This window comes from Colwellia sp. BRX9-1 (assembly GCF_014077195.1).
Taxonomy (GTDB): domain Bacteria; phylum Pseudomonadota; class Gammaproteobacteria; order Enterobacterales; family Alteromonadaceae; genus Colwellia_A.
In genome coordinates this window covers 1-89237 of sequence record NZ_JACGVM010000018.1, presented here as the reverse complement: position 1 = coordinate 89237, position 89237 = coordinate 1, and the positions used below count along the sequence as shown (strand labels likewise).

75 protein-coding genes and 7 tRNA genes are annotated in these 89237 nt (G+C 37.4%); 47 read left to right on the top strand and 35 right to left on the bottom strand.

The window, feature by feature from the left end:
• The 3 genes from H4J76_RS15550 to H4J76_RS15540 all read right to left on the bottom strand — a co-directional run.
• A partial coding sequence (locus tag H4J76_RS15550; RefSeq protein ID WP_182230916.1) for a transposase occupies positions 1–780 on the bottom strand: 780 nt, incomplete at its 3' end.
• 238 nt (positions 781–1018) lie between these two features.
• Positions 1019–3355: an ATP-binding protein gene (locus tag H4J76_RS15545; RefSeq protein ID WP_182218004.1), complete on the bottom strand. Its 2337-nt coding sequence runs from the start codon at positions 3353–3355 to the stop codon at positions 1019–1021.
• 560 nt (positions 3356–3915) lie between these two features.
• Complete coding sequence (locus H4J76_RS15540) at positions 3916–4647, bottom strand: hypothetical protein (protein ID WP_182218006.1); 732 nt, start codon at positions 4645–4647, stop codon at positions 3916–3918.
• A gap of 592 nt (positions 4648–5239) precedes the next feature.
• Here H4J76_RS15540 and H4J76_RS15535 point away from each other — a divergent pair.
• The 4 genes from H4J76_RS15535 to H4J76_RS15520 all read left to right on the top strand — a co-directional run bounded on the left by H4J76_RS15535 (position 5240) and on the right by H4J76_RS15520 (position 7228).
• The gene (locus tag H4J76_RS15535) at positions 5240–5617 is read left to right on the top strand and encodes a MerR family transcriptional regulator (RefSeq protein ID WP_182218027.1); all 378 of its coding nucleotides are present in this window, start codon (positions 5240–5242) and stop codon (positions 5615–5617) included.
• Positions 5618–5681: 64 nt separating this feature from the next.
• Positions 5682–6071, top strand: coding sequence for an organomercurial transporter MerC (gene merC / locus H4J76_RS15530; RefSeq protein WP_182218008.1), 390 nt, complete (start codon positions 5682–5684; stop codon positions 6069–6071).
• A complete protein-coding gene (locus tag H4J76_RS15525) occupies positions 6059–6274 on the top strand; it encodes a GDCCVxC domain-containing (seleno)protein (RefSeq protein ID WP_182218009.1) in 216 nt (71 codons plus the stop codon). The genes merC and H4J76_RS15525 overlap by 13 nt, the downstream gene beginning before the upstream one ends.
• A gap of 171 nt (positions 6275–6445) precedes the next feature.
• A complete protein-coding gene (locus H4J76_RS15520; RefSeq protein ID WP_182218011.1) occupies positions 6446–7228 on the top strand; it encodes a class D beta-lactamase in 783 nt (260 codons plus the stop codon).
• A 667-nt stretch (positions 7229–7895) separates the two neighbouring features.
• Here the strand turns inward: H4J76_RS15520 and H4J76_RS15515 are convergent.
• The 5 genes from H4J76_RS15515 to fdxA all read right to left on the bottom strand — a co-directional run bounded on the left by H4J76_RS15515 (position 7896) and on the right by fdxA (position 11213).
• Positions 7896–7972 (bottom strand) — tRNA-Val (locus H4J76_RS15515).
• Between the two features lie 102 nt (positions 7973–8074).
• Positions 8075–9436: an MATE family efflux transporter gene (locus H4J76_RS15510; RefSeq protein ID WP_070373752.1), complete on the bottom strand. Its 1362-nt coding sequence runs from the start codon at positions 9434–9436 to the stop codon at positions 8075–8077.
• 149 nt (positions 9437–9585) lie between these two features.
• Positions 9586–9807, bottom strand: a complete 222-nt coding sequence (locus H4J76_RS15505; RefSeq protein ID WP_070373751.1) for a CPXCG motif-containing cysteine-rich protein — start codon at positions 9805–9807, stop codon at positions 9586–9588.
• A gap of 129 nt (positions 9808–9936) precedes the next feature.
• Positions 9937–10803 (bottom strand): fructosamine kinase family protein, encoded by an 867-nt coding sequence (locus H4J76_RS15500; protein ID WP_182230915.1) that lies wholly within the window; start codon positions 10801–10803, stop codon positions 9937–9939.
• Positions 10804–10883: 80 nt separating this feature from the next.
• Positions 10884–11213: a ferredoxin FdxA gene (gene fdxA, locus H4J76_RS15495; RefSeq protein WP_182218013.1), complete on the bottom strand. Its 330-nt coding sequence runs from the start codon at positions 11211–11213 to the stop codon at positions 10884–10886.
• 141 nt (positions 11214–11354) lie between these two features.
• Between fdxA and H4J76_RS15490 the strand changes: the two genes are divergently transcribed.
• The 11 genes from H4J76_RS15490 to H4J76_RS15440 all read left to right on the top strand — a co-directional run bounded on the left by H4J76_RS15490 (position 11355) and on the right by H4J76_RS15440 (position 23784).
• Positions 11355–12998 (top strand): NAD(P)/FAD-dependent oxidoreductase, encoded by a 1644-nt coding sequence (locus H4J76_RS15490; protein WP_182218015.1) that lies wholly within the window; start codon positions 11355–11357, stop codon positions 12996–12998.
• Between the two features lie 140 nt (positions 12999–13138).
• Positions 13139–15049, top strand: a complete 1911-nt coding sequence (gene thrS / locus H4J76_RS15485) for a threonine--tRNA ligase (protein ID WP_070373747.1) — start codon at positions 13139–13141, stop codon at positions 15047–15049.
• Positions 15050–15164: 115 nt separating this feature from the next.
• Positions 15165–15719 carry a translation initiation factor IF-3 gene (gene infC / locus H4J76_RS15480; RefSeq protein ID WP_070373746.1) on the top strand — a complete coding sequence of 185 codons (555 nt, stop codon included), beginning with the start codon at positions 15165–15167 and terminating at the stop codon, positions 15717–15719.
• A 214-nt stretch (positions 15720–15933) separates the two neighbouring features.
• Positions 15934–16128 carry a 50S ribosomal protein L35 gene (gene rpmI, locus H4J76_RS15475; protein ID WP_070373745.1) on the top strand — a complete coding sequence of 65 codons (195 nt, stop codon included), beginning with the start codon at positions 15934–15936 and terminating at the stop codon, positions 16126–16128.
• A 15-nt stretch (positions 16129–16143) separates the two neighbouring features.
• Positions 16144–16503 (top strand): 50S ribosomal protein L20, encoded by a 360-nt coding sequence (gene rplT / locus H4J76_RS15470; RefSeq protein ID WP_070373744.1) that lies wholly within the window; start codon positions 16144–16146, stop codon positions 16501–16503.
• 275 nt (positions 16504–16778) lie between these two features.
• Entirely contained in the window at positions 16779–17882 is a 1104-nt protein-coding gene (locus tag H4J76_RS15465) for a phosphoribosylaminoimidazolesuccinocarboxamide synthase (protein ID WP_070373743.1), read from the top strand.
• 329 nt (positions 17883–18211) lie between these two features.
• Complete coding sequence (locus H4J76_RS15460; RefSeq protein WP_182218017.1) at positions 18212–18550, top strand: P-II family nitrogen regulator; 339 nt, start codon at positions 18212–18214, stop codon at positions 18548–18550.
• Positions 18537–19871, top strand: coding sequence for an ammonium transporter (locus H4J76_RS15455; RefSeq protein WP_182218019.1), 1335 nt, complete (start codon positions 18537–18539; stop codon positions 19869–19871). The genes H4J76_RS15460 and H4J76_RS15455 overlap by 14 nt, the downstream gene beginning before the upstream one ends.
• Positions 19872–20086: 215 nt before the next feature.
• On the top strand, positions 20087–21067 hold the full coding sequence (gene pheS, locus H4J76_RS15450; protein WP_070373741.1) for a phenylalanine--tRNA ligase subunit alpha: 981 nt from the start codon (positions 20087–20089) through the stop codon (positions 21065–21067).
• An 11-nt stretch (positions 21068–21078) separates the two neighbouring features.
• Positions 21079–23490, top strand: a complete 2412-nt coding sequence (gene pheT, locus H4J76_RS15445) for a phenylalanine--tRNA ligase subunit beta (RefSeq protein WP_182218021.1) — start codon at positions 21079–21081, stop codon at positions 23488–23490.
• Between the two features lie 3 nt (positions 23491–23493).
• Positions 23494–23784: an integration host factor subunit alpha gene (locus tag H4J76_RS15440; protein WP_070373739.1), complete on the top strand. Its 291-nt coding sequence runs from the start codon at positions 23494–23496 to the stop codon at positions 23782–23784.
• Positions 23785–24010: 226 nt separating this feature from the next.
• Here H4J76_RS15440 and H4J76_RS15435 read toward each other — a convergent pair whose 3' ends face one another.
• Complete coding sequence (locus H4J76_RS15435; RefSeq protein WP_182218022.1) at positions 24011–24541, bottom strand: DUF2937 family protein; 531 nt, start codon at positions 24539–24541, stop codon at positions 24011–24013.
• Positions 24542–24703: 162 nt separating this feature from the next.
• Between H4J76_RS15435 and H4J76_RS15430 the strand changes: the two genes are divergently transcribed.
• From H4J76_RS15430 to H4J76_RS15410, 5 genes are all read left to right on the top strand, one after another.
• The gene (locus H4J76_RS15430; protein WP_182218024.1) at positions 24704–25384 is read left to right on the top strand and encodes a hypothetical protein; all 681 of its coding nucleotides are present in this window, start codon (positions 24704–24706) and stop codon (positions 25382–25384) included.
• A gap of 174 nt (positions 25385–25558) precedes the next feature.
• A complete protein-coding gene (locus tag H4J76_RS15425) occupies positions 25559–30016 on the top strand; it encodes a thrombospondin type 3 repeat-containing protein (protein ID WP_182230914.1) in 4458 nt (1485 codons plus the stop codon).
• Between the two features lie 104 nt (positions 30017–30120).
• The gene (locus H4J76_RS15420) at positions 30121–30693 is read left to right on the top strand and encodes a tRNA-(ms[2]io[6]A)-hydroxylase (RefSeq protein WP_070376952.1); all 573 of its coding nucleotides are present in this window, start codon (positions 30121–30123) and stop codon (positions 30691–30693) included.
• A 33-nt stretch (positions 30694–30726) separates the two neighbouring features.
• Entirely contained in the window at positions 30727–32013 is a 1287-nt protein-coding gene (locus H4J76_RS15415; protein ID WP_182217611.1) for a hypothetical protein, read from the top strand.
• Positions 32014–32184: 171 nt separating this feature from the next.
• Complete coding sequence (locus H4J76_RS15410) at positions 32185–33396, top strand: EAL and HDOD domain-containing protein (RefSeq protein ID WP_182217612.1); 1212 nt, start codon at positions 32185–32187, stop codon at positions 33394–33396.
• 72 nt (positions 33397–33468) lie between these two features.
• Here H4J76_RS15410 and H4J76_RS15405 read toward each other — a convergent pair whose 3' ends face one another.
• The 3 genes from H4J76_RS15405 to H4J76_RS15395 all read right to left on the bottom strand — a co-directional run bounded on the left by H4J76_RS15405 (position 33469) and on the right by H4J76_RS15395 (position 37036).
• The gene (locus tag H4J76_RS15405) at positions 33469–34473 is read right to left on the bottom strand and encodes an ATP-dependent 6-phosphofructokinase (RefSeq protein ID WP_182217614.1); all 1005 of its coding nucleotides are present in this window, start codon (positions 34471–34473) and stop codon (positions 33469–33471) included.
• Between the two features lie 189 nt (positions 34474–34662).
• On the bottom strand, positions 34663–36114 hold the full coding sequence (gene pyk / locus H4J76_RS15400) for a pyruvate kinase (protein WP_070373732.1): 1452 nt from the start codon (positions 36112–36114) through the stop codon (positions 34663–34665).
• A gap of 73 nt (positions 36115–36187) precedes the next feature.
• Positions 36188–37036, bottom strand: coding sequence for a MurR/RpiR family transcriptional regulator (locus H4J76_RS15395; RefSeq protein WP_070373731.1), 849 nt, complete (start codon positions 37034–37036; stop codon positions 36188–36190).
• A gap of 372 nt (positions 37037–37408) precedes the next feature.
• Between H4J76_RS15395 and zwf the strand changes: the two genes are divergently transcribed.
• The 5 genes from zwf to H4J76_RS15370 are packed head-to-tail and all read left to right on the top strand — an operon-like array spanning position 37409 to position 43100.
• The gene (gene zwf, locus H4J76_RS15390) at positions 37409–38878 is read left to right on the top strand and encodes a glucose-6-phosphate dehydrogenase (protein ID WP_182217616.1); all 1470 of its coding nucleotides are present in this window, start codon (positions 37409–37411) and stop codon (positions 38876–38878) included.
• Positions 38879–38916: 38 nt separating this feature from the next.
• Positions 38917–39612, top strand: coding sequence for a 6-phosphogluconolactonase (pgl, locus tag H4J76_RS15385; RefSeq protein ID WP_182217618.1), 696 nt, complete (start codon positions 38917–38919; stop codon positions 39610–39612).
• Positions 39613–39627: 15 nt separating this feature from the next.
• Positions 39628–41466 (top strand): phosphogluconate dehydratase, encoded by a 1839-nt coding sequence (gene edd, locus H4J76_RS15380; protein WP_070376951.1) that lies wholly within the window; start codon positions 39628–39630, stop codon positions 41464–41466.
• A complete protein-coding gene (locus H4J76_RS15375) occupies positions 41463–42449 on the top strand; it encodes a glucokinase (RefSeq protein WP_070373728.1) in 987 nt (328 codons plus the stop codon). The genes edd and H4J76_RS15375 overlap by 4 nt, the downstream gene beginning before the upstream one ends.
• Positions 42450–42452: 3 nt before the next feature.
• Positions 42453–43100, top strand: a complete 648-nt coding sequence (locus H4J76_RS15370) for a bifunctional 4-hydroxy-2-oxoglutarate aldolase/2-dehydro-3-deoxy-phosphogluconate aldolase (RefSeq protein WP_182217619.1) — start codon at positions 42453–42455, stop codon at positions 43098–43100.
• Between the two features lie 287 nt (positions 43101–43387).
• On the opposite strand, the gene gap is transcribed toward H4J76_RS15370, so the two are convergent.
• Complete coding sequence (gene gap / locus H4J76_RS15365; protein WP_070373727.1) at positions 43388–44392, bottom strand: type I glyceraldehyde-3-phosphate dehydrogenase; 1005 nt, start codon at positions 44390–44392, stop codon at positions 43388–43390.
• Between the two features lie 200 nt (positions 44393–44592).
• Here gap and gndA point away from each other — a divergent pair, with 200 nt between their 5' ends.
• Positions 44593–46131, top strand: coding sequence for an NADP-dependent phosphogluconate dehydrogenase (gene gndA, locus H4J76_RS15360; protein WP_182217621.1), 1539 nt, complete (start codon positions 44593–44595; stop codon positions 46129–46131).
• A gap of 14 nt (positions 46132–46145) precedes the next feature.
• Positions 46146–46520, top strand: a complete 375-nt coding sequence (gene msrB / locus H4J76_RS15355; RefSeq protein ID WP_182217623.1) for a peptide-methionine (R)-S-oxide reductase MsrB — start codon at positions 46146–46148, stop codon at positions 46518–46520.
• Between the two features lie 29 nt (positions 46521–46549).
• On the opposite strand, the gene H4J76_RS15350 is transcribed toward msrB, so the two are convergent.
• A complete protein-coding gene (locus H4J76_RS15350) occupies positions 46550–47350 on the bottom strand; it encodes a DUF2989 domain-containing protein (RefSeq protein WP_182217624.1) in 801 nt (266 codons plus the stop codon).
• 154 nt (positions 47351–47504) lie between these two features.
• Between H4J76_RS15350 and H4J76_RS15345 the strand changes: the two genes are divergently transcribed.
• Positions 47505–48953 (top strand): glyceraldehyde-3-phosphate dehydrogenase, encoded by a 1449-nt coding sequence (locus H4J76_RS15345; RefSeq protein WP_070373724.1) that lies wholly within the window; start codon positions 47505–47507, stop codon positions 48951–48953.
• 107 nt (positions 48954–49060) lie between these two features.
• On the opposite strand, the gene H4J76_RS15340 is transcribed toward H4J76_RS15345, so the two are convergent.
• The 3 genes from H4J76_RS15340 to H4J76_RS15330 all read right to left on the bottom strand — a co-directional run bounded on the left by H4J76_RS15340 (position 49061) and on the right by H4J76_RS15330 (position 51987).
• Positions 49061–50104, bottom strand: a complete 1044-nt coding sequence (locus H4J76_RS15340) for an amino acid dehydrogenase (RefSeq protein ID WP_182217626.1) — start codon at positions 50102–50104, stop codon at positions 49061–49063.
• A gap of 228 nt (positions 50105–50332) precedes the next feature.
• Entirely contained in the window at positions 50333–50797 is a 465-nt protein-coding gene (locus H4J76_RS15335; protein WP_182217628.1) for a GNAT family N-acetyltransferase, read from the bottom strand.
• A 20-nt stretch (positions 50798–50817) separates the two neighbouring features.
• Entirely contained in the window at positions 50818–51987 is a 1170-nt protein-coding gene (locus tag H4J76_RS15330) for a cupin domain-containing protein (RefSeq protein ID WP_182217630.1), read from the bottom strand.
• A gap of 192 nt (positions 51988–52179) precedes the next feature.
• Here H4J76_RS15330 and H4J76_RS15325 point away from each other — a divergent pair, with 192 nt between their 5' ends.
• A complete protein-coding gene (locus tag H4J76_RS15325; RefSeq protein ID WP_182230913.1) occupies positions 52180–52356 on the top strand; it encodes a hypothetical protein in 177 nt (58 codons plus the stop codon).
• A gap of 6 nt (positions 52357–52362) precedes the next feature.
• Here the strand turns inward: H4J76_RS15325 and purB are convergent, their stop codons facing one another.
• From purB to dinG, 6 genes are all read right to left on the bottom strand, one after another.
• Positions 52363–53733 carry an adenylosuccinate lyase gene (gene purB, locus H4J76_RS15320; RefSeq protein WP_070373720.1) on the bottom strand — a complete coding sequence of 457 codons (1371 nt, stop codon included), beginning with the start codon at positions 53731–53733 and terminating at the stop codon, positions 52363–52365.
• Between the two features lie 50 nt (positions 53734–53783).
• Positions 53784–54407: a high frequency lysogenization protein HflD gene (hflD, locus tag H4J76_RS15315; protein WP_182217631.1), complete on the bottom strand. Its 624-nt coding sequence runs from the start codon at positions 54405–54407 to the stop codon at positions 53784–53786.
• A 34-nt stretch (positions 54408–54441) separates the two neighbouring features.
• Positions 54442–55593: a tRNA 2-thiouridine(34) synthase MnmA gene (gene mnmA / locus H4J76_RS15310; RefSeq protein WP_182217633.1), complete on the bottom strand. Its 1152-nt coding sequence runs from the start codon at positions 55591–55593 to the stop codon at positions 54442–54444.
• Between the two features lie 63 nt (positions 55594–55656).
• Complete coding sequence (locus H4J76_RS15305; protein ID WP_182217640.1) at positions 55657–56157, bottom strand: NUDIX hydrolase; 501 nt, start codon at positions 56155–56157, stop codon at positions 55657–55659.
• Positions 56158–56161: 4 nt separating this feature from the next.
• Entirely contained in the window at positions 56162–56806 is a 645-nt protein-coding gene (locus H4J76_RS15300; protein WP_070373717.1) for a pseudouridine synthase, read from the bottom strand.
• Positions 56807–56809: 3 nt separating this feature from the next.
• Positions 56810–58927, bottom strand: coding sequence for an ATP-dependent DNA helicase DinG (gene dinG, locus H4J76_RS15295; protein ID WP_182217642.1), 2118 nt, complete (start codon positions 58925–58927; stop codon positions 56810–56812).
• A 140-nt stretch (positions 58928–59067) separates the two neighbouring features.
• Here dinG and H4J76_RS15290 point away from each other — a divergent pair, with 140 nt between their 5' ends.
• From H4J76_RS15290 to H4J76_RS15280, 3 genes are all read left to right on the top strand, one after another.
• On the top strand, positions 59068–61581 hold the full coding sequence (locus tag H4J76_RS15290; protein ID WP_182217635.1) for a DNA polymerase II: 2514 nt from the start codon (positions 59068–59070) through the stop codon (positions 61579–61581).
• Between the two features lie 121 nt (positions 61582–61702).
• Positions 61703–62887, top strand: coding sequence for a cystathionine beta-lyase (locus tag H4J76_RS15285; protein ID WP_182217637.1), 1185 nt, complete (start codon positions 61703–61705; stop codon positions 62885–62887).
• 58 nt (positions 62888–62945) lie between these two features.
• On the top strand, positions 62946–63467 hold the full coding sequence (locus tag H4J76_RS15280) for a GNAT family N-acetyltransferase (protein ID WP_182217638.1): 522 nt from the start codon (positions 62946–62948) through the stop codon (positions 63465–63467).
• Positions 63468–63557: 90 nt separating this feature from the next.
• Here the strand turns inward: H4J76_RS15280 and secF are convergent, their stop codons facing one another.
• The 3 genes from secF to H4J76_RS15265 form a co-directional block, all read right to left on the bottom strand.
• Positions 63558–64478 carry a protein translocase subunit SecF gene (gene secF, locus H4J76_RS15275; protein ID WP_182218308.1) on the bottom strand — a complete coding sequence of 307 codons (921 nt, stop codon included), beginning with the start codon at positions 64476–64478 and terminating at the stop codon, positions 63558–63560.
• Positions 64475–66325, bottom strand: a complete 1851-nt coding sequence (secD, locus tag H4J76_RS15270) for a protein translocase subunit SecD (protein ID WP_404842401.1) — start codon at positions 66323–66325, stop codon at positions 64475–64477. The genes secF and secD overlap by 4 nt, the downstream gene beginning before the upstream one ends.
• Positions 66326–66450: 125 nt before the next feature.
• Entirely contained in the window at positions 66451–66888 is a 438-nt protein-coding gene (locus H4J76_RS15265; protein WP_182218305.1) for a hypothetical protein, read from the bottom strand.
• A gap of 304 nt (positions 66889–67192) precedes the next feature.
• Here H4J76_RS15265 and aroG point away from each other — a divergent pair, with 304 nt between their 5' ends.
• The 3 genes from aroG to H4J76_RS15250 all read left to right on the top strand — a co-directional run bounded on the left by aroG (position 67193) and on the right by H4J76_RS15250 (position 70157).
• The gene (gene aroG / locus H4J76_RS15260; RefSeq protein ID WP_182218309.1) at positions 67193–68245 is read left to right on the top strand and encodes a 3-deoxy-7-phosphoheptulonate synthase AroG; all 1053 of its coding nucleotides are present in this window, start codon (positions 67193–67195) and stop codon (positions 68243–68245) included.
• 179 nt (positions 68246–68424) lie between these two features.
• Positions 68425–69237 (top strand): hypothetical protein, encoded by an 813-nt coding sequence (locus H4J76_RS15255; RefSeq protein WP_182218303.1) that lies wholly within the window; start codon positions 68425–68427, stop codon positions 69235–69237.
• Positions 69234–70157, top strand: a complete 924-nt coding sequence (locus H4J76_RS15250) for an ABC transporter ATP-binding protein (protein WP_182218302.1) — start codon at positions 69234–69236, stop codon at positions 70155–70157. The genes H4J76_RS15255 and H4J76_RS15250 overlap by 4 nt, the downstream gene beginning before the upstream one ends.
• Here H4J76_RS15250 and H4J76_RS15245 read toward each other — a convergent pair.
• Both H4J76_RS15245 and fabA read right to left on the bottom strand, forming a co-directional pair.
• A complete protein-coding gene (locus H4J76_RS15245) occupies positions 70154–72751 on the bottom strand; it encodes an EAL domain-containing protein (RefSeq protein ID WP_182218300.1) in 2598 nt (865 codons plus the stop codon). The genes H4J76_RS15250 and H4J76_RS15245 overlap by 4 nt on opposite strands.
• 175 nt (positions 72752–72926) lie before the next feature.
• The gene (gene fabA, locus H4J76_RS15240) at positions 72927–73442 is read right to left on the bottom strand and encodes a bifunctional 3-hydroxydecanoyl-ACP dehydratase/trans-2-decenoyl-ACP isomerase (protein ID WP_070373707.1); all 516 of its coding nucleotides are present in this window, start codon (positions 73440–73442) and stop codon (positions 72927–72929) included.
• A gap of 184 nt (positions 73443–73626) precedes the next feature.
• Here fabA and H4J76_RS15235 point away from each other — a divergent pair, with 184 nt between their 5' ends.
• The 12 genes from H4J76_RS15235 (at position 73627) to H4J76_RS15180 (ending at position 83548) form a co-directional block, all read left to right on the top strand.
• Complete coding sequence (locus tag H4J76_RS15235) at positions 73627–73881, top strand: hypothetical protein (RefSeq protein ID WP_070373706.1); 255 nt, start codon at positions 73627–73629, stop codon at positions 73879–73881.
• A gap of 183 nt (positions 73882–74064) precedes the next feature.
• A complete protein-coding gene (gene uvrY, locus H4J76_RS15230; protein WP_070373705.1) occupies positions 74065–74709 on the top strand; it encodes a UvrY/SirA/GacA family response regulator transcription factor in 645 nt (214 codons plus the stop codon).
• A gap of 3 nt (positions 74710–74712) precedes the next feature.
• The gene (uvrC, locus tag H4J76_RS15225; RefSeq protein WP_182218299.1) at positions 74713–76563 is read left to right on the top strand and encodes an excinuclease ABC subunit UvrC; all 1851 of its coding nucleotides are present in this window, start codon (positions 74713–74715) and stop codon (positions 76561–76563) included.
• A 135-nt stretch (positions 76564–76698) separates the two neighbouring features.
• On the top strand, positions 76699–77286 hold the full coding sequence (pgsA, locus tag H4J76_RS15220; RefSeq protein WP_070373704.1) for a CDP-diacylglycerol--glycerol-3-phosphate 3-phosphatidyltransferase: 588 nt from the start codon (positions 76699–76701) through the stop codon (positions 77284–77286).
• A 137-nt stretch (positions 77287–77423) separates the two neighbouring features.
• Positions 77424–77499, top strand: a tRNA-Gly gene (locus H4J76_RS15215).
• 49 nt (positions 77500–77548) lie between these two features.
• A tRNA-Cys gene (locus H4J76_RS15210) sits at positions 77549–77622 on the top strand.
• Between the two features lie 93 nt (positions 77623–77715).
• Positions 77716–77801, top strand: a tRNA-Leu gene (locus tag H4J76_RS15205).
• Between the two features lie 95 nt (positions 77802–77896).
• A tRNA-Gly gene (locus H4J76_RS15200) sits at positions 77897–77972 on the top strand.
• Positions 77973–78027: 55 nt separating this feature from the next.
• A tRNA-Gly gene (locus H4J76_RS15195) sits at positions 78028–78103 on the top strand.
• Positions 78104–78201: 98 nt separating this feature from the next.
• Positions 78202–78287 (top strand) — tRNA-Leu (locus tag H4J76_RS15190).
• A gap of 420 nt (positions 78288–78707) precedes the next feature.
• On the top strand, positions 78708–79898 hold the full coding sequence (locus tag H4J76_RS15185; RefSeq protein WP_182218297.1) for a site-specific integrase: 1191 nt from the start codon (positions 78708–78710) through the stop codon (positions 79896–79898).
• A gap of 569 nt (positions 79899–80467) precedes the next feature.
• The gene (locus H4J76_RS15180) at positions 80468–83548 is read left to right on the top strand and encodes a TrlF family AAA-like ATPase (RefSeq protein WP_182230912.1); all 3081 of its coding nucleotides are present in this window, start codon (positions 80468–80470) and stop codon (positions 83546–83548) included.
• A gap of 47 nt (positions 83549–83595) precedes the next feature.
• Here the strand turns inward: H4J76_RS15180 and H4J76_RS15175 are convergent, their stop codons facing one another.
• The 7 genes from H4J76_RS15175 to H4J76_RS15145 all read right to left on the bottom strand — a co-directional run bounded on the left by H4J76_RS15175 (position 83596) and on the right by H4J76_RS15145 (position 88982).
• The gene (locus H4J76_RS15175; RefSeq protein WP_182230911.1) at positions 83596–83787 is read right to left on the bottom strand and encodes a hypothetical protein; all 192 of its coding nucleotides are present in this window, start codon (positions 83785–83787) and stop codon (positions 83596–83598) included.
• Positions 83784–84377, bottom strand: coding sequence for a hypothetical protein (locus tag H4J76_RS15170; protein ID WP_182218781.1), 594 nt, complete (start codon positions 84375–84377; stop codon positions 83784–83786). Before H4J76_RS15170 ends, H4J76_RS15175 begins: the two co-directional genes overlap by 4 nt.
• A 152-nt stretch (positions 84378–84529) precedes the next feature.
• Positions 84530–84670, bottom strand: a complete 141-nt coding sequence (locus tag H4J76_RS15165) for a glycine zipper domain-containing protein (RefSeq protein ID WP_182230910.1) — start codon at positions 84668–84670, stop codon at positions 84530–84532.
• Between the two features lie 95 nt (positions 84671–84765).
• Entirely contained in the window at positions 84766–85284 is a 519-nt protein-coding gene (locus tag H4J76_RS15160) for a hypothetical protein (protein WP_182230909.1), read from the bottom strand.
• A gap of 124 nt (positions 85285–85408) precedes the next feature.
• The gene (locus H4J76_RS15155) at positions 85409–85780 is read right to left on the bottom strand and encodes a hypothetical protein (RefSeq protein WP_182218680.1); all 372 of its coding nucleotides are present in this window, start codon (positions 85778–85780) and stop codon (positions 85409–85411) included.
• Positions 85781–85932: 152 nt separating this feature from the next.
• Positions 85933–88638, bottom strand: a complete 2706-nt coding sequence (locus H4J76_RS15150; protein ID WP_182218682.1) for a DNA polymerase — start codon at positions 88636–88638, stop codon at positions 85933–85935.
• Between the two features lie 95 nt (positions 88639–88733).
• Entirely contained in the window at positions 88734–88982 is a 249-nt protein-coding gene (locus H4J76_RS15145; protein ID WP_182218683.1) for a hypothetical protein, read from the bottom strand.
• Between the last annotated feature and the right edge of the window lie 255 nt (positions 88983–89237).

Below are 89237 nucleotides of genomic sequence, written 5' to 3'. Positions count from 1 at the left end.
GCCTCGTTTGTCTGCTCTTATTACGCGACCTGTTTCATCTACAAGGGTTAAATAGTCCTTCAAGCTAAAGCGGATACCTGAGGTTTTCTCTTGATGTTCATTGCCCGTAAAAGGTAATAACGTTGAGGGTTGCTCTCCGATAATGGCTGCTTTGATACGCAGTTGAATACTGGTAAAACTCGATTGCTCAGGTGTTGGGGCAATGCCCGCACGCACTGGATTTAAATCTACATAAGCCATACAAGCAAGTAATGCCCCTTCATCGAGCAGGGCTTGAGATTTAAAGCGTCCTTCCCAAAAGTGCCCAGTACATTCATCTTCTTTATTGGCTTGTCGAGCAATAGGCTCGTTTAATGCCCGCATATACCAACTGATATCGATTAAGCGCTGTTTATAGACCTGTGCTGTTTCTTCAACCATTTCCATTTCGAATGTCGTTAATGATTGCTCTTGTTGATATTGACGGGTCAACAGGGTGCCTTTAAACAACTTATGCCAACGGAACAGTACCTCGAGCGTCGTCCAGTTGTTAGCTTTTTCACTATCAACATGAAGGACTAAATGTAAGTGATTATTCATGACAGCGTGAGCACAAATATCAATAGCAAAGACTTGAGATAATGTAAAAATACGCTGTTCAATCCAATGACGCCTGTGCTCGTAACTGACACCGGTTTCTTTATCAACACCACATAAAAAGGCTTTTCGAACGGTTTGACTGCAAATATGATAATACGGTGTATCAGATAAACTAATTTGTTGTGAACGAGGCTTGGGCATAATAATCACCACACTTATAAGAGGGTAATTTAAGTGTAGTTTATTATTGAAAATACAAACAAGTTATTATGGGTGGCTTAATTAATGTTTTTTATGAGGAGTACCGATAACACTACTTAAATCACATCTAAAAATAGACTAGTTACCATCATCATGAACGTTTAAGAAACATATTACCCTATCTCCTAAATTTTGCTTCTAAAGGCATAGATTTATTTGGTGTTAGTTACCTGCGGAACTAAAAGATATATTCTGATATCATCAAAAAAACTGTTTTTTGCTTAATGGGTTTAGTCATATAATCATTCATTCCTGATTTAATCGCTTTTTCAGTATCTTGGATACTAGCATGAGCTGACATACCAATAATTACAGTATCATTATCAAACATTCTAATTTGTTCTGTGGCTTGTAGTCCGTCTAACTCAGGCATTTGTATATCCATTAACACTAAAGAATAAGTATTGTTTTTCATTTTTTCTACTGCTTGTAAGCCATTCTCTGCTATATCAATTGAAATACTTAATGGCTCTAGTGTTTTTTTAGCTACAATTTGGTTGATTCTATTGTCTTCAACTAGCAAGATTTTTTTTCCATACAAAGCTGCTTTTAATTTTACTAAATCAAAATCAGCTGATTCTTCTATTTTTTTCTCTAACTTTTCAGTAGAGTATGTCAAAGGTATGGTGAATGTGAATTCAGTGCCTTTATCTCGTTCACTTTTTAGTGTGATTTCCCCCCCCATCATTTCGACTAATTGCTTACTTATCGCTAATCCTAATCCTGTGCCACCAAACTTTCTAGTGATTGAATTATCGGCTTGAGAAAAAGCTATAAATAAGTTTTTTTGTTGTTCTGGCGTTATACCTATTCCTGTATCTTTAACACTTAACTCTATGATAACGTTATTTTCGTTTTGTCTTTTTAGACGAGTGTTAATATCAATACTGCCATGTTCCGTAAATTTTATAGCATTACTAACCAAATTAATGATGATTTGTTCTATTTTTAGTGGATCACCAATTAAGTGGCTAGGAATCGAATCATCTAATAGGAAATTTAATGATATATTTTTTTTATCAATATCCGACTTACAAATTTGTGTTATTTTTTTAAGAATAGCACTAAAGCTAAATGAGATTTTTTCCAACTCAAGTTGCTTGGATCCTATTTTAGAAAAGTCTAATACGTCATTAATTATTTGCAGTAAGTGTTCACCTGAACGTTGTATTTGTTCAAGTGAATCATCTTTTTCAAATAAAACTTTGGTGTTTCTTCCTATTTCAGCAAAACCTAACACTGCATTCATAGGGGTTCTTATTTCATGGCTCATGTTTGATAGAAAAATAGATTTTGCATTATTTGCTGCATTTGCTTTATCAATAGCATCATTTAGCGCATTATTCTGAGACTTTATCTTTGATAGATTCTTTGAAATTTCTTGGCTCATGGTGTTTATCCCTTGAGCTAAAGTACCTAATTCATCCGAACGACAATCTTTAATTAAGTCTTTATAATTACCTAATGCAATGTTATTAACTGATTTGTTCATCACGATAAGTCGTTTAAAAACCAGCTTGTTCAAAAAATAAAGTGTAAGTGCAATAACGCTAAAAAGAAGTAGGGTGCCAACTAAAAAGAGAGGCAGAATAACAATACTTCCTTCCATTGCTTCTTTTGAAAATAAACTCATTGCATACCATTCTATTTCCTCGATATACACAATAGCGGCTATATAATTAACTTCATTAATTCTGATATCAATCGTTTTTACCGAATGACTATTAGTATTATTTTTTAGTTTTATTAAGCTGCTTTTATCTAGATCATCCCCGATGACTTGATGCCATTCTTTGTTGGACAAAAACTTTGAAAGAGAGGGATGATAACGACTGGTATTTTCATTCAAACTAGTACGAAATACACCATGATTATCAATAAGTACATCTAAAATATCTTGGTTAGAGGTACTGAGTAATTGATTAGTAATAGTTGAGACTAATGCGTAGCTTCCAACCGTTCCAATGACTTGATCATTTTCTCTTACTATATAATCAAAAAAAACATAGGTGTTTCCATCAATAGTATTAATATCAGCATCGACATAAAACTCATTATTTTCTTTTAGCTTTTTTGGTAGCCAAGAATTTTCTTCTAATTTCAGCGGAACCGTTTTTATGGTATTGCTCTCTTTATTCCAATCAATACTAGTAAGGGGGGCAATTGAAAGGATAAACCAGCCATAGCAATCTATAACTTGACAGTCTTTTTTAACAGACTGAATCGCTTTTGTTTTAAATTTTTCATTATCGTTATTTTTCATCCAGTCTTGATATGTATTATTGAGCAAGGAACGTTTAACTAGATTTAAGTTTTGTGTAAAATGACTGAGGGCTTTTTCTTTGTTGATAATGGCATGTTGAAGCACCATTTTTTTACCTAAATCTTGTTCAACTCCAGTAATAAAATCTTTTAAAAAATATGAAAAAAACACTAATACAAGAGTAAAAACCAAAATAATTAAAAAGATTATTCTAAGACGAATCGATTTGTTTTTTATGGATTTATTAGTCATCAATTGGGGCGATTTATTAATATTCTTACTGTAGTTATAAACCAAATATCATTATTAAGCAAAGCAAAGTCTATACTGATAAGGCAATACATTATATGTAACCTTATAGCTAACGGCACCTGCTGTTAGCGTTTGATATCGGGTATGTTATCTCCCCACTTAATTTAGGAGATAAACATGAGAATTACGCTTAGCCAAGAACAATGGCAAACCATCATTGACTATTGCCAGTGATCAACTTCGAGCTTTTATGCGTGGTGATCTGCTAATCATTGTAGGCGGACACCTGAAATAATTTATAATTTTTCGCGTCAAAATTAGTAAGAAAAAACAGTCATGAACCTTTTATAGTTTGGATGAAGTAGAATATTACTTTTAAGGTGATTTAGGTGAAATCGTCATATAAATTTAGATTGGTTTGGCGAATATTACTCAGACATCTCAATAAGCTGAACATAAAGAAATTGTAGATTTTATTTTAATAAAAATATTAATTGTAACTATATACGGTATCACTATTTTATCGGCTTACTATTTATCAATACACACTAAAGATATAGTTAATTTATTAGAACACTTGAATTACCATCGGGGGAAAGAGTTTCTTTCAAGGAGTCTCTATAAGTTTTTTCATAAATATCAATATTCATTTGTTGCAATATTAAAGTCAGTTTAGGAACCAATTTGTGATGTTTTTTATGGAGATAATGAAACAACGGTTCACGGCCTAGTGATTCACTGTAATGGCTGGTAGAAAATTTAGAATCGACGCTCTTAAAATAGGCACCTATCGTTAGAGGTAAAAGTAACACGTCAATTCTATTTTTATTTAACATATTAATACCTTCTTTGTGGCCATTAACTTTATAGCAGTCCACTTTCATTGTTGTTGATATTTTTTCCACAAGAATAAGTCCTCGAACACATCCCATCCGATAAAAACCATTTATGTTATTTTTCTTCTCCAATAGCTTTTTATTATAAGTAAACATTCTGATATCAATATGATTAATTGGTACTGGAATTTTTATTAAGTTGCCATATTGATTTTCAATTTTTGAAATTCTTGAGACATCACCATCTATTATGCCATTGTTTGCCAAGACCAAAGATCTAGCAATGGGTACATGTATTACCTTTAATTCAATACCTATTTTTTGATATGCTTTTTGAAGTATTAATTCAGAAAAATTTTGTAATACAGCATCTTCCCCTCGACTCAACGTTATTGATTTTGAAAACGTTGATAGTGAGAAAAACGATAATAATATAACAAAAGCACAAAATTTCATAAAACACCCAACCTTTAGAGCGAAATATAATTATAGCAGATGTAAATTGAGGGAAAAGAAACGTTATTGTTTTGTTCAAATACCCTAGTGGACTTCCTTGACTTTGCTTATAAACACCTCTAGTTGAGGTTACAATGTAACTCATTTGTTTTCTAGCAAGGTTAGGGAAGTTCATAATGTCTGTTTTGATGACACTGTGGGCTAATTATTGAATTGAAATAAACCTAAAAAATGTCGGCTTTCGGCTCATTGTGACTGCTAGGAATAGTGATTATGTTCTCAATTTACGAGCGCTTACTGTCCCAAAGCTGTAGGTATGGTTCTAACACCTTAGGTCTTCAAATCGGCATAAGTGACGGTTAAACAAAAGTCCAAACCAATTTAGTTTTAGCCTAATATTTGTAGGTTCTAATGTCCCCTTGGTGCGCTAAAGCGGAAATTAGCAAGTAGTTATAGCTAACGTCTAGTTCAAGGCTCAAAAAAGACACTCAGCGTTATTAGCAATAATGACTTAATTGAACGATAAGCAATGATTTAATATACTTCATTTCTCAGATTGTGAAATCATTTAACTTTATAAGTGACTATAGGTATGAAGACAATTGGCAAGCTCGCCAAAGAGTTAGATATAAATATTGAGACCATAAGGTTTTATGAAAAAAAAGGACTTATTTCTCAACCTATTAAGCCAGAAAATGGTTATCGTTTATATAGTAGTGCTATTGCAGACAAGCTTAGGTTTATCGCTAAAGCAAAAGCTCTTGGCTTTACATTAAAAGAGATATCCTCACTAATGTCTATGGAAAATAACTGCGCCCAAGTAGAAAGCCTAGGTTTGCAAAAATTGGATATAATTCGAAATAAAATATTTGATTTACAGCGTCTAGAGAGCGTTATTAGTAAAATGACAAATTCATGTAAAACCAATCAAGACCAATATTCTTGCCCTATTATTGACTCATTAAAGTAATTGTTGACTCCGTATCTGTATACGGGGTTTATCGTGATGATAAATTACTTAGGAATGATTCTATATGATAAACAAATTACTCGATAAAGTTGGCTCTGGTGGGGTTTGGATAGCAGCCCTTAGTTGTACTGCCTGTTTTCCTGCATTAGGCTCGTTGGTATCCGTATTTGGTTTGGGATTTCTTTCGTCTTTTGAAGGCGTTGCAGTAAATACTTTACTACCTATTTTCGCTACCCTTGCGTTACTCGTAAATATATATAATTGGTATCGCAATAAAAGCCATTTAAGAGGTGCTTTAAGTATTCTTGGTCCTACAGCTGTTTTACTAACACTATATCCTCTTTGGCAATATGGTTGGAGTACCTATTTATTCTACTTTGGCATAAGTTTAATGGTCGTAATGTCAGTATTAGATATTGTAAAACCTATAAAGGAGATAATATGCAAAGTATAAAATTAAACTCAACAATAACTTGTCCTGAGTGCGGACATAATAAAACAGAAAAAATGCCAACCAATGCCTGTCAGTGGTTCTATGAATGTGAATCATGCAAAGCATTATTAAAGCCCTTAAAAGGTGATTGTTGCGTTTTCTGTTCTTATGGAACTGTTAAATGCCCACCAATTCAAGAAGGACAAGGTTGCTGTAATAGCTAACCGTCTATGTCCGCTGTGGTGGCATTTTTGCCAGTAATGAGAGAATTATTGGTTCGGTCAAATCTATGTGTTTTGAAATACCCATAGTTGACGTAACCATTTGAAGTGGCTTGATTTAAGCTTGGTAATAAACAGTTCATATTGAAACCATAATAATTATATTGGACAAAAATGATAAAATTTAAAAAGTTATTAATTTCTTTACTAGGGTTTAGTTTTTCGATAGCAACTCATGCTAATTCTTTATGTTATAGCTCATGCACCTTTGTTCTAAAAAGTGAACAGTCTGGTGAATACAGCATTATAAATCCCGAAAGGGCTGTTAAGCGAATGACACCTTGGTCAACATTCAAAATTCCACATTCCCTTATAGCTTTAGATACAGGCGTCATTAAAAATACTGAAGTAGAGCTTACTTTTGATATAGCGGATTATCCAATTCAAAAGTGGTGGCCTAAAACTTGGTATGAAGCACCTATTTCTTTAAGGGAGGCTTATAAGTATTCGGCAGTTCCTATCTATCAAGATACAGCAAGTAAAATTAATAAAAAGAGAATGAGTCAATACTTAGCTGATTTTCAATATGGCAATCAAGATATATCATCAGGTATTGATAATTTTTGGTTGAATAAAAGTATAAAAATAAGTGCTAAAGAGCAAGTCGACTTCCTTCAACGCTTATATAATCATAAGTTAGCAGTATCGAAAAGTTCATTGATGCAGTTGAAAGACATCATGTTAGCTGAAACTACCGAAGATTATAAACTATATGCCAAAACGGGAGCTGGTGGAGTCGCTAAAGATAAGGCCCTAGGCTGGTATGTAGGGTTTATTGAAACCAAGAAAGAAACTTATTATTTTGCTTTAAATATTGATGGTAAGTCTTTCAAAGAGGTCATCAACACTAGGATTGATGCTGCAAAAGAGCAACTATCGTTAGCGGGAATAATATAACTTAATAATAAATAGCCACTTCAGAATAAAATGCCCTATTGGTACTGAGCTAGTATTCGTTTTATGATGAATGTCGGCAATGGCCAAGCAGACCTTTGGCTATGATAAATTAAACAAAAATTAAGACCGCTTTGTAGCTTCCTGACATAATCGATTAGAACAACCCTTCTTAATAGGAAACACCAACCTAAAGTAGAACATACTTAAGGTCTTTATAGTCTCTGATAACTGTTGATGGGTTTAATAGATGTGTAGATTTACGGTTAAGAGGTGTAAAAAAGTCAATTAAAGTCTAATTACATTGTTATATAACAGGACGATTATTTACAATTTATTTTGTTACATTAATTGCTACAATCTATCGATAAATTCGCAATATGTAATTTTTTGAATCAGCGAGTATATATGAGCTTGCAACACCTTCATGTGTACCGAGGCGTTACTTCTTGGGTCGCACGGAATCATCATGTAATTTATCCCCTAAAGACCTTATATCATCAGACTCACTTAGTTTAGGATCTGTCCGTAGTAAATTGGTCACTTGTTGAAGGGAATTTCTTTAGATACCATCTACAAATCAATAAGAGATAGTTATTTAGATTAGCCGTAACAATTTGTTTATTAAAGCAAAAACGGGATTACATCGCTGTAATCCCGTTCTTTAATTTGGTGCTCGCTACTGGACTCGAACCAGTGACACCTTGCATGTCATGCAAGTACTCTAACCAACTGAGCTAAGCGAGCAATTGTTAGTTGCTTTAACCAACGGGCGTCATATTATCGATATGAAATGTTAGTTGCAAGTAGTTTTATGTATTTCAATTTAAATAATTAACTGTTTGCTTATTAATGCGCCATTTCGACTCTTTTTTGAATGATACTGAGTCGCCAAGCTAATAATACGGCTGCAGTTGTTAAGCCAAAAATTATACCTATCCAAAAACCATAAGGACCAATCGGGTCAATTATCCAGTTGGTTAACCCTAAAATTAGCCCTAAACTTAAGCCAATGACCCAATATGAAAAGAAAGTAATGTATAAAATAGACTGCGTATCTTTATAGCCTCGCAATGCTCCCGCAGAAATAACTTGTATTGCATCGGAAAACTGAAATAAAGAAGCTAAAAACATTAAGCTAGCGGCTAACTCAATCACTTTTCTATCTAGCGTATATATTTCTGCGATGGGGTAGCGTAAAGCAATCGTTAATAGTGCAGTACCAACTGCAATAACAAGTGACAATATCAGTGAATAATTGCATATTTCTTTCGCGTTAGCTAAATCATTATTACCAACGGCATAACCCACTTGTATAGTCACGGCCATAGCTAAACTTAATGGCACCATAAATACTAAGCCTGAAAAGTTAATGGCTATTTGATGGCTTGCAACAACCTCTGCGCCAAAGGGCACCAGAATAATTGCGACTACGGCAAATAAACTCACCTCAAACAGTAATGACATTGCAATAGGAAAACCGATCGTCAGTATTTCTTTTATTTCTAGCCAATTTGGCCAGTAAAAACGTTCAAATAATGAGGCATGTTTTAATTTTTTTGATACGTAACAATAAATGAACATCGAGACAAACATAACCCAATAAACGATAGCTGTGGCGATACCACAACCGGCACCACCTAATGCAGGCATGCCAAACTCACCGTAGATAAAAATATAATTAGCCGGAATATTAATTAACAAACCTATGATACTGATGATCATTGTTGGTTTGGTATGCGACAAACCTTCAGAGTAGTTTCTTAAGACAAGATATAAACAAAAACCCGGACCACCCCAAACGATATAGCCTAAGTAGTCAAAAAGTAATTGTTTTAAATGACTTTCTAGTGGGATTTGTTCAATGACTAAGGGGGTGATCGCATAATATAAAACGATCAACAACAGACCTAAGGTTAATGCTATCCATGCGGTTTGATAGGTCGCTTTGGCAACGTAATGGAATTTTTTTGCTCCAGCAAGTTGCGATACTATGGCAGCAAGTGCCATGACTAAACCATATATAGTTAGTATTAAGGGTAACCAAACACTGCTAGCAACCGCTACTGCAGCCATGTCGGTTGCACTCACTCGACCAGCCATCACCGTGTCTGCAAATCCCATTAGGGTTTGCACAAGTTGAGCGATCAAAATAGGATAAGCCAATTTCATTAGGCTTTTGGTGTTTTTTCTAAAGTCAGTAATATTCATTAGGGAAGAGTGCTTATAAAACCATCATTTTAAGAAGAAAAATGATCAAGATGAGAATGATATAGGTTTAAAGCAGTTGTGCAATGTTTCTCTAGTGAATTTAGCCTTTATAAAAAACAATGGTGAAGCGAAAACAAGAGTAATAATTACTAAAAAACTTGTTCGTCATCACTGTCTATCGCTAATTGAATTTTTTGGCGGTATTCATCAATATGCATATTTAAGTGAATATCTCGACAACAAGAAGGGCACTCTTCGTAATAATCTTGATCACCAGCCGATGTATCTAAAGCTAAATGTAAGTGATGACCACAATGAGGGCAGCTAATACGTTTGTCTTTTATCGCTTGTAAGCTTGATTCCTGGGACATTTTGCCTCCTAGATTCTTTTGGTTACTGATGATTAAGTATGTTCATATTTGTAAAAATCGCTAACAAAATCAAAAATAAAGTTGTCTAAATTATTTAACTTACTGTGTGCAATCAATTTTATTTTAACATTAATGTAATGATAAAATTCGAGATAACAAAGCTCTCGATTGATCAATATAGATACCACCAAATAGATTTGCATGATTTAGGATATGATAAAAATTATAAATGAGCTTTCGTTGCTCATAGCCTTTTTCAAGGGGGAAAATATCTTGGTAACCCTGATAAAAATCATAAGGTAGTTGGCCAAAGAGTTCGGTCATCGCAATATCGACTTCTCGGTCACCATAATAGCAAGCAGGATCATAAATGACTGACAAAGAGTCTGTGAAGCCTAAGTTACCCATCCATAAGTCACCATGAACTAGGCAAGGTTTAACATCGTGATGATTTAATGCGTCGTGACAAATATCAGTAATATGGTCAATGTTACCCAGTGTTATTGATTTTTCGCTCAGTAATTGTAATTGCCAAGCAACTCGTTGTTCTGCGAAGAATGTTTTCCAATTACTACGCCAGTTGTTCGGCTGTAAAGTGTCGCCAATATAATTGTCGTGTTGCCAACCAAATTGTCCATGTGACGAACCTTTATGCATCAAGGCGAGTTGTGCACCTAAATTATACCAATGTTTTTCGGTAGCGTGTGAAAATGGAATGTAATCAAGCACAATAAAGCTTTTATCAAGGGTGCTTCCTAATGCTATAACTTCGGGGCAAGTGATTTGTTTAAGAGAACGTATTTGATTTAGGGCGTAAGCTTCTGATTCAAAATGGTTGAAGTGATTTTTATCTTTAATTTTAATAAAGTAATGATGTTGCTTATTGCTTAGTTGGTAAGCTAAATTGCTTTCACTTGTTGAAATAAGGCGCTTTTTTTCAATAGTGAATTGCTCACCGGTTTCAGTTTTGATTGCTTGCTCAATAGATTGCCACATAATGCACCAATTATTCATTGACCCTGTTGGTGTGAGTATAGTTAATAATTGAGCAATGTGTTTATTTTGCTGAGCTGATTTTAATTTTCAATAATTAAGTGAGCTATTTTATTGGGTACACCATCCCATTCTTGTGCATCGGCAGGTGCGGGTTTTACTTCGGTTATTCTCGGCCATACTTTAGCTAACTCAGCATTGAGTTCGATAAATTCTTTTTGATCTTCAGGAACGTCATCTTCTTGATATATAGCGCCTGCAGGGCATTCAACCGGACATAAGTCACAATCAATACAGTCTTCAGGACTGATGACTAAAAAATTAGGACCTTCATAAAATGCATCCACTGGGCATACTGCTACACAGTCGGTGTATTTACATTTTATACAATTGTCGGTAACTACAAATGCCATAACGTACTCTTTTGATGAGATGAAATATTTTCGAGCTGATCATACCTAGCTTAGCAATAATTTCAATTGTTGATTTAACTGAGAGGTATGTTCAGGTAAAATGCCGAAAAATTCCCTTTTCTCTTTTTGGAACCGCTCACTATGTTGCGTTTAACAAATATCCAACTGCCGCTTGATCATGAAGAAGCTGATATAAAACTGGCTATTCTAGATACATTATCAATTTCTGAAGATCAGCTAATTGATTTTACGGTTCATAAGCGCGGATATGACGCACGTAAAAAAGCAAAAATAGTGTTGATTTATACGCTTGATGTAGACACTCGCCTTAATGAAGAATTACTTGAAAAATTTGCTAAAGACAGCCAAGTAAAAGTAAGCCCTGACATGAGCTACAATTTTGTTGCCCAAGCGCCAGAAGTCTTATCACAACGACCTGTTGTTATTGGCTTTGGTCCATGTGGCTTATTTATCGGATTAGTACTTGCTCAAATGGGATTTAAGCCGATTATTTTAGAGCGCGGTAAAGAAGTACGTCAACGCACCAAAGATACCTTTGGCTTTTGGCGCAAAAAAATACTCAATACTGAATCTAATGTACAATTTGGTGAGGGTGGTGCAGGTACTTTCTCTGATGGTAAACTCTATAGCCAAGTTAAAGACAAGAAACATTATAGCCGTAAAGTGCTGCATGAATTTGTTGATGCAGGCGCGCCTGAAGAAATTTTATTTGTGAGTAAACCGCATATTGGTACCTTTAAGCTCGTTACTATGATTGAGCAAATGCGCGCTAAGATTATTGCGCTTGGTGGTGAAATTCGTTTTGAACAACGCGTTGACGAATTTCATTTTGATGAAGAGCAAGGTGCTGATGGACACAAACGTATTAATGGCTTAACACTGGCCAGTGGCGAACGTATTGATACCAATTATGTTGCCTTAGCCGTAGGTCATAGCGCACGTGATACCTTTGAGATGCTTGTTAAAAATAAAGTCTCGGTAAAAGCTAAACCTTTTTCAGTTGGCTTTCGCATAGAACATGAGCAATCAGTTATTGATGATGCTCGTTTTGGTGACAATGCCGGTAATGAAATATTAGGCGCTGCAGATTATAAATTAGTACACCATTGTAATAATGGTCGAAGTGTTTACAGCTTCTGTATGTGTCCTGGCGGAACTGTAGTTGCAGCGGCATCAGAAGAAGGGCGCTTAGTCACTAATGGTATGAGCCAATACTCGCGTCATGAGCGTAATGCGAATAGCGCAATTGTTGTTGGTATTGAGCCTAGCGACTTTGCTAATAAAGATGATCCTTCAGACGTATTATCGGGTATTGAATTTCAACGCCGTTTAGAAGAAACAGCCTTTAAACTCGGTGGAGAAAATTATGATGCGCCAGTGCAGTTAGTCGGTGACTTTCTTGCTGGACGTAAAAGCGGTGAGCATGGCGAAGTTAGCCCTTCATACAAGCCCGGCGTTAAATATTGCGACTTAAGTGAAACCTTACCTGATTACGCTATTGCCGCTATTCGTGAAGCATTACCTGCCTTTGAACGTAAGATAAAAGGTTTTTCAATGAATGATGCGACATTAACGGCTGTTGAGACAAGAACATCATCAACCATTCAAATTACCCGTGACAGAGAGTCACTGCAAAGCATTAATGTCGAAGGTCTTTATCCGGCTGGTGAAGGTGCTGGTTATGCCGGTGGTATATTATCTGCGGGTATTGATGGTATTAAAGTCGCAGAAGCGATGGCGCTGGCAATGATGGCAAAAAGATAAGTCTGTCTTTATATTGCAAATAAAGGGGAATTCCCCTATATTTGCGACCTCAAATATTTCCCAAAAGAAATAGTTTATATTATTAAAAATATATTCAAGCGTCACTTTGTGTGTGACGCCACTGAAATAAAGGAAAATTAATGCCTGTTATCACTCTCCCTGACGGTTCAAAACGTTCATTCGACAATGCAGTATCGGTAATGGATGTTGCCTTAGACATAGGACCTGGTCTTGCTAAAGCAACCATCGCGGGTCGTATCGACGGAAATCTTGTTGATGCTTGTGAATTAATTACCCAAGATGCTTCTTTACAACTTATCACTAATAAAGATAACGAAGCTCTTGAGATTATTCGTCATTCTTGTGCGCATTTACTAGGGCATGCTATTAAGCAGTTATACCCAAATGTTAAAATGGCGATTGGACCAACGATTGATAACGGCTTTTATTATGATATTGACCTTGAAGAGTCAATTACTGAAGACGATTTAGTCAAACTTGAAAAACGTATGACTGAACTAGCACGCACCGGTTATGAAGTTGTTAAGAAAACAGGTTCATGGCAAGACGCTTACGATGCGTTTACTGAGCGTGGTGAGACCTACAAATTACAAATTCTTGATGAAAACATCGAGAAAACTGATACGCCTGCTTTATATCATCACCAAGAATACATTGATATGTGTCGTGGTCCTCATGTACCTAGTATGCGTCATTGTCATCATTTTAAATTGATGAAAGTTGCTGGTGCTTATTGGCGTGGTAATTCTGACAACAAAATGTTGCAACGTATTTACGGCACAGCATGGGCTGATAAAAAGCAACTTAAAGCGTATATCGTTCGTTTAGCAGAAGCTGAAAAGCGCGATCACCGTAAAATTGGTAAAACATTAGATTTATTTCATTGGCAAGAAGAAGCACCAGGCATGGTGTTTTGGCATAACGATGGTTGGACAATTTACACTGAGTTAGAGAAATTTATTCGTGAAAAATTACACGAATATGATTATGACGAAGTTAAAGCGCCGATGATGATGGACAGAAGCCTTTGGGAAAAATCAGGTCACTGGGAAAAATATGCCGACGGTATGTTCACCACTGAGTCTGAAAAGCGTGAATACGCGATAAAACCAATGAACTGTCCAGGTCATGTACAGATATTTAACCAAGGTTTAAAATCGTACCGCGATTTACCTTTACGTATTGCTGAGTTTGGTTGTTGTCATCGTAACGAGCCATCAGGTTCATTACATGGCTTAATGCGCGTTCGTGGCTTTACTCAAGATGATGCTCATATTTTCTGTATGGAATCACAAGTACAAGCCGAAGTAAAAAAATGTATCGAGATGGTATACGATGTCTATGGTTCATTTGGTTTTGAAGATGTTGTTGTTAAATTATCAACGCGTCCTGAAAATCGCATTGGTAGTGATGAAATTTGGGACAAAGCTGAAGCGGGTCTTGCACAAGCATTAACCGACAGCGACATCAAATTTGAATATTTACCAGGCGAAGGAGCATTTTATGGTCCTAAGATTGAATTTACCTTAATGGATTGTTTAGGTCGTGCTTGGCAATGTGGTACAGTGCAGCTCGATTTTGCTTTACCAGAGCGTTTAGGCGCAACTTATGTTGGTGAAGACAACGAAAGATACATCCCAGTGATGATTCATCGTGCTATTTTAGGTTCACTTGAGCGTTTTATTGGAATTTTGATTGAAGAGTTTACCGGGAAGTTTCCGACCTGGTTATCTCCAATTCATGCAACTGTGATGAATATTACCGACAAACAGGGTCAATATTGTGAAAAAGTTGTTAAAAAACTAAAAGAAAGTGGATTTAGAGTAAAACTAGACTTGAGAAATGAGAAGATAGGCTTTAAAATCCGCGAGCACACTTTGAAGCGTGTTCCATATTTGTTAGTTGTTGGTGACAAAGAAATGGAAGCAGGCGAAATCGCTATTCGAACGCGAAGTGGTGAAGATTTAGGCAAAATGTCTGTTGATGACTTTATTTCTAAACTAAGTGAAGAAGTTAACTCTCGCAGTTAGCGTTGAAATTACTTATAATAACGTTTATAACATACATCAAAATATTTTATTAATCTGAGTAGTTGTTAAGTTAAAAATAACACCAGCTACTCGGAACAAAGTTCTTTGGAGGAACATGGCTATTAAAGGTGGACAACGAGGCGGGCAAAAAGAGCCAGCACATCGTTTAAATGAGTTAATTACAGGTATTGCTGATAATGAAGTTCGTTTGATTAGATTTGACGGAGAGCCTGGTGGCATCGTCACATTAGATGAAGCAATGGATCAAGCTGACGAAGCTGGTGTTGATCTTGTTGAAATAAGCCCTACGGCTAAACCTCCTGTACTCCGTGTTATGGATTACGGTAAGTTTATCTATGAAAAAGCTAAAGAACAAAAAGAACAACGCAAAAACCAGAAACAGATACAGGTTAAGGAAATTAAATTCCGTCCTGGAACAGATGAAGGCGACTATCAGGTAAAACTACGCAACCTGAAGCGCTTTTTAGAGGGTGGCGATAAAGTTAAAGTAACTTTACGTTTCCGTGGTCGTGAAATGGCTCACCAAGAACTCGGTTTACAACTACTAACTCGCGTTAAAAACGATTTAGAAGAGTTAACTGTACTTGAATTCTTCCCGCGTCGTGCGGAAGGAAGACAAATGGTGATGGTACTAGCACCTAAAAAATAATCAATAACCGGTATTTCAAGTAACTTAGTTTGATGTAAATTAAAATAAGTTCACCATTATTGATTTTAACGGGTAACTTTAGGCCTGAAAGTAAAAACTAACGTTTATTTTTGTTTATCCTTAAATAAACGCGTTAAGTTTTTCGCCTAAGTTGCTAAATTTCAATGGCAATGTTTATGTGTAATAGCACAAACATGAATGCGGAGTAATATTCATGCCTAAAATGAAAACTAACAAAGGTGCTGCGAAGCGCTTTAAAAAAACAGCCTCTGGCTACAAGTTCAAACAAGCTGGCCTTCGTCATATCTTGACTAAGCGTCGTACTAAAGTTAAACGTCATCTTCGTGCTAAGTGCATGATTTCGGCGGCTGACATTAAGTCAGTTAAAAAACTTTTACGTCACGGTTAATAGGAGAGATATAGAATGGCTAGAGTAAAACGTGGTGTACAAGCTCGTGCACGTCACAAGAAGGTTCTAAAGCAAGCTAAAGGTTATTACGGAGCACGTAGCCGTGTTTACCGTGTTGCTTATCAAGCAGTAACTAAAGCAGGTCAGTACGCTTACCGCGATCGTCGTCAACGTAAACGTCAATTCCGTCAGCTTTGGATCACTCGTATAAATGCAGCAGCTCGCATAAACGGTTTATCTTACAGTGTTTTCATTAATGGTCTTAAAAAGGCTGCTATTGAAATCGATCGTAAGATCCTAGCTGATATTGCAGTATACGACAAAGCAACATTCACATTCTTAGTTGAAAAAGCGAAAGCTGCTTTAGCTGCATAGAACTTGAAAAAGCTTTGAGATAAGGACGCCATTAGGCGTCCTTTTCTTTTTTTAATCATACTAACTTGTTCTTTAGCTCACTTTCTGCGTTTTAAAGTACTTACTAATAGTTATTAGCTCCGTTCTTTACTTTGGAAATTAAACTAAACACCTTGGTTATAATGTATTAAAATGTTTTTATTAATTATACCGAATACTATTTTATCTTTTGGGATAACGCGCAAAGATATTATTCGCTACAATTAATATTAACTTGATAATTAAGGTTTAAACCGATGAGTCTTGCAGATCAAATTTTAGCGGTAAATAATGATTTACCTATTCGTACCGATGCACCAGTTCACAGCGGTAAAGTGCGCAGTGTTTATTGGTTAACCGACGCGGATAGTAAGCGACTAATTCAAGAGAAAGGCTATGATGTTGCCGACGACACACCTTTAGCCATTATGGTTATTAGTGATCGTATTTCTGCTTTTGAATGTATCTGGCAAGGCGAAGGTGGTATGCAAGGTGTACCTGGAAAAGGTGCATCACTGAATGCTATATCAAATCATTGGTTTAAATTATTTAAAGATCAAGGTCTAGCCGATAGTCATATTCTTGATATTCCACATCCGTTTGTTTGGATCGTACAAAAAGCTAAACCTGTAATGATTGAAGCTATCTGTCGTCAGTATATTACCGGTTCTATGTGGCGTTCATACGTAAAAGGTGAACGTGATTTTTGTGGTATCGAATTAGCTGAAGGATTATTGAAAGATTCAAAGCTACCTGAACTTCTACAAACACCTTCAACAAAAGGTATTTTAGAAGGCATTCCGGGCGTTCCTGCGATTGATGATGTTAATATTACTCGCAAAAATATTGAAGATAATTTTGAAGCCTTTAATTTTAAAACGCCTGATGATATTACTTTATACGAAAAATTATTAACGGAAGGTTTTGACGTTATTTCTGATGCGTTGGCAAAGCTTGACCAAATCTTTGTAGATACTAAGTTTGAATTTGGCTATGTAAAAGACAAAGCTGGCAACGACAAGTTAATTTATATGGACGAAGTGGGTACGCCTGATTCTTCACGTATTTGGGATGGCGAGCAATATCGTGCCGGTAAAGTGGTTGAAAACTCGAAAGAAGGTTTCCGCCAATTACTTTTAGCACATTTCCCTGATGCTGATATTTTATTAAATAAAAATCGCATGGACGAGCGCTTAGCTTTAGCTCGTAACAATGAGTTACCGGCATCCGTGTTAATGGATGTGTCACAAACATACACAGCGATCGCTGAGAAAATTACCGGTCAAAAAATTGTTTTGTCTGCTAACCCTAAAGCTGAAATTATTGATATTTTACGCGAGCAGTATCAGCTAATCGATTAAGTCGTTATTGTATCTGCTTAAAAGCCCTACACCCGTAGGGTTTTTTTTTGTGCGTTATTTATCATCTCTAGCCTTTGCTAATACTAAACTTTTAATTTTGCCCTTTACACTTTTTCTTAAACATAGAATCTGACTAATGGTCATAATCTGTGCACCAATATGGTGTTTGGGTTGTGTTTGTGTGTAACATCTTGGTGCATTTGAGCGGTGTAATATTAATTATTATTTTTTAACTTATTGTTTTTTATTTGATTGTCTCTTTGGGCACAAATGGTGCTTAAATAAATTTATATAAACAATCTTAAATAATATGCACTAAAGGTGAACAAATGAAGTTGATAACCGCAATAATCAAACCTTTTAAACTCGATGATGTTCGTGAAGCACTCAGTGAGATAGGTCTAGAAGGATTAACGTTAAGCGAAGTTAATGGTTTTGGCCGACAAAAAGGTCATACCGAACTTTACCGTGGTGCAGAATATGTTGTCGATTTTTTACCAAAAATGAAACTTGAGCTCGCTGTTAAGGATGAAATGGTTGAGCGTGTTATCGACACTATTCTTGAAACAGCGCAAACAGGAAAAATAGGTGACGGTAAGATATTTGTCACTAACATCGAACATATTGTTAGGATCAGAACAGGTGAAAAAGATAATGAAGCTATTTAAACAGTTACACTCAAGCGTAACGATAAATAAAGTATTAACACTTTTTGTTTTACTTTTGTCCGCGGTCGCATTGCCAAGTTTTGCCAGCAATGACGAATTGAACGGGGCAAATACGGCGTGGATCCTCACATCAACTGCTCTAGTCCTAATGATGACCTTACCCGGACTCGCTTTATTTTACGGTGGATTAGTTCGACGTAAAAATATTCTTTCTATTCTTATGCAGTGTTTTTCAATTGCTGCTCTTTCTTCGATACTTTGGTTTGTGGTCGGTTATAGCTTAGCCTTTGGTGAAGGTAATGCGTGGATAGGTGATTTTAGCAAAGTACTTATGATGGGAATAACCAAAGAAACCCTTGTTGGTGATATTCCGGAAAGCTTGTTTGCTTTATTTCAAATGACGTTTGCGGTTATTACTCCTGCACTTATTATTGGCGCTTATGCAGAAAGAATGAAGTTTTCTGCAGTCTTAATCTTTAGTGGCTTATGGTTGCTTGCGGTTTATGCTCCGGTAACTCATTGGGTTTGGGGCGGCGGTTGGTTAGGCCAAATGGGCATTTATGATTTTGCCGGTGGTATTGTGGTGCATATTACCTGTGGTGTTGCCGCATTGGTTGCTGCTGTTGTTTTAGGTCCTCGATATGGTTTCCCTCGAACGCCTATGTTGCCACATAACTTAACTATGACTATTACGGGGGCAGGTTTGCTTTGGGTAGGTTGGTTTGGTTTCAATGGTGGTAGTGCCTTAGCTGCCAATGGTGACGCAGCAATGGCTATGTTAGTCACGCATTTATCCGCTTCAGCAGGTGCACTGACTTGGGCGGCTATTGAATGGAAAAAATTTGGTAAAGCGAGTGTCTTAGGTGCGGTAACGGGCATGGTTGCTGGTTTAGGGACAATAACACCTGCATCAGGTTTTGTTGGCCCAGGTGGCGCACTAGTTATAGGGATTTCTGCGGGTTTTATTTGTTTTTATTCAACGGTCTATATTAAACAAAAGTTAAAAATTGACGATTCTTTAGATGTTTTTCCCGTGCATGGTGTTGGGGGTATTTTAGGCACTTTATTAGCGGGTGTGTTTTCTTCTACAGAGCTAGGCGCTTTTAGTGGCTATGGTTATGCAGAGGGTATCACCACGATGTTAGGGCAGGTCAGTGTTCAATTAGTGGGAATTGGCGCTGTTATTGTCTATACGGCGGTTGTCTCTTACGTGTTGTTTAAGCTTGTATCTTTGATGACTAAAGGCTTAAGGGTTGATAAAGAACAAGAAATAACGGGCCTTGATTTAATTGAACATGATGAATCAGGGTATAATTTGTAGTTAAATTTTGTGATTTAGACGTCAAAAAACAGCAAGGCCTTTATTGAAATAGAGGCCTTTTTCTTATCTGAGCTGTTTTTTCAGTAAAAGCACTCTTTTCACTACATAATCAATTGATTTTTGTGTAAAATCATACACCATTTATATTAATACCATCAGTCTAGCCAAAACCTTCAAATTTACTGAACGGTTTTAGAGCCGTTTTAGAGGAACTCATGAATTTAGACGATATAATATTGCAGGCAGAACAAGCTATTTCTGCAGCAAAAGATCCAGTAGAGCTTGATCAAGTTCGCGTTAATTTTTTAGGTAAGAAAGGTTTGTTCACTGAGCAAATGAAGGGCTTAAGTAAATTACCTAAAGAAGAAAAACCTAAAGCAGGGCAAGTGATCAATATTGCTAAGCAGCAAGTACAAAAATTATTAACCGAACGTGGTGAGTTATTGCGTGCAGAGGTTATTGCTAAACAGTTAGCTGCTGAATCTATTGATGTAACATTGCCAGGGCGTAGTAATGACCTAGGTGGTTTACACCCAGTAACACGTACTATTGAGCGTATAGAAAGCTTTTTTGGTGATTTAGGTTTTTCTGTTAAAGAAGGTCCTGAGGTTGAAGACGATTTTCATAATTTTGATGCACTGAATATTCCAGAGCACCATCCTGCACGTCAAGACCATGACACTTTTTACTTCAATCCTAAGTTAGTTTTACGTACACAGACTTCTGGTGTACAAATTCGTACTATGGAAAAAGAGCAACCGCCTTTACGTATTATATCTCCGGGCAAGGTTTATCGTAATGACTACGATCAAACGCATACGCCAATGTTCCACCAAGTTGAAGGCTTAATGGTTGATAAAGATGTAAGCTTTACGCATCTTAAAGGTATTTTACACGACTTCTTACATCACTTTTTTGAAGAAGAAGTTGAAATTCGTTTCCGTCCTTCTTATTTCCCTTTTACTGAACCTTCAGCAGAAGTGGATATTATGGGCAAAAATGGCAAATGGTTAGAAGTTTTAGGTTGCGGTATGGTTCATCCTAACGTTTTAAAATCAGTAGGTATTGACCCTGAAGTATACACAGGTTTTGCTTTTGGCATGGGCGTTGAGCGCTTAACCATGTTGCGCTACGGTGTAAACGATTTACGTTCATTCTTCGAAAATGATCTTCGCTTCTTAAAACAGTTCAAGTAGGAAAGCCAACAATGAAATTTAGTGAATCTTGGTTACGTGAGTGGGTTAATCCTGCTATTTCATCGAGTGAGTTAGCTCATCAAATAACTATGGCCGGCTTAGAAGTTGACGCTGTAGAACCTGTTGCGGGTGAATTTACCGGTGTATTAATTGGTGAAGTTGTTGAATGTGGACCTCACCCTGACGCAGACAAATTACAAGTAACAAAAATAAACCTAGGTAGCGAGTTTAATGATGGTGAGTTAGTTGACATCGTTTGTGGCGCTAAAAACTGTCGTTTAGGCCTCAAGGTTGCTGTTGCAACGGTTGGCGCAGTTTTACCGGGTGACTTTAAAATTAAAAAAGCTAAATTGCGTGGCGTGCCTTCTCATGGCATGTTGTGTAGTGAGTCAGAAATTGGTTTGTCTGAAAGTGCTGACGGTATTATGGAGCTTGCACCCGATGCACCAATCGGTATGTGTGTTCGTGAATACTTAGACTTAAATGACGTTACCATCGATGTTGATTTAACGGCTAACCGCGGTGATTGTTTAGGCCTTAAAGGTTTAGCGCGCGAAGTCGGGGTGTTAAATAGTGTTAACATTACTGAACCTGAAATTGTTGCTGTTGTTGCAACGATTGATGATGTGCGTGACATTACTTTATCTGCACCACAAGCTTGTCCGCGTTATTTAGGACGAGTGATTAAAAATATAGATGTAACCGCGAAAACACCGTTATGGATGGTAGAAAAATTACGCCGTTGTGGCACTCGCTCAATTGACCCTGTTGTCGATGTAACTAATTACGTGTTGCTTGAGCAAGGGCACCCGATGCACGCTTTTGATTTATCAAAAATCGATGGTGGTATTAATGTTCGTTTTGCTATGTCAGGTGAAAAACTTGTTTTACTTGACGGTAATGAAGTGACGCTTTCGAGCGAAACATTAGTGATTGCTGATGAAAGTAAAGCCTTAGCGATGGCTGGCATTTTTGGCGGAAAAGAATCAGGTGTTAAATCTGATGAAGAAGAAAAATCAACTGATATTTTCTTAGAAAGTGCTTTCTTTGCTCCTTTGGCTATTTTAGGTAAAGCCCGCCAATATGGTTTACATACTGATTCATCACATCGTTACGAACGTGGTATTGACCCTGAATTGCAGCGTAATGCTATGGAACGTGCAACGACCTTATTATTAGCTATTGTCGGTGGCCAAGCAGGACCTATCGTTGAAGCATTAAGTGATGAACATTTACCAAAAGAAAAAACAGTAACCTTACGCCGCGAAAAACTTGATGGACGCATTGGTCATCATATTGAAGATGCTAAAGTGACTGAGATTTTAACGCGTTTAGGTTTCGAAATTGCCTTTGTAAATGATATTTGGACCGTAGTGGTACCAGCATATCGTTTTGATATTAAAGTTGAAGTCGACTTAATTGAAGAAGTTGCGCGTATTTTTGGTTACAACAATATTCCGAATGTGTCGCCTAAAGCAACGTTGGCGATGCGCGAACAAAAAGAAAAGTTCATTCCGTTGAAACGTTTACGCAACGTTATGGTTAATCGTGGATATCAAGAAGCAATAACTTATAGTTTTGTTGACCCAAAAGTTCAAGCGCTTATTCACCCTGAACAAGCGGTGATGACTTTGCCGCATCCAATTTCTTCTGAAATGTCGGTGATGCGTTTAAGTATGTGGACAGGCTTATTGCAATCGGTTATTTACAACCAAAACCGCCAGCAATCTCGCATCCGTTTATTTGAAACAGGTTTACGTTTTGTTCCAGATGAAGCCGCAGAAAACGGTGTTCGACAAGAACAAATGTTTGCAGGTGTTGTGACCGGCCAGCGTAATGAAGAACATTGGGATATGGAAAAGTCTGCAAGTGATTTTTTTGATATTAAATCAGACGTAGAAGCCTTGCTCGCTCTTACTGGCGATGCTTCGTTATATCAGTTTTCAAAAGATGAAATAGTCGCACTTCATCCTGGCCAAACCGCCGCAATCCATAAGAATGGTGTGCTAGTGGGACATGTTGGTACCTTACATCCTGAATTAGAAAGAAAATTAGGACTAAACGGTCGTACATTTATTTTTGAGCTATTATTGTCTGAAATTTCAACACAACAAATCCCTGAAGCTGGTGATATATCTCGCTTTCCTGCCAATAGACGTGACATAGCAGTGATCGTTGAAGAGCAAATTAATGCAAATAATGTCTTACAACTTATTGAAAAGGTTGGCGGAAATTATTTAGTTGATCTAAACTTGTTTGACGTATACCGAGGAAATGGTATTGAAGAAGGGTTTAAGAGCTTAGCGATAGCGATGACTTTACAGGATTGTGATAAAACCCTCGAAGAAAAAGACATTAATGAAGTCGTTGAACGTGTCGTAGACACATTAGAAACTGAGCTAAATGCATCACTGAGGAATTAGGTAATGGCGCTTACTAAAGCAGAAGTAGCAGAACATTTATTCGAGAAAGTTGGGCTGAGCAAACGCGACGCAAAAGATATGGTTGAGGTGTTTTTTGAAGAAATACGCGAAACGTTAGAAAGTGGCGAACAAGTTAAGCTTTCAGGTTTTGGTAACTTCGATCTTCGTGTTAAAAGCGAACGCCCAGGTCGTAACCCTAAAACGGGTGAAGATATTCCAATTTCTGCTCGTAAAGTTGTTACTTTCCGTCCTGGACAAAAATTAAAGAGTCGCGTTGAAAACGGTAACGGCTAATTAATAACGTATAAAGTTAGAGCATGTTTTTCTATGTATTCAATAATAGATGAGATGATGTTTATAGAAGGTTGCTACGGCAACCTTTTTTTATGCTTGCGAGAAAGCAGGGATAGATAAGATAGAGCCAAGCAAGGGGGCAAGGGTAGTCTTTATTGATATCGTTTAGTTACGGTATCAATGTGTCTCTATGCGTGATGCCAAGGTAGCGCTTAACTATCTTGCTTTAGTGTGAACTTTTTTGATGATTTAGTGACATCTTTTTACCTAGTAACTTGAGCAAAGAAACAATTATTTCCTTCGCTATTAAACCAGCAATAGCGATGACCGCTCCAGTACTTAGTGCATTTATCTCAAGTGGGATAGTCAGTGAAAAATCAGTTAAGGTATCTTTAATAATGACTTTATCGCCATAAACAATAAAGTTATAAATCCGTTCAATATAAACGTCGCTAGTTATCACGCTAAGTTGTGACTGCAAATACTCAACCCGTATGACCAATTGGTTAATAATTTCGGCTGTATTGACTATTGACGGCTCAGAATTAGCTTGATACTTCGTTATCATCGCTGATAAATTACCTTGGTAGTGCAGATCTGCAATGTTTTGAAATTCTACTAGGTGCAGTTTTGCTTCAGATAAGTGTCCGGACAGGCGATGTTTATATTGAATGATAAATGCCGGTAATTGCACACCTACTATAAATATTACAGTGAAGAAACAGCGGTCAATAATATTATTAATCACTCTAAACATAGCTAACCTATCGCTTAAATATATATTCACAAAAAATAACATTAGCATATATTTGTTTATATTTTAAAATTTTTATGGTTTAAAAATTGCATATTTATAAAATAGATTATGCATTTGATATGAATGCAATAAAGAGTCAAATTTTTGATGGTGGTATCAATAGTGAAAATTAATATAGATAACAATGAACAAGAAAATTTAATATTGCAACACTCTCATTTGGGAAGAAATATAATGGTTAAAAATTTAAGTAAGCTGCGGAACACTTTTGCCGTTGGCGGTATCTTTATTGCTTCAAGTCTTTTTTCATACAGTGTTAATGCTTTAGAAGTAGCAGGTAACATTCACAAAGGTCAAGACGCTGACAGCCAAGGTTATAGTTTTTCTTTAGCAGACAGCATTACTAAAGGTGGAAATTTCTATTGGACTGTTTCTTATAATAACTTAGAAGAAGTAAAATATGATTTACCTTTCACCATAACCGACGAACGTTTTTTTAAAATTAATACCATTGATGGGCTTGTTAGTTATCGTCATAAGATACAAAGTTATAATGCTTTTTTCAAAAAACTAACGATTGAATATCAACTGGGCGCTTCACTAGCGCTCACTGAAAATAAACTTACCTATACCGACCCAAACAGTTCAGATACAGTGGAAATATACCCTTCGCAAGAAAATGATATAAACATGGTACTAGGCGTTGTTGCCCATTATAAGTTGAATAAAAATACTGCATTAAACCTAGGTGTTAAACATCAACCTAATTTTTCTGAATTTGGTGCTATAACATCTGTTTATGTTGGTCTAAGTTATCGTTTTGGACGAGGCTTAGATTATTAAGTTTGATAGAAAAAGTTGTCTAGCCTAGCATTTAAGGTCTTTGTTGATGATATTTGCTAAAGTTTAAAGAAGAAATTAATAATGATCGCCATTAAATAGGTGGTCTTTTTAATTTCAAGACGTAATAACTTACACCTGTAAGTTTAAAATATATTGCTATTGGTGGGGATGTTTATGCCATTAAGAATTCGTTTAAAAGCTGTTTTACTTATATCAGCGATTATGATCAACTTCTCTGCTCATGCAGCCGTGCAATGTCTTCTGCCTACGCCTCTTCTTGACGCCGACGGCGATGGCTATGATGATACGGTTAATATTGGCGGTGCTTATGACTTGTTTCCAAGCGATGCTACAGAATGGTATGACACCGATTTAAATGGTGTCGGTAATAACGATGACCCTGATGATGACGGAGATGGTGTCCCTGATATTTCTGATAACAACCGTGATGGTGATGCAGTTATTGACATCTATGATCCTGCTATCGAGAACGCTTTCGAATGGTTAAATACCGATGGAGATACACTTTGTAATACGGTTGACCTTGATGATGATGGTGACGGGGTTGTTGATGTAGTCGATGTATACCCACTTAACCCTGCTGAATGGGATGATACCGACAGTGATACCATAGGTAATAACGCTGATACTGATGATGACGGTGACGGTGTTATTGACTTATATGATGCATTTCCTCTCGATAATTCAGAACAACTTGATACTGACTTTGATGGCATAGGTAATAATACCGATACCGATGATGACGGCGATGGAATTTTAGATGTTAATGATGCTTTCCCCTTAGATAGCTCGGAGACACTTGATACCGATAATGATGGTCTTGGTGATAATGCTGATAATGATAGCGATGGTGATGGTATCTCTAATGGTATAGATATCTTTCCAAATGATCCTACGGAATGGTTTGATTTAGATGGTGATGGTACAGGAAATAATGAAGATACTGATGCTGACAACGATGGCATAACTGATAATGATAAGGGGGGGACTGATCTATTTCCATTGGATGCTAGTGAATCTCTAGATTATGACTTAGATGGTATTGGTAACAATAGAGATACAGATGCTGACGGTGACGGTGTTACAGATATTGATGCTGGCGGTACTGATATATTTCTATTAGATGAGACTGAGTGGTTCGATTTCGATGGAGATGGCATTGGAGATAATGCTGATAGTGATGCTGATGATGATGGTGTTACAGATAGTGATTCTAACGGCACGGATGTTTTTTTACTAAATAATAGTGAATGGTTTGATTTCGACGGAGATGGTATTGGAGATAATGCTGACAGTGATGCTGATGGTGATGGTGTTACAGATAGTGATGCTGGCGGTAGTGATATCTTTTTATTGAATATATATGAATGGTTTGATTACGATGGAGATGGCACTGGAGATAATGCTGATCCTGATGATGATAACGATGGTGTGTTAGACGATGTAGATTTATTTCAATTTGATGAAACTGAACAATACGATTTTGATGGCGATGGTATCGGAGATAACTCAGATCCTGATATTGATAATGATGGTATTGGTAATTTAGCAGACCCAGATGATTTCGACCCTTTAAAAACTACTGACAGTGACCGTGATGGTGTCCCTAATGAAGACGATCTCGATAATGATACTCATGATGGCACAGGTGTTGGCGATGGAATTCCAGATAGTATAGATGCCTTTGATTTTGACTCGACAGAATGGCTTGATACCGACAGTGATGGTACTGGCAATAATGCCGATAGTGATGATGATGGTGACGGCATTATTGATTTTGATTCTGGGGGTGCAGACCTATTCCCGCTTGATGTAAATGAATATCTAGATACCGATGGTGATGGTATCGGTAATACTGCAGACACCGATGATGATGGAGATACTGAAAATGGCATTGGTGGTGAGCCTGATGCAACTGATGCTTTTCCTTTAAATATCAACGAATGGCTTGATACCGATGGCGATGGAACTGGTAATAACAGCGACAGTGATGATGACAATGACGGTTTTGTTGATAGTTCAGATGCTTTTCCATTAAATGTAAATGAGTATTTAGACACTGATAGTGACGGTATAGGTAATAATACCGATGATGATGATGATGGTGATGGCATTAAAGATTCAATAGATGCCTTTCCATTAGATAATTCTGAGACTATTGACACTGACGGTGATCTGATTGGTAATAATAATGATAGCGACGATGATGGTGACGGCTTTGTCGATATCATTGATGACTTTCCATTAGTCGCCTTTGAAAATCTCGATACTGATAAAGACGGTATAGGTAACAACGAAGACACTGATGATGATAATGACACCTATGAAGACAGTAATGATTTATATCCTTTAGATGCTAATGAGTGGAAAGACTCTGATGGTGATGGTATTGGAGATAATGCAGACGCTGATGATGACAATGATAATATTCTTGATGTTGATGATGCTTTTCCCTTTAATCCAGGAGAAATCATTGATACTGATGGTGACGGCATTGGTGATGTACTCGATACCGACGATGACGGTGACGGCGTTCTAGATAATGTTGATTTATTTCCCCTTGACCCTTTAGAATCACGTGACAGTGATAACGACGGTATTGGAAATAATAGCGATAGTGACGATGATAATGACGGTGTGCTTGATATCGACGATGCTTTCCCACTCGATCCGATAGAAAGTGTTGATACCGATGGTGATGGTATTGGCAATGTGAACGATATCGATGATGATAACGACGGTGTCTTTGATTATCTCGACCAGTTACCGCTAAACCCGACAGAGTCACTAGATTTTGATGTTGATGGTTTAGGTAATAATGCCGATCCTGATGACGATAATGACGGCATGAGTGATGTCTTTGAGCTTCAATATGGTTTTAACCCATTTAACGATGCTGATGCACTAATTGATACAGATTCAGACGGCACGGCAAATGTTGATGAAGAGCGTAACAACACCAATCCATTAATTGACGATTATGCGCCAGTGATAACGGTCCCACAAGCAGTTCACCTTGATGCTGATCATACCTTTACTGCGCTAACACAAACACAATTGGTACAGTTAACCGACGTTTATGTTGAAGATGGTCGTGATGGCGCTAACTGTTGTGCATTAACACCGGTGGGTTTTGAGCGCGGACAAAAATATATTACCTCAGGGTTGTACAATATTATATGGCGAGCGGTTGATGAGGCTGGTAATGTTTCAACCACCCCACAAGTGCTTAATGTTTATCCGTTAGTGAACTTTAGTGCGACGCAAACAATAGGTGAGGGTGCTACGGCTCGGGTTGAAGTTGTCTTGTCAGGCAAAGCGCCGGCTTATCCCATTGAATTACCTTTTGCTATTTCTGGTAATGTAGATGCCCTTGATTATAAGATAACAGACAATAAAATTGTTATTACCGAGGGCACGTCAGGCTTTATTGATATTTTGATTAATAAAGACTTTCAAGCAGAAAGTGATGAACAGCTTGTGCTGAGTTTTGGCAATGAAATAAATACCGGTGTCAATAATAGCCACACCATAGTTATTACTGAAAATAATATAGTACCGACAACACAATTGCGTATGACTCAGCAAAATATAGCGGTTTCTAGTATCAGTAAAGACCAAGGTGAAGTGACCATAGAGCTACAGATAAATGATGATAATCCAAATGATTCACACATTATTAATTGGTTACTGCCTGAGTATATCAATGCCGAAATAAGTGCCAGTCAATTAAAGGTCTATTTGCAACCTGACAACTTTGTTTTACCTGAAGAAATAAGAGGATTAATTACGGTAGAAGTGAGTGTTACTGATAATGGCAGTGGCGAATTGTCACAAACTCATCGCCTTAGTATTCCGGTTAATAGCATTTTAGCTCGACTCGATGGTAGTGATACAGACAGTGATGGTATCGCAGATAATATTGAAGGTTATGCTGATGACGATAACGATGGTGTTCCGGCATTTTTAGATAACAATGATATTGCTTATTTGCAGCCATTACATGTTAATGCCGGTAAAACTAAGTTAATGGAAACTGAGCCAGGCTTAAGATTACGCTTAGGTAAATATGCGTTACAGCAGTTTTCAGATGGCGTGCAAATGACACAACAAGAGATGGATGCAACCGGTTTAGTCGCAACGGACACTTATGATCATCGTAGTGATTACTTTGACTTTGAAATTCATCAGGTGACTCCGTTTGGTGCCTCTGCTGCTGTGGTTATTCCGTTAAATGATGGTATTCCACAAAATGCGCTTTACCGGAAATTTAATCGTGACAGTGGTTGGCAAAACTTTGTTGAAAACAGCAAAAATACCTTAGCGTCTAGTCCAGCAGATAACGATGTATGTCCACCGCCACAGAGTGCTTTATACCAGACAGGTTTAACTGAAGGGCATCAATGTGTACGCTTATTGATTGAAGATGGCGGTGCAAACGATGCGGATGGTTTGGTTAACGGTATTATCGACGACCCAGGTGGTGTTGCCGTTGTGCCTAATGCTGAAGTTGCCAAGAAAACCGATCCTGAGCAATCAAGTAGTGGCAGTATTTACTGGTTATTATTACTGGTATTAGTGAGCTTACGATTGAAAAAGTTAAGTAAGTAAGTCATAAAGTAACTTTGACAAACAAGTTAACATTTATGTTTGTTCGCCCGCTATTTTCCTATAAAATAGCGGGCAAATTTCCTCTTTCAATAATAAGTAGTTTTATGTTTGAACTTAAATACCATACGCCAAAAGAATGGGCGCAAGTTGCTCTTGCTGATTTCAATGCCTTTTTACTTGATCATGCAACGGCAGAAAAAAAAGCGTCAGGTATGGCGATGTCAATGATTTCTCATTATCCCGATAGAAAAAATATGGTTAAAGCTATGGCTGACTTAGCGATAGAAGAGCTCATTCATTTTAAACAAGTGTTAAAATTAATTAATGCGCGTGGCATTCAGCTCGGCGCTGACACCAAAGACCCTTATATTACCCAAATTCGTAAAGCCTTTCGTAATGGTGCAGAAGTGTTTTTTATGGACCGATTAATCGTTGCTGGTGTGATTGAGGCACGAGGATACGAACGTTTTTCGCTTATTGCCCAAGCATTGCCTGAAGGCAAAGACAAAGTCTTATATGACGCGATTGCAAAGTCAGAAGAAAAGCATAAAAATTTATTTATCGAACTCGCTTATGAATATTTTGATAAAGACGAAGTCAATATACGTTTAGAAGAAGTACTGACATTAGAAGCTGAGATTTGTGCAAAACTTCCCTTTAGAGCGGCTCTGCATTAATTATTTAACGATAAATGGTTAACGGGTAAGCTGATGTCAAAAGTGTTTAACCAATATTTTAGTCGCTATGCTGAAAGTGAAGTTGCGGTACTAACTCAATATGAATCAGGGTTACCTGATGAGTTTACTGTTGACCATGTTGTGGTTATTCCTGCTTATCAAGAAACAAGCGCTTTTATTGAGCGCTTTTTAGCTTCATCACTTTCAAAATCTCCAGTGCTTATGGTGCTGGTCATTAACGAACCTATTACCGAATCGATCGCCGAACTTATCGCCGAATCTGTTACTGAATCGTTACGCGAAGATAATTCAGTGGCTAATTATAACGAGATAAATCAACAAAAAGCACTTTATCAATATGCACTTTCTTGTGGTGATAACTGCTGGCAATACGATAACCTAACCCTAATTAAGGTAGCACAAAGTCAAACATGGCTGTTAGTGGTTGACCGTTTTACCCGTGCTATCGATAAAGAGCAAGGCGTAGGGCTGGCACGTAAAATAGGCACTGATCTCAGTGCTTATTTAATTTCAGTAAACCGGATCAGACAAACTTGGATCTGTTCTAGTGATGCCGATGCTTACTTACCCGATGATTATTTTAACGCTTTACATACACGTGATAAAAATACCGTAGTTTGCTGTTTTAACTTTACGCATAGCAGTGAAGATAAAAGCATTCATCAGGCTAATTTTCTTTATGAAAGCGCTTTACGCTATTATGTTGCGGGCTTACATTATGCCGATTCACCTTATGCCTTTTTTACTATTGGGAGTATTTTAGCGTTTAAAGCGGAAGTATATGTTCAGGCTCGTGGTTTTCCAAAGCGCAGTGCTGGAGAAGATTTTTATTTAATAAATAAATTAGCTAAGTTAGGTGCTGTTGAATTTATTGAAGAGGTAACAGTAAAGCTTGATGCCAGAACGTCTCAACGTGTGCCGTTTGGTACTGGACCTGCAGTGCAAAAAATTCTTGATTTACAAGCAAGTCACCTCGATTATTGTTATTACCATCCTCAAGTATTTACATTGCTCAAAGCTGTATTGTCTGCTTTTGCAAATTTATGGCACTATCGTGGCGATTTAATCGCATGGTTAGAACCGTTATCTGAGCCAATAGTTACCGCATTAAATCAAATAGGTTTTGAAGCTTTTGTTGAAAAACAAATAAATAATAGTGAAAAGCAGTTTAATAAACAGCTAGTCGTTTGGTTTGATGCTTTTAAAACACTGAAATTTATACATAATATTCGTGAAAATCATTATCAAGATATCCCTTTAGCGCAGGCTTTATTAACAGCACCATTTAGGCTTAAATAAAGAGCTGAAATTAATCAACCGTATATAGGTTACCCATTTCATTCGCTTATTTGAGTAGCGTATAAATAGTTATAATAAAATAACGGCTTAGCGGCTTATTTACTTTTCAATTCAAAGAAAAATAGGGTATGTTTAAGTCAATAATAAATAATAAAGTTTTAGCTCTGATATATGTATAACACTTATATAGCAAGACAAGCGATACTTGATAGAAACCATGTCACTATTGGTTATGAGCTGCTCTTTAGAGATAGCGCAGATAACAAATTTCCTGACATTGATTCTGACGTTGCCAGCTCAAAATTAATTATTCAAAATCACCTACAAGGTGACATTCGCTCTATCAGTATGGGAAAACTTGCTTTTATTAATTTTACTGAAAAATGTCTTATTAATAAATATCCGCTGATGTTTGATAAAAAATCTATTGTTATTGAACTTGTTGGTCATAAAGTACCAACGGAACGCTTGTTTAAAATTGTTAAGTTTTATTTTGATAAAGGTTATAAAGTTGCATTAACTGAATATGATCTTGATGCAAAGTGGGATATTTTATTTCCATATATATCAATTATTAAAGTTGATACTGATAAAGTTAATCCGAAACGTCTGCATAAAGTTATAGAGCGTTTAAAAGATCACAACATTAAACTTGCCGCAGAAAAAGTTGAAACTAACTTTCAATTACAAGCTTTAGCAGAAGTGGGATTTGATTACTATCAAGGGTACTTTTATCACGAACCTGAGATAGTCGAGGGGCAAACACTTGCGCCAATCAAAACACAAATGCTGCATTTGATCAGTGAAACATTTCATTCACCATTAGATTTTGACAACATTGCCACGATTATCAGTCATGATGTTAACTTAACTGTTGGCTTGTTAAAAATGGTTAATAACGTAGCAACATCAACTCGTATTGAAATTACTTCATTAAAACAAGCCGCGGCCTATTTAGGTGAAGATAAACTTAAACAGTTTGTGACTATCCTCGCTTTATCTAAATTGACCACCGACAAGACCGATGAAATCTCTAAGCAGGCGCTCATTACTGCAAAATTAATGACGGCATTAGCCAAAGAAGGTGCCTTTAAAGAGATCAGTGATTTTGCTTTTATTACCGGCTTATTAAGTGCTATTGAAATTATTTTGCGTATGCCGATTAACGAAATCGTTAAAACAATGCCACTCGCCATTCCAATTGAAAACGCGCTAGTTGACCACTCAGGTTTACTCGGCGAATTACTTGATTTTACGGTTAAGTACATCAGGGGTAATGGTGAGAATATAAAGCAATTAATTGAAATGTATTCACTTGACGAAACCTATATTCAGCAAGAGTTTGTTGCCGCTTGTCAATGGTGTAAAGAACTCGGTATTTAAGTTATTTCAGCTCAGCGACTTGATAGATACCTTAAAAGCTTATGCCTGTTGCTTAAGCTTTTTTTTAGGCAGTTACTGCGCTGTTAAGGCGAGAATATTTTCTTGGGCTGAAACTAAGCTTTCACTGACTTTTTCTTTATGTTGAACGGCTACGTCCAGAGGGACTGTGAGTAATTGATTATTACGCTCGCCAATCATAACGTTACTCTTTCCTGCTATTAGCGCTTGTACTGCAGCAACCCCCATTTTTGTTGCTAATATTCGGTCTTTAGCTACCGGTGAACCACCTCGTTGAATATAGCCAAGTATACACGCAGTACAGTCAATGTTTGCCGTCTGTTTTAATTGCTTAGCGAGCTGTACTGCGCCACCGGGCCATAAGTTCTCGGCAATAACTATAATATAACTGGCATGCCTATTGTGCTGTGCTTGTTTGATTTCTTGAGCTAAATGACTGAGCTTTTCTTGCTCGTCGGCTTGAGAGAAATTCTCAAAAGATAATATTTGCTCAGCTGCACTGGCGATACCGACATTAAAAGTGATGTGTCCACTTCGCCTGCCCATGACTTCAACAATAAAAATGCGCTCAAAAGCTTCTGCCGTGTCACGTATTTTATCTATCGCTTCAATACCTGTATTGACTGCAGTAGAAAAACCTATGGTGAAATCTGTACCATCAATATCATTATCTATGGTCCCTGGAATACCTATAATAGCTCCTGACCAATATTTATTTAACGCCAGTAAGCCGTTAAAAGAGCCATCGCCGCCAATAACGATTAAGGCGTCTATTTGTTCTTTTCTAAGGGTTGCTGCGGCTGATTTTAAACCTTGCTCAGTGAGCATGGCAGGGCAGCGAGCACTTTTTAAAATAGTGCCTCCTCGGTGGATAATGCCATTAACACTTGCAGGTGTTAGCAATGTCGAACTCGCTTCAATTAAACCGTTATAGCCAGAAAAAAAACCAATCGTAGGCAACGCATAGTGATGCGCAGCAAGTACGACCGCACGTATCGCCGCATTCATGCCGGGAGCATCGCCACCACTGGTTAATACCGCAATATTTTTTATCGTCATAATAGTTTTTAACCTTATCTAGTAAAATCTATTCTAAGGAAGTTTTTTGCATCCGTCATTATTTACCTTGATTATCTTTTGCACATAAAAAAAGGTAGCTATTGAGCTACCTTTTTGGATCTAAACTTTTTTGCTTGCCAGCTTAAGGTAACTGCTTGAAGCTTTACCTTAATGGGTCATAGCAATTGATTAGCTGAGATGTTTTTTTGTTACTGTTAACACTTTCATCGTATTCGTTGCGCCAACCGTTTCCATCATATCACCGTGGGTGAATATCACTATGTCGTCAACTTTTAAGTCTGCTTTAGTTAAGACTTTATTGAGTACCGCATTAGATAATTCTTCATCAGGAAAATGTGTAGAGTCAAATTCAACAGGATAAACACCACGATAAATAGCAGTTTTATTTAATGTTTTCTGATGACGAGATAAAGAATAAATAGGCAAACCTGAAGTAATACGCGACATGATTTTGCTGGTATGTCCAGATTCAGTCAATGATATAATAGCTTTAACACCCACTAGGTGATTAGCTGCATACATTGCTGACATTGCGATTGTTTCTGAAATCTCAGAAAAAGTGAGTTCATTACGGTGGTTTGAAATGTTTACTGAACGATGCTCTTCAGCGCCAATACATACTGATGCCATCGCTTTTACTGTTTCTACCGGGTATTTACCTGCAGCAGTTTCAGCACTGAGCATGACTGCATCAGTACCATCAAGCACGGCATTTGCAACATCCATAACTTCAGCACGGGTCGGCATAGGGTTTTCAATCATGGTCTCCATCATCTGTGTTGCGGTAATAACAACACGGTTTAACTGACGACTACGAGCGATTATATGTTTTTGCTTACCTACTAATGCAGCATCGCCAATTTCAACACCTAAATCACCACGAGCAACCATGACAACGTCAGAGGCTAGAATAATTTCATCAAGCACTTTGTCATCATTTACTGCTTCTGCACGTTCAATTTTAGACACTAAGCGTGCATCACAACCAGCTTCTTGTGCTAATAAACGTGCTTCACGCATATCTGCAGCATCACGAGGAAAAGATACCGCTAAGAAGTCGACATTAATTTTTGCGGCTAATTTAATATCTTCTTTATCTTTAGCTGTTAATGCTGGTGCTGTTAAGCCACCGCCTTGACGATTAATACCTTTATTGTTTGATAAAGGTCCACCCACCGTTACTTCGGTGAAAACTGATTGCCCTTGTGTACTTAAAACTTTTAATTGCACACGACCATCGTCAAGTAAAAGAATATCGCCAGGGACGACATCTTGTGGTAATTTTTTGTAATCGATACCCACTTTCTCTTGGCAGCCTTCACCTTTTGGCAATTCTGCGTCAAGTTCGAATTTATCACCAATGGCTAATTTAATTGGACCATTTTTAAAAGTTGATACGCGTATTTTAGGGCCTTGTAAATCACCTAAGATACCAACATATATACCCAATTCTTTAGCTATTTCGCGAACATTGTTGGCACGGTCAATATGATCTTGTGGAATACCATGAGAGAAGTTTAAACGAACCACATTTACACCAGCGGCTAATACTTCTTTTAATACGGCTCTGTCGTCAGTGGCTGGCCCTAAGGTCGCTACAATTTTAGTTCTTCTAGGCATCTTAATCCTTATTATAATATTGTTTGATTTTGACGATAAACAAATCAGTGTTAGTCGCCATCGATAATGCTGTTTAGTCTTTGCGCTCAAAACGAGAGCTACGTAAACTGTCTTTAACTTTCTTTAAGTTTTCTCTAAATTTTGTACCACGTCTCAGGGTAAAGCCTGTTGCTAATACATCAATCAATGCAAGTTGAGCGATACGTGATGACATAGGCATATATAAATCGGTGTCTTCAGCAACATCAACAGATAAAACGATATTACATTCTTTTGCTAGAGGACTACCCGCCGTTGTTATTCCGATAACAATGGCATCATTTTCTTTTGCTAAACTGGCGACTTCAACCAATGACTTGGTTCGCCCCGTATGAGAAATTACAACAACAACATCACCTTGGCGACTATTTATAGCACTCATACGTTGCATTAATATGTCATCGAAATAAACTACTGGCACATTAAAGCGAAAGAATTTATTTAAAGCATCATGAGCAACAACTGCGGAAGCGCCCAAGCCAAAAAATGATATTTTGTTCGCTTGTGTTAACACATCAACAGATCGGTTGATCACATTTGCATCTAAACTTTTACGGGCTAATTCAAGATTTGCCATGGTTGATTCAAAAATTTTATCTGTATATTCATCAGCCGTATCGTTTTCATCAACATGCCTATTAACATAAGGGGTACCGTTGGCTAAACTTTGGGCTAAATGAAGTTTAAAATCGGGATAACCTTTAGTATCTAAACGACGACAAAACCTATTAACAGTAGGCTCACTGATATTTGCTTGTTTAGCTAAGGCAGCGATACTGGCATGAATAACGGTACCCGGAGAAGACAATATTACCTCTGCCACCTTACGTTCAGATTTACTGAAAGTATCTAATTCGTCGGCGATCTTTTCTAATATATTCATGTCGGTCAATCCTACTTTTTACAATAATTGTAATTAATTTTCTGTCTAAATGACGAGAATAATGAAAATTTATTTCATAATTACAGCTAATATAAAACATATTGGCAATTTTTAGCAAACCTTTAATTAATGTTTCATACGAATAACCACTAACCAACAATGAACTTTGAGTAAAATTGCCGCGTAAAGCTTTTATTTATTCATAATACCTAAAATGTAATTTAATTACAAAAAGTTCTTTACTGATGCCAATATACCCGTTAAATTATGGATAAATGTAGTTTAGTTACAATATGTGCTAGGTTTATTGATGAGGTAATTTTAGTTATTATCAGTGTTCAATAAAGAAAGCCAAAAAAAGAGATATTGTTTATGAAAAGTTCTGATCTTCAGTCTGCCAGTGAAATTGTTATTTTTGGTGCACTTGGTGACTTGTCTCGTCGCAAATTATTACCCGCTTTATATCAATTAGACCAAGCTGGCTTATTAAATGTAGAAAGTCGAATTTTAGGTGTCGCCAGACAAGACCATTCGGTAGAAGAATTTACGGCTTTTGTTATTGAGAATCTTACTGAGTTTGTCAAAGAAGGCTTAAACGAAGAAGTACTTGCTCGTTTTATTAGCCGTATGGTTTATCAACAGTTAGATTTTAAAGACACTGTCTCTTATAGTAACTTAGCTGCAACGTTAAAAGGTGGCCATGATACACGTGTTTATTATTTTTCAACGCCTCCTGCTATTTATGGTGATATTACCGACGGTTTAAAGTCAGCTAAACTTATTACTGACGCTGACCGTGTTGTGATGGAAAAACCGATTGGCAACTGCCTTGCATCATCAAAAGTTATTAACGATCAAGTTTCTCGTTATTTCAATGAAAACCAAATTTATCGTATCGATCACTATCTAGGAAAAGAAACCGTACTGAATCTATTAGTACTGCGTTTTGCCAATTCACTTTTTACCAATAACTGGGACCGTAATAGTATTGACCATGTACAGATAACGGTTGCTGAAAGTGTAGGAATTGAAGGACGATGGGGTTTTTATGACGACGCAGGGCAAATGCGCGACATGATACAAAACCATTTATTACAAATTTTATCACTCTTAGCGATGGAGCCTCCTGCTGATTTAAGTGCAGAAAGTATTCGTGTTGAAAAGTTAAAGGCAGTTAAAGCTCTCGCGCCCATTAATCGCTTGAATGTGAAAGAAAAAACAGTTCGCGGTCAGTACGCCGATGGTTACTTAAATGGTTTACCAGTGCCGGGTTACTTAAATGAAGAAGATGCCAATCAAAAAAGTGATACTGAAACTTTTGTTGCTATAAAAGCGGAAATTGATAATTGGCGTTGGGCTGGCGTGCCTTTTTACCTTCGTACGGGTAAAAGAATGCCTGCTAAGCACAGTGAGATAGTGGTGCAATTTAAACCTCAAGCGCATAATATCTTTAAAGATAGCCATGCTGATCTACCGGCAAATAAATTAACGATTCGTTTACAGCCTGACGAAGGCGTTGAATTACAGATGATGAATAAAATTCCAGGTATTGCTTCACAAATGCATATTCAAGAAAATAAGCTTGATTTGAGTTTTTCAGAAACTTATGAAAATCAGCGTGTTGTCGATGCATACGAACGATTGATGCTAGAAGTTATCAACGGTAATCAATCGTTATTTGTTAGTCGTGATGAAGTCGAAGCGGCTTGGACTTGGGCTGATAGTATTATCGAAGCCTGGAAGACAAGTAATGAAGCACCTAAAGCTTATCCTGCTGGAACTTGGGGACCCGTTGCCTCTCTTTCTATGATCGCTCGTGATGATCGCCAGTGGGTTGAATAAATAAATTTTAGAGATAACGTGAATTTCAGGAAATAACTATGTACCAATTAAACGATTTCGCTCAGCGAACAGATTTAGATAATGCCTTAGCCAATAATGTCGCTGAACTTTTATCAAACGCTTTGAGTCAGAAAGGTAAAGCAAGCTTGGCTGTTTCTGGCGGGTCTACACCCAAAGGTTTTTTTACGGCTTTATCGACTAAAGATATTGATTGGCAAAACGTAACCGTCACGTTAGCGGACGAACGTTGGGTTGAGTTTGAGTCTGAGGCAAGTAATACCCGTTTGGTACATGAAAACCTGTTAAAAAATAAAGCAGCCGATGCACAATTTTTTCACCTTAAAAAAGAGGGTGAATGTGATCAATCAACCCTAGTGCAATTAAATACTGATGCTAAAAGCCAGTTATTGCCTTTAGATGTGCTTATTCTTGGCATGGGTGAAGACGGTCATACGGCTTCTTTATTCCCTTGTAGCGAGCAAATATCATCAGCACTTGCGCTTGATAATACAGATGCCCTAATGAAGGTTGTCCCCAAAACAGCTCCTAACGACCGTATAACTTTTACTTATGCTCATTTAGCGCAGAGTAAAAATATTATTTTGCATGTTTGTGGTGCCGGGAAAAAGGTCGTTTTAGAAAAAGCACTTTCAAGTAACAATCAAACAGAAATGCCAATAAGGGCATTTTTACAAAACCCAGATATCAATACACAAGTGTATTGGGCGGAGTAACATATGACTATTAAAATGAATGAAAAAATCGTCGCTATTACCAATGAAATTATTGAGCGTAGTAAAGGCAGTAGAGCTAAATATTTAGCTAAGATAGAAGCTGAAAGCTCGCAAACAGTACATCGTGCCGGTTTGTCGTGTGGTAACTTAGCTCATGGTTTTGCTGCTTGTGGTAAAGAAGACAAGGCCTCATTACGTGGCATACATCACTCAGACATCGCTATTGTTTCAGCTTATAATGATATGTTATCTGCTCATCAGCCCTATGAAACTTATCCTGCGATTATTAAAGCAGCAGTGAGAGATGCGGGTGGTGTTGCACAATTTGCAGCCGGTGTACCTGCTATGTGTGACGGTGTTACTCAAGGCCAACCGGGTATGGATTTAAGCCTAATGAGCCGAGATGTTATTGCAATGTCTGCAGCGGTTGGCTTATCGCATAATATGTTTGATGGCGCATTAATGATGGGCATCTGTGATAAAATCGTACCGGGCTTGTTGATTGCCAGTATGACTTTTGGACATTTACCCACGGTATTTATTCCTGCGGGCCCTATGCCTTCAGGCTTACCAAACAAAGAAAAAGCACGTGTTCGCCAGCAATATGCTAAAGGTGAAGCCAACGAAGAAGAGCTTCTTGAAGCTGAATCTGCCTCTTATCACTCTGCGGGTACTTGTACTTTCTTTGGCACAGCCAACTCAAATCAACTGGTTGTTGAGGTCATGGGACTTCATTTACCTGGCGCTTCATTTATCGCACCGAATACGCAGCTTCGTGAAGAATTAACAAAAGCAGCGGCACGTCAAGCAACTCGTTTAACGCAACAGTCGGGCAACTATATGCCGATTGGCAGAATGGTCGATGAGCGTTCAATTGTTAATGCAATTGTTGCCTTACTTGCGACGGGCGGTTCAACGAACTTAACCATGCATATTATTGCGTTTGCTAAAGCAGCGGGTATTATCATTAATTTCCAAGACTTTAATGATTTGTCTGAAGCGGTGCCACTATTAACACGTATCTACCCGAACGGCGAAGCAGATATAAATCAATTTCAAGAAGCCGGTGGTATGGCACTACTCTTTAGAGAATTGATTGAAGGCGGCTTAGTTTTTGAAGATGTTGAAACTATCTGTGGCCGCGGTTTAACGCGCTACACTAAAAAACCTGTACTCGAAAGCGGTGAACTTAAGTGGGTTGACTGTGTTGAAAAATCTCTCGACGATAGTATTATTGCAACCGTTGCAAGCCCGTTCAAAGCTACTGGCGGTTTACGCGTTCTTAAGGGTAACCTAGGTGTCTCTGTCATTAAAACATCTTCATTGCGTGAAGGTAGTTTTGTTATTAAAGCACCTGCCGTCGTTTTTGAAGATCAACATGAATTACAAGCGGCATTTGATGCGGGTGAATTAGAAAAAGATTTTGTTGCTGTTGTTAGATTTCAGGGACCTAAAGCGCGCGGTATGCCTGAATTACATAAACTAACACCACCACTTGGCGTTCTTCAAGACAAAGGTTTTAAGGTCGCTATGGTAACTGATGGCCGTATGTCTGGCGCCTCAGGTAAAGTACCTGCTGCTATTCATTTATGCCCAGAAGCCCTAGATGGCGGTTTGATCGCGAAAGTGAAAACCGGTGATATGATTTTAGTTGACGGCGAAACTGGAGAATTAACCTTATTGGTTGACGAAGCAGAGCTTGCCCAACGTGACAACGCTATTTTTCAAGTCAATGGTCATCATCAAGGCATGGGCCGAGAGCTTTTTGGTTTTATGCGTCGTAATTTAAGTACCGCTGAAACCGGTGCTTGTTCATTATTTGATGAAACTGATATTGATGGTAAAGCTTCGTGAGTGAGTCAATACTTAACTTAGTCGCTGACATTGGCGGTACTAATATCAGGTTTGGCCTCGTTAATGACGATGGTCAAATCTCAGATATTAAAACTTATCAGTGCGACCAATATGATAGCTTAGCCGATGTTATTAGCGTTTATTTAGCGTTACATAACGCTGCAGGTAAAACAATCAATGCGTGTTTAGCCATTGCTTGTCCGGTTGAAACAGATCAAATTACCATGACTAACTTGCCATGGACATTTTCTCAATCATCCTTGAAAAACGCATTGAATATTAGTCAGTTATTTTTAATAAATGACTATACCGCAATAGCCCATGCAGTACCTTTGCTAACACAAGCACAGAAAGTGCAAATTGGTGAAGGGGTCGCAATTGCAGACAAGCCTATTTCTATTTGTGGTCCTGGTACCGGACTAGGTGTTGCTAATTTAGTACCGACCAGAGACGGTTGGTGTTGCTTAGGGGGAGAAGGAGGCCATGTCGACTTTGCTCCTGTCGATGCTGATGAAATTAAAATATTAAGTTATTTACTTGAAACTAAACAACATAGAATATCCTATGAGCAATTACTTTGTGGCAGAGGCTTAGAGCAAATTTATCAAGCCTTTTTGTCAATTGATAACTTGCCCAAGAGTAATTTATCAGCTGAACAAATCTCCGCTAAAGCGATAGATGGCTCATGTCCACTATGTGAAAAAGCCTTACATCAATTTTGTAATACTTTAGGCAGCTTTGCCGGTAACTTAGCCTTAACGTTAGGTTGTTTTGGTGGTGTATATATTGCCGGTGGCATTGTGCCTCGTTTTATAGATTTCATCAAAAACAGCAATTTTAGGCAGCGTTTTGATACAAAAGGCCGACTATCTAGTTTTATTAATAATATTCCGACGTATGTGATCACCGAAAATCAACCCGGTTTGATAGGGGCGTCTGCCTATATTCGTCAACAATTATCTTCAATGAAAGGACACATCTAAATCATGACCATAACAAATAATTGGCAGTTATCGCCAAAAGAAATTTTCGCTATGGGGCCTATTGTGCCTGTTCTTGTTATTAAAGATGTTGAAGATGCCTTACCTATTGCTAAAGCCTTACTCGCTGCAGGCATAAAAGTATTAGAAGTAACTTTGCGCACACCAGCGGCACTTGATGTGATTAAAATTATCGCGCAAGAGTTACCTGAAGCTTGTGTTGGCGCAGGTACAGTAACAAATCGTGAAATGCTACAACGCTGTCAAGAAGCAGGGGCTAAGTTTGCAATAAGTCCTGGCTTAACAAAAGATTTATTAAAAGCGGGTAATGAAGGTAATATTGCTCTTATACCAGGAATTTCATCAATTTCAGAAATGATGGACGGAATTGACTTTGGCTATGACCATTTGAAGTTTTTCCCCGCAGAAGCTTCTGGTGGTGTTAAAGCGATTCAATCTATGGGCGGACCATTCCCTGACATTCGCTTTTGTCCAACAGGTGGTATCAATTTAAGTAATGTTAAGGACTACTTAGCCTTATCAAACGTTGCTTGTTGTGGTGGCTCTTGGTTGGTTACCGACGAAATAATTAAAAATAAAGATTGGGCTAAAATTACTGAATTAGCTAAACAAGCACTTGCTCATGTAAAATAACGCGTAAAGTGAATACCAAAAAGGCTGAAGCGCTATTGATAGTGCTCCAGCCTTTTTTATATATACGACTTCTTGTCCGCCTGACATCAATCCTCATATATCCTTTTATAAGCAAGTAAAGGCAGTCGATAGCTAAATAACATCTTTATAGGGGGGCTTACAGGTGAGAGCCGTAAATCGACTAGTTAAGGTTGTTCAAGTAAGGGGCTTTGACTAACATTTATCTCAATAAAAAAGCCAAATAAAGATATTTGGCTTTTTTGATATAACTTTTATTCTAAAGATGATTAATTTTTATAAGCGCTGACGTAAGCCACTAAATCAAGTACCTTGTTTGAATAACCAATTTCATTGTCGTACCAAGAAACGATTTTTACAAACTTATCGGTTAGTGCTATACCCGCACCCGCATCAAAGACTGACGTACACGTTTCGCCAATGAAATCATTAGAAACTACTTGATCTTCGGTATAGCCTAATATGCCTTGCAAATCACCATGAGCTGCTGATTTCATCGCATCGCAAATTTCTTGATAGGTTGCGCTACTTTTTAAATTAACAGTCAGGTCTACAACAGATACATTTGGTGTTGGTACACGAAAGGCCATACCAGTGAGTTTGCCATTTAATTCAGGGATAACTTTACCAACCGCTTTTGCAGCACCCGTAGATGAAGGGATTATATTTTGTCCTGCACCACGGCCACCACGCCAATCTTTAGCTGAAGGGCTATCAACAGTTTTTTGTGTTGCTGTAGTTGCATGAACCGTCGTCATTAAACCACTTTCAATTCCCCAATTATCATTAAGAACCTTAGCAATAGGTGCTAGGCAATTAGTGGTACATGAAGCGTTTGATACAATATCTTCGCCTTTATACTCATTGAGGTTTACACCACAGACAAACATTGGGGTGTCATCTTTTGAAGGGGCAGAAAGTACAACTTTTTTAGCTCCTGCGATCAAATGCTTTCGTGCTGTCTCATCAGTTAGAAATAAACCGGTTGATTCAACAACAACATCAACATCTATTTCATCCCATTTAAGTTCTTCGGGGTTACGGATAGCGCTAACGCGAATAACTTTATCATTAACAATCAACTGACCATCTTTAACTTCTACCGTACCGTTAAAACGACCATGCGTTGAGTCATACTTAAGCATGTAAGCCATGTAGTCAATGTCGATTAAATCATTAATACCGACAATTTCAATGTCGCTTCTCTGCGCAGCAGCTCTAAATACAAAACGACCGATACGGCCAAAACCATTGATGCCAACTTTAATAGTCATGTTAAAATTCCAAATGAAAATAATGTAGTAAAATTACATCATTTTGAGATTTATACAAGCGATACTTGTCGTATTTGGCCTTTAATTGATAAAAAAGACGTTTTATTACGAATTGGGTCGGCTTTAATTGCTAGTGGCTTAGTTTTGTTCATGGTAGAATAAATGCCATTGTATTTCTCAGTATTTATGGACTTTCTACTATGACACAAGACAATAGTTTGTGTGACATCGGCTTTATTGGCCTTGGTGTAATGGGTAAAAATTTGGTGCTAAACTTAGCCGACAACGGTTACAGTATTGCTGCTTTTGATTTAGATAATGAAAAAGTGCTTGGCGTTATTGCCCAAGACAAATTGGAAAATGGTGAAAATAAGCAACGTGTTCACGGTTGCTCATCATATACAGAATTATTATCGCGATTAAAAACTCCCCATCTTATTGTACTTTCTGTACCTGCTGGTGCTCCTGTTGATCAAGTCTCTGAGAGTTTGATTGGCGCTGGTATTCAACCCGACGATATTATTATTGATACGGGTAATAGTCTGTGGGTTGATACCGTTGCTCGGGAGAAAAAGTATAAGAGTAATTTTATTTTATTTTCTTCCGCTGTCTCTGGCGGAGAAGTCGGCGCTAGATTTGGTCCTGCTTTAATGCCCAGTGGCTCTCCTTATGCATGGACTCGCATCAAACCTATCTGGGAAGCAATATCAGCTAAGGTTGACGCCGAAACAGGCAAACCTTTAGAGCGGACTAAGCCAGGAGAAACCATTAAAAAAGGCGAACCTTGTGCCGCCTATATTGGCCCAGCCGGTGCGGGTCATTATGTAAAAATGGTTCACAATGGTATTGAATATGCGGATATGCAGATTATCTGTGAGGCCTATCATACTTTACGTGCGGGTTTAAATTTATCAACAGATGAGATTGCTGATATTTTTGAACAATGGAACCAAGGTCCTCTAGACAGTTATTTAATGGAAATATCTGTCGAGGTACTTCGCCATAAGGTGACCGAAGATAACATCCCGCTAGTGGATTTGATTCTCGATAAAGCGGGGCAGAAAGGTACAGGTTTGTGGACTGCGATGAGCAGTTTAGAATTAGGTACACCCGCTCCCACTATTGCCCAAGCGGTATACGCACGTTCCATTTCTTCATTTAAAGATTTAAGAGTGCAGAGTTCAAGTCTGCTTAACGGCCCTGAAGCTAAGACCTTAAATGCAAAAGAAAAAACAGCGTTTATTGCTCGTTTACATGATGCGATTTACTGTGCGAAAATTTGTGCTTACGCCCAAGGTTTTCAATTAATGAAGCAAGCGGAGCAAGAGCATGATTGGGAGCTAGATTTTGCCAGTATTGCAAAAATATGGCGAGCGGGTTGTATTATTCGTGCAGCATTTTTACAATCTATTACCGATGCTTTTAAACGTAATGCGAAGTTAGAAAATTTAATGCTAGATGCATTCTTTGTGGAGCAATTAAATGCTCATCAATTAAATTGGCGTAAAACTGTTGCAGAAACCGCTTTAATGGGAATTTCAACCAGTGCAATAAGTTCATCGTTGACCTATTATGATGCGATGCGTACCGCGGTTCTTCCTGCAAATTTATTACAGGCACAAAGAGATTTTTTTGGTGCACATACTTTTGAACGGGTTGATCAAGCGCCAGGAAAGAAATTTCATGTTGAATGGTCACACCCTGAGCGCGAAATGATCGAATTTGGTCATTCAAAATAAAAAGGTGAAAATATATGTCTAAAGACCCTTATCAAGATAAGTTAACACCCGAGGCTTTTCGAGTATGTCGCTTGGCTGCCACAGAGCAACCGTTCAGTGGCGAGTATAACGATCATTGGCTAGCCGGTGTTTATCATTGTGCCTGTTGTGAAAAGGAGCTCTTTTCTTCAACAGATAAATTTCAATCGGGTTGCGGTTGGCCAAGCTTTTCTGCCGCTATTAGCCCAAATGTCGCCTACATTGAAGATGACAGCCTTGGAATGATGCGTACAGAAATCACTTGCAGTACGTGTGACTCTCATCTGGGTCATGTATTTGATGACGGCCCACAACCCACCGGTAAACGCTATTGTGTTAATTCATTAAGTTTACAGTTTAGCGCACTTTAAAAAGACAAGGTTTAATCTCTTGATTAAACCTAAACCTTTGGTGATTCAAAGGTTCCCGCTTCAATTTTATCTAAGGTTATATTGGCAATTTTATCTAATAATGTTTTATTTAATTTATAACCTACAACATAATTATTTAAAGACTTTTCAGTCACTTCTTTATTTTCTGGCGAATGTAAACGTAAAATTCTTAACCAAAGATAAGCTTTTTTAACATCTTGCTTTTCTATAAATATCGTTGCTATTGACTGAAAGATTTCTGCATTTATTTTCTGATCTGGTTGGTATAATTGCAAAGCTCGATAAAGTAACGTTAAGGTCTTTTTAGGATCTGTTTTTGTATAATGCGTCGCTAAGTTATATTGCGACCTTGAATTTTCAAGGGCTTTTGTCCCTTCTTGTGCTAAAAATTTATTTAAAGATTCTTCGTTGATATATCTCGACCAGTGATAGTAGAGCAGGTGAGGGTGATCTGAGGTTATTGTTTCTTTTGATATCTCTTTGATACGATTCTGTGCTTGAATTGCGTTATCAACTCTCATCGTTTGTTTATGTTTTAATTTAATATGCTCAATTTTTGAGGCATGAACCATACATTGTGCATAATCTTCGTAAGCAATGAGTTGATGATATTTATGTAGATCTGAACTAGCCAATTTTTCCTCTAAATTAGAAAAACCCACCGTAATACGTTCTCGTTTACACCATGAGTCTTCTTGAAATTCATTACAGATTTCAGAATTACTTTCACAAAGTTCAGCAAAGTTTGGCTTGCTATCACAAGCGGTTAATAAAAAAATTAGTGAGAAGTAGGCTATTATTGTCTTCATTTTTGTCCCATATTTGAGCGTGATATTATCTGTAACTAGTGGCGAAAGTTTTCAGGTTCGATTACAATAGTGCCGCAATTAATTATTATTGTTATTAGTGCTAATATTAATAATAACTCATCGTTCAATTGACTGAAATAAAAAGGTTTACGCAATGACTTCTCATCTTGAGGAACAATACCAAGCTAGCTGGCAAGAACGCCAAACATTTGCTGAAAATATGCAACCTATTATAGGGCAACTTTTCAGAAACAAAGGTCTCGAAGTATCTATTTATGGTCGTCCATTAGTTAATGCTTCTGCAATTGATATCATTAAAGCACATAAATCTGTTGCGCTACATGAAGACAGTAAATTACGTTTACGTGAAAGCTTTCCTTTTATTGATGCATTAAGACACATGGATTTAGCACCAGCACGTATTGATGTCGGTAAATTGGCCTACCGTTATTTATTTCTTGGTAAAGCTAATGGTCTGTCAATTGAGCAGTTTTTAGAAAAAGAATTAGTATCAATTAATAAAAATACTGACCCACAAAAGTCTAAAGATGTTGTTCTTTATGGTTTTGGTCGTATCGGTCGCTTATTAGCGCGTCTGTTAATTGAACGCGCAGGACCCTGCTCAACATTAAATCTACGTGCTATTGTTATTCGCCCAAGTGGTAAAGGTGATTTAGCAAAACGTGCCAGCCTATTACGTCGTGATTCAGTGCATGGTGCTTTTAACGGTAGTATTACTATCGATGAAGAAAATAGTGTCATTAAAGCTAATGGCGCATTTATTCAAGTTATTTACGCAAAAAATCCTAGCGAAATCGACTATACCCAATATGGTATTAATGACGCTTTAGTTGTTGATAACACCGGTGTATGGAGTGACGAAGAAGGTCTAGGGCAACATTTGCAATCAAAAGGTGTTGCTAAGGTATTGTTAACAGCACCCGCTAAAGGTGATATTAAAAATATCGTTTATGGCGTGAATCAAGATATGATTTTAGCGGATGACAAAATTGTTTCTGCAGCGAGTTGTACCACTAACGCTATTACACCAGTGTTAAAAGCCATTAACGATGAGTTCGGTATTAAGAATGGCCACGTTGAAACGGTTCATTCATATACTAACGATCAAAATTTAATTGATAACTACCATCCAGCTCCTCGCCGCGGTCGTAGTGCACCATTAAATATGGTTATTAGCACAACGGGTGCTGCTAAAGCGGTTGCTAAAGCATTACCTGAATTGAAAGGTTTGTTAACGGGTAACGCGATTCGTGTACCAACACCAAACGTTTCAATGGCTATCATGAATTTGAATTTGAAAAAATCAACGGATAAAGAAGCGTTAAACGATTACTTACGTAATATTTCGTTAAATTCTAAGTTACAAAATCAAGTAGATTATACGGCTTCAACTGAAATCGTCTCTACTGACTTGGTTGGCTCTCGATACGCTGGAGTTGTTGACTCTCAAGCAACGATTGTTGATGGCGATCGTGCTGTATTGTATGTATGGTATGACAATGAATTTGGTTACAGCTGCCAGGTAGTTAGAGTAATGCTAGAAATGTCAGGTATTCAGGTACCAACATTACCCGTTAATTAGTCTATAAGTTGATAACATTGTTGGTGTGAGTTGATGCCAACAATTTATAGCGAAAAAAAAGCCGCACTTTATTTATATAGTGCGGCTTTTTAGTTTATACGGAAAAATTATTTTCCAGCGTTAGCTATTATAGCTCTCGCCATTTCATCAGCTACTTTACCTGTTGGTAAGTTTTTCTCGTTCGCTGTTACAAAAACATTCATTAGTGTGTGATAAATATTTTCGACCAAACTTGTCGCCTTATCAGCACAATAAGGTTCAGGATAAATTTCAAGGGCAACATTTATAATTCCCCCAGCGTTAATGACGTAGTCAGGCGCATACAAAATACCCTTGTCTAAAAGGACTTGGTCATGGCGACTTTCTGCAAGTTGGTTATTAGCACAGCCGGCAATGATCACCGCTTTAAGTTCTGCAATGCTATCGTCATTAATCGACGCGCCTAACGCACAAGGTGAAAATACTTCAACATCTTGTTTGTAAATATCGTCTAAGCTAACAACTGTCGCATCTAACTCGGCAACGGCTTTATCTAGAATTTCTTGGTTAATATCAGTGACGATTAATTTCGCACCCGCAGCATGAAGTCGCTCACAAAGTGAATAACCAACACTACCAAGCCCTTGAACAGCCACTTTAATACCGGTTAAATCATCAGATCCTAATTTAAACTTAACCGCTGCTTTAATACCTAAAAATGTACCTAGCGCAGTGAAGGGGCCTGGATTACCACTTTTTCCTTCAAGACCCGAAACATAGTCGGTAACTTGATTAACAATAGCCATATCACCAGTAGTAATATTTACATCTTCAGCGGTGTAATACCGGCCACCTAGATTATTAACGGCCTTGCCATAAGCTTTGAATAAATCGTCTGACTTTAAGTGTCTAGGGTTACCAATAATAACCCCTTTACCACCGCCAAGTTTTAACCCAGCCATAGCATTTTTGTAGGTCATGCCTTTTGATAAACGTAAAACATCTTTTAATGCTGCTTCATCATTTACATAATCCCAAAAACGACAGCCACCTGCTGCCGGTCCAAGTGCAGTACTGTGTACTGCTATGATAGCTTTTAAGCCTGTTGCATCATCGCTGCAATAAACAACTTGTTCATGATTGTCGAAATCTACTAAATCAAAAATTGCCACTTCTAAATCTCCACGTAAAAAGTTTTGTTAATATTCTTTTTACTTCTGTAATAAGAGTTGTATTGTTTCGATGCGCACAATACCACTTAGCCTAATGTTGCGCTAGCCGTCAGATCAAAATATAACGGTCACTATGTTAGGGTAAATGTATAGAATAAAGCACAAAATTTAATAATAGTGGCAAAAGGATAAGAAGAGTGGCTTATTAGGAGAGTAGGAATTAATAAACTAGTGATTAAAAGCGAAGCGGGTAGATTTTTTTATATTCTCAACAGCACAGGTCATACGCTGTCTTGGCATACCTGCTTCCATAAATACTGCGCCAGCACTGATAAAGTTAAATTTTCTAAAATATTCAACATCATCAAGTGGACTATAAATAAATACTTCATCAAGTTTGAGATCTTTAGCAATAGCCAGTAAACCTTTGACAACATCTCTGTCGATGTTTCTTTTTCTAAAAGACATCAATACTGCTATGCGAGAAATTTCACCCGTAGATAATATACGGCCCGTTGCAACGGGCTCTTGAGTAATATCATCACAAACTAAGACATGAAATGCATAGTGATCTTTTTGGTCAAACTCTATTTTTCGTGGAATACGCCATTCACAAATAAAAACTTTTTCGCGGACATCTCTTAATAGTGATGCCGCTTGTTCCCAATTTACTCTACTGACACTGAACGACATTATAACTATTCCACGTGTTGTTATTCAATATACCAAAAGCCCATATTTAGAACACTAGTCAATAATTGTTCATTTTTCAAATTTGTTAGTAAACTTTTTACTGTTTGAGTGGTCAAAGTTTGCTGTTTTGTTAGGTATGTCGCTAATGTGATTGTTTCTTTATCAATTAAAAAGCTTTCACCATTAATATATAAAAAGCTTGTTTCGTTGGGCGCTTGTTCCTGATGTTGAAAAGGAACAATTAAGCTTTTTATCCCGGAAACAGGCACTAAGGTGTTTTCTGCTTCAGCCAGAATATCGGAAAGTTGTTCGCTGTCGATAGGCGTGACCGGCATTAATATTTCTAAGGCATGGTGGTTCTGTGTAAGATATTTACCGATAAAAGGAGTAAATAACTTATCGTCATCAAGTTGTGCTTTCATGAACGCTTTTAACTTTTCGATATCCATTTGTTCAAGTTGTTCGGGATGACTGGTTAGTGTACGTTCATTATCAGGAAAACGTGTTTCTCCAAGGTTTTCATCTATTAATTTATCAGCAAAACCAGACCATAATTCCTGATTGTTCGGTGCTTGAAAACCAATAGAAAAATTCATCGAGTTTTCTAATGACACGCCATTGTGTGGATGATTTGGTGGAATATAAAGTAAATCACCTGCTTCGGTTATTTCGTCGATAACAGCAACAAAACTAGAGACTTGTTTTAAATCAGGGTGAGGTAATAGCTGTTTTAGTGAACTATCAGGCGCACCAACTTGCCAGCGACGCTTTCCTTCACCTTGCACAATAAAGACATCGTACTGGTCTAAATGAGCACCAACACCGCCATTGGGTGTTGAAAAGCTAACCATTACATCATCAATACGCCATTGTGGAATAAAATTAACAGCTGCTAGCAATGATTGGGTATCGCGAGACCAATTATTTACCGCCTGCACCAGTAGCGTCCAGTTCTGTTCGCCAAACTTATCGAATGAATCAAAAGGACCTTGCTCTACTTGCCAGTCACCATTATTACAGGCAATAATACGCGATTCAATTTCGCTTTCCATCGCGAGGCCAGCAAGTTCGTTGGCATCAATTGGGTCGGTGAAGTCTTTGAACGCACCTTTTATTAATAACGGTTTTTTTTGCCAATATTCTTTTAAAAACTGCTCAGGCGTTAATTCGCCCCAATGGATTTTTTGCATTACGTGTTACTCTCTATTTTACTACTGTTAATTGGCGTGCATAAATGCACTAATACCTTAATAAATCAGGGCGTTGCTAAAAAGCCAAGACATATAGGTTTCCGTTTATCCTGAACATATACGTTCATTGGCATCCATGCCATCACGTCATGCTATTGCGTTCATCCTGAACATATACGTTCATTGGCATCCATGCCATCACGTTATACCGTTCATCCTGAACATATACGTTCATTGGCATCCATGCCATCACGTTATACCGTTCATCCTGAACATATACGTTCATTGGCATCCATGCCATCACGTTATACCGTTCATCCTGAACATAAAAAGGAACCGCGAGGTTCCTTTTTATTAGCATACGTTTAGATAAAACTAGTCTAATTCGTTAATAAACTCTACTGCGCGACCTATGTAACTCGCGGGTGTCATTTCACATAACTGTGCTTTAGCCGCATCAGGTAATTCAAGCGTCATAATGAAAGCGCGCATTGAGTCGCCATTAACGCGTTTGCCGCGAGTTAGCTCTTTTAATTTTTCGTATGGCTTTTCGATACCATAACGACGCATTACTGTTTGTACGGGTTCAGCTAAAACTTCCCAGTTGCTGTCTAATTCAGCAGCTAGATTTGCTTCATTTACTTGTAACTTACTAATACCTTTTAATGTAGCGCCGTAAGCTATCATCGCATGAGCAAAACCAACACCTAAGTTACGTAAAACCGTTGAATCAGTTAAGTCACGTTGCCAGCGAGAAATCGGTAATTTTTGCGCCAAGTGGGTAAATAATGCATTAGCAATGCCTAAGTTACCTTCAGAATTTTCAAAGTCAATTGGGTTAACTTTATGTGGCATTGTTGATGAACCAATTTCACCTGCAATGGTTTTTTGCTTAAAGTGACCCATCGCTATGTAACCCCAAATATCACGATCAAAATCGATTAAGATGGTGTTAAAGCGGGCAATGGCATCAAATAATTCAGCAATGTAATCATGTGGTTCAATTTGAGTCGTAAAGGGATTAAACGATAAACCTAATGAAGTAACAAATTCATTAGCAAATTCATGCCAATTAACTTCAGGGTAAGCTGATAGGTGTGCATTGTAATTGCCAACAGCACCATTAATCTTACCTAATAATTCAACATCAGCAATTTGGGCACGTTGACGTTTAAGACGAATATAAACGTTGGCCATTTCTTTACCCAAAGTACTTGGAGAAGCAGGTTGACCGTGAGTACGACACATCATTGGAATGGTTTTGTATTCAATTGCTAGTGCTTTAATTGCCGCTAATATTTTATCCATTTCTGGTAATAAAACGTCGGTACGACAGTCATTTAACATTAAACCGTGCGAAAGGTTGTTAATATCTTCAGATGTACAAGCAAAATGAATAAACTCAGTGACTGCGTTTAATTCAGCATGATCAGCAATTTTTTCTTTTAAGAAATACTCAACCGCTTTTACATCATGATTAGTGGTCGCTTCAATGTCTTTAATACGCTGTGCGTCTACTTCACTGAAGTTATCGACAATCGCATTTAATGTTGCCGTAGCGTCATTACTAAAAGCCGGAACTTCTGCAATTTCTGTCGTTGCTGCAAGTTTTTGTAACCAACGAACTTCAACGGTAACACGGTATTTTATTAAACCAAATTCACTGAATATAGGGCGTAATGACTTAACTTTGCTGCCATAACGACCATCTACTGGAGATATTGCACTTAACGCTGAAAGTTCCATAGGGTTTTCCTAATATTTAAAGTAAGGTTAAAAACTAATTTTGAATTTGTTTAACAAGCTTTGAGCAGCTGCTCGGCACATTCAACCAATTTTGAACGTGAAAATAAAATACTTCGGCGTTGTCCACCGACCTGTCGCCATAAAACACTTGAGCGAATACCGGCTAATAACAAGGCACGTATCTTATGTTGATTGACTGATTGCTTTAATATAGCGGGTTCGCCTGCTACCTGGATAGGTGTTCCGAGCGGGCTGATCAAATCGCTATAAATTGACGCTAAGCTCGAAACGAGTGTTTCACTGGTAATGCCATAATGTACTAATTGACGTTGGCTTTGGCTAATTCGTTCACCGAGCGCATTCATTTTATCGCTATATTTACTTAAACGACGCTCTAAACCCAGTAAGCTCACCACATAACGGGTGATCTCAGGATCTTTGTTAGTTGATTTATTGCCTAAATGGTTAACTAGTGTTGTTAATCCTATTTTTAAATGACTCATTTCACCACCGTAAACTTCCATGGTGTTTTTAGGCGATGTGATCATGACACTATTAAGTAATAAGGCGAGTTCGTCTTCGTCTATTTGCCCACTACGAGATATTTTTTGTACCCAATAAGCGACTTGAAAAACCGCGGCAAGTGTTAAGGTTTGTTCATTTATACTGTTCATAACTATTAACTGCTCAACTAATTTTCGTTATAACTTAACGGATAAGTGTGTTGATGATACCGCCGCCAAGACAAATATTATCTTGATAAAAAACTACAGATTGTCCCGGTGTTACTGAACTTTGTGCTTCATCAAACATGACTAAATATTCACCATCGCTCATCGGAGACAGATGACAAGGGACATCATCTTGGCGATAGCGGGTTTTAACGGTACATTTTATTGGCGTATCAAGAGGTTTGCGGTTCACTAAATGTAATTGATTACCGATTAAACCTTTAGAAAATAGACGAGGGTGGTTATGACCTTGACCAACAATTAAAACATTGCGCAATAAATCTTTTTCAACAACGTACCAAGGCTCTTCTCCGGCATTAGCTAAACCGCCTATGCGAAGGCCTTTGCGCTGACCTAGCGTGTGGTACATTAAACCGTCGTGTTCGCCAATGACATCGCCTTCAGCGGATTCAATTTTACCTGGCTGCGCGGGTAAGTATTGACCTAAGAAATCTTTGAACTTACGCTCACCAATAAAACAAATACCCGTGCTGTCTTTTTTATTATGAGTAATTAAGTCAGCCTGTTCGGCAATAGCGCGTACTGCAGGCTTTTCGATATTACCCACAGGGAATAATGTCCGTCCCACTTGCTCATCACTTAGCGTATATAAAAAGTAACTTTGATCTTTATTACTGTCTAAACCACGTAACATAGACCACTGACCATCAATAAACTCGCGCTGAACATAGTGTCCGGTGGCAATATAGTCGGCATCTAAGTCTTCACAAGCAAACTCTAAGAAGGCTTTAAATTTGATTTCTTTGTTACACATAATATCAGGGTTCGGCGTGCGACCTGCTTTATATTCAGCTAAGAAATACTCAAAAACATTATCCCAGTATTCTGTTGCGAAATTAATGGTGTGTAACTTTATACCGAGTTTGTCACAAACAAGTTGTGCATCTTCGAGGTCTTGTGCCGCTGCACAGTATTCATCGGTATCGTCTTCTTCCCAATTTTTCATGAACAGGCCTTCAACTTGATAACCTTGTTCAATCAATAAGTGTGCAGAAACAGAGGAGTCAACACCGCCAGACATACCAACAATTACTTTGGTGTCGTGTGGTGCTTTACTTATAGGCGCGGTGTTTTGGTTTTCAGCGCTCGATGATACTTGTGATGACATTAAAACTACAAATCTAGAGAAAAAGGCGAAAAATTATAGCATGTCAGGATTTAGGGGCATAGATTAAAGATTGGATTTTAATGAAGATAATGATATTTTTTTTCCATTTTTCAAAACAGCTAAGTAATCCTCAATACATTCCAAGACCAGCGTGCTGCGTAATTGTGCAGATTTTGCTTTTATTTCATCAAATGACAGCCAATGGGTGGCAATAATCTCATCATCTTGAGGGATACTTTGTAGAAATTCATCAAGTTCGATAACAAAACAAAATCGAAGGTAATAAAGATTAATATCCGGGCGATAAAAATAATAAATACCTGAAACATAATTCGGCGAAAGTGCTAAGCCTGTTTCTTCAAGAACTTCTCGTTCAATGGCACTAATTAAGTTCTCATTCGCCTCTAAGTGTCCAGCAGGTTGGTTAAAGACTTTTTTACCTTTTTCAATTTCTTCAACCAATAAAAACTTATTTTGATGAACAATAATAGCTGCCACGGTAGCATTGGGCTTAAATTGATCTTCGCCATGGTCATTACCGGCAGTGTTAACCGCTAGTGTCATATTCTTATTCACTTTTAAGTTGTTGGTAATGGCCATTTTCGATACCGTCAAGGCTGTATTGACCAATGCTGTAACGGATAAGTCGTAGCGTTGGAAAATTAATAGCCGCGGTCATTCTGCGGACCTGCCGGTTCTTTCCTTCGGTAATCGCGATACTGAGCCATGTCGTGGGAATATTCGCTCGATCGCGTATCGGCGGATTACGTGGCCAAAGGTCTGGTTCATTGATCACTTTTACTTTCGCTGGTAACGTTTGGCCATCTTTTAGTTCTACACCCTTTCGAAGTTTTTGTAAATCAGCTTGCTGTGGTACACCCTCGACTTGTGCCCAATAGGTTTTTTCAGTTTTTTCGGTTGGGTTAGCCAGTTTGTGCTGCAATTTCCCGTCATTGGTCAGCAACAATAAGCCTTCACTGTCGCGGTCTAAACGCCCAGCGGCATAAACGTCTTTAATCGGAATAAAATCTTTTAAGGTTTTACGCTGCTGATCGTCAGTAAATTGTGACAGTACATCAAAGGGTTTATTGAAAAGTACTAACACTCGATCTGCTGGGGCAGGGCGAGGCTTAACATCTTTTAATGCGCGACTCTTAGATAATCGACGATTAGTTGAGTTTGACGCTTTTGCACGCTTAGTGAGGTTAGTCAAAGCTTATCCTTTTGAAATAATTTGATAGGGCGGTAAAGAATCAAGTAATTGCTTACCATAGCGCTTGGTCACTAAACGTTTATCCATTAAAGTAATGATACCGGTATCTTTCTCATTTCGCAGTAATCTTCCTGTCGCTTGAATCAGTTTTTTGGATGTTTCTGGCACTGAAATCGACATAAAAGGATTGCCGCCTTTAGCGGTAATGTATTCAGCTTGTGCTTCTTCAACGGGTGATGTTGGCACAGAGAAGGGTAATTTGGTAATAATCAAATTCGTTAAATATTTACCGGGTAAATCTAGACCCTCAGAAAAACTTTGTGTGCCAAAAATTATACTGGTTTTATCTTCATCACAGCGTTTTCTATGGGCCTCTATAATATGCTGACGTGACTGCTCACCCTGAACTAGAATCTCCATTTTGTGCTGCTCTCGTAAGGATTTAGCTACTTGTTCCATTTGCCAATACGAAGAAAATAGCACTAAACAGGCTTTTTCTTGCTTAATTAACGCCGGTAACTCATTAATTAATTCATCGGTGAACTGAGGGCTACTTGGCTCATTTTTCATTTTAGCGATAACAAGTTGCGCATTATTTTGATAATCAAACGGTGAGTCGACTTTTTGATATTGGGTGCCATCATTAGTTTGTAAACCGACCTGGCGTCGAAAATGCTCAAACGAATTCAATGCTAAAATAGTGGCTGAACATAATACCGCCCCTTCACATTTTGACCAGAGAATATCTTCAAGGGTAAAGCCAACTTCAATAGGGGAAGCCGACACTAAAAAGTCACTACGTTTCCCTGTCAGTTTTTCGAACCACCTTGCCATTGGAGCGCCTTTCTCACTGTCTGTTTTGGCATACATTTTCCATAGTGAGTTGAAATTTTCTAACCGTTGGATCATAAAACCAGCTTCTGCAAGTAAGGGCTCGGCAACAAACATTTTACACTCCCCGTCTTTCACTGACTCCATCAATAAATTATATAGCTTATTGCAATGTCCTAAACATTTTTTACTGAGCTCTGCTAAATCTTTAGCTGAGTTTTTTAAGTTCGGTGGAACGATTCCGTTTTCAAAACGATATAATGCCGCCTCGTCATCACGAGAGAAACGGCTATTTTCTTTAGCTTTTTCATTGAAATATAACGCCTGATTGTTTTCGATAAAGCTCGCTACTTTTTGCATTTCCATTAATAAATCTTGGCAATCGTCCCCTAACTTTAACGAGGGTGAAATGGCCGAAGTCGACTTTATTAATTTTGCCATCTTATCGCCGGTTTCTTTTAACTTAGTTAGCCAATCAATGGCACCTTTAATGGCAACATTCGCACTTGAATGATCACGGGTTACTTTAGGCAGATGATGTGCTTCGTCAATAATGTAAAAAGTGTCTTCTGGCGAGGGTAAAATAACACCTCCACCAAGCTCTAAATCAGCCAGTAATAAACTATGGTTAATGACCAACACATCGGCAGACTCCATGGTTTCTCGAGCTTTATGAAAAGGGCAATGGGTGTGATCGGCTAAATGTTTTAAACAACTGTGTTTGTCACATTGAATTTGTTGCCATAAATGATGAGGGATAGGGTCAGCCCAAGAATCTAGATCGCCTTGCCATTTATTATCCGTTAACGCTTTATGTAAATGATGTAATAGCTTTATATCCATGGCATTAGGTTTTTGCGCAAAGGTGAAACCGGCCTGAGGTGAATCGTCTTGACTGACAGCCAGCGCTAATTTTTGCCGACAAACATAGCGTTGGCGACCTTTGACTAAGGTGAAATTAAAATCTAAGCCTGAATGTTTTTTTAAGAAGGGTAAATCTTTATCCACTAATTGTTCTTGTAGCGCAACTGTTGCAGTAGAAATACAGACCTTTTTTTGACGTGACATCGCTAACGGAATAGCGCCTAATGAATAAGCCAAGGATTTACCCGTACCGGTGCCGGCTTCTATGGTAATAATTTTTCGCGCTTTATCGTATTCTCCCGCAAGAGTTTTAGCTATTTCGGCAATCAAAAAAGTTTGCTGTTTTCTTGGATGAAAGTTTTCTAAATTTTCACCAATGGTTTTATACGATGTGCGAATTGCTACTTTAATTTTATCGCTTAGCATGCTGTTAGCCATTTAGGGTTCATTAGGTTATATACTCATTCCAGTTAAATAGGCTGAATCCTGTATCTTCAAATAGGATGAGTATATACTGCTGTATGTATTAACAGTTTATCGTTATCCGCAACGAATTAAAATAATTAATGTCATTAACTGTAGAAAAATTAACGCCTAGCTTGAATTATGGCTTTTTATTAACCCGTCAAGCCTATGATACCAAACAAGGTATCGAATTGTCTTTATGGGTTAAAACCCTTCAAGGTGCTGTTAATGTTATTGTGCAAAATCAACAGGCATTATTTTTTGTTGAACAAACGCAGCAACTACTCGCGCAAAGTCTCCTGTCGGAGCAGCGAATAGTAACGGCTAAAGTTACCCCGCTTGCGCTTAAAACCTTTAATCAACAACTCGTCAGTGGCTTTTATTTTTCAACGATGCGTGAATTCTATCGCGCACGCGATGTTTTAAAACAAGCCCAAATAAAATGCTATGAAGACGATTTTCGCCCTGATGAACGCTTTTTAATGGAGCGCTTTATTACCGCTGGTATTGAATTTATCCCTCGGTTAACAGCTTCATCGGTAACCGAATCTGCCAAACAGTTTTCACAGACTAACTTTGCTACCTTTTATAGTGACAAATGCCGTGCAACGGATAAGACTCAGTTACTTGATGATATTGCTTTAACTATGGTATCACTTGATATTGAGTGTTCAATGGCAGGGGAGCTTTATTCTATTGGCTTACATTCTCATAAAATGTCTGATGGTAAGCCGATAAAATGTGTTTTGATGATCGGTGATCAAAACAAGTTTTTAGCAAAAATAACGCAGTCCAAGTTATCTGACGCTGAGGCGACAGAAATCGCAGAGCACATCGTTTGGCTTGACAATGAACAAGCGTTGCTCGCTGAGCTGATCGCTTGGATAAAAATCCACGACCCCGACATTTTTATTGGTTGGAACGTGATTAACTTTGATTTTAATTTGCTACAAAAACGCTGTGATATTTATAATATCCCTTTTAATATCGGCCGCAATGATAAGTCACCTCGCTGGCGAACACGTTCGGCAGGCGGTAGTCAAAATGAGCAAAAATTTATTGATGTCGCTGGCAGAGTGGTCCTTGATGGTATTGATTTACTAAAAAACGCGACTTATAACTTTCCAAGTTTTTCCCTTGATTTTGTTGCCAATGCCTTATTAGGTAAAGGGAAGAAGGTTGATGATGTTGACAATAGAATGCAAGAGATTAACGACAACTTTACCAATGACAAGCTAGCTTTAGCCGCTTATAACCTTGAAGATTGCCATTTAGTTACCCTGATCTTTGAACAATCTCTATTACTAGAATTCACGCGTTTGCGCGCCAAACTAACTGGTTTATCTATAGACCGTATTGGCGGCTCTGTGGCAGCGTTTACCAATTTATATTTACCTAAATTACACCGTAGTGGTTATATTGCGCCCAATATGGGCGATGGCTTGCAAGGGCTAATTTCTCCTGGTGGTTATGTGATGGACTCTATTCCGGGTTTATATAAAAATGTTTTAGTACTTGATTTTAAAAGTCTTTACCCCTCTATTATTCGAAGTTTTAATATTGATCCTATGGGCCTAATTGAAGGTTTACAATCACCTGAAACTAGTATCAAAGGTTTTGATGGTGCTTATTTCTCTAGAGATAAGCATTTTTTACCTGAAATTATTAATGAGTTGTGGTTAGAGCGTGATATCGCTAAAAAAGATAAAAATGCGGCATTGTCGCAAGCGATAAAAATTATTATGAATTCGTTTTACGGGGTCTTAGGCTCTACGGGATGTCGATTTTTTGATCCACGTTTATCGGGCTCAATCACTAAACGAAGCCATGAATTATTAATCACCACTAAAATGTGGCTAGAAGATGATGGTTATCAAGTTATTTATGGTGATACCGATTCTATTTTTGTCAGTGTTGACGATGATTTTAGTCACCAGCAATGTCAAAAGCTGGGTAAAACCTTACAAGATAAAATTAATCTTAGGTGGCAAGCAACGCTTAAAAAAGAATTTGCGATAGAAAGCCAACTTGAAATTGAGTTTGAAACACATTTTAGCCAATTTTTGATGCCAACCATCAGAGGGCAAGATGTCGGTACTAAGAAGCGTTATGCTGGCATTGTAGAAAAGAATGGCTCATCAGAATTGATTTTTAAAGGCTTAGAAAGCGTCCGCACCGATTGGACTGAACTGGCTAAAACTTTTCAACGAGAGTTGTATTTAAAAATATTTAATGGCGAACCTTTTGCTGACTATGTACGCAATATTGTTACTCAAACATCAGCAGGGCAATTAGATCATTTACTGGTGTATCGTAAACGCATTCGTAGGCAGTTAGATCATTACGTTAAAAACGTGCCTCCACATGTGAAAGCGGCACGTTTAGCCGATGATATAAACAAGATAAATAAGCAACCGCTAAAATATCAGCAACGTGGTTGGATAGAGTACTTGATCACGACTTCTGGACCGCAAGCAAAAGGTTATGTTAACGCGCCACTCGATTACCAGTTTTATATCGATCGGCAATTAGCGACCGTTGCTGATGCTATTTTACCTTTTGTCGGGAGTAGTTTCGAAAAATTAACCAGTGATCAAATGAACTTGTTTCAATAGCCTCTGCTGTTTTAATTAATATAAATAAATCGTGCATCATGCTTGGAAAGATCATAAGGTGACTTTATTGAGTTAGCTATTTAGATGGCTAAATGAATTTTATGTTTTAGGATGAAAGATCATGATCAACGATACCAAAATAGTCAATGCGGGACGAAAATCAAAATGGACACGTGGCGTTGTTAATCCCCCAGTAGAACGTGCATCAACCGTTGTTTTTAATACGGTTAAAGAAATGAATCACGCAACAGCAAATCGTGGTAATCAAGTACTTTTCTATGGCAGAAGAGGCACCTCAACGGCTTTTGCTTTCGCCGATGCTATGACTGATCTCGAAGGAGGCGCTGGTTGTGCCATTTATCCATCGGGTACTGCGGCGATCACTAATGCTATTCTTTCGTTTGTTAAAACCGGTGACCATATCCTTATGGTCGATACGGCTTATGAACCCACGCGTGATTTTTGCGATAAAATATTGGTCAATATTGGCGTTGAAACGACTTATTACGATCCAACTATTGGCCGAGATATAGCCAGACTTATTAAAGAAAACACCCGACTTATTTTCTTAGAGTCTCCTGGCTCTATTACCATGGAAGTTCAAGATGTTCCCGGTATAGCTGAAGTTGCTCACCAGCATGGCTGTATGGTTATGCTCGATAATACTTGGGCTGCAGGGGTTAATTTTCAACCTTTTGATTATGGTGTCGATATTTCGATTCAAGCAGCGACTAAATATATCGTTGGTCATTCAGATGTGATGTTAGGTACGGCAATAGCCACTGAAGAGTATTGGCCACAACTGCGTGAAAACAGTTATCTGATGGGGCAATGTACTTCACCCGATGATCTATATTTGGCAATGCGTGGCATTCGTACCTTAGGTGTGCGTTTAAAACAACATCAAATTAGTGCGCTAAAAGTGGCTAATTGGTTAGCAACACGCGAAGAAGTTGATGTTATTCTTCATCCTGCATTCGAATCGTGTCCGGGCCATGAATATTTTAAGCGTGACTTTACTGGTGCTAACGGTTTGTTTTCATTTGTGTTAACCCGCGGTGATAAGCAATCACTTAATGCCTTACTTGATGGTATGGAACATTTTAAAATGGGCTATTCGTGGGGCGGTTTTGAAAGTTTAATTTTGGGTAATACCAATGTTGGGCGTTTGCGAACAGCGACAAAGTGGAATTATGAATATCCATTAATTCGCCTGCATATAGGTTTAGAGGATGTTGATGACTTAATTGCCGACCTTGCTCGAGGCTTTGATAGATTGAACACTGCCTTAGAAAATAAATCTTAGACAGTATTTTATTAAAAAATAAAGCTTAGGCTTTACGCGTTAAAAGTTTGGAATTTACATGCTGCTATGCACAACACAAAGGTTAACCATTAGGCACCTGAATGAGCAGGACCATGAATTTGTTCTGCAATTATTGAATGATGATGCTTTTATTAAAAACATTGGTGATAAAGGGGTTAGAGAGACTAAAGATGCAATTGCCTACTTAGTTAATGGTCCACTAGCAAGCTATAGCGAACAGGGTTTTGGGTTAAATTTAGTCGCTTTGAAAAGTGATAATACACCGATTGGACTCTGTGGTTTGTTAAAGCGGACTGAATTGGAATTCCCTGACTTAGGTTATGCCTTGTTACCTGAATATTGTTCGCAAGGCTTTGCTCGAGAAGCCTCATTAGCCGTATTAAAAGTTGCTTATGACAATAATTATGCAGCAAATGTTGTCGCGATCACCTCACTAGAAAATACTCCCTCTAACGTATTATTAAAAAAGCTTGGTTTTGTATTTGAACAGACTATAGAGTTTTATGGGTCAACCAATAATCTTTATAAAGTTAGACTGGCTTCAATTTTTGAACAGTAACCAACTTTAAAGACAGTAACGTTTAACACTAGGATATGGACTTAAGTGTAAATATCCTAGTGTTGCCAATTTCCTCTCAAACCGTTTACATTAGGGTAAAGGACAAACCTCTAGCTCTTTTTGTTGATAATAATCAGCGGTTAGCCCGAGTAATTGTGGCACTGTTGCCGCAATTACAATAGAAGAGAAAGTGCCCACTAAAATCCCTGAAAATAGCGCAATAGAAAACCCCGCTAAAGACTCCCCGGCAAAACCCCATACAGCCATAATAGTCACTAAGGTTGTTCCTGAGGTGATCATCGTTCGCACTAAGGTTGATTTAATGGCTTGATTGATCACTTCATCTATTGTGGTGTCATGGGTAGATTTCATTATTTCTCTGATTTTGTCACCGACAATAATAGAGTCATTTAACGAGTAACCTACAATAGCTAATAAACTCGCTAATATTGTTAAATCAAAGGGGATACCAAACCATGCAAAAAGCCCGAGTACAATAAGTACATCATGAAAAAGGGCAATAACAGCCCCCGCAGCTAAACGCCATTCAAATCTAAAAGACAAATACATTAAGATAACAATGATTGCGGTTAATAGTGCTAAGCCACCTTGGTTAATTAAGTCTTCTCCGACTTGGCTGCCAATGTAAATAGCATCTTGAGGGCTAATGTTTAGTTGATTTTTGTCAGCAAAATCAGATAGCCATGCCTTATCTTGTAAACTGACGTTATTATCTGCTTGTTGAACACTCCAATGAGTCCCTTGCTCTGCAGAGGTCAGTTTAAAGCTTTCTGGAAGATAGTTACTGAGTAAGTTATTCATATCCTGTTGACTGAGTGATTTCTCGGTTGAAAATTCAGTTAAGTAACCACCGGTAAAATCTAAACCAAGTGCTAAACCTTTATTTAATAGTCCTACTAGCGCTATAACAACAAAAATCATAGCTATAAAACAACCCACTAGGCGAAAAACACTTAATTTAGACGTGCTATTTATTTTAAAATTTTTCATACATTAACACCTAATAATTGAGCTTTATTTTTTCGAATGACAAGGTTTGTTAAACTTTTAGAAACAAAAACGCCGGTGAACATACTGGTTAAAATACCTAAACACAAAATAAGGGCAAAACCTTTTACTGGGCCGTTGCCTATGGTGTATAAAATAATACCAGTGATCATGGTGGTTACATTGGCATCAAGAATTGTTGAAAATGCACTTTTATAGCCTTGCTCAACAGCTGAGAGCACTTTATGTCCACGCTTTAACTCTTCTTTTATCCGCTCAAAGATAAGTACATTGGTATCTACAGCCATACCAACCGTCAATACTAAACCAGCAATACCCGGAAGTGTTAGTACTGCCCCAGGGAGTAACGACATCAACCCTAGTAAGCTTATTAAGTTTAATGTTAACGCTACATTAGCGATAAGCCCCAAAGTTCTATACCAAAAAACCATGAATAACAAAGTAAACCCCATGCCTATACTCAGTGCTTTTATACCATTTTTGATATTATTTTCGCCGAGTGTCGCTTCAATGGTGCGCTGTTTTACTATAGTTACTGGCGCTGTTAGCGAACCTGCTCGCAATAATAATGACAGTTCTTGTGCCGCATGTTGGCTGGGCATGTTGGTAATACTAAACTGTGAACCTAAGTGTTGTTGAATGGTGGCAACATTAATTATTTTACTTTTTTTGACCATTTGATCACCAGCATCTCGATAGAACTCAGAAAACACCGTCACCATAGCATTACCAATATTTTGCTTAGAAAATTGCGACATCTTCTTACCACCTAAGGCATCTAAGGTGAGGTTGACTAAAGGCATGCTCATTTGATCTTGTCCTGCGCGAGCATTTTCGATATTACTACCTGAAAAAACTACCTGACTGTTTAAGGTAAACGTTCTGCCATGTTCGTCCGCCATGCGTAATATACCTGCTGCATTTGAGTTTTCGGCAAGCTGATAAAAATCAAGTGATGCCGTGGCACCTATAATACGTTTTGCTTCCTCGGGATCATGAACACCAGGCAATTCAATACGAATATGGTTTTTACCTTGTTGAAGTGTAACCGCTTCGGTTATTCCCAACTCAGCTATTCTTCCACGCATCGTTTTTAATGTTTGCTGCATAGTTTCTTGGCGAAATTGAGCTTTTTTTTGCGAGGAGTATGACAAGATCACTTGGTCATTTTGATTTTTTTGTTGAGATAAATCAGGGTAGGCTGCTTTTATTTGAGTGAAAAGTATAGCCATTTTACTTTTGTCAGCGTTAGAAAAATTCACCGAAAGGTTTTGATTGTCCGCATCACTAGTAAGATCAATCTTATGTTGAACAACACTAACGCCTCGAATACGTTCTTCCATAGCAAGGGTTTTTATTGCTAATGCGATGTTTTTAAGTCGGTCAAATAAAGCTTGTTTTGTGTCGACATCAAGTACAAATAATACTCCACCACTTAAATCTAAGCCTAATTTTATTGGCTTAGCGTCGAATGATTGCAACCATGAGGGTACGCCACTTATCACCGAGGTCTCAACCCGATAATGATTAAACTCATTAGATAAACGTGTGTTAACTGACGCTATGTCGGCTGTATTACTGAGTGTTATTGACGTTGTCTTATCAATAGTATGAATTTTATCAACGGTTAAGTTGTTCTTATTCAATAAACCTTTAAGCTCACTAGTCGTTAGTTGTTGCACGTTCGCATTAATAGGTGAGAGGACAATTGTGACTTTATCTTTATATATGTTGGGTAGGGCATTTACTAATAAAAAAACTAAGGTGAAAATAATTAATAGGTTTTGCCATGTAAAGTAACGATATGGCTTTTTTCTAGGTGAATTCATCATAAAATCTCGAAATTTTGCTACATTTACTCTCTAAATTTTAGAAAAGCGCCTGCAACAAGGGTCACTGTTAAAGCAGTGACGGGAAAAAGGAAAAATAAGTTAATAATGGTTAGATGATGAATCTATGAATGATAAGTCAGGCGAGCTGTGTATAGCGTATTGCCATCTTTCCAACCAGCAAGTCGATTAGAGTTTGAACGATGACTGAGTTGTTCATACCAATTAAGTTTAGCAGGAGGGTTTGCAAGATTTTTAAATAAACTTGCAGAGAGTTTTAGCGTAAAAAACTCAGTAACGAGAAGATAGTTTGGCGTGGTTTGTATTTCATTAATAAATAAAGAGGCGGAAATTAAATTTAAGCGCGGTAAGTTAACCACATCATCGGGGGCAATATTATCTATTAATACCGAAAAGTTTGATGTCGGGTGCGAGTGACTTTTTCCAATGGTCGATATACTAGAAAAAGTTAAATCGCTATTAGCTGAATTTTCAATAGGTAAAGCATTAGCCGTGGCAGCTAAGACAAATAAAAACAGGGTTATCGAAAAAGTACGCCACATAAGAAAAGTAAATTAATTATTAATATGGTGTATGTGTGGCAAAATATTTGTTTTTCAAGTGCAGAGGTAAAATATATTGACTAAAGTCGCGTTGATTATTGTCGAAAAATCACCATTGTTGCCAACATTATCGATATATTGTTTTTAAGGCATTTTCTATTGGTATTGTCCGATTAACACTGCTAAGTTGTTGATGGGTTACCCATCTAGGAGTCTAGCCAGCGAGTTAGACATACACAATGAAAATAAATTCTAAGCGGTGCAATAACTGTACTTTTTAGCATTGAAGTAAAGAGAAATGACTATGTTCTACCAAACCGACGACGTTCGCATCAGTAAAATAAAAGAATTATTACCTCCAATCGCACTTATTGAGCGATTTCCAGCTTCTCAAGAAGCATCTAAGTCGGTATTTTCTGCACGTAAAGCCATTAGTAACATTTTTAATAATAAAGATGATCGCTTGCTCGTTGTCATTGGTCCTTGTTCAATACATGACACCGATGCAGCATTAGAATATGGCCAGCGACTAGTTAAACTGCGCAAAAAGTATGAAGACACGCTTGAAATTGTTATGCGAGTTTATTTCGAAAAGCCAAGAACAACGGTGGGTTGGAAGGGCTTAATTAATGACCCTTACATGGATAACACCTTTAAGCTTAATGACGGCCTTCGAATTGGCCGTAAATTATTACTCGACCTCAATGATATGGGGATGCCGACAGCGGGTGAGTTTTTAGACATGATAACACCACAGTATATGGCTGATTTTATGTGTTGGGGAGCAATCGGGGCTCGTACTACTGAAAGCCAAGTTCATCGAGAACTCGCCTCAGGCTTATCTTGTCCAGTCGGATTTAAAAATGGTACAGATGGCACCATTAAAGTGGCAATAGATGCAATTGGCGCAGCAAGTGCTTCTCATCATTTTTTGTCGGTCACTAAATATGGTCATTCTGCTATTGTTCAAACAACGGGTAATAAAGATTGTCATATTATTTTACGAGGCGGTAAATCGACAAATTTTGACGCAGACAGTGTAAAAGTTGTGACTGAGCAATTAGAGAAGTCTTCACTTAATACCAAGATCATGATTGATTTTAGTCATGCTAATAGCAGTAAAAAGTTTAAAAATCAAATGCTCGTTTGCGATGATGTTTGTCAGCAAATTAGCGGCGGGAATGACAATATATTCGGTGTCATGGTTGAAAGTCACTTAGTAGAAGGTCGCCAAGACCTGATTGACGGAGAAGTGGCGACATATGGTCAAAGTATTACCGATGCTTGTATTGGCTGGTCTGATACAGAAGTCTTGTTGGCACAACTGAGTGAGTCAGTCGTTACTCGTAGAGCTTAAGTTTATTTTCCCTCTTCTTTAAGTGTATTAGTAAAGCCAATCAATTTTGATTGGCTTTTTTATTTGTAAATTCAATGCCGAGCGCTGATGTTATTGCCACTGTTTGAAACAAAATAACACTCGCATTTTGTTAGCTGTGCCTTTATGGTATTGAAAAATAATCACTAGCAGGCGTTAATTTGTTGAACATCCATAGACTATCTATTCTCACCCAATTTGAATTGAAGCGTATTTTTAATACTAAAAATGGCTTAATCGCCTTAACGGCATTTTGTGCTGTTTGGTTCATACTTTTGACTTATGTGATCAGCTCAGCCACTGAACTGGTTTTTTCCGATGGATTTAAGGTGGCAGCAAGTACTTTATTTGGTTCATTGGGAGTAAGTGCTTTGTTGAAATGGCCCGTTGCTGAATTTTCTATTTATTGGCTAGTCGCGGTTTATTCATTTCCAATATTCACTTTTTTAGTCAGTAGTGATCAAACTTGTTCCGACCGTGCTCGCGGAACGCTTCGTTTTATTACGTTAAGAGCCTCACGCAGTGAAATACTGCTAGGACGATTTTTAGGTCAATTCCTTACACTTGTTAGCCTTATATTACTAACGTTAGTGGCATGTGTTATTTTAGCCACAGTTCGCGATAATGCTTTGTTTTTACCGGCATTAAAACAAGCTGCAGTTTTGTTTATTGAATTAGCAATTATAATTTTACCTTTCATTGCTCTGATGTCATTTTTTAATAGTATTTTATCCTCAGCAAAAATGAGTATTGTTGCTGGTATTTTGTTTTATACCATAGGAGCACTATTGATAGGTTTTATTCAATTTCAATTAGACAGTGGACTTTTTCTTAACTTTATTTTTCCGGGTACACAAATTAGCAGTGTAGTTTCATTAGATGGACTCGATTTTTACCATTATTTAATTCCAATATCACAAACGATTGTCTTGTTATTTGTTGCGGATAAACTACTAAAGAGGGCATCAATATGAGTTTACTCAATAGCCAATCTGCGCCATTAATTCAAGTTGATAATCTTTCAAAATCATTTGGCGATCATCTAGCTTTAGACAAAGTATCATTCAGTATAGAAAAAGGGCAACCTATTGCTTTAGTTGGACCCAATGGTGCTGGTAAAACAACTTTATTTAGCCTTTTATGTGGTTACCTGTTGCCCACTAGCGGCACTATCACTATTGCAGGATTGAGGGCCGGAGACGCCAACCTATTCGGCAAATTAGCGGCTTTACCACAAGATGCTCAATTTGACCCACGTTTTTCTATTGCACATCAATTAACCTTTTATGCCCAACTGCAAGGTCTAACTCGCAAGAATGCACAAAAAGAAGCACAAAGAACGTTAGAGCTTGTTGGCTTAGCTGACACACTAAAAGCCAAGCCTGATGAGTTATCACATGGCATGCGTAAACGTGTTGCTATTGCCCAAACGTTAATTGGCTCGCCAGAAATAGTTATGTTGGATGAAGCGACAGCTGGACTTGACCCGATAAATGCACGAGAAGTTCGTCAGCTCGTTGCTTCATTATCATCAGAAATTACCTTTATTTTAAGTTCTCATGATTTGAGTGAACTAGAGCGGTTGTGTAGCCAAGTCTTATACATAGAGAAGGGACAATTAAAACAACATCAAAACTTGCAAAGCGAAGATCAGCAAGGTTTCTTAACAATTAGAATGAGGAAGGCGTACGATAACTTTTTACCTTTAATGGCTGGCGTTGCCGAAGTACAGCATATTGAACAGACGCAAAACAATGAGTTTTTAATTACTACCGGTATCGTTTCTCCTGAAAGCGAACCGTTAGATTTACAAATATTAAAGCTTTGTCATCAACACAAATGGCAATATTCACAATTAACTAACGGTAAAACTTTAGAAAATAGATTATTCTAGATTTTATCAGCAGGAATGAACTCACCATCAAGGTCGACACGCTTTTGTGTTCGACCATTGTTTTGTGAAGCCAACCAGTCAAGGTAATCATCAATGGGCATTGGTTTTGCGTAATAGTAGCCTTGGCCAATATCGCAGCCAAAACTACGCAATGTGTCTTCATCTTCTTGGCTATTAATACCTTCAGCAACAACTTCTAAACCTAAACCCTTTGCCATTTTAACGGTAGCTTCAGCAATGGTTTTACGTTTGTGATCATCATTAACATTCTCAACAAATAGTCGGTCAACTTTGAGCTCTTGAAAAGGAAGATGGCTAATTTGCGCCATGGATGAATATCCTGTGCCAAAGTCATCAATACTAATAGTAAAACCTAAATCGCCTAATTTTTGGATTAACTCAAGAGATTGCTTGTTATGGCTAATTGACGCCGATTCAGTTAACTCTAAAATTATTTTGTCAGCGGCTATGCCACTTTCTTCAATAATACTTAGAGCATTAGTAAAAAAGTGCTCATGAGCAATATCTTTACCACTAATATTAATTGAGACCATATGATTATTATTGACTAAAATTTGTTGATGCTGTGCTAAAGCGCGCTTAATAACCCATAACGTTAGTTGATTAATAAGGCCTAAATCTTCGGCTAAAGGAATAAAAATGTCAGGTGAGATGAAACCTTCACGAGGATGTTCCCAACGAATTAGACACTCGCTACTGCATACACGTAAGGTTTTAAGATCGATTTGTGGCTGATGGTATATAGCTAATGTGTCATTCTCTATTGCTTCTTTTAAATCGGTGGCAAGTTTGAGCAAGTAACTGGTGTGATCTGATTTTTCGCTTTGATAATAAGCCCAACGTCCATAGACAAGTTGCGCATCGTTTACCGCTAACTGGGCATGATTAATCAATAAGTAGTTAGCACTGCCATGTTCTGGGTGGTTAGCGACACCAATTACTGCTGACAAGGGTAACTTAAGGTCATCTATTTGAAATGTCTCAGAGGTAAGCTGTTGTATTGATTTGATCAAAACAGGCAAGTCTTGCTGATTTTTCTCGTTATTAACGATTATAGCCAGGCAGTTATTTTCTAAAAAACAAATTTTTTCGTGGTTAGAAGATAATTTTACGATAGCATCATTATGAATAAACAATGAGCTTAAGCGACGACTTAGGCGTTTAAATAAAGCCGCGTTAGCTTTATCATCAATATAAAGTGATATTTGTTCGATATGTTCTGGTTTAATTATTAATACACAAAAATCGTTTTTACCCGAAATTTTCATTTCGTTCATCGCGTTTTCAAGCATCGACTTACGGGGTAATCTGGTAAAATCATGGTAACTAATATCATGAATTCTATCTTGCTCATTCCTGCGCATCCGCTCAGCGAGTGCAAAAGCCATAAAAGTAATTTCAATCATCACCGCAAATAGAAATGCATTACGTGTAATGAATGTCGAATCAACATAATTTAATAACACGAGTGGTTGAATTGCCGCACCAGCTAAAAAAGGTACCCATGAAATGAAATAAAATCGTGCCCAGGCAAAATCTTTAGACAGTCTTCTAAAAATGATAAATAGTGCATATAAAATAAATATCGGTTGAATTGAAAAAAACAGTTTGGTTTGTGCAATTTGATCTAAGGTCAATGAATAAAAAGCGACAACCATTAACAGTAGGCAAGATGTTAGGCCCACTTTATAAAAATTCCCTTTTATTTGGTCATAACGTAAGAAATATAATGAGAAAAGTAACAAGAAAAATATCATAAAATAATCTAAAAATAACGAGTACTCATGGATTATATATTGAATGTTTTTTGAGAAAATTAGATATCCATACCCCGTTACTCCAGCTATAACAATAAAAGCAGATAATAAATAGCCAATATATACCAAGTAAACTTTATCTTTTGTCGCAAAAAATAGCACAAAGTTATAGGCTGCCATTAAAAGCATAATGCCAATAAAAATCCCAAAAGTCATTTGCACATAATCAGCACGTTTATCAAAATTGTCTTTGCTATAAAGTATTAACGGGATATTTGGTGCGCCATTACTTTTTACATGCACAATAACTTGTGCCGTACTCTTTGCAAGGAGATCAAAAGCTACATGTGGAAATACATCCAATAAGGTTTCTTGCTCAGGCGTCTGTTTTTGTTGAGCTATTTGTGTCGTACTTCCCAAAATAGCATTGACTTTATAAACATCAAAAAAAGCCAAACGACTGTTATCGGCATGCAATACAACACTTTGGGGGGTTGGAGTATTGTTACTAATATTAATTTTCACCCAATAGGATTGAAGACCTAATGCGTAAGGAATGTCATTAGCTAACGAGGGAGTGAATCGCGCTTCTGCCTCTTTGCTTTTAATGAGAGTTTTGATATTTAAACTATTGTCACGGTCAATAGCGTAGCTAAAATTACTTGTTACTAAAGGAGAATCTTCACTAAAAGAAAGATCATCGATATGACTGATGAACTGCCATACACTGTTAAGAATAAAAGCTAACACCAGCGAAATCATTAGGATAAAGACTAATTTGGTACTGTTATAAACACTTGAGGGTAACTTGATCATAAGGATAATTTTAAGAATAGCGGGATAAGTTTAATAAGGTTAATTTAGCAGAATATCGCAAATAAAGGCAGGAAATTAATAAAATAAAAAAGCCTACTGTCTAAAAGTAGGCTTTAACATATATAACGTAAGGTATTATTATATGAGTCTTAGATAAGTCTTAGATAAAACAAGACTAAAATGAAGTAGTGTCAGTAAATAAGCCTACTTTTAAATCTTTAGCAGTATAGATAACCTTGCCATCAACTAAGACTTCACCATCAGCAATACCCATAAACAATTTGCGCTTGATAACACGCTTTAAAGTGATTTTATAAGTCACTTTTTTGTTGGTCGGTAAAATTTGACCTGTAAATTTAACTTCACCTACACCCAACGCTCTACCGCGACCTGGACCACCTGACCAACCAAGGAAGAAACCAACGAGTTGCCACATAGCATCTAAGCCTAAACAACCAGGCATAACAGGGTCGCCTTTAAAGTGACAATCAAAAAACCAAAGGTCTGGGCTAATATCAAGTTCAGCAATAATCTCACCTTTACCATATTCACCACCATCTTCAGTGATAGAAATAATTCGGTCCATCATCAACATGTTGTCTGAAGGTAATTGACTATTTCCTTCGCCAAACATTTCGCCAGTTCCTGCTTTTACTAAGTCTTCTTTAGAGTATGAATTTTGATCTAACATGAGGTCACTTTATTTTCAGTAATTAAATTATTCGCTACTTTAGCGAACACCTGTACACTAAACAACTCCGAGCAGTGCTTTATTTGAGTTTTATTAATATAAAGTTAGATTATTATCATTTTTTTATATATTATTTGGTTACGCATAACCTTGTTTTTATTTTAGATAATTTGGTAACTCACTGATGAAAGAGAATAAAAAAGCATTTAGTAACGCAGAGAAACAAAAGCGCTATCGCGAACGACAAAAAGAGAATGGCAAAAAAGAAATGCGTGGCTATTTGTCTCCAGAAGCACAAAATTGTTACGAACTCATAGCCGAGCAGACGAAATGGACGGACAGCGTCATTTTAAGTAATGCGGTTAGACTGACTTATGCTGCTTATAAAAATGGTCAAATTGGTTTGTTAAATAATTGGTTAAAGAAGCATGATCTCTAGTTAAAATTTAGCCTAACAGCAGGTTAATAAAGCAGTGCTATAACTATGCTGCACTTTTTCAATGTAAGATGGTTGAATTCAATTGTACTGCTTGCTAATACCCTATATGCTCTAATCATATAAGGAATATTTCTTACAGTATTCTCCAAGATAATAAAAATTGTAAATTAAGGTGAACCTCCGTTGATAAATGTTTTATTGGTCGATGATCATGAGTTAGTTCGTACAGGAATACGTAGAATTCTAGACGACGTAAAAGGACTTAAAGTCATAGGCGAGGCCGAAACCGGAGAAGAAGCCGTACAATTTTGTCGTAAAAGTCAACCCGATGTTGTGTTAATGGACATGAACATGCCGGGGATAGGTGGTTTAGAAGCGACTAAAAAAATAATTCGTTATTCACCTGACATAAAAGTTATCGTGTTAACTGTGTATTCAGAAGACCCTATTCCTACCAAGGTCATGCAAATTGGCGCTGCAGGTTATTTAACTAAAGGTGCTGGTGCTGATGAAATGGTTAACGCTATTCGAGCAGTAAACAGTGGTCAGCGTTACATAACGCCAGATATTGCTCAACAAATGGCATTAAGTCAGTTTAAATCGAATGAAGAAAATCCATTCAATACCTTGTCTGAACGTGAACTTCAAATTATGTTGATGATCACCCGTGGCGAAAAAGTCCCCCATATTTCAGAACAACTCATTTTAAGTACTAAAACGATTAATAGTTACCGATATAGAATGTTTGAAAAGTTGAATGTTGGTAATGATGTAGAACTTACTCATCTCGCTATTCGTCATGGTATGATCAAAACAGAAACATTATAAACCTTGTCAATTTCTCAATCTCTTTTTGATCACCAAGCTTTTCTTTCTTCCGTTTCTGAGCAAGCGGGTGTTTATCGGATGTACGATAAACACCAAACGGTTATCTATGTAGGAAAAGCTAAACAGCTTAGAAAACGGCTTGCCAGTTACTTTCGTAAAGATGTCGGCAGCACCAAAACCAAAGTATTAGTCAGCCATATTATGGCGATTGACGTTACCGTTACTCATACTGAGGGCGAAGCGTTAATTCTTGAAAACAACTACATTAAAAAATATCTCCCTAAATATAATATTTTATTACGAGATGATAAGTCTTACCCCTATTTACTAATAACAGACCATAAACATCCTAAGCTAGGCGTTCACCGAGGCGGTAAAAAAGTTAAAGGTGAATACTTTGGTCCATATCCAACTGTTGGTGCTGTTTGGGAAAGCCTTCGTTTAATGCAAAAGTTATTTCCGGTTCGTCAATGCGAAGATAGTTATTATCGTGCGCGCAGTCGTCCTTGTTTGCAGTATCAATTAAATCGTTGTTCTGCACCCTGTGTCGATAAAATATCAGCGGTTGATTACCAGCAACAAGTTGACTTAGCTAAACTATTTTTACGAGGAAAAAGCTCAACGGTTATTGATAGTTTAGTGGTTGAAATGGAACAAGCTAGCCACACATTAGACTTTGAGGCTGCGGCTAAGTACCGAGATCAAATCGCTACGTTACGACAAGTTCAAAAGCAACAGTTTGTCAGTGGTATTGTCGCTGAACTTGATGTTATCGGTATCTATATTGAGAAATCACAGGTTTGTGTACACGTTTTATTTATACGTGATCAAAAGATACTGGGTAGCAAAAGCTATTTCCCTAGTATTCCTGCCGAAACTGAACAAGCAGACGTTTACCAAGCCTTTATAAGCCAGCATTACTTAGGGCAAGACTTGAAAAGTGCTGCGATACCTAAAGAAATAGTGATCAGTGAAAGTTTTGAACACATTGAAGAGCTTACTAAGCTTTTGAGTGAGCAAGCCGAGCGCAATGTTAAAATATCAACGAGTGTTCGCAGCGAACGTGCCCAATATTTAAAGTTGGCCTGTACCAATGCGCAAAATGCATTGGTCACTAAGAATAGTCATAAAGCGTCAATGCAAGCGCGTTTTTCGGCATTAAATGAAGTTTTTGAACTTGATAATGGCATTAACCGAATTGAGTGTTTTGATATTAGTCATACCATGGGGCAACAAACCGTGGCGTCTAATGTGGTGTTCAATCAAGAAGGGCCTTTAAAGAGTGATTATCGTCGTTATAATGTTTATGGCATTACACCGGGTGATGATTATGCGGCGATGGCGTTTGCGCTTAACAAACGTTATGGCAAGGTGAACACCATGGAAAATATGCCTGACATTGTTTTTATTGATGGCGGTAAAGGACAATTATCAAAAGCAGAAGCATTTTTTACTCAATGGCAAATAGATACCGCTTTAGAAAAAATTCCACTATTAGTTGGTGTCGCTAAAGGAGAAGGGCGTAAGCCTGGACTTGAAACGCTAATCTTAGCAGGTAGTCATCAGCTAATTTCATTACCATCAACCTCACCAGCTTTACACTTAGTACAGCATATTCGTGATGAATCACATCGTTTTGCCATTACAGGACATCGAGCCAAGCGTCAAAAAGCCAGCAAAAAATCGACACTTGAATCTATTGAAGGAATTGGCGCGAAAAAACGTCAAGCCTTATTAAAATATTTAGGTGGGCTCCAAGAAGTTATCCAAGCCGATAGGTCAATACTTGAAAAGGTGCCTGGTATTAGTGCTGTTTTAGCCGATACAATATATAACGCCTTACATGATAAATAAGTTAAACGTCTTCCTGTAATAAACCCACCTTTGTTGTCTACACTTATTATTGCTATTTTTTGATAAAAATTTACGTCTCTGCCTGTAATGTGTAGAATGCGGTAACGCTTGTTGCTTTAGTAGTAAAATAAATTTATGTGGACCATTCCAAATCAAATCACCATGTTTCGGATAGTATTAATACCTGTTTTTTTAGTGGTATTTTATTTACCAGTCTCATGGAATCATTTCGGCGCATTTGCCGTATTCTGGCTTGCTGCTATTAGTGATGCCCTTGATGGCTATCTAGCACGTAAATTAAACCAATCTTCAGCATTTGGCGCCTTTATCGACCCAGTAGCTGATAAATTAATGGTTGTTGCTGCTTTAGTGCTACTTATTCAAGATTATCAACTGTGGTGGATTTCAATTTCAGCAATATTAATGATTGCTCGTGAAATTTTTATTAGTGCCTTGCGTGAATTTATGTCTTCACGCGGTAAACGCGATGAAATTGCTGTTTCTCAAATGGGAAAATATAAAACAGCTGCGCAAATGCTAGGTATTATGGGATTAATTTGGCAACCTGATTATGATATTCCGCTAATTCTGTTTAATTTTCCACATGAAATATTAATGTTTATCGCTTACAGCTTTTATGCAATAGCCACAGTGCTTACTTTTTGGTCAATGCTGGCCTATTTCAAAGTAGCTTGGCCAGAGTTAGCGAAACAAAATAGCTAGAAAATGATATATTTAGTTAAAAAAACGTCAAATTAGCCGCTTTTTGAGCAGTCAAAACAAAATTGAAATTAAACTGTTGACTCCAAATAATTTCAATGTAGAATGCGTCCCAAGTTGACAGGGAGTCAGCAGATGAAGCGGCTGTAGCTCAGCTGGTAGAGCATCACGTTGCCAACGTGAATGTCACGAGTTCGAGTCTCGTTAGCCGCTCCAAGTTTGATTTATAATGATTTTTTTAAATCGTTATCTTTTCAAAGGATTCGGCGGGTTGGCAGAATGGCTATGCAGCGGATTGCAAATCCGTGGACCTCGGTTCGACTCCGGGACCCGCCTCCATTACTTATTTATAAGTGTTGGATGTATGAAGGACTTAGTTTAAATACTAAGAAGTAGGGAACCAATCACTACTATAAAAAATAATTATCCGATGCCCGGGTGGTGGAATTGGTAGACACAAGGGATTTAAAATCCCTCGCTCATAGAGTGTGACGGTTCAAGTCCGTCTCCGGGTACCACTTTGTTTTTAACAGAGTAAAGTGGGTAGTTAAGATGGTGTATGTTGGCGCATGCAGATAAAATTTAAACCTTGTTTGTAATAGCAAGTTATGAAGCGGCTGTAGCTCAGCTGGTAGAGCATCACGTTGCCAACGTGAATGTCACGAGTTCGAGTCTCGTTAGCCGCTCCAAATTTTATTAAAGAAAAGAAAACCTTAAGTAATGATATATTACTTAATCTACGAAGCGGCTGTAGCTCAGCTGGTAGAGCATCACGTTGCCAACGTGAATGTCACGAGTTCGAGTCTCGTTAGCCGCTCCAATATTTAGCGTTTAGTTAGATAAGCTAGATAGTAAAAATCTCTTAGTAATTAAGAGTTAGTAGGGAGCCAATCTCTACTTTAAAAAGAATTATCCGATGCCCGGGTGGTGGAATTGGTAGACACAAGGGATTTAAAATCCCTCGCTCATAGAGTGTGACGGTTCAAGTCCGTCTCCGGGTACCACCTTTTTTTATTCTGTATATCCCCTGTTAATCAATAAGTTACACCATAAATCACTCGGTTTTATCTTCATTGAAAATAATCAATTATTCGTCCTTATTTTAGCTTTTTATCAACTTTATACGCGTCGAAACACTACTACATTTAATATATAAAACTTAATTTTTCGCACATAACCCTAGCAATCTCCTGTCGCGATACTGTCCATCTAATCTTACAATTCAGTTTCCTGTCTATACGCAGACACTTTTTATTAAAAAACTGCTATTCATTTCATTATTAAAACAATCTACTCGTAGCGTTAAGTACCATTCTCTATGGTCTATATCCGGTTTAAATACACTGAACTATGTCCGAAAGTAAATAAACTCTGAGCATATATTAAATTATTGGATCCATTAAATAATCGCGGAGATTTTAATAATGCCAGTACTTAACGAAACTCGATTCAAGTTTACAAATTCAAAACTAAAAGCTTTACCTGCTAATGACATTGATTCTAGATCAACTGATCAAGAATATACTGATACTGAAGTATCAAACCTTAAGCTATTAGTCGGTAAGACAGGAAGCAAAAGGTATTTAGTTCGCTATCAGATAAAATCTAAAAAACGCTCATTAACAATCGGTAAATTTCCAGATATCAATGTTAACGATGCCCGTAGCATAGCTAGAAAACACTTAACGCAAGTTGCATCAGGTGTTGACCCTAAGCAAGAGCGTGAAAATCAAAAGTTAATGCCAACGTTAAATGATTACTTCAATGACAGTTACTTACCCTACATCAAGCAAAATAAACGGTCATGGAAGCATGATCTCCAAAGATACACAGATTACGTCAGTAAAAGATTCGGTAATAAGTATTACGATGAAGTATCAGCTTTAGATATACAGAGGCTACAAATGGATATGTTATCAGGGGAAGGCTTTACCAAAATATTTGCTAAGGCTACGTGTAACAGAACATTGGCCTTGCTTAAAACAATGGGACAGCAAGCGATTTCTTGGGGAATTATTGAGGTTAATCAAGCTAATAAAATTAAACTACTAAAAGAAGATAACACCAGAACACGTTATTTCACTATTGGTGAAATGCAGAAAATAATTAAGCAAGCGCTTAAGTATCCTAATATATTTTCAGGTCGGTTTATAGCTTTACTGCTTTACACAGGCGTTCGTAAAATGGAGTTACTGACAGCTCAGTGGAAGCATTTAGATAAAGTTAAACGAAAACTCTATGTTCCTATGACAAAATCAGGAAAAAGCCGTGAAATCTATCTTAGCGATGAAATGATGAAGCTAATCTGTGAATTACCTAAACGTGAAAGTAACCCGTATATATTTTCGAGTTTGATCACGGGTAAACACATATCTGAACCTCGATGGGCTTACGACGTAATTCTTAAGAAAGCGGGGATAAATCGTAAAGAAGTTTGTTTTCATACTTGTCGCCACAGTGTAGCGACGGCTTTAATTTCGAGTGGGCGTGATTTGTATGATGTGATGATCCAATTGGGTCACGCTAATATAGCTAGTTCGCAAAGGTATTCTAAGGTAACTGAGCAACGTCAAAGATCGGTAGGGCAAACGGTTAGCGATTTAATTTCAATTTAATTTAGCTAAAAGTTCAAAGTAGACGTTAAAATCACGTATATGGACAGGAAATACTTGATTAGTTAAGCCATTAAAATTACTACTTTCATTACACCAGTGTTTTAACGGTGTAATGAAAGTAGTAATTTTTTTATTAAAGTAAATAGCGAGGGATAAAGCATCCCACGAAGAAGGTTCGTCCACTAATCTTAAGTATTTTTTAATAAAATTTTAGGTCGATGCTAAATAGATCACTTTATGGCATAAGGGAATGTTTGGTAGATAAATTTCATCCTAAAATCAATAATATTATACATTATGTGTACTCGAAAACATTACTATAAAAATATAGTTTTATTTTCTTTGTTTGTCGCATAACCTATTATTTTTAAAGACTAATTAACTTGATTTACCTTTAGGGGTACAGTAATATTTGCGTAAGTGAGATCACTGTGTTTTTTAATTCAGGGCTGTAAAGTTGATTGATTTTTCTTTTTTGATAGTTGAATAAAAACATGATGGTTACAATCATATATAAAAATATGGACTAGGTTAATAGCCAACTTGTTCATTAAAATAGGGAAATGTTAATGATTAATAGTAAATACCCCAATGGATCCGAATGGCGGAAATGGGATCTCCATATACATACTCCAGCTTCATTCCATTGGAATGGTCAAAGGTTCAACAGCGACCCTCGCGCTCCTGAAAATGCCTCCTTGGTTGATGAAATGATCAATGCACTTAACTCGGCTGAGCCAGCAGTATTTGCAATTATGGATTATTGGACTTTTGACGGTTGGTTCGCTTTAAAGCATCGCTTATCTCAAGCAGATGCTCCAAAATTGGAAAAAACCGTTTTTCCTGGGATAGAACTACGTCTGATGTCCCCTTTGAAAGGTAGATTAAACGCACATGTTCTCTTCTCCGATCAAATTGATGACCAAGAACTTATAGATTTTAAATCTAATTTGAAGTTGGAGTTTGCCGGAGAGGATGTTAGAAACTTATCTGATCAAGCTCTTATTGAGTATGCTCGTTTTGTCCCTAGCGAAAAATTAAAACACCATTCCTTTGATCGTGGTCGAGTGATGGAGGACCGCGAGTTTGCTCTACAAGCTGGTTCTAAAATGGCTGAATTGAACTGCGAGAGTTATAAGCAAGCTATAACTAAAGTAAAAAATGAACAAGCCATAGGGTTTATGCCTTTTGATACTAGTGATGGATTAGCTGGGATAGAACGTAATGAGCATTATGCATATGTTTTAGGGTTATTCAAAACCTCGCCTATATTTGAGACTAGAAACCTTAGCCTTTGGGAAGCTTTTTCTGGTATTAAAACTACACAGAATGAAGCTTGGATCGGTGATTTTCAACTTGCTTTAAATAACATACCAAGACTTGCCGTTTCAGGAAGTGACGCCCACAGGTTTATTGGTGAACAAGGAAATAATGATCGCCGTGGTTATGGTGATTATCCATCAGGTAAAGCTACATGGATAAAAGCTAACCCAACGTTTCAAGGGTTACAACAGGCGATAAAAGAACCTGCAAAGCGCTCTTTTATCGGAATAATACCCCCTAAAATACAATTAGTTAAAGAAAATAGAAGCATATTTATAGATAAACTTGAAGTAATAAAAGAGCCGGAATCGACATTCAGTGAACATTGGCTAGACAATACAAAGTTAACTTTAAATCATGATTTAGTTGCTATTATTGGTAATAAAGGAAGCGGTAAAAGTGCTTTAGCAGATATTACTGCATTGTTAGGAAACTCAAAGCAAAGTCATCACTTTTCATTTTTAAAGGAAAACCGTTTTAGAGGTAAAACGGGAGCGCCAGCTAAACACTTTATCGCAAAAGCAATATGGGTAGATGGACAAGTTTTAGAAAAAAACCTGAATGAAAATCCAGCAACTGAAAATGTTGAGTATGTGAAGTATATACCACAAGGGCATTTCGAAGAGTTATGTAATGCTCATGTCTCTGGTAAGTCAGATTCTTTTGAGCAAGAGTTAAGATCTGTTATTTTCTCTCATGCAGATGATGCCACTAGGTTAGGTGCACATAATTTTGACCAACTTATTGAACAGCAAGAAAGCTCATTGAGAAGTTACTTTGACAGCTTAAGAAGCGCATTACATAAGCTTAACCGTCAGATATCATCTATTGAAGGTCAAATGTCGGATGAAACTCGCAAATCAATCGAAGAGAAATTAAATCAAAAAAATAGGCTGATTCAAGAGCATACAAGAATTAAGCCCGAAGAAATTCCTGAGCCTACTAGCGAATTATCTACCGAACAACAGGTAGCATCTGCTGAACTAACCCAGATTGCTTTGGAAATTGAGTCCATTGTGAGTCAACAGGAAGCTAATAAAGCTGAAATGACTCAACTTGCTTTAAAGAAAAAGGCTTGTTTGAATATTCAAGAAGGAATCGATGTTGTCAAAAGGGCTATTACTCAGTTTAGAACAGAGTATTCACCCGATGCTATTATTCTGGGAATGGGAGTTGATACTTTAATTTCGCTAGAAACAAAAGATGAACAGTTAATAGTAAACCTTCAATTTATTCAAACTCGAAACAGTGAGATTACAGCTAATAATCAACAGCTTGATGTAGATATAGCTTCTCGGTTGGATAAAAGAGGGCCATTGAATGCAAAATTAAATGGACCACAACAGGATTATCAACAATATTTAGAGCTATTAAAAGTTTGGGTAGAAAAAGAAAGTGAAATACTAGGTTCAAAAGATTTACCGGATACATTCGAGGGGTTAAAGCACCGATTAGAGCAGTTAGATGAATTGCCAGTAAAAAGAATAACATTACAAGCTCAGCGTATGAGCATCACCGAACAAATTTTTGATAGATTAGACGAACAACGTATTAGTAGAGAATCTTTATTTAACCCAGTTCAACAATTGATTCAAAATAACGCACTGATACGTGATGAGTACAAGCTTCAATTTAAGGCTGAAATAAAAAGTACCCCCGAGCTTGTCTACAGTAAGTTGTTCGCGCTGGTAAAACAAACAACCGGTGAATTTAGAGGAGATAGTGAAAGTTTAGCAGTGCTAAAAGATATGATGGATAGACACGATATAAGTAATAAGTTGTCTCTTAGGGAATTTGTTCAAGAATTGCATGACAAGCTTGAAACAGTTTCAAAATTACCAGGTGTAGAGTCATTATTGAAGAAAGACCGAACTACTAACGAAGTTTATGATTTCATATTTGGATTAGAGTACCTAGATCCTAGATACACTTTGATGTTCCAAGATGCACAAATAGGGCAGCTTTCACCAGGGCAGAGAGGGGCTTTACTTCTTATTTTCTATCTACTAGTTGATAAAGGCAATAAGCCAATTATTCTAGATCAACCAGAAGAGAATTTGGATAATGAAACGATTGTTAGTCTATTAGTTCCTGTCTTGACAGAAGCAAAAAAGAAGAGACAAATAATTATGGTTACCCATAACCCAAATTTGGCAGTAGTTTGTGATGCCGAACAAATAATTCACTGTGAATTTATTCGGTCTGACAGTCATAATATTAATTATATTTCAGGAGCAATTGAATGCAGCGTTATAAATAACAAAGTAGTCGACGTTTTAGAAGGAACTATGCCTGCTTTTGATAATCGTAAAATAAAATATATGTAATTAATAAAATAAAGATGAAGTAGCAAAAGCTACTTCATCTAGTTAATTTATTTATTGATCACCTTTTTTAATAATCGTCTTACAACCTCGCTGATAGATTGGTCATTATTACTGGCATAATCTTTAAGAAACCTAGCTTCGCTAGGGTTCAAGTAGAACGTTAATCTTACCTTCCTATTATCAGATTTAGTTCTACCACCTATCGAATGTTCAATTTCTTTTAATGTCTGTATTTTCATAAAAAACCACCATAAGCAATAATCGCGTCATAAACTTGTTCATGAATTCGGCGCGATTTGTTTAGTTGATATTCACCCAAGTCATTGGGGATAAGTCTAAGCCATTGTTCTCCGTCTTTTGCTACTCGTTCAAATAAAGTTGTTTTACGAATTGAATAAATAGGTGGATGATTCAATACTTCAATTAAATAATCATGCACTTTGTCATGCTTCTTTTTATCAGTAAAATTATTAATAATAATGACAATTGGTAAGCCACTTGGCTCAAGCAACTTATAAGTTTCAATTGTTGCTTGTACACTACGCTCATCCATTAAAGTAGGGATCACACAAACATCACAAAATCTAACCGCATGAGATACTTTAGGGTCGATATTAGTGCTCATAGCACCGAAATCAAAAACAACATTCTTTAAGTGTTGAAATTCGAAGGGTATACGTTTAGTTGAGTGAGGTATTTGATAAACCTCTGTTTTATTAGGTACTACTATGTCATTGGTTACATAAACAGAATTAATGTAAGTGGCAAGGTTAGCAGCTAATGAGCTTTTACCCACACCGCCTTTAAGTGAACAGAATAATATTTTCATAAATTTTTCCTAAGTAGATTTTTATAATTACTTGTTAAGAAAAAGTGGGGATAAATTAGGGGTTTTCAGGGGGCATAATTTAAGATTAAAGCAAAAAAAATCAGTTATGTTTATTAAGTTAAACTGATTTTAATTAAATGGGCTAGAAAGCATTAATCATTCACTTCATCAACGATAAAGCCAACCACACCACCGATAATTGAACCGACAATTGCACCCTGTGGACCAAAGCGTGCGCCGATCATAACACCAGTCAAAGCTCCATTAAGGGCTGAATTAGAAGGTTTAGGCATAACTTCTACATGTGACTTATTATTTGTGTTTGAACTAGTCTTTTTTGATTTCAACGGTATTAACTCCTGCTATAAATATTAAGTAATACAAGAAGTTACTTCGTCTTTTTATCAGCAGGAGAAATACTTGAAGTTATTGGCGTTAATTGCTCTATAAAAGCAGCGCGTTCATCTAAATCATCACTAACAGTATGTAAGAATAAATTCTTCTCAGAAGGCTTAATAAATCCTATATCATCAGAGCGTAAAATCGCAGCAGTAAAGGAAATATTGTTACTGGAGCCTCCAGAAATAATTTCCTTGAATAATGATGACTTAAAAGGCTTTAAATCTTTATTTTTATTTAAAAGTTCAACAATGTCAGAAACCAATATCCATTTTTTGCTGAAAAGGCCAGCACTCGAATTAGTGGTTAATCTTAAATAGATTTCTTTACTTTCACTATGCTGAGCTATTTCAAAACCTATTTTTCCACTAGATTTTGTTGATAGTTTAGCGGCAGTGCCTGTTTTTAATGTTAAATATTGAACATCAGCTTTATCTTCAATTACTGATAACTCAGGTTTTGAACTAGTGTTTATTTGCTTTATCGCTTTTGCTTTTATTGTACTCATAAGAATTTTCTCTCAAGGTTGGTTATAAATTGTGGGTTAATATAATGAAGTAATGTCTGTGCATCAGCCCGAAGTGCTAACGGTATATCAGCATTACAAATGATTTGTAGTAGTTGCTCACAGTTCATGATTGAGCCGGTGTTTGGTTAATAAACTCAATATCGATATCAAGTGGGCGGATCACATATAAACCATTACCGTCAGCACTATGGATAGTGAGCGATAGGGCATACTCATCAGGTAATGCTTCAACAAACTCAGGGTTATTAATAGCATCATCAACTTGTTGGCATAACGCAGGGCTTAATAACGTAGATAACATATCTACATCATTACTTTTAGTTAGTATTAACAATTGTGTTTGACCACTTTGCCAATAAAACTGTGCCTCTGCTTGAGTATCGAAAGGTTCAATGAATAATTCAATAGCACGTTTAGCTATAGCTTTAGGTAGTTGTAACTGATTAATGTCAGGAAAATAATTGATTAATTGCATGTCTTAATTCCTAAAACCTTAAAGGCTATCCAAATAAATGGATAGCCTTTAAGGTTTTGATATATCGAGGGGTTAAAGTTCGTTCTTCATATTTTTTATATATGGTTGAAAACAACTTTATTTCAGTAGTGATAAGTTATTAAAACAGCCATTTATTCGGTTTTAGCTAAATCTTGAAGTACATTCTTTAATGCCTCAACCGTAAAGAATGGCGCTAGAGGTAACTCAGGGAATTTAGTTTTTACAAGTTTTACCGCTTCCATCACACTATGGGTATAAGGCAAACAATACTCAAAAAACTTACCCTTTTTAGCATTTGAAAAACTACTAATGCCACTGGAATAACCGCTATCTATCAACCATTCGCTGATTGATTTATCTGTTCCTGCCTTAGTTAAGCCAAACTTTCCTTGCTTATAGGCTCTAATAAATAACTTAATGAAAAGGTCACCACAACTTTCAGAAGCTAACCTTCTCAAACCTGTATTTTTCTTAGCAAGCTGTAACTGATAATAATCATCAAATTCATGAAATTTTTCAATGGTAGTTAAACAGTTGCTTTGTCGCCATTGATCGAAGATACCTCTAGCTATAAGACCTTGGTCGACCGTATTCCAAGTCTCAGTATCAAATGTTAAACAGTCACCGTATGGCGTATTTACCATTCTTGGATTAAAAGGTCTACGCTTGAAATCAAACTCCATGTTCAACGTTATTTCGCGTTTATAAGCAATCAAATCACTTTCTGTTAGCCATTGCTGCCTAGTAGAAATTAGATGCGTGTTGGTGATTTTCTGTTGTGCTGTCCGGTTTAGATAAGTCTCTGCCATAAACTTATGTGGCTTTGATAAATGCTCTTTAGGCAAGCTGATACTACCTTTAGCTAATACTTGGCTCTTGGTCTCAGACCACTCAGGATGAGGCTCAGTAGTAAAGTGGAGTCGCGTCTTACCACAGATTAACTGGTTTGATTTACTTTTGACTTCTAACATATGCGCACCAGGATCAACTCTGTGGACCAATGCTTGAAAACGTTGGCATAACTCGCCCGATGTATCAACTTCATGTAGTTGGATATTATTAGGATCTTTTATCTCGATGGTTGATAAAAAACCGTCAGTAATAGCATTTATCAATTTTACGTCATCAGGTAAGCTGTTAAGTAACTCTCCCACTACAGCCCTAATTAGCCCTGTAATATGACTTGCGAAGAAAGGGTTAGTGATATCACTAGGTGGAATTTTCTTACTTTCACCAGAAGAGGTATTAAAGCCTGTAGCACCTGATAATCCTTGCCCTGTTTTGCCGTAGATACTGTTCATGATCAGTTTATACATTTCATTTTCAGTCGACTTTTTAGGGAATTGTTGGCGCTTAGCTCGAAGGTCTTTGATAACAGGTTCAAAAAAGCGTTTGTCATTTTTCCAAGGAAGGACACAACCCGTTAATATTTTAACGCTGGCACCTAAACGTAAAGCTAAATCTATCTCAGCAGCAGTGACATAATCGGTACCTTTTCGCGTAAAATATAAACCGTTAGTGCCAGCTCTAAAAGCAATTGTCGGATACCGAACGCTTTCCGGAAACTCAACCTCAGCATAAGCAAAACCTAAAACATGTCCTTTGAAGTCATCAGTGTTTGTAGTGTGTTTGGCGTTGTCATAATCAGGCTCACATAAGTCTAAAAGCCCCATTGAATAGGCACCAGTTAAATCAAGGTCTGTAGCCACTTCATTTTCAGTAGCTCCTATTGCATAGGCGACATTGTGGGCACCTTTAAAAGAATGAGTTGCTAGCTTATAAAATGTATCAACGACAGGGTCGATAAGCACTTCGTCACGCGTTTGTACTCTTTTATTTTTATGATTGAAATAAGAAGATTTATGATGAGATAAACCAAAAACACTTTGAAAATGTTTTTCATCATCAAAGCTTTGTTTAACCAGTTTTACACCAAGGCTTCCTAGTGTTGAAGGGAGGGTATCTTGATTAAATTCTTGCTTGATGGTTTTCATCATATGCAAGCCAAAGCGAAGCGAAATTTGTGCATCACGTAAAGCGTATGCTTCAAATATCTCAGGCTTATCATCCTTTAGCTTAAGCATATTATCAATGCTATGACCTAGAGGTAACTCAAGCTTGTCGAAACCAATCAGCTTAGCAATATTTTCTAACGAGCCGCTAGCAAGTGGTGATAGCAATAAAGTATCAATAAATTTCACTTGGGCTAGACGAGGCTTTCTGTTTTTATCTTTAAGTATTAAAGCACTACGTTTAACTCGTTGGTTAGATCCAATAAACATAATATCGGTATCTTGACCAATGTTTGCTTCCTTAACGATACTTTTAGGTAAACCTAAGCTTGCTACTGTGTTACGCAAACCTTCAACGCTGTGTTTATTATCTGTATTCCAAAAGTCACTGAAATTAACGATATCAGCACGCATGAAATGGCAAAAAACAACGATTTTTTTAGGCCATACGGTTATCATCTTATCGTCTTTTGCTTGGTGAACAATATGACCTAAGAATTTATCAAGTGATAAGCGCTGCGAACGTCTTGGACCTTCAGTATCGATAATGTATAAACGCTCTCGCGGCTCTCCATCTTTATCCTTGGTATACACTGCGGCTGTGTAGCAAAGAATGTGGTTGGAATCTCTATCTCGGATCCGTTGCCATTCACTATCAATACCGATATATAAGATGCCACCTTCTGCTGATACAACATCATCTAACGAACCGTCAGCGTCGTTAATTTCTTGCGTTGTAAGACGAAGAACATCTAAGTCTGAAATATAAGATTCATCAAAAGCTTCCTGCTGATGAAATTTAGGGCTTACTACTAATTTTGTCATAGTTATTTACTCATTTTATTTTATACGAAAATTTTCAGGGTTAAACGAAAAAAGCCCTAGCGGTGGCGGCTAGGGCATTTCATTATTTAGGGTACTTATTCATCTGTATCTTTAAGCAGTTCATCCCAATTTGGCTGGTAAAATCTACCTGCATCACACGCATCAACAATTTTCTCTATCTCTTCGCGGATGATAAAACGCTTTACTTCATCTGGTTCAATAATGTTACTTAGCATCGATGAATTATTGTCTTTAATCATTACTCCTTTAGAAGTAAGCGTACCAACGCCAATCATAGAATCCCTAGCAAAATCGCCGTTAGGAAAGAATATTTTCTTAGCCATGTTTTCACCTTAATAAAAGTTATGAGCTTTATGCTCGGCTGCAACGTGTAAGCACATTACATTTAAATAAAACCTAATGATTAGGTCAGTTATTAAGAGCTTTGTTGCTCTTATCTCTATAGTGTGAAATTTAGTGAAAATTTATATTTGCTAAGAAATACAAATGATAAATAAGTAGGTGTATTTTTGTTAAGTTACTGATTTTAATTAAAAATAAAAATAAAAATAAAAATAAAAATAAAGATAAAAATAAAA

Coding starts and splice junctions, on each gene's coding strand:
- H4J76_RS15345 (WP_070373724.1), top strand. CDS start 47,505: ATGACTTCTCATCTTGAGGAACAATACCAAGCTAGCTGGCAAGAACGC.
- H4J76_RS15170 (WP_182218781.1), bottom strand. CDS start 84,377: ATGAAAATATTATTCTGTTCACTTAAAGGCGGTGTGGGTAAAAGCTCA.
- H4J76_RS15285 (WP_182217637.1), top strand. CDS start 61,703: ATGATCAACGATACCAAAATAGTCAATGCGGGACGAAAATCAAAATGG.
- secD (WP_404842401.1), bottom strand. CDS start 66,325: ATGAATTCACCTAGAAAAAAGCCATATCGTTACTTTACATGGCAAAAC.
- edd (WP_070376951.1), top strand. CDS start 39,628: ATGAATGAAAAAATCGTCGCTATTACCAATGAAATTATTGAGCGTAGT.
- rplT (WP_070373744.1), top strand. CDS start 16,144: ATGGCTAGAGTAAAACGTGGTGTACAAGCTCGTGCACGTCACAAGAAG.
- H4J76_RS15280 (WP_182217638.1), top strand. CDS start 62,946: ATGCTGCTATGCACAACACAAAGGTTAACCATTAGGCACCTGAATGAG.
- mnmA (WP_182217633.1), bottom strand. CDS start 55,593: ATGTCATCACAAGTATCATCGAGCGCTGAAAACCAAAACACCGCGCCT.
- H4J76_RS15520 (WP_182218011.1), top strand. CDS start 6,446: ATGATAAAATTTAAAAAGTTATTAATTTCTTTACTAGGGTTTAGTTTT.
- H4J76_RS15235 (WP_070373706.1), top strand. CDS start 73,627: ATGAAAGAGAATAAAAAAGCATTTAGTAACGCAGAGAAACAAAAGCGC.
- H4J76_RS15460 (WP_182218017.1), top strand. CDS start 18,212: ATGAAGTTGATAACCGCAATAATCAAACCTTTTAAACTCGATGATGTT.
- H4J76_RS15245 (WP_182218300.1), bottom strand. CDS start 72,751: ATGATCAAGTTACCCTCAAGTGTTTATAACAGTACCAAATTAGTCTTT.
- H4J76_RS15420 (WP_070376952.1), top strand. CDS start 30,121: ATGTTTGAACTTAAATACCATACGCCAAAAGAATGGGCGCAAGTTGCT.
- H4J76_RS15330 (WP_182217630.1), bottom strand. CDS start 51,987: ATGCAAAAAATCCATTGGGGCGAATTAACGCCTGAGCAGTTTTTAAAA.
- gndA (WP_182217621.1), top strand. CDS start 44,593: ATGACACAAGACAATAGTTTGTGTGACATCGGCTTTATTGGCCTTGGT.
- H4J76_RS15185 (WP_182218297.1), top strand. CDS start 78,708: ATGCCAGTACTTAACGAAACTCGATTCAAGTTTACAAATTCAAAACTA.
- H4J76_RS15440 (WP_070373739.1), top strand. CDS start 23,494: ATGGCGCTTACTAAAGCAGAAGTAGCAGAACATTTATTCGAGAAAGTT.
- msrB (WP_182217623.1), top strand. CDS start 46,146: ATGTCTAAAGACCCTTATCAAGATAAGTTAACACCCGAGGCTTTTCGA.
- infC (WP_070373746.1), top strand. CDS start 15,165: ATGGCTATTAAAGGTGGACAACGAGGCGGGCAAAAAGAGCCAGCACAT.
- fabA (WP_070373707.1), bottom strand. CDS start 73,442: ATGTTAGATCAAAATTCATACTCTAAAGAAGACTTAGTAAAAGCAGGA.
- H4J76_RS15410 (WP_182217612.1), top strand. CDS start 32,185: ATGTATAACACTTATATAGCAAGACAAGCGATACTTGATAGAAACCAT.
- fdxA (WP_182218013.1), bottom strand. CDS start 11,213: ATGGCATTTGTAGTTACCGACAATTGTATAAAATGTAAATACACCGAC.
- secF (WP_182218308.1), bottom strand. CDS start 64,478: ATGAAAAATTTTAAAATAAATAGCACGTCTAAATTAAGTGTTTTTCGC.
- hflD (WP_182217631.1), bottom strand. CDS start 54,407: ATGAACAGTATAAATGAACAAACCTTAACACTTGCCGCGGTTTTTCAA.
- H4J76_RS15180 (WP_182230912.1), top strand. CDS start 80,468: ATGATTAATAGTAAATACCCCAATGGATCCGAATGGCGGAAATGGGAT.
- purB (WP_070373720.1), bottom strand. CDS start 53,733: ATGGAACTTTCAGCGTTAAGTGCAATATCTCCAGTAGATGGTCGTTAT.
- H4J76_RS15435 (WP_182218022.1), bottom strand. CDS start 24,541: ATGTTTAGAGTGATTAATAATATTATTGACCGCTGTTTCTTCACTGTA.
- H4J76_RS15545 (WP_182218004.1), bottom strand. CDS start 3,355: ATGACTAATAAATCCATAAAAAACAAATCGATTCGTCTTAGAATAATC.
- H4J76_RS15165 (WP_182230910.1), bottom strand. CDS start 84,670: ATGCCTAAACCTTCTAATTCAGCCCTTAATGGAGCTTTGACTGGTGTT.
- H4J76_RS15335 (WP_182217628.1), bottom strand. CDS start 50,797: ATGTCGTTCAGTGTCAGTAGAGTAAATTGGGAACAAGCGGCATCACTA.
- H4J76_RS15540 (WP_182218006.1), bottom strand. CDS start 4,647: ATGAAATTTTGTGCTTTTGTTATATTATTATCGTTTTTCTCACTATCA.
- H4J76_RS15415 (WP_182217611.1), top strand. CDS start 30,727: ATGTCAAAAGTGTTTAACCAATATTTTAGTCGCTATGCTGAAAGTGAA.
- H4J76_RS15510 (WP_070373752.1), bottom strand. CDS start 9,436: ATGAATATTACTGACTTTAGAAAAAACACCAAAAGCCTAATGAAATTG.
- H4J76_RS15350 (WP_182217624.1), bottom strand. CDS start 47,350: ATGAAGACAATAATAGCCTACTTCTCACTAATTTTTTTATTAACCGCT.
- H4J76_RS15150 (WP_182218682.1), bottom strand. CDS start 88,638: ATGACAAAATTAGTAGTAAGCCCTAAATTTCATCAGCAGGAAGCTTTT.
- H4J76_RS15465 (WP_070373743.1), top strand. CDS start 16,779: ATGAGTCTTGCAGATCAAATTTTAGCGGTAAATAATGATTTACCTATT.
- H4J76_RS15405 (WP_182217614.1), bottom strand. CDS start 34,473: ATGACGATAAAAAATATTGCGGTATTAACCAGTGGTGGCGATGCTCCC.
- H4J76_RS15500 (WP_182230915.1), bottom strand. CDS start 10,803: ATGTGGCAATCTATTGAGCAAGCAATCAAAACTGAAACCGGTGAGCAA.
- gap (WP_070373727.1), bottom strand. CDS start 44,392: ATGACTATTAAAGTTGGCATCAATGGTTTTGGCCGTATCGGTCGTTTT.
- H4J76_RS15535 (WP_182218027.1), top strand. CDS start 5,240: ATGAAGACAATTGGCAAGCTCGCCAAAGAGTTAGATATAAATATTGAG.
- pyk (WP_070373732.1), bottom strand. CDS start 36,114: ATGCCTAGAAGAACTAAAATTGTAGCGACCTTAGGGCCAGCCACTGAC.
- H4J76_RS15490 (WP_182218015.1), top strand. CDS start 11,355: ATGTTGCGTTTAACAAATATCCAACTGCCGCTTGATCATGAAGAAGCT.
- H4J76_RS15505 (WP_070373751.1), bottom strand. CDS start 9,807: ATGTCCCAGGAATCAAGCTTACAAGCGATAAAAGACAAACGTATTAGC.
- rpmI (WP_070373745.1), top strand. CDS start 15,934: ATGCCTAAAATGAAAACTAACAAAGGTGCTGCGAAGCGCTTTAAAAAA.
- H4J76_RS15425 (WP_182230914.1), top strand. CDS start 25,559: ATGCCATTAAGAATTCGTTTAAAAGCTGTTTTACTTATATCAGCGATT.
- H4J76_RS15145 (WP_182218683.1), bottom strand. CDS start 88,982: ATGGCTAAGAAAATATTCTTTCCTAACGGCGATTTTGCTAGGGATTCT.
- H4J76_RS15250 (WP_182218302.1), top strand. CDS start 69,234: ATGAGTTTACTCAATAGCCAATCTGCGCCATTAATTCAAGTTGATAAT.
- H4J76_RS15265 (WP_182218305.1), bottom strand. CDS start 66,888: ATGTGGCGTACTTTTTCGATAACCCTGTTTTTATTTGTCTTAGCTGCC.
- H4J76_RS15325 (WP_182230913.1), top strand. CDS start 52,180: ATGCCATCACGTTATACCGTTCATCCTGAACATATACGTTCATTGGCA.
- H4J76_RS15455 (WP_182218019.1), top strand. CDS start 18,537: ATGAAGCTATTTAAACAGTTACACTCAAGCGTAACGATAAATAAAGTA.
- aroG (WP_182218309.1), top strand. CDS start 67,193: ATGTTCTACCAAACCGACGACGTTCGCATCAGTAAAATAAAAGAATTA.
- pheS (WP_070373741.1), top strand. CDS start 20,087: ATGAATTTAGACGATATAATATTGCAGGCAGAACAAGCTATTTCTGCA.
- pgl (WP_182217618.1), top strand. CDS start 38,917: ATGTACCAATTAAACGATTTCGCTCAGCGAACAGATTTAGATAATGCC.
- pgsA (WP_070373704.1), top strand. CDS start 76,699: ATGTGGACCATTCCAAATCAAATCACCATGTTTCGGATAGTATTAATA.
- H4J76_RS15305 (WP_182217640.1), bottom strand. CDS start 56,157: ATGACACTAGCGGTTAACACTGCCGGTAATGACCATGGCGAAGATCAA.
- zwf (WP_182217616.1), top strand. CDS start 37,409: ATGAAAAGTTCTGATCTTCAGTCTGCCAGTGAAATTGTTATTTTTGGT.
- H4J76_RS15290 (WP_182217635.1), top strand. CDS start 59,068: ATGTCATTAACTGTAGAAAAATTAACGCCTAGCTTGAATTATGGCTTT.
- H4J76_RS15525 (WP_182218009.1), top strand. CDS start 6,059: ATGCAAAGTATAAAATTAAACTCAACAATAACTTGTCCTGAGTGCGGA.
- H4J76_RS15160 (WP_182230909.1), bottom strand. CDS start 85,284: ATGAGTACAATAAAAGCAAAAGCGATAAAGCAAATAAACACTAGTTCA.
- H4J76_RS15155 (WP_182218680.1), bottom strand. CDS start 85,780: ATGCAATTAATCAATTATTTTCCTGACATTAATCAGTTACAACTACCT.
- dinG (WP_182217642.1), bottom strand. CDS start 58,927: ATGCTAAGCGATAAAATTAAAGTAGCAATTCGCACATCGTATAAAACC.
- H4J76_RS15395 (WP_070373731.1), bottom strand. CDS start 37,036: ATGAATATATTAGAAAAGATCGCCGACGAATTAGATACTTTCAGTAAA.
- thrS (WP_070373747.1), top strand. CDS start 13,139: ATGCCTGTTATCACTCTCCCTGACGGTTCAAAACGTTCATTCGACAAT.
- merC (WP_182218008.1), top strand. CDS start 5,682: ATGATAAACAAATTACTCGATAAAGTTGGCTCTGGTGGGGTTTGGATA.
- H4J76_RS15370 (WP_182217619.1), top strand. CDS start 42,453: ATGACCATAACAAATAATTGGCAGTTATCGCCAAAAGAAATTTTCGCT.
- H4J76_RS15175 (WP_182230911.1), bottom strand. CDS start 83,787: ATGAAAATACAGACATTAAAAGAAATTGAACATTCGATAGGTGGTAGA.
- pheT (WP_182218021.1), top strand. CDS start 21,079: ATGAAATTTAGTGAATCTTGGTTACGTGAGTGGGTTAATCCTGCTATT.